General features: G+C 60.5%; 106 protein-coding genes and 1 riboswitch (1 of these 107 running past the window's edge). Of the genes, 72 read left to right on the forward strand and 34 right to left on the reverse strand.

Annotation, left to right across the window (positions count from 1 at the left end):
* Nucleotides 1-398: 398 nt before the first annotated feature.
* Entirely contained in the window at nt 399-2,345 is a 1,947-nt protein-coding gene (locus QTL94_RS00160) for an acyltransferase family protein (protein WP_289800190.1), read from the reverse strand.
* Between the two features lie 448 nt (nt 2,346-2,793).
* On the opposite strand from QTL94_RS00160, the gene QTL94_RS00165 reads away from it, so the two are divergent.
* Nucleotides 2,794-3,618, forward strand: a complete 825-nt coding sequence (locus tag QTL94_RS00165; protein WP_289800191.1) for a glycosyltransferase — start codon at nt 2,794-2,796, stop codon at nt 3,616-3,618.
* A gap of 778 nt (nt 3,619-4,396) precedes the next feature.
* Here the strand turns inward: QTL94_RS00165 and QTL94_RS00170 are convergent.
* Nucleotides 4,397-5,101, reverse strand: coding sequence for a glycosyl transferase (locus QTL94_RS00170; RefSeq protein WP_289800192.1), 705 nt, complete (start codon nt 5,099-5,101; stop codon nt 4,397-4,399).
* A gap of 604 nt (nt 5,102-5,705) precedes the next feature.
* Nucleotides 5,706-6,041 (reverse strand): hypothetical protein, encoded by a 336-nt coding sequence (locus QTL94_RS00175; protein ID WP_289800193.1) that lies wholly within the window; start codon nt 6,039-6,041, stop codon nt 5,706-5,708.
* Between the two features lie 368 nt (nt 6,042-6,409).
* Between QTL94_RS00175 and QTL94_RS00180 the strand changes: the two genes are divergently transcribed.
* The gene (locus tag QTL94_RS00180) at nt 6,410-6,694 is read left to right on the forward strand and encodes a hypothetical protein (protein WP_502944087.1); all 285 of its coding nucleotides are present in this window, start codon (nt 6,410-6,412) and stop codon (nt 6,692-6,694) included.
* A gap of 36 nt (nt 6,695-6,730) precedes the next feature.
* On the opposite strand, the gene QTL94_RS00185 is transcribed toward QTL94_RS00180, so the two are convergent.
* Together QTL94_RS00185 and QTL94_RS00190 are read right to left on the reverse strand one after the other, a co-directional pair.
* Nucleotides 6,731-7,906, reverse strand: a complete 1,176-nt coding sequence (locus tag QTL94_RS00185) for a GAF domain-containing sensor histidine kinase (RefSeq protein WP_289800194.1) — start codon at nt 7,904-7,906, stop codon at nt 6,731-6,733.
* A 138-nt stretch (nt 7,907-8,044) separates the two neighbouring features.
* Nucleotides 8,045-9,256, reverse strand: coding sequence for an MFS transporter (locus QTL94_RS00190; protein WP_113522992.1), 1,212 nt, complete (start codon nt 9,254-9,256; stop codon nt 8,045-8,047).
* A gap of 112 nt (nt 9,257-9,368) precedes the next feature.
* Here QTL94_RS00190 and QTL94_RS00195 point away from each other — a divergent pair, with 112 nt between their 5' ends.
* The 9 genes from QTL94_RS00195 (at nt 9,369) to glpK (ending at nt 19,567) form a co-directional block, all read left to right on the forward strand.
* Complete coding sequence (locus QTL94_RS00195; protein WP_289800195.1) at nt 9,369-10,184, forward strand: AraC family transcriptional regulator; 816 nt, start codon at nt 9,369-9,371, stop codon at nt 10,182-10,184.
* A 188-nt stretch (nt 10,185-10,372) separates the two neighbouring features.
* A complete protein-coding gene (gene glpD, locus QTL94_RS00200; protein ID WP_289800196.1) occupies nt 10,373-11,890 on the forward strand; it encodes a glycerol-3-phosphate dehydrogenase in 1,518 nt (505 codons plus the stop codon).
* Nucleotides 11,891-11,934: 44 nt separating this feature from the next.
* The gene (locus tag QTL94_RS00205; RefSeq protein ID WP_289800197.1) at nt 11,935-13,011 is read left to right on the forward strand and encodes an ABC transporter ATP-binding protein; all 1,077 of its coding nucleotides are present in this window, start codon (nt 11,935-11,937) and stop codon (nt 13,009-13,011) included.
* Between the two features lie 12 nt (nt 13,012-13,023).
* A complete protein-coding gene (locus tag QTL94_RS00210; protein ID WP_289800198.1) occupies nt 13,024-14,094 on the forward strand; it encodes an ABC transporter ATP-binding protein in 1,071 nt (356 codons plus the stop codon).
* A gap of 3 nt (nt 14,095-14,097) precedes the next feature.
* Complete coding sequence (locus QTL94_RS00215; protein ID WP_065694061.1) at nt 14,098-14,964, forward strand: carbohydrate ABC transporter permease; 867 nt, start codon at nt 14,098-14,100, stop codon at nt 14,962-14,964.
* A 26-nt stretch (nt 14,965-14,990) separates the two neighbouring features.
* Nucleotides 14,991-15,818, forward strand: a complete 828-nt coding sequence (locus QTL94_RS00220; protein ID WP_289800296.1) for a carbohydrate ABC transporter permease — start codon at nt 14,991-14,993, stop codon at nt 15,816-15,818.
* A 14-nt stretch (nt 15,819-15,832) separates the two neighbouring features.
* Nucleotides 15,833-16,114: a DUF2160 domain-containing protein gene (locus tag QTL94_RS00225; protein WP_065694060.1), complete on the forward strand. Its 282-nt coding sequence runs from the start codon at nt 15,833-15,835 to the stop codon at nt 16,112-16,114.
* Between the two features lie 76 nt (nt 16,115-16,190).
* Nucleotides 16,191-17,915, forward strand: a complete 1,725-nt coding sequence (locus tag QTL94_RS00230) for an ABC transporter substrate-binding protein (RefSeq protein ID WP_289800199.1) — start codon at nt 16,191-16,193, stop codon at nt 17,913-17,915.
* Between the two features lie 146 nt (nt 17,916-18,061).
* Nucleotides 18,062-19,567, forward strand: coding sequence for a glycerol kinase GlpK (gene glpK / locus QTL94_RS00235; RefSeq protein ID WP_289800200.1), 1,506 nt, complete (start codon nt 18,062-18,064; stop codon nt 19,565-19,567).
* Nucleotides 19,568-19,603: 36 nt separating this feature from the next.
* Here the strand turns inward: glpK and QTL94_RS00240 are convergent, their stop codons facing one another.
* Complete coding sequence (locus QTL94_RS00240) at nt 19,604-20,389, reverse strand: IclR family transcriptional regulator (protein WP_065694057.1); 786 nt, start codon at nt 20,387-20,389, stop codon at nt 19,604-19,606.
* A 213-nt stretch (nt 20,390-20,602) separates the two neighbouring features.
* On the opposite strand from QTL94_RS00240, the gene QTL94_RS00245 reads away from it, so the two are divergent.
* The 8 genes from QTL94_RS00245 to QTL94_RS00280 all read left to right on the forward strand — a co-directional run bounded on the left by QTL94_RS00245 (nt 20,603) and on the right by QTL94_RS00280 (nt 32,184).
* On the forward strand, nt 20,603-21,880 hold the full coding sequence (locus QTL94_RS00245; RefSeq protein ID WP_289800201.1) for an L-fuconate dehydratase: 1,278 nt from the start codon (nt 20,603-20,605) through the stop codon (nt 21,878-21,880).
* Nucleotides 21,881-21,943: 63 nt separating this feature from the next.
* On the forward strand, nt 21,944-23,098 hold the full coding sequence (locus QTL94_RS00250) for an amidohydrolase (protein WP_065694055.1): 1,155 nt from the start codon (nt 21,944-21,946) through the stop codon (nt 23,096-23,098).
* Nucleotides 23,099-23,226: 128 nt separating this feature from the next.
* A complete protein-coding gene (locus QTL94_RS00255; protein ID WP_289800202.1) occupies nt 23,227-24,282 on the forward strand; it encodes a hypothetical protein in 1,056 nt (351 codons plus the stop codon).
* Between the two features lie 227 nt (nt 24,283-24,509).
* Nucleotides 24,510-25,151 carry a CBS domain-containing protein gene (locus tag QTL94_RS00260; protein ID WP_244499567.1) on the forward strand — a complete coding sequence of 214 codons (642 nt, stop codon included), beginning with the start codon at nt 24,510-24,512 and terminating at the stop codon, nt 25,149-25,151.
* Nucleotides 25,152-25,371: 220 nt separating this feature from the next.
* Nucleotides 25,372-26,811: an MFS transporter gene (locus tag QTL94_RS00265; RefSeq protein WP_289800203.1), complete on the forward strand. Its 1,440-nt coding sequence runs from the start codon at nt 25,372-25,374 to the stop codon at nt 26,809-26,811.
* Between the two features lie 149 nt (nt 26,812-26,960).
* The gene (locus QTL94_RS00270; RefSeq protein ID WP_289800204.1) at nt 26,961-29,495 is read left to right on the forward strand and encodes a mechanosensitive ion channel family protein; all 2,535 of its coding nucleotides are present in this window, start codon (nt 26,961-26,963) and stop codon (nt 29,493-29,495) included.
* A 286-nt stretch (nt 29,496-29,781) separates the two neighbouring features.
* Nucleotides 29,782-30,612, forward strand: coding sequence for a response regulator (locus QTL94_RS00275; protein ID WP_065694107.1), 831 nt, complete (start codon nt 29,782-29,784; stop codon nt 30,610-30,612).
* Nucleotides 30,613-30,852: 240 nt separating this feature from the next.
* Entirely contained in the window at nt 30,853-32,184 is a 1,332-nt protein-coding gene (locus tag QTL94_RS00280) for a diguanylate cyclase (protein WP_289800205.1), read from the forward strand.
* A 20-nt stretch (nt 32,185-32,204) separates the two neighbouring features.
* Here QTL94_RS00280 and QTL94_RS00285 read toward each other — a convergent pair whose 3' ends face one another.
* The 4 genes from QTL94_RS00285 to QTL94_RS00300 all read right to left on the reverse strand — a co-directional run bounded on the left by QTL94_RS00285 (nt 32,205) and on the right by QTL94_RS00300 (nt 35,481).
* Complete coding sequence (locus tag QTL94_RS00285; RefSeq protein ID WP_065694049.1) at nt 32,205-33,224, reverse strand: GlxA family transcriptional regulator; 1,020 nt, start codon at nt 33,222-33,224, stop codon at nt 32,205-32,207.
* Between the two features lie 295 nt (nt 33,225-33,519).
* Nucleotides 33,520-33,720, reverse strand: a complete 201-nt coding sequence (locus tag QTL94_RS00290; RefSeq protein WP_065694048.1) for a hypothetical protein — start codon at nt 33,718-33,720, stop codon at nt 33,520-33,522.
* A gap of 225 nt (nt 33,721-33,945) precedes the next feature.
* A complete protein-coding gene (locus tag QTL94_RS00295) occupies nt 33,946-34,572 on the reverse strand; it encodes a hypothetical protein (protein ID WP_289800206.1) in 627 nt (208 codons plus the stop codon).
* A 762-nt stretch (nt 34,573-35,334) separates the two neighbouring features.
* Nucleotides 35,335-35,481, reverse strand: coding sequence for a hypothetical protein (locus tag QTL94_RS00300; RefSeq protein ID WP_289800207.1), 147 nt, complete (start codon nt 35,479-35,481; stop codon nt 35,335-35,337).
* Nucleotides 35,482-35,576: 95 nt separating this feature from the next.
* On the opposite strand from QTL94_RS00300, the gene QTL94_RS00305 reads away from it, so the two are divergent.
* Both QTL94_RS00305 and QTL94_RS00310 read left to right on the forward strand, forming a co-directional pair.
* Nucleotides 35,577-36,248 (forward strand): DUF938 domain-containing protein, encoded by a 672-nt coding sequence (locus QTL94_RS00305; RefSeq protein ID WP_289800208.1) that lies wholly within the window; start codon nt 35,577-35,579, stop codon nt 36,246-36,248.
* 105 nt (nt 36,249-36,353) lie between these two features.
* Complete coding sequence (locus QTL94_RS00310) at nt 36,354-37,463, forward strand: sulfite oxidase (RefSeq protein WP_289800209.1); 1,110 nt, start codon at nt 36,354-36,356, stop codon at nt 37,461-37,463.
* A 245-nt stretch (nt 37,464-37,708) separates the two neighbouring features.
* Here QTL94_RS00310 and QTL94_RS00315 read toward each other — a convergent pair whose 3' ends face one another.
* Entirely contained in the window at nt 37,709-37,879 is a 171-nt protein-coding gene (locus QTL94_RS00315) for a hypothetical protein (RefSeq protein ID WP_289800210.1), read from the reverse strand.
* A gap of 68 nt (nt 37,880-37,947) precedes the next feature.
* Between QTL94_RS00315 and QTL94_RS00320 the strand changes: the two genes are divergently transcribed.
* Both QTL94_RS00320 and QTL94_RS00325 read left to right on the forward strand, forming a co-directional pair.
* Entirely contained in the window at nt 37,948-38,889 is a 942-nt protein-coding gene (locus tag QTL94_RS00320) for a LysR family transcriptional regulator (protein ID WP_289800211.1), read from the forward strand.
* Between the two features lie 99 nt (nt 38,890-38,988).
* Nucleotides 38,989-39,144 carry an entericidin domain-containing protein gene (locus QTL94_RS00325; RefSeq protein WP_065694042.1) on the forward strand — a complete coding sequence of 52 codons (156 nt, stop codon included), beginning with the start codon at nt 38,989-38,991 and terminating at the stop codon, nt 39,142-39,144.
* Nucleotides 39,145-39,148: 4 nt separating this feature from the next.
* On the opposite strand, the gene QTL94_RS00330 is transcribed toward QTL94_RS00325, so the two are convergent.
* Nucleotides 39,149-39,496, reverse strand: a complete 348-nt coding sequence (locus QTL94_RS00330) for a hypothetical protein (protein WP_289800212.1) — start codon at nt 39,494-39,496, stop codon at nt 39,149-39,151.
* A 143-nt stretch (nt 39,497-39,639) separates the two neighbouring features.
* Entirely contained in the window at nt 39,640-40,638 is a 999-nt protein-coding gene (locus QTL94_RS00335; RefSeq protein ID WP_289800213.1) for a glycine betaine ABC transporter substrate-binding protein, read from the reverse strand.
* Nucleotides 40,639-41,185: 547 nt separating this feature from the next.
* Between QTL94_RS00335 and QTL94_RS00340 the strand changes: the two genes are divergently transcribed.
* Entirely contained in the window at nt 41,186-42,640 is a 1,455-nt protein-coding gene (locus QTL94_RS00340) for a cobyric acid synthase (RefSeq protein ID WP_289800214.1), read from the forward strand.
* Here the strand turns inward: QTL94_RS00340 and QTL94_RS00345 are convergent.
* Nucleotides 42,637-44,427, reverse strand: coding sequence for a chloride channel protein (locus QTL94_RS00345; RefSeq protein ID WP_289800215.1), 1,791 nt, complete (start codon nt 44,425-44,427; stop codon nt 42,637-42,639). The genes QTL94_RS00340 and QTL94_RS00345 overlap by 4 nt on opposite strands.
* Before the next feature lie 247 nt (nt 44,428-44,674).
* A riboswitch (cobalamin riboswitch) is annotated at nt 44,675-45,067 on the forward strand.
* Nucleotides 45,068-45,113: 46 nt separating this feature from the next.
* Here QTL94_RS00345 and QTL94_RS00350 point away from each other — a divergent pair.
* From QTL94_RS00350 to QTL94_RS00375, 6 genes are all read left to right on the forward strand, one after another.
* A complete protein-coding gene (locus tag QTL94_RS00350) occupies nt 45,114-45,458 on the forward strand; it encodes a hypothetical protein (protein ID WP_289800216.1) in 345 nt (114 codons plus the stop codon).
* Complete coding sequence (gene cobU, locus QTL94_RS00355; protein WP_289800217.1) at nt 45,455-45,973, forward strand: bifunctional adenosylcobinamide kinase/adenosylcobinamide-phosphate guanylyltransferase; 519 nt, start codon at nt 45,455-45,457, stop codon at nt 45,971-45,973. The genes QTL94_RS00350 and cobU overlap by 4 nt, the downstream gene beginning before the upstream one ends.
* 4 nt (nt 45,974-45,977) lie before the next feature.
* Nucleotides 45,978-47,027, forward strand: coding sequence for a cobalamin biosynthesis protein CobW (gene cobW / locus QTL94_RS00360; RefSeq protein WP_289800218.1), 1,050 nt, complete (start codon nt 45,978-45,980; stop codon nt 47,025-47,027).
* A 337-nt stretch (nt 47,028-47,364) separates the two neighbouring features.
* Nucleotides 47,365-51,612 carry a cobaltochelatase subunit CobN gene (gene cobN / locus QTL94_RS00365; RefSeq protein WP_289800219.1) on the forward strand — a complete coding sequence of 1,416 codons (4,248 nt, stop codon included), beginning with the start codon at nt 47,365-47,367 and terminating at the stop codon, nt 51,610-51,612.
* A gap of 1 nt (nt 51,613) precedes the next feature.
* Nucleotides 51,614-52,258, forward strand: a complete 645-nt coding sequence (gene cobO, locus QTL94_RS00370; RefSeq protein WP_037178722.1) for a cob(I)yrinic acid a,c-diamide adenosyltransferase — start codon at nt 51,614-51,616, stop codon at nt 52,256-52,258.
* The gene (locus QTL94_RS00375; protein ID WP_037178721.1) at nt 52,258-52,683 is read left to right on the forward strand and encodes an EamA family transporter; all 426 of its coding nucleotides are present in this window, start codon (nt 52,258-52,260) and stop codon (nt 52,681-52,683) included. The genes cobO and QTL94_RS00375 overlap by 1 nt, the downstream gene beginning before the upstream one ends.
* Nucleotides 52,684-52,686: 3 nt before the next feature.
* Here the strand turns inward: QTL94_RS00375 and QTL94_RS00380 are convergent, their stop codons facing one another.
* Complete coding sequence (locus tag QTL94_RS00380) at nt 52,687-53,472, reverse strand: TSUP family transporter (protein ID WP_065694031.1); 786 nt, start codon at nt 53,470-53,472, stop codon at nt 52,687-52,689.
* Nucleotides 53,473-53,570: 98 nt separating this feature from the next.
* Here QTL94_RS00380 and QTL94_RS00385 point away from each other — a divergent pair, with 98 nt between their 5' ends.
* The 13 genes from QTL94_RS00385 to QTL94_RS00445 all read left to right on the forward strand — a co-directional run bounded on the left by QTL94_RS00385 (nt 53,571) and on the right by QTL94_RS00445 (nt 65,886).
* The gene (locus QTL94_RS00385) at nt 53,571-53,990 is read left to right on the forward strand and encodes a cobalamin biosynthesis protein (RefSeq protein WP_289800220.1); all 420 of its coding nucleotides are present in this window, start codon (nt 53,571-53,573) and stop codon (nt 53,988-53,990) included.
* A 68-nt stretch (nt 53,991-54,058) separates the two neighbouring features.
* Nucleotides 54,059-55,009: a nucleoside hydrolase gene (locus tag QTL94_RS00390; protein WP_289800221.1), complete on the forward strand. Its 951-nt coding sequence runs from the start codon at nt 54,059-54,061 to the stop codon at nt 55,007-55,009.
* 179 nt (nt 55,010-55,188) lie between these two features.
* Entirely contained in the window at nt 55,189-56,031 is an 843-nt protein-coding gene (cobA, locus tag QTL94_RS00395; RefSeq protein ID WP_289800222.1) for a uroporphyrinogen-III C-methyltransferase, read from the forward strand.
* On the forward strand, nt 56,028-57,335 hold the full coding sequence (locus QTL94_RS00400) for a cobyrinic acid a,c-diamide synthase CobB (protein ID WP_289800223.1): 1,308 nt from the start codon (nt 56,028-56,030) through the stop codon (nt 57,333-57,335). Before cobA ends, QTL94_RS00400 begins: the two co-directional genes overlap by 4 nt.
* A complete protein-coding gene (gene cobD, locus QTL94_RS00405; protein ID WP_289800224.1) occupies nt 57,332-58,333 on the forward strand; it encodes a threonine-phosphate decarboxylase CobD in 1,002 nt (333 codons plus the stop codon). Before QTL94_RS00400 ends, cobD begins: the two co-directional genes overlap by 4 nt.
* On the forward strand, nt 58,330-59,310 hold the full coding sequence (gene cbiB / locus QTL94_RS00410; RefSeq protein WP_289800225.1) for an adenosylcobinamide-phosphate synthase CbiB: 981 nt from the start codon (nt 58,330-58,332) through the stop codon (nt 59,308-59,310). The genes cobD and cbiB overlap by 4 nt, the downstream gene beginning before the upstream one ends.
* Nucleotides 59,311-59,525: 215 nt before the next feature.
* Entirely contained in the window at nt 59,526-59,804 is a 279-nt protein-coding gene (locus QTL94_RS00415; RefSeq protein WP_037061102.1) for an acyl carrier protein, read from the forward strand.
* A 114-nt stretch (nt 59,805-59,918) separates the two neighbouring features.
* Nucleotides 59,919-60,401, forward strand: coding sequence for a 3-hydroxyacyl-ACP dehydratase FabZ family protein (locus tag QTL94_RS00420; RefSeq protein WP_113521175.1), 483 nt, complete (start codon nt 59,919-59,921; stop codon nt 60,399-60,401).
* A complete protein-coding gene (locus tag QTL94_RS00425; protein WP_065694023.1) occupies nt 60,398-61,594 on the forward strand; it encodes a beta-ketoacyl-ACP synthase in 1,197 nt (398 codons plus the stop codon). Before QTL94_RS00420 ends, QTL94_RS00425 begins: the two co-directional genes overlap by 4 nt.
* Before the next feature lie 11 nt (nt 61,595-61,605).
* Nucleotides 61,606-62,892, forward strand: coding sequence for a beta-ketoacyl-ACP synthase (locus QTL94_RS00430; protein ID WP_065694022.1), 1,287 nt, complete (start codon nt 61,606-61,608; stop codon nt 62,890-62,892).
* 131 nt (nt 62,893-63,023) lie between these two features.
* On the forward strand, nt 63,024-64,052 hold the full coding sequence (locus tag QTL94_RS00435; protein ID WP_113521174.1) for a zinc-binding dehydrogenase: 1,029 nt from the start codon (nt 63,024-63,026) through the stop codon (nt 64,050-64,052).
* A gap of 4 nt (nt 64,053-64,056) precedes the next feature.
* Nucleotides 64,057-64,992: a lipid A biosynthesis lauroyl acyltransferase gene (locus QTL94_RS00440; protein ID WP_289800226.1), complete on the forward strand. Its 936-nt coding sequence runs from the start codon at nt 64,057-64,059 to the stop codon at nt 64,990-64,992.
* A gap of 174 nt (nt 64,993-65,166) precedes the next feature.
* On the forward strand, nt 65,167-65,886 hold the full coding sequence (locus tag QTL94_RS00445; protein WP_113521233.1) for a PAS domain-containing protein: 720 nt from the start codon (nt 65,167-65,169) through the stop codon (nt 65,884-65,886).
* Here QTL94_RS00445 and QTL94_RS00450 read toward each other — a convergent pair whose 3' ends face one another.
* Nucleotides 65,887-66,240 (reverse strand): VOC family protein, encoded by a 354-nt coding sequence (locus tag QTL94_RS00450; RefSeq protein ID WP_289800227.1) that lies wholly within the window; start codon nt 66,238-66,240, stop codon nt 65,887-65,889.
* Between the two features lie 3 nt (nt 66,241-66,243).
* Nucleotides 66,244-66,642 (reverse strand): SRPBCC family protein, encoded by a 399-nt coding sequence (locus QTL94_RS00455; protein WP_065694018.1) that lies wholly within the window; start codon nt 66,640-66,642, stop codon nt 66,244-66,246.
* A 207-nt stretch (nt 66,643-66,849) separates the two neighbouring features.
* On the opposite strand from QTL94_RS00455, the gene gnd reads away from it, so the two are divergent.
* Nucleotides 66,850-68,301, forward strand: coding sequence for an NADP-dependent phosphogluconate dehydrogenase (gnd, locus tag QTL94_RS00460; protein WP_289800228.1), 1,452 nt, complete (start codon nt 66,850-66,852; stop codon nt 68,299-68,301).
* Between the two features lie 79 nt (nt 68,302-68,380).
* Here gnd and QTL94_RS00465 read toward each other — a convergent pair whose 3' ends face one another.
* On the reverse strand, nt 68,381-68,938 hold the full coding sequence (locus QTL94_RS00465) for a cysteine hydrolase family protein (RefSeq protein ID WP_289800229.1): 558 nt from the start codon (nt 68,936-68,938) through the stop codon (nt 68,381-68,383).
* A gap of 58 nt (nt 68,939-68,996) precedes the next feature.
* Entirely contained in the window at nt 68,997-70,037 is a 1,041-nt protein-coding gene (locus QTL94_RS00470) for a LacI family transcriptional regulator (RefSeq protein WP_065694015.1), read from the reverse strand.
* Between the two features lie 453 nt (nt 70,038-70,490).
* Here QTL94_RS00470 and QTL94_RS00475 point away from each other — a divergent pair, with 453 nt between their 5' ends.
* The 10 genes from QTL94_RS00475 to QTL94_RS00520 all read left to right on the forward strand — a co-directional run bounded on the left by QTL94_RS00475 (nt 70,491) and on the right by QTL94_RS00520 (nt 82,686).
* Entirely contained in the window at nt 70,491-71,726 is a 1,236-nt protein-coding gene (locus QTL94_RS00475; protein ID WP_113365203.1) for an ABC transporter substrate-binding protein, read from the forward strand.
* A 210-nt stretch (nt 71,727-71,936) separates the two neighbouring features.
* The gene (locus tag QTL94_RS00480; protein WP_065694012.1) at nt 71,937-72,842 is read left to right on the forward strand and encodes a carbohydrate ABC transporter permease; all 906 of its coding nucleotides are present in this window, start codon (nt 71,937-71,939) and stop codon (nt 72,840-72,842) included.
* 4 nt (nt 72,843-72,846) lie between these two features.
* Nucleotides 72,847-73,773: a carbohydrate ABC transporter permease gene (locus QTL94_RS00485; protein WP_246737880.1), complete on the forward strand. Its 927-nt coding sequence runs from the start codon at nt 72,847-72,849 to the stop codon at nt 73,771-73,773.
* A 3-nt stretch (nt 73,774-73,776) separates the two neighbouring features.
* A complete protein-coding gene (locus tag QTL94_RS00490) occupies nt 73,777-74,862 on the forward strand; it encodes an ABC transporter ATP-binding protein (protein WP_289800230.1) in 1,086 nt (361 codons plus the stop codon).
* Between the two features lie 124 nt (nt 74,863-74,986).
* Nucleotides 74,987-77,452, forward strand: a complete 2,466-nt coding sequence (locus tag QTL94_RS00495) for a beta-mannosidase (protein WP_289800231.1) — start codon at nt 74,987-74,989, stop codon at nt 77,450-77,452.
* A gap of 42 nt (nt 77,453-77,494) precedes the next feature.
* Nucleotides 77,495-78,256, forward strand: coding sequence for a sugar phosphate isomerase/epimerase family protein (locus QTL94_RS00500; RefSeq protein ID WP_183862810.1), 762 nt, complete (start codon nt 77,495-77,497; stop codon nt 78,254-78,256).
* Nucleotides 78,257-78,264: 8 nt separating this feature from the next.
* Complete coding sequence (locus tag QTL94_RS00505) at nt 78,265-79,398, forward strand: Gfo/Idh/MocA family protein (RefSeq protein ID WP_289800232.1); 1,134 nt, start codon at nt 78,265-78,267, stop codon at nt 79,396-79,398.
* Nucleotides 79,399-79,466: 68 nt separating this feature from the next.
* Complete coding sequence (gene mgrA, locus QTL94_RS00510) at nt 79,467-80,498, forward strand: L-glyceraldehyde 3-phosphate reductase (RefSeq protein ID WP_289800233.1); 1,032 nt, start codon at nt 79,467-79,469, stop codon at nt 80,496-80,498.
* A gap of 97 nt (nt 80,499-80,595) precedes the next feature.
* Nucleotides 80,596-82,209, forward strand: coding sequence for a glycoside hydrolase family 43 protein (locus tag QTL94_RS00515; protein ID WP_289800234.1), 1,614 nt, complete (start codon nt 80,596-80,598; stop codon nt 82,207-82,209).
* A 162-nt stretch (nt 82,210-82,371) separates the two neighbouring features.
* Complete coding sequence (locus tag QTL94_RS00520) at nt 82,372-82,686, forward strand: RcnB family protein (RefSeq protein WP_065694005.1); 315 nt, start codon at nt 82,372-82,374, stop codon at nt 82,684-82,686.
* 45 nt (nt 82,687-82,731) lie between these two features.
* On the opposite strand, the gene QTL94_RS00525 is transcribed toward QTL94_RS00520, so the two are convergent.
* From QTL94_RS00525 to znuA, 3 genes are all read right to left on the reverse strand, one after another.
* Nucleotides 82,732-82,902, reverse strand: coding sequence for a hypothetical protein (locus QTL94_RS00525; protein ID WP_289800235.1), 171 nt, complete (start codon nt 82,900-82,902; stop codon nt 82,732-82,734).
* Nucleotides 82,899-84,104, reverse strand: a complete 1,206-nt coding sequence (locus QTL94_RS00530; protein WP_289800236.1) for a GTP-binding protein — start codon at nt 84,102-84,104, stop codon at nt 82,899-82,901. The genes QTL94_RS00525 and QTL94_RS00530 overlap by 4 nt, the downstream gene beginning before the upstream one ends.
* 93 nt (nt 84,105-84,197) lie before the next feature.
* On the reverse strand, nt 84,198-85,256 hold the full coding sequence (znuA, locus tag QTL94_RS00535) for a zinc ABC transporter substrate-binding protein ZnuA (RefSeq protein ID WP_289800237.1): 1,059 nt from the start codon (nt 85,254-85,256) through the stop codon (nt 84,198-84,200).
* Between the two features lie 101 nt (nt 85,257-85,357).
* Here znuA and QTL94_RS00540 point away from each other — a divergent pair, with 101 nt between their 5' ends.
* From QTL94_RS00540 to QTL94_RS00560, 5 genes are all read left to right on the forward strand, one after another.
* Nucleotides 85,358-86,314 carry an ATP-binding cassette domain-containing protein gene (locus QTL94_RS00540; RefSeq protein WP_289800238.1) on the forward strand — a complete coding sequence of 319 codons (957 nt, stop codon included), beginning with the start codon at nt 85,358-85,360 and terminating at the stop codon, nt 86,312-86,314.
* On the forward strand, nt 86,307-87,125 hold the full coding sequence (locus QTL94_RS00545) for an iron chelate uptake ABC transporter family permease subunit (protein ID WP_018900624.1): 819 nt from the start codon (nt 86,307-86,309) through the stop codon (nt 87,123-87,125). The genes QTL94_RS00540 and QTL94_RS00545 overlap by 8 nt, the downstream gene beginning before the upstream one ends.
* The gene (locus tag QTL94_RS00550) at nt 87,122-87,520 is read left to right on the forward strand and encodes a Fur family transcriptional regulator (protein ID WP_047512361.1); all 399 of its coding nucleotides are present in this window, start codon (nt 87,122-87,124) and stop codon (nt 87,518-87,520) included. Before QTL94_RS00545 ends, QTL94_RS00550 begins: the two co-directional genes overlap by 4 nt.
* 122 nt (nt 87,521-87,642) lie before the next feature.
* Complete coding sequence (locus tag QTL94_RS00555; protein WP_289800239.1) at nt 87,643-88,086, forward strand: hypothetical protein; 444 nt, start codon at nt 87,643-87,645, stop codon at nt 88,084-88,086.
* A gap of 10 nt (nt 88,087-88,096) precedes the next feature.
* On the forward strand, nt 88,097-88,450 hold the full coding sequence (locus QTL94_RS00560) for a hypothetical protein (RefSeq protein ID WP_065693999.1): 354 nt from the start codon (nt 88,097-88,099) through the stop codon (nt 88,448-88,450).
* Nucleotides 88,451-88,457: 7 nt separating this feature from the next.
* Here QTL94_RS00560 and QTL94_RS00565 read toward each other — a convergent pair whose 3' ends face one another.
* The 3 genes from QTL94_RS00565 to QTL94_RS00575 all read right to left on the reverse strand — a co-directional run bounded on the left by QTL94_RS00565 (nt 88,458) and on the right by QTL94_RS00575 (nt 90,437).
* On the reverse strand, nt 88,458-88,985 hold the full coding sequence (locus QTL94_RS00565; protein WP_289800240.1) for a gamma carbonic anhydrase family protein: 528 nt from the start codon (nt 88,983-88,985) through the stop codon (nt 88,458-88,460).
* Nucleotides 88,986-88,998: 13 nt separating this feature from the next.
* Entirely contained in the window at nt 88,999-89,694 is a 696-nt protein-coding gene (locus QTL94_RS00570) for a fumarylacetoacetate hydrolase family protein (RefSeq protein ID WP_289800241.1), read from the reverse strand.
* Nucleotides 89,695-89,819: 125 nt separating this feature from the next.
* Nucleotides 89,820-90,437 carry an O-methyltransferase gene (locus QTL94_RS00575; RefSeq protein WP_289800242.1) on the reverse strand — a complete coding sequence of 206 codons (618 nt, stop codon included), beginning with the start codon at nt 90,435-90,437 and terminating at the stop codon, nt 89,820-89,822.
* Between the two features lie 187 nt (nt 90,438-90,624).
* On the opposite strand from QTL94_RS00575, the gene dusA reads away from it, so the two are divergent.
* Entirely contained in the window at nt 90,625-91,623 is a 999-nt protein-coding gene (gene dusA / locus QTL94_RS00580) for a tRNA dihydrouridine(20/20a) synthase DusA (protein ID WP_289800297.1), read from the forward strand.
* A gap of 286 nt (nt 91,624-91,909) precedes the next feature.
* On the opposite strand, the gene QTL94_RS00585 is transcribed toward dusA, so the two are convergent.
* From QTL94_RS00585 to QTL94_RS00595, 3 genes are all read right to left on the reverse strand, one after another.
* Nucleotides 91,910-92,122 (reverse strand): cold-shock protein, encoded by a 213-nt coding sequence (locus QTL94_RS00585; RefSeq protein WP_018900054.1) that lies wholly within the window; start codon nt 92,120-92,122, stop codon nt 91,910-91,912.
* A 429-nt stretch (nt 92,123-92,551) separates the two neighbouring features.
* Entirely contained in the window at nt 92,552-92,755 is a 204-nt protein-coding gene (locus QTL94_RS00590) for a hypothetical protein (RefSeq protein WP_289800243.1), read from the reverse strand.
* Between the two features lie 101 nt (nt 92,756-92,856).
* On the reverse strand, nt 92,857-93,324 hold the full coding sequence (locus QTL94_RS00595) for a hypothetical protein (protein WP_289800244.1): 468 nt from the start codon (nt 93,322-93,324) through the stop codon (nt 92,857-92,859).
* Nucleotides 93,325-93,897: 573 nt separating this feature from the next.
* Between QTL94_RS00595 and QTL94_RS00600 the strand changes: the two genes are divergently transcribed.
* Complete coding sequence (locus QTL94_RS00600; RefSeq protein WP_289800245.1) at nt 93,898-95,367, forward strand: ATP-binding protein; 1,470 nt, start codon at nt 93,898-93,900, stop codon at nt 95,365-95,367.
* A gap of 126 nt (nt 95,368-95,493) precedes the next feature.
* Here QTL94_RS00600 and QTL94_RS00605 read toward each other — a convergent pair whose 3' ends face one another.
* The 3 genes from QTL94_RS00605 to uvrB all read right to left on the reverse strand — a co-directional run bounded on the left by QTL94_RS00605 (nt 95,494) and on the right by uvrB (nt 99,246).
* Nucleotides 95,494-95,814 carry a type II toxin-antitoxin system RelE/ParE family toxin gene (locus QTL94_RS00605; protein ID WP_289800246.1) on the reverse strand — a complete coding sequence of 107 codons (321 nt, stop codon included), beginning with the start codon at nt 95,812-95,814 and terminating at the stop codon, nt 95,494-95,496.
* Nucleotides 95,772-96,059, reverse strand: a complete 288-nt coding sequence (locus tag QTL94_RS00610; protein WP_289800247.1) for a CopG family ribbon-helix-helix protein — start codon at nt 96,057-96,059, stop codon at nt 95,772-95,774. The genes QTL94_RS00605 and QTL94_RS00610 overlap by 43 nt, the downstream gene beginning before the upstream one ends.
* 253 nt (nt 96,060-96,312) lie before the next feature.
* Nucleotides 96,313-99,246, reverse strand: a complete 2,934-nt coding sequence (gene uvrB, locus QTL94_RS00615) for an excinuclease ABC subunit UvrB (protein WP_289800248.1) — start codon at nt 99,244-99,246, stop codon at nt 96,313-96,315.
* A gap of 248 nt (nt 99,247-99,494) precedes the next feature.
* Between uvrB and QTL94_RS00620 the strand changes: the two genes are divergently transcribed.
* Both QTL94_RS00620 and QTL94_RS00625 read left to right on the forward strand, forming a co-directional pair.
* Nucleotides 99,495-100,745, forward strand: coding sequence for an MFS transporter (locus tag QTL94_RS00620; RefSeq protein WP_289800298.1), 1,251 nt, complete (start codon nt 99,495-99,497; stop codon nt 100,743-100,745).
* Nucleotides 100,746-100,878: 133 nt separating this feature from the next.
* Entirely contained in the window at nt 100,879-102,654 is a 1,776-nt protein-coding gene (locus QTL94_RS00625; RefSeq protein WP_289800249.1) for a diguanylate cyclase, read from the forward strand.
* 17 nt (nt 102,655-102,671) lie between these two features.
* Here QTL94_RS00625 and QTL94_RS00630 read toward each other — a convergent pair whose 3' ends face one another.
* Nucleotides 102,672-103,910 carry a CHAP domain-containing protein gene (locus tag QTL94_RS00630; protein ID WP_289800250.1) on the reverse strand — a complete coding sequence of 413 codons (1,239 nt, stop codon included), beginning with the start codon at nt 103,908-103,910 and terminating at the stop codon, nt 102,672-102,674.
* 338 nt (nt 103,911-104,248) lie between these two features.
* On the opposite strand from QTL94_RS00630, the gene QTL94_RS00635 reads away from it, so the two are divergent.
* The 3 genes from QTL94_RS00635 (at nt 104,249) to QTL94_RS00645 (ending at nt 107,345) form a co-directional block, all read left to right on the forward strand.
* A complete protein-coding gene (locus QTL94_RS00635) occupies nt 104,249-105,712 on the forward strand; it encodes a DUF1800 domain-containing protein (protein ID WP_289800251.1) in 1,464 nt (487 codons plus the stop codon).
* 10 nt (nt 105,713-105,722) lie between these two features.
* Nucleotides 105,723-106,895 carry a DUF1501 domain-containing protein gene (locus QTL94_RS00640; protein ID WP_289800252.1) on the forward strand — a complete coding sequence of 391 codons (1,173 nt, stop codon included), beginning with the start codon at nt 105,723-105,725 and terminating at the stop codon, nt 106,893-106,895.
* A 96-nt stretch (nt 106,896-106,991) separates the two neighbouring features.
* Nucleotides 106,992-107,345: a DMT family protein gene (locus QTL94_RS00645; RefSeq protein WP_065693988.1), complete on the forward strand. Its 354-nt coding sequence runs from the start codon at nt 106,992-106,994 to the stop codon at nt 107,343-107,345.
* Nucleotides 107,346-107,371: 26 nt separating this feature from the next.
* Here the strand turns inward: QTL94_RS00645 and QTL94_RS00650 are convergent, their stop codons facing one another.
* Entirely contained in the window at nt 107,372-107,959 is a 588-nt protein-coding gene (locus QTL94_RS00650) for a hypothetical protein (protein WP_065693987.1), read from the reverse strand.
* Between the two features lie 3 nt (nt 107,960-107,962).
* The gene (locus QTL94_RS00655) at nt 107,963-108,349 is read right to left on the reverse strand and encodes an acyl-CoA thioesterase (protein ID WP_065693986.1); all 387 of its coding nucleotides are present in this window, start codon (nt 108,347-108,349) and stop codon (nt 107,963-107,965) included.
* Between the two features lie 278 nt (nt 108,350-108,627).
* Between QTL94_RS00655 and QTL94_RS00660 the strand changes: the two genes are divergently transcribed.
* From QTL94_RS00660 to QTL94_RS00685, 6 genes are all read left to right on the forward strand, one after another.
* A complete protein-coding gene (locus tag QTL94_RS00660) occupies nt 108,628-110,442 on the forward strand; it encodes a methyl-accepting chemotaxis protein (RefSeq protein ID WP_289800253.1) in 1,815 nt (604 codons plus the stop codon).
* Nucleotides 110,443-110,577: 135 nt separating this feature from the next.
* Nucleotides 110,578-111,387 carry a hypothetical protein gene (locus QTL94_RS00665; RefSeq protein ID WP_502944088.1) on the forward strand — a complete coding sequence of 270 codons (810 nt, stop codon included), beginning with the start codon at nt 110,578-110,580 and terminating at the stop codon, nt 111,385-111,387.
* Nucleotides 111,388-111,474: 87 nt separating this feature from the next.
* The gene (locus QTL94_RS00670) at nt 111,475-112,494 is read left to right on the forward strand and encodes a linear amide C-N hydrolase (protein WP_289800299.1); all 1,020 of its coding nucleotides are present in this window, start codon (nt 111,475-111,477) and stop codon (nt 112,492-112,494) included.
* 71 nt (nt 112,495-112,565) lie between these two features.
* On the forward strand, nt 112,566-114,227 hold the full coding sequence (locus QTL94_RS00675) for an alpha/beta hydrolase (RefSeq protein WP_289800255.1): 1,662 nt from the start codon (nt 112,566-112,568) through the stop codon (nt 114,225-114,227).
* A gap of 438 nt (nt 114,228-114,665) precedes the next feature.
* Nucleotides 114,666-114,902 carry a hypothetical protein gene (locus QTL94_RS00680; RefSeq protein ID WP_065693981.1) on the forward strand — a complete coding sequence of 79 codons (237 nt, stop codon included), beginning with the start codon at nt 114,666-114,668 and terminating at the stop codon, nt 114,900-114,902.
* 187 nt (nt 114,903-115,089) lie between these two features.
* A protein-coding gene (locus QTL94_RS00685; RefSeq protein ID WP_289800256.1) for a pyridoxal phosphate-dependent decarboxylase family protein crosses the window boundary here: on the forward strand, nt 115,090-115,343 show its 5' portion. It continues 1,153 nt past the right edge of the window; the window shows 254 of its 1,407 coding nt (coding positions 1-254); its start codon is at nt 115,090-115,092; its stop codon lies off the right edge, out of view.

Below are 115,343 nucleotides of genomic sequence, written 5' to 3' on the forward strand. Positions count from 1 at the left end.
GCCGGAATGGCTCCGCACCACAACCCGCCGCTACCGCCCCAAATACAGCAACCCAAAACCGCCGGAGCGAACTTAAAACTGGATAAAACTTGGGGGCAAGGTCAGCTTATCTCTCGGATCGATAGATGCTCTCGAATATGCCAGCGTCGGATCACGCTCAGTAATGCCATGTCGATCACTCCAGAGCCCCCGCTGAAAATATGCGAGGGACGGTTGAAACATGGGTCAATTCTCGATGGAAATATCGGGCTGCGCCGGGTCAGCTCTCAGTGGAAATCAACAGGGGGACCAAGCAGAGAACTACTTACGCTATTCTAAACTCGACAACGTAGAAGCGCGCGTGCGCAGCCAGCCCAATTGACGATCTAGATACAATCGTTCGGTTGCTGCGAGCGTTCTCAAAATAGCCTGTTGTAAAGATTGGAACGAACTGCGACTTCGCCCAGTATCCACGAGCCAGACACGCTCAGATGTGTGCTGTTGAAATAGAGCGGCGTGCCCTGTCTATACGGGGAGCATACGCCATTAGGGCAAATCAGAGAATTGAAATCGTAGTACTCAGCGCCTTCCACGTGCGAAACCAGCTCTTTAATTGCCAAGTTTGTAGACGCTATCTCAGCCGAGCGATCTTGTTGCTTGGCTAGACAGTTGATGGGCAGACGGATTGCTTTGGCGGCGCAAAGTCGATCGTAACCGGGAAATGCTACAACCTGACCCAAGACCGTGACGCGTTTGCCTGATTTTCTAAGGGACGAGATTGTGTTTTCGAACTGAGCTAGGAACCCCGGATCACGTGCTAAATAGTTCGAATATGCCGCAGAGATGATGATGTGGTCGTAGTCGAAGAGCAGCGTGGTGGTCACAAGATTTGACGAATAGTCGCAGTCGCGGGCTCGTCCTCCAAACACGAAGTGGCCGGCGTTCTGCAACAGCGGAGGGCAGGCCGAGTGAGCTATATTGCGGAAGGATGTGCCTTTGACTTTTGCAAGTTCTCCAAGGATACCTATGTAGTGCGAGGCATTACTGTCGCCCCAGACCAGCGTCCTTGCGTTGTTTCCGCTTCCAATGAGACACTTTGGGTTTTGCGTTTGCTTTGCTGAGAGACGGCTAGCCTGACAAACATAAGGATAACGTGGCGCTTGCTTCGTCTGCTCTTGGATCAAGGCTAAGTTTTCTCGATAATTGGCCGGTGCCAGAAAAGGAATGACCCCATCAGCCTTGCTAATCGCGATTCCAGCGAGGATGACGGCTACCGCAGGAATCGCGGCCATTTTAATGAAGATGTTCGAGAAAGATTGCCGAGAATGGCGAAATGGCTCCTCGATCAATCGGTATGAGCCAATGGACAAGATAACCGTCGTCAGGAACACAACAATTCCAGACACCAAACTTACGTCAATACCCACGTAACGCATGTACGCCAGAAGCGGCCAGTGCCACAGGTACATTGAGTAAGATATCTTCCCAATCTGGCGTGCGGGCCAGATCGAAAGAGCCGATACAAGGGCTTGGCGCCTGACGCCCGAGACGAGGATCGCGATCGCCCCGGCCGTGAGCGGGACGGCATAAATCCCCGGAAACGGCATCGTCTCATCCAAGAACACTGCGCTCGCAATTACCACTGCCGAACCCATGACTCCGCCCAGAAGGAGGGTTTTGGGGGATGCATTCTGCGCTGCGGTTGACTGTGCAAGGAAGAAAGCTAGCCCGCCGCTGCAGAGCTGGAAGGCTCTAGACGGCAGCATGTAGTAAGCGGAGGTGAGGTTGTTAGTTCGCAGCCAATATTCCCCGCACGCAATACTGAGTACTATGATTGTCAGGGAAGTGGGGATAGCCCACCGCCGATACCTCAGCAGCACAAATAGTAGAAACGGCCAGATAAGATAGAATTGTTCCTCAACGCCGAGGGACCACATGTGCAGGAGCGGTACTGTCCGGCTATCCGCGGCAAAGTAACCGGTATCCAGAAACAAAGAAAAATAGATGTTGGCAGCCGAAAATGCTGTAGCGATCGCCGAATTGACGAGCTGAACCAGGTCGTCCGGCAAGAGTATGAACGCTCCGCCAGCTATCGTGGTGCCCGTTACGAAGAACATCGCGGGGGCGATACGACGAAGGCGACGTCTATAGAATTCTAGGAAATCTCCGGGTGTCGATAGATTATCGGCACATATCCGCTGGGTGATGACGTAACCCGATATGACAAAAAACAGGTCAACCCCAATAAATCCCCCAGGAATGAGTGAAGCGTTGATGTGAAATACGACGACGAGCAATACTGCTATTGCTCGCAACCCCTCAATGTCCGGCCGAAAATTAGCGGTATGATTTTGTACAGTCTGCAATTGTAGGCACGCCCCGTTTCTGATCGCACTTTGATGTACGCCGCGTGTCAGTCAATGAGCTGTACCCTGTATAATTAGGGATTGCCGATGCTCGAAATGACTGTGTTGCTGCATTGCTACAGAAATGAAACGACGCCGGATTCCGGCCAACCAACAACTGGACCTGTAGTTCCTGATCGTACGGGCTAGTATCCTGCTGCAGGTTTTGACAGCCTGCTGATCTCGTCGGCCAAGATCATGAGTAACGAGCCTTCGAGAAATTCTTGCGATTCTTCGCTCTGTAGTTGACGTCGTCGCCACCCGGTGAGATTAGCTCCCCGTTGGTTTTGCAATGTGCACGGGTTGTGGGGGCTGATGAAACAAGTGCTGCGAGAGATCAAAAATGTTCTGACAACCAGCCTCGACGGCCGTGTTGGCCTTCGAAAAGATAGTGATAGCGGACCTGCAGATGAATGAAATCACTTTTGTAGGCTCCACGCGCTTCTCAGTAATCAATTTTCAATCGCACAATTTTTTCGCATTTCGGGGTCAGGGGGCCTCGATCGATGATGTGCGAAGGTTCATATTTGCCGACGATCGGCTTGATGAACGATTTCGAATCTTTGAGGCGCTGGTTTTGCCGTGTCTCGCGGTCCTGGCGAGCCGGACATCCAAGTTCCATCATCTGCTCTTGATCTCGTCGGATATGCCGGCGAAGTGGCAGAGTCGCTTGCATGAAATTTGCCGGGGTCACGAGTGGCTTCACATACATCATGTCCCCTTCGACCTATCGATTTCCAAGGCGACTAAAGAATTCCTGAAACGATTTCAGAACGGCCGAATTTTCAATTTCAGGCTCGATGATGATGATGCACTGGCGAGTGGCTTCTGCGACGCCGTAGAGGCGGCTGCCGAAACGCTTGATGACGGTTCTGTGCTCGTGTTTGAGAGGGGGTTTCGTTTAAGGCCTCTTGAAACTGGCCGCTTCATGCTGTCCTCTAAGCGAAGGGCGAGCCCGTCCGCCGGACTAGGGGTTTTAAGCTCTGCGAACCGCCTTATCGAAGTCTATAGTCTTGGGAATCACAACAAAGTAGCTGCTGTTCCAATTGCCAGAAATCATCCTATGTGGATCAGGCTGATGCACTCGTCTAATGATTCCGGTGATGGGGTTGGCCACTGGTGGTCATGGCGACATTCGATCAGATCAGCTGCAAAGGCAATGCAGCCGTGGTTCGTGGGATTAGATCTCGAAAGAGCGCTTTCGAGCATTGCCATTGAACCCTTACCCAGCTGACACCGATCTCGTAGATAGCTGCGATCACTGCTTGCGGCCAATACCGATTAAACATCGAGGCTCCCTCGCATTCCATTGTGGCGCATCAAGCGATGATAATACTCCTCGGCCTTGCGCATGGCTTCGCGGCCTTCGGGTTCATAGCCTTGATGGGGTAGCACTCTTTCCCGCGTTCGAGGGCCATGGCCCGACCACATCCACTGGTCTTTCATCGGGCCGTGCGGCTGCTTCTGGATGCGGCCGATCGATACTTCCCCATCATAGCCTGACCAGTCCGTATCTGTCGGCGCGTCGTGTGCGTCGAGCTTTGTTCGACGCCATGGATAGAGGGGTTGATAGGGCCGTTCGGTCATGGGGCAAATATGGAGTTAAAGGTGAGGGGTGGATGATAAAATTCGCGAACAAAATCAATTGCACCTAATTTCCCCTCACAAAGCGCAAATTTGATTGTTTTTGCTCACTAATTTACGACAAATGACATTCCTGCAGGGGTCGCCAAATTTTTCAATAACTTAGCTGTGCCCCAAACTGCCAGTACTCCCTCGGGGTAACGGCTGGGGTAATAGCGGCGTAGAACCTGCCTACAGTCAAGGAGGCGGGCGACCTGCGAGCGAGGTTCGCCGGTTCCAACTGGCCGCGAGTTATTGAAGAGGGCGCGCTAAGCATTATTCCTGCGGGTCGTATGTCCTGAACCTCTTCAGATAGCGCGCGCGGATCCGGTTCTGCAGGTCACCAAGCCTCTGGAGCAGGCGAACAAACGAACCTGCCGAATTGCCCTCTATTGCAGGGCGTCGCGCGTATCGTAAGTCGGATCGTAGGGATAACCGACCTTCAAAAGCGATGACACTGAGGAACAGCATGAGAGCTCAATCCCTTGCTCATCAGCGTACCGCTTAATCGCTACAAATGCCCGGAGAATTCGTATTTCTGCCCGCGCGATACCGCTGAACGAACGACTGGCTTGCTCGTAGAATCGAGGCTGATCCGAGTTGTTCACATCGATGCCGAAGAAGAGAATATGTTTCGGACGGGCCGCAAGGGCGAACTGCGTAACGGTTGTCGCTACCGAGCCCGCGGGAATAGTGCCGCGGTCGGGATCAAGGGAGATGGCTCCTTCTCCTGCTTCAAACACCGGACACTCCTGTGCAAAGTCGCGCAAGCTTCGGCGTTTGTGCTGGTAAGGGGCGAGTCCGTTCCGGATCAGAACGATTCTTCTCTCGGAGAGCCAACTCTTGTCGAGCGCACAAATGGCTCGAATGGCCGCAAGCGATAACAAACAGGTGGTTTCTCGGCTGACATGGTCCTTGAGGAAGTCGAAATGGCGCCAGATAAAACGCTCGTCTTCGACCGCAATGGCGAGCGGGTCCGGGATCTCTGTTTCCATAAGTTTGATGGCGCCGTTCAGCAGAACGGCCTGGCGCGGCGCAATACGGCGGATCAGCGAGTGACTGATCGACGGACCACTCCCGACGATGGCGATCATATCTGGCCATTGTAGGGTGGCAAAATTCAGGGCGGTTCCGACCACCTTGCCCTTATAGACTATGCTTGTGGCATTGCTGTCCGTGGCAGGTGTGATTTTTAATCCCGGAAGCCAGTCCTGAAAGTGACTTCTGCAGCGCCCAAGAAGAACTCTGGTACCGATCTTTACAAGCGATCTGCGAAAGGGGCGTGCGCTTTTTGTAGCTCGCATGGTCAACTCGATATTCGGGCCTTCAGCGTGAGGTACCTACAGCGTCATAAAAAGGGATCCTGTCAACAGATATCGCCTATCTCATTGAAAACGCAAGTTACAATTCAGAAATGCAACGGTCTATAAGCTAGTCTGGGCTCTCCTCGGCGCAAGCGGCAGAGTGGCTGATGGGTTCCCGCCATAGCGGAGACATGGCGTGGAAAGTGAGGGGGCAGCTATAAAATCATCAAGCAAAATCAATTGCATTCAAATCAGCGGCGAAATTGACGGCGATTGCTCGGGCAGGACTGCTCACCCGAGCGGAAGGCAGATCGCGGGTTCCCTGCGCGTCACCTTCACCGGTCGGCGCGTTTCCGTGATCCACAAGATGGTTGTGAAGTGAGGGTGGAAGGACTTACCACCGTCGGCTGGTGCGTCGCATGTCGACGATGCGGCCATCGCTTTGACGGATTGCGACTTCGAAGCGCTGTCCGTTGCGCGAGGCGCGATAGTTGAAGAACCTGCCGCGGCAGTTTTCCCGATTGATATCGCGAAAGCCGCGACCGCGAAGCAGCCGTTCACCCTGAGGGCAGCTTATCGGTCGCCCGCGGTTCAGGCTGCTTCCAACACCGATGTTGATACCGATCTGAGCGCTCGCCTCCCGGGGAACCGAGAGCGGCGAGGCCAATATTGCCAGCGAAAGCATAAATGGGACGAGCGACGATCGAAACATTTTCTGGCTGAAATTCATCATTATCTCCAAGGCTAAACCAGTGCCACTCTTGAAATGGGCGGAATAGGACGGCCGTCAATCCCATTCACAAAACAAGCGCCTGCGGGCAAAGCGTTTTTGCCTTGGCGGCGCCAATATGGCAGCCCGGCGAACCTTGTCATGATGAGCCACATTCGCCGCTTGGGATCGTCGATGTTGTTTTTATTGTAGGTCGTGGACGTCTGTCGGGCTGGTCATTTTCTGGGCTACAATCAGCGCCTGGGCAAGCGATCTCAAAAAAGAGCGTTGGCGCCAGCGGATGCGGCAGCACTTTTCTCCAGCTTGCGGCTCATGCGAAAGTGCTGCTTAACTCCAAGTTCAACTAGGAGGCTCCATTGAGACATGTGATTATAGCTGCTGCGGTTTTGCTGTCTTCGGCCTCCATTGCGGCAGCGGCCGCGGAGATCAATGCCCGCGATCACACCTGCAGCGAGGTTGCGCAGTTCATCCGGCAGAACAAATCGGTTTTTGTTCGTGTTGGTATCGGAGGTCGTACGTTCCGCTATCCGCCGGCGAAATGTAAGCTGGGTGACAAGCGCGACAGGACGAACTTTCGCGATTCAGCTGGAAAGCAATGCGTTCTTGACTACGCGTGCGTCTACGATCCGCAGTCGTTCTATAATTTCCGATAGAGCGTAGCTTCGGGATTGCAGGCGTTTCCGTTGAGATCAGGCCGCCGGCATCGTGAAGGTGAAGGTCGTTTCGGTTTCGTTGGAGGCGGCTTCCAATTTTCCGCCGTGGGCCTGTGCGATCTGCGAGGCGATATAGAGTCCCAGTCCCAGTCCACGCATGCCCGAGCCGGGTTCGGCTCGGCTGAAGGGCTGGAAGAGCTGCGCCAGGGCGCTCTCTGAAATGGGTGTCCCGGCGTTGGTTACGGACAGAACCAGCTGGCCCTCGCTCATATGTGCCCGAACGCGGACAGGCTCATCGGGGGAGCCGTGCGTAACGGCATTTTCGACCAGATTCGACAGCATCTGCGCCAGGCGCCCGTGGTCGACATCGGGGCTGGCTGCGAGATCGATCGCCAGCTCGATCTGCCGGTCCGGATGGCCGGCGCTGATCTCGGCGACCACCTGCTCAAGTGTGGGGGCCAGGGGGCGCCCACTTTCCTTTTGCAGCGCCAGTCCGCCGCTCAGCCGTCCGCGCGCAAAATCAAGCACATTGTCGATGAGCCCCGACATGCGCAGGACGCTGCCGCGCATCAGGCGGATGATTTTCTGAGCCTTCTCGGTCTGTGGCTCGCGCAGCAGCAGGTTTGTTCCGCCGTTGATCGACGCCAGGGGATTGCGGAGGTCGTGTCCAAGCACAGCGATGAACTGCTCGCGCAGTTCGGATGAGGTCTGTGCGCTCAGCAGGCTCTCCTGCGCATCGCTCAGCTTGGTGTCCGCGTCCAGATGGTATGCGATGAGCTCGGCAAACAGCTTGAACGTGCCCAGGGTCTGCGGATTGTTGAGCGTGGCCGGCTTCGGGTCAATTGCGCACAGCGTGCCGAAAAAGCGTCCGTCCGGCAGAACGATCGGCATCGAGATATAGCTCTGGAAGTCATGCAATTCAGGGGTGCGGTGGTCGCAATAGATGGGATCCTTGGAGACATCGTCGATCACTATGGCATGGCGATGCCCGCGCACTTCGTGGCAGAGCGTCGTTTCCGCGTTCAGTTCGCCGCCAGCGGGTAGGCCGAAGGCTATGTGGTCGAGAACCTGACAGGCAATCCAGCGATCTTCCGTGACCCTTGCGACTGCCGCAAAGCCCATCCCGGTCGATCGGCAGACAACATCGAGAATGGTCGGAACTGCTGCGATTTTCTGGACTGCATCGATGTCCTGCTGGAAGTCATGTGCCATTTTGCTTGGGTAAACTTCGCTTTCTCTGCGCCAACGTGAAGGGATCGTACCGGCTGGTAGCGGCATGCGCAATTGTGAACGACAAAAGGCCGAGGCGGGGGGCCTCGGCCTTTCCTGGGGCTTTCAGTTCGGGGATGCCTAGCTGGCGGCTTTGGTCGCGTGACGCCGGCCCTTGCCGATATCCGGCAGGAAGATAGTCAGCAGGCCAAGCAGCGGCAGGTAGGAGCAGACATGGTAGACGAACTCGATGCCCATGTGGTCCGCAACCATGCCGAGGCCTGCGGCACCGATGCCGCCGATGCCGAAGGCGAAGCCGAAGAACAGCCCCGCAATCATTCCCACGCGTCCCGGTACCAGTTCTTGCGCGAAGACCACGATCGCCGAGAAGGCGGACGCCAGAATGACGCCGATCAGGAACGTCAGGATGACCGTCCAGGTGTAATCGGCATAGGGCAGGGCCAGCGTGAAGGGCAGCGCGCCGAGGATCGAGAACCAGATGACGAACTTCGTGCCGAACCAGTCCACGATGGGACCACCTGCAACCGTGCCGATGGCAACCGCGCCGAGGAAGACGAACAGCAGGATCTGCGCTTCCTGTACCGATACGCCGAAACGCTCGATCATGTAGAAGGTGTAGTAGCTCGAGAGGCTGGTCATGTAGACGTATTTCGAAAAGACCAGCAGCGCGAGGACCGCGATTGCGGCGATCACCTTCTTGCGCGGGAGGACAACAGCATGCGCGGCACTCTTCCGTCCGGCGCTGGTCCGACGATGGTTGGCATACCAGGAGCCGACCCGCCACAGGATGATCATCCCGGTCAATGCGGCGAGCGAGAACCATGCGACGCTCTGCTGACCGCGCGGCAGGACGATGAAGGCTGCGAGCAGCGGGCCGATCGCGGAACCGAAGTTTCCGCCGACCTGGAACAGCGACTGAGCGAGGCCGTGCCGTCCGCCCGAGGCAAGACGGGCAACGCGCGAGGATTCGGGATGGAACACCGCCGAGCCGAGACCAACGACGCCGGCTCCGACCAGCAGCACCCAATAGGCATGCGCATAGGCGAGCAGGACCAGGCCAATCAGCGTGAAGCCCATGCCGATGGACAGCGAGTAAGGCAGCGGACGCTTGTCGGTATAAATACCGATCAACGGCTGTAGAAGCGACGCAGTGACCTGGAACACGAGACCAAGGAAGCCGATCTGCGTGAAGTCGAGGCTGTAGCTGTCCTTGATCATCGGATAAAGGGCGGGGATCAGCGACTGCATGGTGTCGTTGAGAAGGTGGCAGAAGCTCACCGCCATGATGATGCTGAACACGGTCTGTTCCGCAGAGTGTCTCTCTGCTGTCATTGCGCTATTTGTCACGATTCTACTCCGTCGTTTGACGGCTCTGGGATAGACGACTTGTTCGCGTCCCGCTTTCGTGTTTTGGTCTTATTGTTTCGCAAGTGGGCCAAAACAGATGAAGAACGGATCAAAGCCGACAGCAGGCGAGTTGGCAGGGCTTCACCTTGAGCGTCTTGCTGCGATCGAAGCGGCGTCGGAACCGGTCTACGCCATCCCGTCTGACTATCCCTCCGGCTATCACGTCAAGCCCCACAGCCACAGCCGCGCGCAGTTCGTGTATGCGCGCACCGGCGTGGTGATGGTCTCATCCCGGCAGGGGCGCTGGATGGTGCCGCCGGAGCATGCCTTGTGGATTCCGGCGGGCCTCGAACACACGGTCGATATGCTGGGCGACGTGACGATGCTGTCGGCCTACGTCGCGTCCAGCGCTTTGACCGAGCGTCCGACGGCCATTCGCGTCGTGGCGCTCACCGACCTTGCCCGGGCACTGATCGTGGAAGCGGTCGTGCCGCCGGAAGAGGTGTGTAATCCGGTGCGGCATGGCCTGATCATGGCGCTGCTGCTGGAAGAGGTTCTGCGGCTTCCGGACCGGCCGCTCGGTCTGCCGTTTCCCGCCGACCAGCGTTTGGCTGCGCTCTGTCGCGGCTTTATCGAAAATCCGAGCGCGCATCTGGTGATCGAGGACTGGGCCGAACGGATGGCGATGAGCCGGCGTGCATTTACCCGTGCTTTTAGAAGAGAGACTGGAGTCAGCCTGTCGACGTGGCGGCAGCAGGCGGCCGTCTTTACCGCTTTGCCGCGCCTGGCTTCCGGCGAATCGGTCACTGCTGTTGCTCTCGATCTCGGTTACGAAAGCGCTGCGGCGTTCACGACGATGTTTCGGCGAATGCTGGGCGCGGCCCCACGCGCCTATTTCCGATCGCCGGACTAGAACTAAGCTCCGCACCTCATTCTAAGTCTCGCCGCCCGCGATTCTGGGTGGCAGGATTCTAATTCTGTGCCTTTTCGAAATTCGATACGCATTCGTTTGACATTCGAATTATTTTCGCTTTTAGTATCGCTACTTTCGCAATTGCGGTGTCTTGTTGCGTTGCGGCATTCTAGGGGGCATGGGGAAACGTGAGCGGTCAGATTCACGATCTTTTCGTTATCGGCGGCGGCATCAACGGATGCGGAATTGCGCGCGATGCTGTCGGTCGCGGTTATTCCGTCGCCCTTGCCGAGATGAACGATTTCGCTTCGGGCACCTCGTCCGGCGCGACCAAGCTCATTCACGGCGGTCTGCGCTATCTCGAGCATTACGAGTTTCGGCTCGTGCGCGAATCGCTGATGGAGCGCGAGATCCTCTGGGCGATGGCGCCGCACATCATCTGGCCGATGCGCTTCGTGTTGCCTTATCACAAGGGCGGGATCCGGCCGGCTTGGCTGATCCGCCTTGGGCTGTTCCTCTACGACCATCTGGGCGGCCGCAAGCTGTTGCCGGCGACCAAGGTGCTCGACATGCGCCGCGATCCGGCCGGCAAGCCGTTGAAGTCGCTGTTCACCAAGGCATTCGAATATTCCGATGGCTGGGTCGATGATGCGCGGATGGTGGTGCTGAATGTCCGCGATGCGGCCGACAAGGGCGCGCTGATCATGCCGCGCACCAAGGTCGTCTCGGCGCGACGCGAGAATGGCTTATGGGCGATCGAGACCGTCGACACGGTGACCGGGCAAACCGGGCGGTTCCAGGCGCGCATGCTGGTGAACGCTGCTGGCCCGTGGGTCGATCACGTCATTCGCGCCGCCTTCGGACAGAATGAGGCGCGGCACGTGCGACTGGTCCAGGGCAGCCATATCGTTGTGAAGAAGAAGTTCAGCGACCCCAGGGCCTATTTCTTCCAGAACCCCGACAACCGCATCATCTTCGCGATTCCCTACGAACAGGATTTCACACTGATCGGAACTACCGATCGCGACTACACGGCCGATCCGAAGGATGTGAAGATTTCCGACGAGGAAACGACCTATCTATGCAAGGCGGCGAGCGAATATTTCAACGAGCCGGTGCGGCCAGAGGATATCGTCTGGACCTACTCGGCGGTTCGTCCGCTGTTCGACGATGGCGCGTCGAAGGCGCAGGAAGCGACCCGCGACTATGTGCTGAAGATGGAAGGCGATGGCGGTCAGGCGCCGCTTCTCAACGTTTTCGGCGGCAAGCTGACCACCTATCGCCGGCTTTCAGAGCATGCGTTGGAGAAGATCGCCGTAGCGATCGGCAGTAAAGGCGCGCCGTGGACGGCAAAGAGCCATCTGCCGGGCGGGGATTTTCCGGCAACCGCATACGAGGACGAGGTCCGCAAGCTGAAGGGCAATTATGCCTTCCTCGCGGACGGGCACGCCCGGCGCCTTGTCCGGCGCTACGGGACGAAAGCCGCAATCTTATTGGGTCAGGCGCAGAGGATCGAGGATCTCGGACGCTGTTTCGGGAGCGACCTCTATGAGGCGGAAGTCCGCTACCTGATCGACCATGAATGGGCCAGGCACGCCGATGACGTGCTCTGGAGGAGAACGAAGGAAGGCCTGCGCCTGACCAAGGAGCAGGCTGGGTTACTGGAGGAGTACATCGCCGCGCTACCGGCTCAGATGGCCGGATAAGAAGCGGCATGTGGTCCCCGCTGTGAGGAGGCACGGGAACCGGAATGCTAGAATTGCGGAACGCCGCAAAGATGGTGGGCGCGGATTATCATATCCACGCAACCAGTCTTGCGTTTGAACGAGGCACGCTGAATGTGCTGCTGGGGCCGACGCTCTCCGGCAAGACGTCGTTGATGCGACTGATGGCCGGGCTCGATCGTCCGACCAGCGGTTCCATTCATTTCGACGGCGTCGACGTCACCGGCATGCCGGTGCAGAAGCGCAACGTTGCGATGGTGTACCAGCAGTTCATCAACTATCCGGCCTTTACCGTCTATGAGAATATTGCCTCGCCGATGCGCATCGCAGGCAAGGATGCCGCGACCATCGACCGCGAGGTGCGCAAGGCTGCCGACCTCATGCGGCTGACGCCCTATCTCGACCGCACGCCGCTCAACCTCTCCGGCGGGCAGCAACAGCGCACGGCGCTTGCCCGCGCCCTGGTCAAGAACGCCAGCCTCGTGCTGATGGATGAGCCGCTTGCCAACCTCGACTACAAGCTTCGCGAGGAACTGCGCGCGGAATTGCCGAAGATCTTCGCGCAATCGGGTGCCATCTTCGTCTATGCCACGACCGAGCCTTCGGAAGCGCTGCTCCTCGGCGGCAATACCGCGACGCTATCGGAAGGGCGCGTCACGCAGTTCGGCCCAACCATCAGCGTCTACCGCAAGCCGCTGGACCTGATAACGGCCAAGACCTTTGCCGATCCGCCGCTCAACTTCATTGACGTGGTAAAAGCTGGCGGCGTTTTCCAACGCCAGAACGCCGAGATTTTTGCCGTTCCAGGCCACCTTGCGGGCATGGCGGATGGGCCGGTGACGGTTGCATTTCATCCGCATCACCTCGGTCTTTCCGAGCAGACCCCGGGGGCGGTGCGCCTCAAGGCGCGCACGCAGCTTTCCGAAATCACCGGCTCCGAGAGCTTCGTCTATCTCGACTATGATGGCGTGCGCTGGGTGATGCTGGCGCATGGCATTCACGACATCGACCCGGATACGGACATCGATGTGTTTCTCGACGTGCGTCACCTGATGGCGTTCGACACTGACGGGCGCGCGATTGCGTCCGGCGTAACGGCTTGAGGAGGCAGGGACATGGCACGCATCACGCTCGACCACATCCGCCACGCCTACGGGCCGAACCCGACATCGGACAAGGACTACGCGCTGCGCGAAGTCGACCACGAGTGGAACGACGGCGGCGCCTATGCGCTGCTTGGGCCCTCCGGTTGCGGGAAGACGACGCTGCTCAACATCATCTCCGGCCTGCTGCAACCATCGCATGGCCGCATCTTGTTCGACGGCAAGGACGTCACCAACCTAGCGACACAGGCGCGTAACATCGCGCAGGTGTTCCAGTTCCCTGTCATCTACGACACGATGACCGTCTACGACAATCTGGCCTTCCCGCTGCGCAACCGCGGCGTATCCGAGCCCGAGGTGGATCGTCGCGTTCGCGAAATTCTCGAGATGATCGATCTGTCGCCGATGGCGCGGCGAAAGGCGCAGGGGCTCACCGCCGACCAGAAGCAGAAGATCTCGCTCGGCCGGGGGCTGGTGCGCAGCGACGTTAACGCCATCCTGTTCGACGAGCCGCTGACGGTCATCGATCCGCATATGAAATGGGTGCTGCGCTCGCAGTTGAAGCGGCTGCACAAGCAGTTTGGTTTCACCATGGTTTATGTCACGCACGACCAGACGGAAGCGCTGACCTTCGCCGACAAGGTGGTGGTGATGTACGAGGGTGAGATCGTGCAGATTGGCACGCCATCCGAACTTTTCGAGCGGCCGAGCCATACGTTTGTCGGCTATTTCATCGGCTCGCCTGGCATGAACGTTCTGCCTGCGCAGATCGATGGCAATCGCGCGACCGTCGGCGGCGAGACCTTGTCGCTCGACTATGCGCCGAAGACCGCGGCGGGCGCCAAGACTGAGCTCGGTATACGGCCGGAGTTCATCCGCCTCGGGCGCGAGGGCATGCCCGTCACCATCAACCGGGTCGAGGATATCGGCCGGCAGAAGATCGTGCGGGCAGATTTCGCGGGCCAGCCGATCGCCATCGTGTTGACCGAGGATGCCGAGATCCCCGCGGAGGCGCGGGTCACTTTCGATCCCAAGGCCATCAACATCTACGCCGATTCCTGGCGCGTCGGCAGGGAGGGCTGAGCCATGAACAAGACCTGGAACAACAAGGCCTGGTTTCTGGTGCTGCCGGTGCTGGTGCTCGTCGCCTTCTCGGCGGTGATCCCGCTGATGACCGTCGTCAATTACTCGGTGCAGGACACGTTCGGGAACAACGAGTTCTTCTGGGCGGGCACGGACTGGTTCGTGCAGACGCTGCATTCCGACCGCTTCTGGGCGGCACTGCAACGCAACCTTGCCTTCTCGCTGATCATCCTGGCGCTGGAAATCCCGCTTGGCATCTTCATCGCGCTCAACATGCCGAAGAAAGGGCTGGGCGTGCCTGTCTGCCTCGTCCTGATGGCGCTGCCGCTGCTCATTCCGTGGAACGTTGTTGGCACGATCTGGCAGGTGTTTGGTCGCGTTGACATCGGTTTGCTCGGCCATACGCTGGAGGCAATCGGGCTCGACTACAACTATGTCCGCGATCCGCTCGATGCCTGGATCACCGTCATCGTCATGGACGTCTGGCACTGGACGAGCCTTGTGGTGCTGTTGTGCTACGCCGGCCTCGTATCGATCCCTGACGCCTATTATCAGGCGGCGAAGATCGACGGGGCGTCGCGCTGGTCGGTGTTCCGCTACATCCAGCTGCCGAAGATGAAGCGCGTGCTTCTGATCGCCGTGCTGCTGCGCTTCATGGACAGCTTCATGATCTACACCGAACCCTTCGTCGTTACCGGCGGCGGCCCCGGCAATTCTACGACCTTCCTGTCGATCGATCTGGTGAAAATGGCCGTCGGCCAGTTCGACCTCGGTCCGGCGGCTGCGATGTCGATCATCTACTTCCTGATCATCCTGCTGCTGTCATGGATCTTCTACACCGTGATGACCATCGGCGACGAGAACGCGTGAGAAAGGAGAGGACAATGGCTCAATCCATGACACAGACAATGAAATACAAGCCTGCGGGTAACTTCTCCTGGGTCGTTTCGACTGTTTACATCATCTTCCTGCTGCTGCCGATCTACTGGCTGGTGAACATGAGCTTCAAGGAGAATGCCGAGATTACCGGCACCTTCTCGCTCTGGCCTCAGAACCCGACGCTCAGGAACTACACGATCATCTTCACCGATCCGTCGTGGTACAACGGCTACATCAACTCGATCACCTATGTGGTCATGAACACGGTGATCTCGGTGCTGGCAGCGCTGCCTGCGGCTTACGCCTTCTCGCGCTACCGGTTCCTCGGCGACAAGCATCTGTTCTTCTGGCTCTTGACCAACCGCATGGCGCCGCCGGCCGTCTTTGCGCTGCCGTTCTTCCAGCTCTACTCGGCCTTCGGCCTGATCGACACCCATATCGCGGTCGCGCTGGCGCACTGCCTGTTCAACGTGCCCCTGGCGGTCTGGATCCTCGAAGGCTTCATGTCCGGCGTGCCGAAGGAGATCGACGAGACGGCCTATATCGACGGCTACTCTTTCCCGCGTTTCTTCGTCCGCATCTTCATGCCGCTTGTGGCATCGGGGATCGGGGTGGCGGCCTTCTTCTGCTTCATGTTCTCGTGGGTGGAGCTGCTGCTTGCCCGCACGCTGACGACCACCGCGGCCAAGCCGATCTCGGCGATCATGACGCGCACGGTTTCGGCCTCGGGGATGGACTGGGGCGTGCTGGCGGCTGCCGGCGTGCTTACCATCATTCCCGGCGCGCTCGTCATCTATTTCGTCCGCAACTATATCGCCAAGGGCTTCGCGCTCGGCCGCGTCTAAAGGGGAGACCAGACATGAACTTTTCCTGGATGGCGTGGACGCTGCCGACCGCATTGTTTTTCCTGACGATTCTCCTGCTCCTGATCGGCATGAGCATCTGGGAATATCTGGCGCCGGGCGGCTCCCCGCGTGTGGGGGTCTTGAGGTTCGAGACCACGCGGGGAGATCGGCTCTTCATATCGCTGCTGGGGGCAGCGTTCATTCATCTCGCATGGTTGGGCCTTGTTGGTCCCAACCTGTGGTGGGCTCTTGGCCTTGCCGTAGTCTACGCCATCGGCGTGTTCCGCTACGTCTAGGACAGGAAAATACAGATGGCCGGGGGTACTGGCCGCCTGACGTGAAAACTGCAATCGCAAACCCTGGGAGGATATTATGCGACGGCATCTACTAGCGACGACAGCAGGCATCCTGCTGGCCATGGCGGGTTCCGCCTATGCCGGCATGGACGAGGCAAAAACATTTCTGGACAAGGAAGTCGGCGATCTCTCGACGCTTTCCCGTGGGGACCAGGAAAAGGAAATGCAGTGGTTCATCGATGCGGCGAAGCCTTTCGCCGGCATGGATATCAAGGTCGTTTCCGAGACGCTGACGACTCACGAATATGAATCGAAGGTGCTGGCGCCGGCGTTCACGGCAATCACCGGCATCAAGATCACGCACGACCTGATCGGCGAAGGTGACGTCGTCGAAAAACTGCAAACACAGATGCAGTCGGGCGAGAACATCTATGACGCCTATGTCAACGACTCGGACCTGATCGGCACCCATTGGCGCTACCAGCAGGCCCGCTCGCTGACCGACTGGATGGCGAACGAAGGCAAGGATGTCACCAACCCGGGACTCGACATCAACGACTTCATCGGCACCAAGTTCACGACCGCGCCGGACAAGAAGCTGTACCAGCTTCCCGACCAGCAGTTCGCGAACCTCTACTGGTTCCGGTACGACTGGTTCAACGACGAGAAGAACAAGGCGGACTTCAAGGCGAAGTACGGCTACGATCTCGGCGTTCCGGTCAACTGGTCTGCCTATGAGGACATCGCCGAGTTCTTCACCGGCCGTGAAGTCAACGGCAAGAAGGTCTTCGGCCATATGGACTACGGCAAGAAGGACCCTTCGCTCGGATGGCGCTTCACCGATGCCTGGCTGTCGATGGCCGGCAACGGCGACAAGGGCCTTCCGAACGGTCTGCCTGTCGACGAATGGGGTATCAAGGTCGACGAGAACTCGCGCCCCGTCGGTTCGTGCGTTGCCCGTGGCGGCGATACCAACGGTCCGGCTTCCGTCTACTCGATCCAGAAGTATCTGGATTGGTTGAAGGCCTATGCACCGCCGGCAGCGCAGGGCATGAACTTCTCCGAATCCGGCCCAGTGCCGGCGCAGGGCGAAGTGGCTCAGCAGATCTTCTGGTACACCGCCTTTACGGCTGATGCCGTCAAGCCGGGCCTGCCAGTGGTCAACGAGGACGGCACGCCGAAGTGGCGCATGGCGCCCAGCCCGCATGGTGTCTACTGGAAGGACGGCATGAAGCTCGGCTATCAGGACGTCGGTTCCTGGACGCTGATGAAGTCGACGCCTGACGATCGCGCCAAGGCCGCATGGCTCTATGCGCAGTTCGTGACCTCGAAGACGGTCGACGTGAAGAAGAGCCATGTCGGTCTCACCTTCATCCGCGAATCCACCATTCGCGACAAGAGCTTCACGGAGCGCGCTCCGAAGCTCGGCGGTCTGATCGAGTTCTATCGCTCGCCGGCTCGCGTGCAGTGGTCGCCGACCGGCACCAACGTTCCTGACTATCCGAAGCTGGCACAGCTTTGGTGGCAGGCCGTAGGTGATGCGTCCTCCGGCGCCAAGACCGCCCAGGAAGCCATGGATTCGCTTTGCGCCGAGCAGGAAAAAGTCCTGCAGCGCCTGGAGCGCGCCAAGGTTCAGGGCGATATTGGTCCGAAGCTCGCCGAAGAGCATGATCTTGAATACTGGAACAAGGACGCGGTCGCCAAGGGCAACCTCGCTCCCCAGCTGAAGATCGAGAACGAGAAGGAAAAGCCGATCACCGTCAACTACGACGAACTGGTCAAGAGCTGGCAGTCCAACTAACGGGCTGCCTTGGCCGGGGCACTAACCCCGGCCAATCCGCTGTTACGGGTTCATCTCCCGCTTTCGGCACCAAATTTCCGAAAATACATCGCATGGCCCGGCGCGAGAGCGGCGGGCACGGCATACCTTTGCACTCGAGGACGGCAATGAGCGGCTATATTCTCGCGATCGATCAAGGCACGACATCATCGCGCGCGATCATTTTCGACGCCAACATGCGCCTGGTCGCGTCGGCTCAGGAGGAGATCGGGCAGCATTATCCGCAGCCCGGCTGGGTCGAGCATGATCCGCTTGAGATATGGGAGACGGTCGTCAGCACCGCGCGGCAGGCGATTGCGAACTCCGGCATTGCGGCAGGCGACATCGCTGCGATCGGCATTACGAACCAGCGCGAGACAACGGTTGTCTGGGATCGCAAGACGGGCAAGCCGCTCCACAACGCGATCGTATGGCAGGACAGGCGGACTGCTGAAATCTGCGACAGCCTGAAGGTCGACGGCTATGAAAAGCTGTTTGGGGCGAAGACCGGGCTGCTGCTGGACCCCTATTTCTCGGGAACTAAACTGCGCTGGCTTCTCGACAACGTGCAAGGCCTGCGCGAACGCGCGGAGGCAGGCCAGGTGTGTTTCGGCACCATCGACAGCTGGTTGATCTTCAACCTTACAGGCGGTCGAGCGCATGTGACCGATGCGACCAATGCATCGAGGACCTTACTCTACAACATAAGCAAAGGGCGCTGGGACGAAGAGCTTCTCGGCGTCTTGCGTATTCCCGTGGGGGTGCTGCCTGAGGTCAAGGATTGTGCCGATGTGTTCGGTGTAACCGATGCGGCGCTGTTCGGCGCCTCCATTTCAATTCTCGGGGTGGCCGGCGACCAGCAGGCGGCAACGATCGGCAACGCTTGCTTCGATCGCGGCATGATGAAATCCACCTATGGCACCGGTTGCTTTGCGCTGCTGAACACGGGTCAGGATCGCGTCACCTCGTCCAACCGGATGCTGACCACGATTGCCTATCGTCTGAAGGGGCAGATCACCTACGCGTTGGAAGGGTCGATCTTCATTGCCGGCGCTGCCGTGCAGTGGCTCAGAGATGGCCTCGGTATCATTTCCGATGCCTCGCAGAGCGGCACTCTGGCGCTTCAGGCCGATCCCACCCAGCAGGTCTACGTCGTGCCCGCCTTTACCGGTCTGGGTGCTCCCTACTGGGATCCGGAGGCCAGAGGTGCCATCTTCGGCCTCACCCGCAATAGTGGCCCGTCCGAGCTCGCTCATGCCGTGCTGGAATCCGTCGCTTATCAGACATTCGATCTGTTGGTCGCGATGCGCAGGGACTGGGGCGACCACCATATCGAAACGGTGCTGCGGGTGGACGGCGGCATGGCGCGGTCGGATTGGACCATGCAGCGCCTTGCCGACATCGTGGCCAATCCCGTCGACCGCTCCGCCGAACTGGAGACGACCGCGTTGGGTGCGGCTTGGCTTGCCGGGTCGCAGGCCGGCGTCTGGCCCGATCAGGAGCAGTTTTCGAAAGCCTGGGCTTCCAGCGCGCGGTTTCGACCGACGATGGAGGAGGGCGAGCGGCAGAGAAAGATCGCCGGCTGGCGCGATGCGATCTCGCGCACGCTCTCAGGGCCTCAACATCGGGGCTGACGCCTCCGACGCGGTTGGCTACCCATTCTGAGCCGTTCAGGCCGGCGTTCTTACATCGGATCCGGCCAGCAGCGACAGCTGGCTCGCCGTCTTCTGCAGCATGATGATGGTCTGGCTGATGTCGGGGGCGGACGGGGCGTTGACGAGCGCGATATAGGGACAGGTGAGGGCGGCTATGCCCCGCCCGTCCGGCCCGAGGATCGGCGCCGACAGGTTATAGACACCGGCCGTCTGGGCGCTTGCCATCATTTCGTAGCCGCGCTCGCGAATCTGGTCGAGCCGTTCTGAGAAGTCCGCACCGAGATCAACGTCCTTGCGATTGCGGGCGTGCTCGGCAATCATCATCTCGCGCTCTTCTTCGCTTCGAAATGCCAGCAGGACGTGGCCCGATCCCGTATCGAGCAGGCTGATATGCGAGCCGACGCGGATCGATATTCCCCAGTAGTCCGGCGCCTCGTGCTGTGCGATGACGACAACCGATCCTCTGTCGAAAACGGCGAGGTGGTTTGCCTGCTTGGTGTTTTGCGCCAGTTCGCGCATGAGGGGTGTCGCAAACGAAGCGAGTCGCCTGGTCGGTGCATGCAACTGGGAGAGTCCGAAGAGCTTGAGCGTGAGCGTGAAGCGATCACCTTCCAGCTTGGTGACGTAGCCACGGCGCACGAGGCGATCGAGCATGCGATAGAACTCGTTGGGGCTGCGATCGAGGCGCTTGGCGATGTCTGCCTGGGTCAGACCTTCCTCGACGCTCGCCAGGAGCTCCAGAATATCGAGTCCCTTATCAAGCGCGGGAGCGCGGTAGCGATCGGTGTCGTCGGCTTCCATCAAGCTCTCCTGTAAATATCTCCTTACATATACGAATGATGGCGCGGCGAAAGAAGAAACTTCCGCTTGACCGTTTACCTCAAGTGGCGCCTGTATATAAAAAGATAAATCACTGGTGAGTGGCTTCCGCTCGACCTTGAGCGCTGAAGGTGCAATCGGCCTTCGCCGCGTGCCTTTTGCCGGGAGACCGGCGCAACCTTTATCGAGAGTGTCATGACCCGCATCACCGATCTTCGCGTCTTCGATCTTCGCTTTCCGACGTCGCAGAGCCTTGATGGCTCCGATGCGATGAATCCGGATCCCGATTACTCGGCTGCCTATGTCATTCTGGACACGGATCAGCCGGGCCTTGAAGGGCATGGGCTGACCTTCACGATCGGTCGCGGCAATGACATCTGCTGCATGGCGATCGAAGCGATGCGCCATTTGATCGTCGGCGCCGATCTCTCGGATATCCTCGCGCATCCCGGCAAGTTCTGGCGGCACCTTACCAGTGACAGCCAGCTTCGGTGGATCGGTCCGGAGAAAGGCGCAATGCATCTGGCGACCGGCGCCGTCGTCAACGCGACCTGGGATCTGCTCGCCAAGCAGGCCGGAAAGCCGGTCTGGCGGCTGGTTGCGGAAATGACGCCGGAAGAGATCGCCGACATCGTCGACTACCGGTATCTGACGGACGTGTTGAACCGCGACGAGGCCGTGGAAATCCTGGGCCGGGCGGAGCCCGGCAAGGCGGCGCGCATCGCGACGCTCGAGCGGGAAGGCTACGCCTGCTACACGACATCCGCCGGTTGGCTGGGCTACGATGATGAAAAGCTCACACGGCTATGCCGGGAAGCGATCGATGCAGGGTTCAACCACATCAAGATGAAGGTCGGTCGCGATCTCGACGACGATATCCGCCGGCTCAGGATTGCCCGCGATGTGATCGGACCGGACCGTTATCTGATGATTGATGCCAACCAGGTTTGGGAGGTGGGGCAGGCGATCGAGTGGGTTCGCCAGCTCGCCTTCGCCAAGCCTTTCTTCATCGAAGAGCCCACAAGCCCGGACGATGTGGCCGGGCATCGCAAGATTCGGCAGTCGATCGGGCCTGTGAAGGTTGCCACCGGCGAGATGTGCCAGAACCGCATCATGTTCAAGCAGTTCATCGCGGAAGGCGCGATCGATATCGTCCAGATCGATTCCTGCCGAATGGGCGGGTTGAACGAGGTGCTGGCTGTCCTGCTGATTGCCGCGAAGTTCGATTTGCCGGTGTGGCCGCATGCCGGAGGCGTCGGGCTCTGCGAATACGTCCAGCATCTGTCGATGATCGACTACGTGGCCGTATCCGGTACCAAGGATGGCCGTGTGATCGAATATGTCGATCATCTGCATGAGCACTTCCTCGATCCCTGCGTCATCAAGAATGCCGCCTATATGCCGCCTCAGCGTCCGGGCTTTTCCATCGAGATGAAGCCGGCATCGATCGCGCAGTACACTTTCCAGAAATAGTGATGGTCGACGGCGATTTTCTTGCGCGCTATGCTCCCCGGTATTGCGAATGGGAGGTCATTCATGTTTTTAAGCGACGACAAGATTAGCGAAATCAAATATTTTCGGCATAATCTTCACAAATCGCCTGAAATCTCGGGAGAGGAGGCGGAAACCGCCCGGAAGGTTGAGGCGGCGCTTGCTGCGACGCATCCGGACCGCATCGTCTCGGGGCTTGGTGGCCATGGTCTGGCGGCGGTGTTCGCCGGTGCCGCCGACGGGCCGACTGTTCTGATCCGTGCCGAACTCGACGGGCTTCCCATCGAGGAAATTTCCGATCTGCCTTATCGTTCGTCTGTTTCTGGGAAGGGGCATCTCTGCGGACATGATGGCCACATGGCTATCCTCCTGGCTGTCGCCACCGGGCTCGGCGCGCAGCGTCCGGCGAAGGGGCGGGTCGTGCTGTTGTTCCAGCCGGCCGAGGAAAACGGCGCGGGTGCAGCCGCGGTTCTTGCCGATCCGAAATTCGCCGAGGTGAAGCCGGATCTATCCGTATCGCTTCACAACTTCCCGGGCGCGCGACGCGGACATGTGCTGCTGAGGGAAGGGCCGGTCAATTGCGCTTCGCGCGGCATGAAGATCGTGCTGGACGGCAAGACGTCCCACGCCTCCTATCCCGAAGATGGCATCGCGCCGACGTTTGCCATGGCCCGGCTGGTCGCCAGCCTGACGGCCCTTGCGAGCAACGGCGGGCTCGACGCCGACTATGCGCTCGTTACGGTAACGCACGCCCGGCTTGGGGAGCCTGCGTTCGGCATCAGCCCCGGCAGAGCGGAAATCTGGGCGACGTTACGCACCTTGACCGACGAAAAGATGGAGGAGCTGGCCAGGCGCGCGGAAGAATTGGTGCGGGCAGAAGCGCAAGCCGAACGTCTGCAAGTATCGATCAGCTACGAGGATGTTTTCAGGCAGTGCCACAATTCGCCCGAAGCCGTCGCGGAGCTGCGACGCGCTCTGGATGACGAGGGGGTAAGCCACGACAGTGCCGCCGGCATATTGCCGATGAAGGCGTCGGAGGATTTCGGGCTGTTTCGGACGGTTGCGCCTTCAGCGATGTTTTTTCTCGGCGCAGGCGAGCGTCATCCGCAATTGCATAATCCGGACTATGATTTTCCCGATGAACTGATCGAGGTTGGGGGCCGCATCTTCATGCGCGTTGTCAGGAATATTCTGGGTTGATCGCGTTTGTCGGCCGCGTCGCGGCCGCAATACGCCTAAAGAATCGGTTGTGTATTTGATGTCAGGTAGGAAACTGATGCGGACTTGGGTAGCCTGGAACGGCTTCCGCCTATCAGAAGGCGAGACCGATGGCAGTACCGTCGCAATCTGATCTTTTATCATTCTTGCACCGCTTCCACGGTCGTCGCTGGATGAAGGGCTCGTTGTTGGTGATTCTCGGCCTCATCGTGGCCGGCTCCAGCAGCACGACACCGCCGATGATGAGCGTCGAGGAATTCGACGCGCTCTATGCCGATCCCTTGCCCAATCCTGTGAGGCCGATGCATGTGTTTCATCTGGGACATAGCCTCGTTGGCCGGGACATGCCGGCCATGCTCGCGCAGCTGGCGCCCAAGGGGCACCGCTATGAAAGCCAGCTCGGCTGGGGCACGACCCTTCAGGCGCAATGGGGGCCAAAGGAGGGTATCAACGGCTTCGATACGGAGAACCGACATCCGCGCTACCGCGATGTTCGCGAAGCGCTGAAGAGCGGCGAGTACGATGCTTTCGTCATGACCGAAATGGCCGGTATCGAAGCCTCGATCCGCTATTACGAGAGCCGCGACTATGTCGAGCGCTGGGCCGCCGTCGCGAGGCAGGGAAGAAGCGACATTCGCGTCTACCTCTATGAAACCTGGCGTTCGCTTGACGACCCGGAGGGGTGGCTGGAGCGCCTCGACCTCGATCCCGGCCAATATTGGGAGGGAGAAATCCTTCGTAGGGCGCTGTGGCCGGCAGGGCAAAAGCCTCCGATCTACGTGATACCGGCCGGCCGTGTCATGGCGAAGGTCGTGCGCGAGATCGAAGCGGGCAAGGTCCCCGGTCTTGCAAGGCGGGAAGACCTCTTCGCGGTCGATCGGCTGGGCAAGCAGGACATGATCCACCTCAATGATGTCGGCACCTATCTGGTTGCCCTGACGCATTATGCGGTGCTCTATGAATGCAGCCCCGAGGGGCTTCCCTATCAGCTTCGGCGCGGCGATGGCACACCTGCCGCCGCGCCAAATGCGGAGGCGGCCCGCCTCTTTCAGGAAACCGTCTGGGATGTCGTGACCAAGATACCGCAGACCGGCGTTCCCCAGGCAGGTGCCCACCCATCGGAAGATCCGGCGACCTGCAGGGCGAAGCTCACGGCATTGCAATAGCCGATCGGGTCTCTGGACAGCCGATCTGGCGTGCAACAACGCTGCGCGCCTTTCCTTGCGGGCAATCCCGGAGGCCGGATTTAAAGGGCGAGTTTTATCGACACCCGGCGGAAATTGGACGATACTCATGGCAGCGGACCGGCTGGCTGGACCGCTATCGCCTACATGCCCGCATCATACGCTCTTTATCAAAATGCGATGGGATTATCATGTTTGCTCAAGACATTATGAATACGAACGTTACCACGATCAGCTCTGACAGCAGCGTGCATCAGGCGATCGACCTGATGGTTGCAAAGGATATCAGCGGTCTTCCGGTCGTTGATAACGACGGCATTCTCTGCGGCGTCCTGACCGAAGGCGATCTGCTGCGCCGCATCGAGCTTGGAAGCGGCAGAGCCAACGGCAAGTCCGAAGAAAAGTCGCTTGTGGACTTCGACGAGTACATTCGAAGCCACAGCTGGCGCGTGTCCGACCTGATGTCGGCAAATGTGGTGAGCGTAGCGCCGGACGCACCCGCCGCCGCCGTTGCCGAACTCATGTTCGAGCACAAGATCAAGCGCGTTCCCGTCGTCTCCGGCAAACGTCTGGTGGGGGTCGTCAGCCGGGTTGATCTGCTGAAGGGCATCGTCGGAGCGCCGACCAGCAGCGTCGCCAAAGGGGACGAGGCGCTTGCCCGTGCAATTCGGGCGCGATTGCACTCTGATCTTGGCCTTGATGTCAGCGAGATCACGGTTTCCGTTCAGGATTCCCGAGTTGCCGTGGAAGGAAAGGTGGCGAGCGAGCTCGAACGCCGTGCCATCCGGGTTCTCGTTGAAAATGTGCGGGGCGTCAGTGGCTTCATCGACAAGCTGAATGTCGCCGCTTAACTTTCGTCAGGTTTATCTTTGGGCGTCCGTGGTTTGACCATGGGCGCCTTTTGCTCGGAACAATCCATGCTTGCGCTCAAAAATTCGCGAGCGGGATGCATTTCTGCTTTCCGGTGAGGGCAGGTAGTTCTATTTAGAAGCGGCGCTATTCGGGCGCGATCGGGCGCGACCTTTCCTGTCTACGTCGCTCGAATGCTTTGCATTTCACACTGGCAATTTGATGACGACAGCAGAGACGAGCGAGACGATTGACGATGCGCAAAGCGCTCGTCGGGCGAAGATTGTGGCACTGGTCGTTGCCGTATCCTTCTTCATGCAGATCCTCGACGGAACGATCGTCACGACATCGCTGCCGCAGATGGCAGCCAGCTTCGGTGTGCTGCCGGTATCCATGAGCATCGGCATTACCGTCTACATGCTGACGATGGCGGCGTTCATTCCGCTGGCCGGCTGGCTGGGTGACCGTTACGGCGCAAGACGCGTTTTCATGGCATCCATCGCCGTCTTCACGATCGCCTCGCTTTTCTGCGGTCTTTCGGAAAATCTGACACAATTTATCGTCGCCCGTGCCATCCAGGGCGCTGGTAGCGCGCTGATGACGCCTGTCGGCCGTATCATCGTCTTGAAGAATGCCCGCAAATCGGAGTTGGTGCAGGCGATCGCGCTGATCACCTGGCCGGCACTGACGGCGCCGGTGATCGGACCTCTGGTCGGCAGTTTCATCACGACCTATGCAAGTTGGCACTGGAATTTCCTGATCAACCTTCCGATCGGCGCATTTGGGATGGCGCTCGTCTGGCGCTTCGTGCCGAAGGGGCGCGAGGAAGAGGTTGGCAGGCTCGATCTGCCGGGGTTCTTCCTGAGTGCGCTGGGGCTGACGCTGCTGCTGGCCGCCCTGGAACTCTCCGTGAAGTGGCATGGCGGATTGCTGCCGGTGCTGACAATGCTGGCGATGGGCGCGGTGCTCTCGTTCATGGCGACGCGCCACTTTTTGACGGTCCCCAACCCGCTGCTCGATCTCTCTGCCTTCAAGATCCAGACATATGCCATCGCGACGCTTTCTGCGGGAACGGCGAGCCGGGTGGCAATCAATGCCACGCCGTTTCTGCTGCCGCTGCTGTTTCAGCTCGGCTTCGGTCTGAGCTCCATTGAAGCCGGCGCCTATCTGCTGGTCTATTTTCTCGGCAATCTCGGCATGAAGGCGGTGACCACGCCGCTCCTGGCGAGGTTGGGTTTCAGAACCGTGCTCTGCTTCAACGGCCTGATCGCAGCTTTGTCCATTGCCGCCTGTGGTTTCGTCGCGCCGGATACGCCGCGCGCCATCATTTACGTCTTGCTGTTCGTGGCAGGTCTGTCGCGCTCGATGGAGTTCACGGCGCTCAACACGCTGGCGTTTGCCGACATCAACCCGGCACAACGGAGCTCGGCCTCGACGCTATCGAGCATGCTGCAGCAGGTGTCCATGCTGCTCGGCGTTGCGATCGCCGCAGCCGTGCTGAACGTTTCTGTCGCGCTGCGGGGACATGAAAATCCTGATCTTCTCGATTTTCGTTGGGCGTTCCTGGTGATCGGCGCGATCGGCGTGGTGTCATCGATGCGGTTCCTGCGACTGCCACCGGAGGCGGGGGCCGAGGTATCAGGACATCGGATCGCCAAGTAGAGCCGCTCTATTTGCGGCTTGCAACGCCTTGTCGGGACTGAATAATGACCGGGCGCGAGCCAGCTTCTCGTCTTTCGCCTTCCTGTCGCCTTTCTTTCCGATAAAAAGCTGGAGTTTGATTTAAACTCGACAACCCAAGCGGGGATGCTTTGCGGCTCACACTTGTTCTTCTTCGGACGGTTCTCTTTCTGGCGCTGACATCGGTGGGCGCTGCTGTCGTGCATGCGCAGACGGCACCGGTGGTTCAGCAGCAGACCGAGGCACCGGCGCCGCTGGCGAACACGGCGATCGAGGATGCTGCCAAAGCCATAGACAAGGCGAAGAACGAGCTCGCCTCACTTCAGAACGGGGTGAAGGAAAACGGCAGCGACGACGATGCGCTCGTCGCACTCGCTGGCAAGGCCGATCAGCTTGGTCGTTCGGTTGCCGGCGTATCGGCTGCGGTCAAGCCTCGGCTCGATCAGATAAAGGCTCGTCTCACCGAGCTTGGCGAACCGCCCAAGGAAGGGCAGCCGCCCGAAGCCGATATCGTCACCAACGAGCGCAACGCGCTGAGCGCGGAGCGTGCGCAGATCAACGCGGTGACAGGCGATGCGGAGAACCTTTCGGCCGCAATCAGCAAGCTTGGCAACGAGATCGCGGAGATCCGCCGCGAGCTTTTCGCGGCAACGCTTCTGCGCCGAACCGACGTTTCCGTCTCGGTTCTTCAGGATGCGGCGAGCGCGTTTGTCGAGGAGGTGACGGAGTTCAGCCAGGCACTGACCAGCTGGCTGACCTTTGTGTTGAAGTTCAAGGCGCTGGCGTTCTTCGCGGCAATCTTCATGTCGCTGGCGACCGCGCTCATCCTGCTTTCAGGCGCCTATCGTCTTTTTGGCAATTACCTTCAGCGTAAGGAAAGCGGAACGCCGCCGTCCTATATCAGCCGGCTGTCGATCGCGTTCTGGTCGACGCTGATCCGCACGCTGTCGCTGGCAGCGTTGTTGGTTACGTCCTACTTCTTCCTCGATAGTTTCAATGTTCTCAGACCCGATATAGCGCCGGTCGTCGGAGCGCTGTTCGGTTCGATCGGGCTGGTCTATTTCGTCAGGCGTTTCTCGAATGCGGTGTTTGCACCTGGCGAGCCGCACTGGCGCCTAGTGAAGCTGTCCAACCGCGGCGCGACGTCGATCGGCGCCTGCCTGCTTGCGATGGCCGTGGTTCATGCCGCCGACTACTTCCTCGGAAGCATCAGCGAGGCGATGGGCTCGCCGCTGGTGCTGACGGTCGTCAGGAGCCTGATCGCTGCCCTGATCATCGGGTTGATCATGATCGCGGCGTCTTTCGGCAGGCCCATGCTTGCGCGCAACGGTGACCCGGATGCGCCTGGCCGTCATTGGCCGCGGGGTATGGCCATCATTCTGCGAGTTCTGGGTGCCGCGCTGATCGTGGCGGCACTGACCGGCTACGTCGGTCTGGCGCGATTTGTCGCCTCGCAGCTCATCATTACCGGTGCCATTGTCGTCACGACCTATATCGGGCTGCTGTCCGGGCGGGCGATCTCGCGCACCGAAACCTTCGGTGAAACCGGCTTTGGGCGTTTTCTGGCGAAAAAGTTCAAGCTCGGACCCGTCGCGATCGATCAGGTGGCGTTGCTTGTCGGCTTCTGCATTTACGGCGTTGCGCTGATGGTCGGCATTCCGCTGATCCTGCTTTTGTGGGGCTTCCACGTGCAGGATCTGCAGCTCATCGCCTACCGGCTGTTCACAGAGGTCAGGCTCGGCGGCATCAGCATTTCGCTGGTCGGCATCTTTACGGGGATCCTGCTTTTCGCCGGCGGCTATCTCTTTACCCGCTGGATCCAGCGTTGGCTCGACAGCAATGTCATGGCGCGCAGCCATGTCGATCTCGGGGTGCGCAATTCCGTCAAGACGGGCATCGGCTATCTCGGTGTCGGCGTGGCGGCGCTGATTGGCGTTTCCGCAGCCGGCATCGATCTGTCGAGCTTCGCGCTCGTGGCTTCCGCGCTCTCGGTCGGTATCGGTTTCGGCCTGCAGAACATCGTGTCGAACTTCGTTTCGGGCTTGATCCTGCTCGTCGAACGTCCCTTCAAGGTCGGCGACCACGTTGTGTCAGGGACGGCCGAAGGGATCGTGAAGCGCATCTCCGTTCGCGCCACCGAAATCGAGACCTTCCGCAAGCAGTCGATCATCGTGCCGAACTCGGAGCTGATCAACGCCTCGGTCGGCAACTGGACCCATCGCAACCGGATGGCTCGTTCCGAGATTCCTGTGTCCGTCAGCTACCATGCGGACCCTCAGAAGGTGATGGATATTCTGCTGGAGCTGGTCAATGCAGTGCCGTTGGTGCTGCGCAACCCGGAGCCGCATGTGGAGTTCCTGCGGTTCGGCACCTATTCGCTCGACTTCGAATTGCGCTTCATGCTCGCGGACATGGGCGACGGAATGAAGATCCGCAACGATCTGCGCATCGCCATTCTGAAGCGCTTCAGGGAAGAGGGGATCGACATCCCGCTTCCGCAAAGCGACATCGTCTTTCATCGCCCCCAGGATACCTTGAAGGCAGAACCTCTGCCTCCGGAACCGGAAGCAAAGCCGGAGGAAACCTCCAGCGACGACGGTGTCGAGGAGGACGGCAGGGTGCGCCGCCTGCGCGGCAAGTCGGCAGATGGTGCTCTCAAGGGGTAACCGCTCCAGCTGCTTCACCATGCACGCTGCTGTGCGAAGGAAGGCACCAAGCTTAAGATCAAGATCCTCGGCACGACCTACAATGCCACGGTCGTTGGCGAGAGCTCTTCGATCCCGACAATGCGGCCTTGCGCGCATAGTCTTTTAAGTATGTTTGCAGGAAAGTCAGGGCGGTCCGCGTGGTCGCCCTTTTGTTCATCTGTGAGGAGCTGCCGATTAATACTTATTCAAACTGCTTGAGATACCGATTCCGATAACAGCTCATGTTTCATGCAAAGGTTTTGAAATGGCTTTTTTGGGTATTTCGGGGATGCAGTATTCCGGGGGCATGTTTGCTGACGCACGCATCATTCTCGCTGAAGATTCAAACGTCTTCACGTCGATGATCGGAATAAGGCTCAAGGAACTCTTCGGCATCGATGTGGAGATTTGCCGCAACTTCGAAGAGCTTCAGCTTTCCTACGACAAGTCGACGGATCCGATCACGCTCGCCGTTTCGAACATCAACCTGCCCGGCGCCGAAAATGGCGAGGCGCTCGAATATCTGATCGATCTCAGCATTCCGACGATCGTCTTTACCGGCACGTTCCAGGAGGGAATGCGCGACAAGTTGATGGCGAAGGACATCGTCGACTACATCCTCAAGGATAACGTCTTCGCGGTCGATCTGCTGGCGGAATCGATCTGCCGCTTCCTCACCAATCATCGCCACCATGTGCTCATCGTTGACGATAGCGCTACCGCTCGCGCGCTCCTGTCGAGCCGCCTGAAGCGCTACAATTTCCGGGTCAGTACGGCCGAGAGCGGCGCCAAGGCGCTCGAAATCCTCAAGGCCAATCGCGATATCGGCCTGATGGTCACGGACTACAACATGCCCGATATCGACGGCTTCGAGCTGACGCGACGTATTCGCGCCAATATCGGTTCGCACGAGTTGCGGATCATCGGCGTATCCTCCTCTTCGAACCGGCTGCTGTCGGCACGCTTCCTCAAGGCCGGCGGCAACGACTTCATGCTGCGGCCCTTCATCGACGAGGAATTCTACTGCCGCGTGAACCAGAACCTCGACACGCTGTTGCAGATCCAGACCATGCGCAAGGAACGCGCCGTCGCCTGATCCGGCTCGCGCCGCACTAGAGATACGGCAAGCGACTCGGATAATCTTGTCGCTTGCCGCCAGTTGCTTTCGCTCGGTGTGATCATCGCGCGAGATTCTGCCCATCGAAGCTCTCTTTTTACAATTTACAGTGTTGATATTGCGCTGTGACTTCCCGACGGGGAATCTGTCGGTTATCCTTTTGGGAAACCGGCGAGATGCCCCGATTCGGGTGCCTGACTCGCGAGAGGGCGGGGCCGGATGGCTTTTCAGATGGAGATCAACCGAGGAGGGGCGGGGCCGCGCTTTGGCAGCCAGACGATACTCCTGGTTGAAGATTCCCGCATGTTTTCCATTGCGCTCTCCCATCGGTTTCACGTCGAGCTTGGGCTTAACGTCAAGGTGTGCGCGTCATTGAACGCGCTGAGCGAAGCGCTCTCACAGCAGGATGGTCGCTATACGATGGCGGTCGTCGATCTCAACCTTCCGGACTCACCCTATGGCGAGGTTCTGGATTGCGTCATCGCGCACGGCATTCCAACGATTGTCTTCACTGCAACGTTCGACCTTGCAACGCGCAGCCGGATCATGGAGCGCAACGTCATCGACTATGTCCTCAAGGACAGCGAGTTTGCGCTCGACAACCTCGTGGGGACTGTCCGCCGTACAATGACCAACCGCAAGACCCGGGTGCTGGTCGTGGACGACGTCAGGTCCGCACGACAGATCCTTGTGGGCTTGCTGCAGGCGCAGCAGTATCTGGTGGTCGAGGCCTCCAGCGGCGAGGAGGCGCTGGCCGCGATGCAGACCTACGACGACATAGAGGTAGTCATTACCGATCATCACATGCCGGATATGAGCGGCTACGACCTGACGCGGCGGCTGCGCCGGCGATATGGCTCCGACCGCTTGCGGATCATTGGCGTTTCGTCGTCGAACGACCGGATGCTTTCGGCGACTTTCCTGAAGGCGGGGGCGTCGGATTTCCTGTATCGGCCGTTCGTTCCCGAGGAGCTGCAGTGCCGTGTCGCCAACAATGTCGACACGCTGGTGCAGTTGAAGCAACTCAGGGCGGCGGCGGCCTGCGACTACCTCACGGGCCTCTATAACAGGCGGTATTTCTACGATCAGGGGCCGAGGCTCGTCTCCGACTGTCTACGGCAGAAAGCTGCGAGCTCGGTTGCGATACTCGATATCGACCATTTCAAGCGGCTCAACGACACCTACGGCCACGAGATCGGCGATCAGGTCTTGAAGGAAGTGGCGGAGCGGTTGGCCGCGATTTTCGAGGGCAGCGACAATCTGCTCTCGCGGCTCGGCGGCGAGGAGTTTGCAATCCTCTTCCCGATGATGGATTCGATCGCGGCGACGAAGCTATGCGACGAAATACGCTCGGATATTTCCCGGCTGAAGGTGAAGGCCGATGACGAGGAGTTGTGCGTAACGGTGTCGATCGGCGTTGCGGAGATTTCCGACTACGAGACCTTCGACAACTATCTGAACGCGGCCGACCAGTTTCTCTACATGGCCAAGCACAAGGGTCGCAATCTCGTCTATTCCGATGCCAAGCTGACCGGAGAGGCGGCGCAATAGGCGCCGCCGTCTTTTCGAGATCAGGCGGCGATTGCCTGCCGCGCCGTTGCCATCGTCATCTTGCGCTCGGCGCGCTCCTGCTGCGGTGAGCGATGATAGAGCTCGCGATAACACTTGGAGAAATGCGACGCCGACACGAAGCCGCAGGCAACCGCGACCTCGACGACCGGCATGGACGATTGCACGAGCAGGTGGCGAGCGCGGTCCAGGCGAATCTCGAGATAGTAGCGAGCGGGGGAGCGGCCCATTTCCTGGCGGAAGAGACGTTCGATCTGGCGGCGCGACAGGTCGGCGCCGTCGGCAATTTCCAGCAAGGACAGCGGCTCGGCGAGATTGCCTTCCATCAATTCGATGATCGAGAGCACCTTGCTGTTCTGAACGCCGAGGCGGGCGCGCAGCGGCAGGCGCTGACGATCGTGCGGACTGCGCACCCGATCCGTCAGATGTTGCTCGCAGACGCGGTTGACGAGGGTTTCGCCGAAATCCTGGCCGATCAGATTGAGCATCATGTCGAGCGAGGCGGTGCCGCCGGCGCAGGTATAGAGGTTGCTGTCGACCTCGTAGAGATCGGCATAGACCTCGGCCTGCGGGAAAGCTTCGGAAAAGCCGGGCAGATTTTCCCAGTGGATGGCACAGCGCTTGCCGTTGAGCAGCCCTGCCTGCGCAAGCACATGCGCGCCCGTACAGAGGCTGCCGACCGCCACGCCGCGATTATAGGATTCGCGCAGCCAGGCATTCACGGACTTGTTGTTGAATTCTTCGACGTCGATGCCCGAACAGACCAGAACCATGCTCGGGCGGCTCTCTCCGCCGAGGTTGCGGCGCTCGTCTGCCAGCGACGTGTTGGCTTCGACGCCGATGCCGCAGGAAGAATAGACCTTCTCGCCATCAACGGAGGTCAGGCGCCAGCTGTAGGCAGCGTAGCCGAGCATCCGATTGGCAATACGCAAGGTATCGATCGCTGCCGAAAACGGCAGCATCGTAAACTGCGGAACCATGAAAAAGACGATAGACCGTTTCTTATGCGACATCTTATTCATGAGACAATCCCGTGCTGGAGGCCGAAGTGTCTATTCGTTGCTTGGAATACATGGTTTAGATATCCCAAAAGCGACATTCTCATGGAAAAATGCGGCTAGCTAGAGCAAATTTGCGACATTCGCTGATTTGACGTCCGTCAATTCATTGCCGGCGGCTGCAAATGGCCGGTGACGGGGCTGTCTGGAAATACATGTATCTGAAATTCAAGATTAAATTTCGATCCTCCGAAAACGAAGAAGGCGGTGCTGCAAGGAAGCAGGCACCGCCTTCATGCGGGGAGGTATGTCGCATCCATTACATCGCCTTGCGTTCATCCGCGCTGTCGGCCGACGGCCAGCCGATGTCCTTGCGGATGTCGAACGGCATGGATTCAATTTCGCGGGCGGCCTGCCACTGATGCCATGCATGGACAAGCTTGCGGGCGTAGCCAGCCAGATGCTGATAGGTGTGGCTGGAGGACACAGTCCCGGTGTCCCTGTAGGTGATCGTGGTCATTTCCTTTTCCTCTTCCTCGATGCCTGGGAGGCTCAATTCACGATACGAATATGAGCTTCGTCCGCCCATCAATCAAACGAATAGAGTTTATGGCTATCATCAATGATATTGAATGATGCTGCGTGCCTTGGGCGGGGTTTCGTTCTTGAGGGCTATCAGGGGATGATGGCGAGAATCCTCCACCAAGTGCAATTGGCCGACTGCCGGTCCGGCCGCTAAGGCGTTTCAGCGTAGAAGGCCGTCTCTTCCGAAGTCGTCCCATCCGCTCAACGCGGTCATAGGTTCGTCAGGGTCCTGTTCCGTTCTTTTGGTTTTCTCTTTCTTCTTCAGTGAGCGCGTCAGCTTTGCCTGGTACGCAGCGCGCCTCCGGTTTTCTGCTTTCGCGGCGGCGTCATGCTCCCGCCACTCATCGACTGCGCCGCGGTCGAGCAGCTCCTCGACAACGCGCGGGTCGAATACATGGAACGTGATCTTCCTCGCTCGTCCCTGCAATCTGACTGTTCGTATTCCAGCGCTTGGCAGGCGACCGTCCTCCAGCCAACGCTTCCTCTCTGAAGCGGTAATCGTGAGGATGTCTTCGATCTCGCGAGGGATGACGGGAAGGTCCGCGATGTCCTCCAGCGCTTTCGAGACGGCGGAGGAGGTCGCGCGGAACGCCGTCTTGGCATTCTCCGGCATGATGAGGATGAGTGCGCCCGACTGCATGTCCAAGGACTTTTTGACAATGGGCGGCAGCCGGGAACGGACTTCTTGTAAAATTCCTTTGACCCGAACAGCGGATCCCAGCGTCGCCTCCACCGGAAGCGGCCACTCCTTGATTAGCTCGGGATCGTCGCTGTCTTTCGTTTTCATCTTCGTTTTGGGCATACTCGGTCAGATGGGATCGAAACGGTCGCGCTTCAACGGGCTACGACCAGATGCGTCGGGGCGATGGGTTTCCATTGTGGCAGGATCTCCCATCCCGTGGGTTCGGTTTCTCTACGCAATGCTGCAGTGTGCACATTTCCTTACAAACCGCCGTTTTCCGGCCTTGAAGCCGCGAAAATTGCGCCACGATCTGGCGTTCTTCTTCGCATAGTTTTTGTGACAGAAGGATGAGATCGAAATGACTTCAGGAATTTCGAACTTCGTGCAGGGCAAGGCCATGTATGCAATCGTCGCTGCGGGCGGACTGCTGGTTAGCTGGCTCGCAGGAAGTCAACCGATTCAGTCCCATCGCCTCATCCCTGGTCAGGAGCTTGTCAGCAGCGCGAGTGGCGCCGACTCCAGGCCGCAAAAGGACGATATCATCAACCAATTGCCATTCACTCCAGTGGTCCAGGCGTCAGATATCGCAGTGAATGCCATCACGTTGCCGGTTCCAGCGGCCCTGAAGATCGCCGCGGCTCACCCGGAGAAACTGCGAGATAGAATTCCAACGCCAATGAATCGGCCGAAACCGCCGACAGGCTTCGAGTCGTGCCTTCCCGGCTGCGAAACCCGTGACAGGCTGGTTACGGCGGCAAGCAGGGACATCGTTCCGCCACCGCCATTGGATTTGACGCCCGTTGACGCCGCCCCCGTACCCCCAGAGAGTAAAATGGAGCTGGTCGTAGACGATGGGCGAACCGTTTTTCATGGTGCGATCCACGCTACGTTGGCCGCCTTTTCGGTTGGGAAGACGACGGCCATGCGGATCGTCGGCGCCAGAGAGTAGGTGAGGATTTCGGTGTGGCAAGGCACCCGGAGAATGTGCGCGATCGCGCCTCGCGCCGAATGCACGCGCCGACGCCCTTCGAAAGTCCGAAATCCGTGCTATCGGTCCCATCATTTCGGCTATAAAGTGGAAGACATCGCCCAACGGGGATCCAAGGCCAATGCTCCCAGAGAAGGAGGACCGTTTGCCTGTTGCGCTGGAACAGCGCGACGTAAGCGTCGACCAACGCATGTTCTCGCCTTCCGTTTCCCGAAATTCAGCGCCGATTCTGGCGGCGCTAAAACGTGTCCTTCCAACACATGGCGCCGTGCTGGAGATTGCTTCGGGGACTGGCGAGCACGCCGTGTGTTTTGCAGGAGCAATGCCCAACCTCACATGGCAGCCGAGCGATCCGGATACCGACGCTCGCACCAGCACGTCCAGCTGGATCAAATTTGCAGGGCTGAAGAATGTGCTGGCACCGCAGAATATTGATGTGTGCTCAGGGCAATGGGGCGTCGAACAAACGGGGCGTTTTGACGCTATCGTGTCGATCAATATGATCCATATAGCGCCTTGGGAGGCAAGCCTGGGATTGTTCGCAGGAGCTGGCCGTTTGCTGCGCGCCGGCGGGCTTCTTGTGCTCTACGGCCCATTCATGCGCGACGGCACACACAACGCCCCATCGAACGCCGCATTCGACGCGGCTCTAAAGGAGCGCAACGCATCCTGGGGTGTGCGTGATATCGCTGACCTTGAACAAGTGGGTGCGGCCGCTGGGCTCAATCTCCGCGAGACAATCGAGATGCCTGCCAACAATATGTTGCTGGTCTTCTCTAGAGGTAGTGCCTGAAGGACAACGTCCCAGAGACCTGAAGACATTCGAGGGGCGGTGCGATCGAACCGGAATTCGCGCGACCGAGTGCCAACGTGGTGCTCTCGGAATGGAGACGAGTTGATGCCGACACCAGAGCAACCCAGTCTGATAGTCCGACAGAAATCGCCACCGAACATCGAGTTTCCGTTTGCGTCGCTCTCCGACTGGCTGATCCCATCCGATCTGTTCTTCGTACGAAACCATTTCCCGTCGCCGGACCTTGATGCGCGAGACTGGAGATTGCGCGTTGACGGGGCGGTCGAGCGGCCGATCGAACTTAACCTCGACAGCATCAGGGCAATGGCAAGCACGACTCTCACCGCGGTGGTCGAGTGCGCAGGCAACGGGCGCGTCAACTACGTGCCGCCGAAGGAAGGCTTGCAGTGGCAGAACGGAGCTGTCGGCAATGCCCGGTGGACAGGTGTTCTTCTGCGCGAAATCTTGGAAATGGCCGGCGTTAAGCCAACCGCACGTGAGGTCCTGCTCGTAGGCGCCGACAGCGGCGTCGTAGACACAAGCAAGAAAACGGCCTCTCCCGGTCCCATCGCTTTTGCGCGCAGTTTGCCACTTGAGAAGGCCATCGCTGACAGCACCATCCTTGCCTACTCGATGAACGAGGAGCCGCTGGCGCGCGATCACGGTTACCCGCTCCGCGCGGTCGTGGGTGGCTGGTTCGGCATGGCTTGGGTCAAGTGGATCACGCATATCACGGTCGTGGAACGACCGTTCCTTGGCTACTGGCAGGCGCGCGATTATTTCCGTTGGGAGCGCAGCCTTGGGGAGCCCACGCTCGTCCCACTTACGGAGATGGAGGTCAAAGCGCAGATCGCGCGTCCCGTGCAGGGGGCGCGTCTCATCGTGGGTCAACCGTATCGGATTTTCGGAGCCGCCTGGAGCGGAGAGGCTGCCATCCGGCAGGTGCAGGTCTGCACCGGAGACGGCAGAGGCTGGCGCGAGGGACGGCTCCTCGAAACAGAGCGTCCTTTTGCATGGCGCTTCTGGGAGTATATCTGGACCCCTGAAGAAGTGGGGCGATATGCACTGCGATGTCGCGCGAGCGATGGGGCGGGGCGCGTGCAGCCCGACCTCCCGCGGTCCGACAGCGAGAGTTACGCGGCCAATTGGATCGTTCCGGTGGAGGTTACCGTCGTTTCCGAGCCACAGACCTACGAGGAGGAATTCGTAATCTAATCACCCGCATGGGCGGGACGGCGGCTTGGTACAACTGCGTCCGGTGATGTCACTGCGCCATGACGCCTCGGACCGATAGCGGTCATCCGCGCCTGGGGCCTAAGGCCAATGTTGTTTCGCCGGATCGCGGATAGGCGCGACACCCGCTATTTCTAGGTCGCCTCAGCGACGGTGACGACGAGGCTCGGTGTTTCCTGCCCCCCGGTCGGCGGAACCGAGCTATCCGCCGACGCGTCGCAAAGTTCCTAGCGGAATGCCGAGCGCGGACCGATCAGCGATCGCAGATCTAGGTCATCGATCAGGTGTGAGGGCAGGCGCGCCAATTGGCGTCTGGTGCTCCGCGCAGCCATGTTTCTCATCTGCTGAGACTTGAACCGGTTCAGCGTCGCAAAGAACGAGCGAAGAGTGCTGCTCATCGCCATCTCCCTTCATCGTTGTTGATTTCCTTGTAATTTAGCCAGCGGTTGACTTTCAAACAAACAAAATGATATGGTGTTATCATTCAGAAAAATTGAAAGATGAGACGATGACCATTCCTCTTCGCCGTCCCATTCCCTTGCTGGACAACGACGTGTTGCGCACGTTCGTTGCCATCGCCGAGACTGGCAATTTTTCCACGGCAGCAGAGGCTGTCTTTCGCACGCCGTCAGCGGTTTCCATGCAGATCAAGAAGCTCGAAGAGCAGCTGGGTGCGACGCTTTTCCTGCGCGATGCACGGTCGGTCTCGCTGACCCAGCACGGCGAACTCCTGTTATCCTACGCGCGCAATATTCTCGCACTCTCGAACGAAGCGGTGTCGCGGTTCATCATGCCGGAGCTGAGCGGCGTGGTTCGGCTTGGTGCCCCCGAAGACATCGGTGAGCGGCTTCTGCCGAGCATTCTGAAGAGTTTTGCCGAGACCTTTCCCGGCATCATGGTCGACGTGACCATCGACATGAGCATCGGGCTCAGAAAGCGCATGGACGAGCAGCGGCTTGATATCGCGCTCATCAACTGCGCGACACGACCGTTGCCTGTCACCGGTGAAGTCGTCTTTCGCGAAAGGCTCGTTTGGGTCGGCGCGAAGTGTGGCACTGCCCATCGGCGCGATCCGCTGCCCATCTCGATATGGGAGGACGGCTGCATCTGGCGCTCTGAAGCGCTATCGCAGCTTGAGCGCTTGAAACGCGACTATCGTGTTGCGTTCCTCAGCGGCCATACGATGGCACAGCGCGCGGCGGTGCTCTCCGATCTGGCGATTGCGCCGCTGCCGCGGTCCTACGTCGGCGAGGGCATGGTGATACTTGGTGCGCAGGAGGGGCTTCCCGAACTAGCCTCTTTCGATATCCGTATGCTCACCGTGTCGCAGATGACGACGCCGATGCAGGCGGTCGCCGACAGCATCCGCTTTGCCTTCGCGGAAAAGGCAAAGGCGATCGCCGCCTGATAAATCACTGATCGCTGAAACCTTTTGCTTGCGCGCGCGTTTATTGCGCGCAGCATATGCTGCGAGTTATCGACGCCATTTCAGAAAAGGATTTCCGCAATGACCACCACCGTTAGAATTGGTGCTGCCATCATGCTTCTTCTGGCGCTCACATCCTGTGCCAACACCATTCGCGGCGTTGGACGTGATACGGCGAACGCCGTGAACGCGACACAGGACGCCGGTCGCTCGGTCAATCACGCCGCCAAAAGGTAAGGCGTCAGATCTGTGCCGGCGGATAGGCCCGTTCCAGTCCGCCGGACCGAGTCAAACCTGTGCGAAATGCGCCATAGGCCGGATGCTGACTTGATTTGGCAGCCTCCATCAGGCGGATCTGGAGACGGGCCGGCGCTATATCGCCGATCCACTTTCCGAGGTTTTCCAGCTTCAGCGAGTTCAGGAACGAAGCCCCGGCAGCGTTGTCCAGATAGCGGTGCAAGCCATCGATGAGATTGTCGTCCTGGGCCACGTTCTCGAGCAGCAGGGTGATGTAGGCTTTGTCCTGCTCGCCAAATGCGGTGAACTTTGCTGCGATCGTCTCACGATCGGGGAACGGGGCGGAAGTCATCGTAATCTCCATGTCGTCGGGCGAGCCTCGGGTGCGAGTCATCTCGCGTTGCGCGCTTATAGGCGATGCGACGGATTGAGAAAACCATATGTGTCCGCGTCGTCGTCTGCCTCCACGACTGAATGGCAACTTGCCGACAGGAGCTAGAGCGTTGCCTTGACCTTCGCCGCGACGTCCGCGGGCACCCATTGGGTCCACAGATCGGCATAGTTGCGCAGGAAGTAGAGCGCCGCCTCCCTCGTGCTTTCATGGTGTTCGTCCTGCCAGGCCAACACATCGTTGATGGTGCTGTTGTCCCATGCGCGCTTCTTCAGATAATCGGCTGCCGGTCCGGCCCTGTCGGCAAACGCCTTGGTCGTGATGGTGAAGGCGCGCGATAGCGGGTAGGAGTTGACTTGTGGGCGGGCGCAGCCGGGAACGGCGGTGCAGCTGTCCCATTCGGCCTTGTCGTGGCTGACGCCGAAGCTCAGCCGTGTCATGTCGTATTTCCCGAGGATGGCCGTCGGCGCCCAGTAGTAGCCGAGCCAGCCAACCTTTTTCTGGAACGCGGCCGCTATGGAATCATCAAGACCCTGCGGGCTGCCGGTGTCGATCAGCGTGAAGCCATCCTTGTCGGCCGCGAGCGCGCGAAACAGATTGGATGTCGATATCTGGCAGTTCCAGCCCGTCGGGCAATTGTAGATGCCGCCTTGCTGCGGGTTGTCGGGCGCCGGAAACAAGTCGGGACGCTTGAGGGCATCCTGGACACTGCGGATGTCGGGGTTGGCATCGGCGATGAATTTCGGGATCCACCAACCCTCGACCGCGCCTTCCGACAGAATCTCCGCCGCCTGGACGAGCCGATTCGCCTTGATGGCGTTGTCGAGTTCGGTTCGAACCGCATTCACCCAGAATTCCGAGGCAATGTCCGGCGTACCCTGTTGATCCATCGAAACGAAGGTCGGCATCGTGTCGCCGGGAACGATCGTCACCGTGCAGCCGTAGCCTGCCTCAAGAATGATCTTGTCGAAATTGGCTGCGATGCCGGCCGACGCCCACTTCATCTCGGCGATCGAGACATTGCCGCATCCTTCGGCGGCGGCCGTCCCGGCTGTCGCAAACAGTCCTGCAGCAAGCACGATCGACGTGCACAGAAATCTCATCTTACGTTCCCATTTTGGCGTTGCCATCGACCCGGGCCGCATCTGCAGATAGCAGACGCACCGCGTTCGTTCATGGCTTTCCCCTGGCGCCGATCCTGACACCTTGAAATGAAGCCTACGCGTTCGGCCCGGGAAATCAACGGTCTTATCGTGGGCGGACGTCGAATCTAAGCGGCTGATTTAAAATAGTTAATGACCGCGCGCCCGGCAGCCTGCCACAGCTCCCGCGGGTCTCCTGGGCCTTGCAAGGAGACAAAAAACCAAAAAAGTGCCGAAATTCATCTTTGCTTAATGGCTCACTAACTCTCCGGTAAGAATGTGGCGCTATCAATCGTTGCGTGGCGGGGGACAACCGCTGCTTCTCCGGATCAGGTAATGCGTCCCGGAGAACGTGAGCTTCGTCGTGTATGGACGCAAGCGCCAGCGTATTTCGGCAAGCCGCGCGGCCATAGATGGCCAGCGCGGCTTTCGCATTTTGGGCGGCCGTGATTGACCTTGGCGAACGCCGCTTGTAGGCCGTAGCGACGGGTGCCGGAGCTTCACGACAATGACCAAAGCCATCATGCTGCAAGGAACCGGCTCCGATGTCGGAAAGACGGTGCTGGTGGCGGGACTTTGCCGGCTGGCGGCCAATCGCGGCCTTTCTGTGCGGCCCTTCAAGCCGCAGAACATGTCGAACAATGCCGCCGTTGCCGACGATGGCGGCGAGATCGGCCGGGCGCAGTGGCTGCAATCGATGGCGGCGCGCGTCCGTTCCTCCGTGCACATGAACCCCATTCTGCTGAAGCCGCAATCGGAGAACGGCAGTCAGATCATCGTCCAGGGGAAGGTATGGGGGCAGGCGAAGGCGCGCGATTATCAAAGGCTGAAGCCACAGCTGCTGGACTACGTGCTGGAGAGCTTTTCGCAGGTTTCGACAGGGGCTGACCTGGTTGTCGTCGAAGGGGCGGGGTCGCCGGCCGAAATCAATCTGCGTGCCGGAGATATCGCCAACATGGGCTTTGCGACGCGCGCCGGAGTTCCGGTCGTTCTCGTCGGCGATATCGACCGCGGTGGCGTGATTGCATCGCTGGTCGGAACGCACGCCATCCTCGGTGAGGATGATCGCGGCGCGATCTCGGGATATATCATCAACAAGTTCCGGGGGGACGTCTCGCTTTTCGACGACGGGATCGCGGCGGTCGATCGCTTCACCGCCTGGCCGTGCTTCGGCGTGGTGCCGTGGCTCAAGGCGGCGTCACGATTGCCGGCAGAAGATTCGGTTGCGCTGGAGCGTCTCGCTCGGGGCGAGGCGGGGGCGCTCAGGATTACAGTGCCCGTTCTCTCGAGGATTGCTAATTTCGATGATCTTGATCCCCTCAAGGCGGAGCCTGACGTCGAGCTGGTCTTCGTGCGGCAAGGCGAGCGGATGCCAGTCGATGCCCAGCTGATCATTCTGCCGGGGTCCAAGTCGACGGTGGCTGATCTCGCTGACCTGAGGTCGGCCGGGTGGGATGCCGATCTGGCAGCTCATGTCAGGCGCGGCGGTCGCGTCATCGGTATTTGCGGCGGCTACCAGATGCTTGGCCGGAAGGTCCATGACCCAGAGGGCATCGAGGGCAGCGCCGTGGAGACCGATGGCCTTGCATTGCTCGACATCGAAACGGTGATGGCGTCCGAGAAGACGGTTCGCAACAGCGTGGCTTTTTCCGTCGAACATGGGGATCCGCTCTCAGGCTATCAGATTCATCTCGGCGTCACCCGAGGCGCAGACTGCAACCGGCCCTTTGCGATCGTTGACGGGATGCCTGATGGCGCGAGGTCGGGAGACGGGCGGATCATGGGGACCTATCTGCACGGGCTATTCGCGAGCGACGCCTATCGCTCCCGGCTGTTGCAGAGCTTCGGTCTCAAGGGCGAGATGCGCAATTACCGCGCCGGTGTCGAGCTTGCGCTGGACGAGATTGCCGCTGAGCTCGAAACCCATCTCGATGCCCGCTGGCTCGGCGAATTGCTCGGCTAGATCTCGCCCGAGATCTCCCGGCGGCGGCGATCGAGTTCTTCACTGTAGCGACGCAGCGTGTGTGCTTCGCTGAGCTGCCCCACCACTTTTCGCTCGACCAGATTGTTGACGACAGCAAGCGCTTCGCTTTCCGTCTTGTCGAAAATGGCGGCTGCCTGCTTGGCGTTCATTTGCGGCTGCAGGAAGTCGTTCTTGTATCGAATGAACTCGTCCAGACCCTTGCTCTCGTCATCCGTGTCTGTGAGGTTGGCGTAGATCTCCGGCACCAGAACAAGACCGGCGTATTTTCCATTGTCATCGACAAGAACCACGCGCTGCGCGGAGCCGATGGGGAAGAGGCTGCGGAACTCTTCGACCGAGATGCCGGGCTTCGCGGTCTTGACGTCGGCACGCATGAGCCTGTCGACCGTAAGATTGCGGATCCAGCCGACGTCATGCGCACTGCGGATGCTTTCGCCGCGAAGATGGAAGCGCCACGTGGCAAACGAGTAGCCGAAGGTGCTGCGCACGACGAGCGAAGACGTAATGACTGCGGCGAGGACCAGAACAGTGATCGGAAAGTCGCCGGTTATTTCCAGTGCGAGAAACGTCATGGTCAGCGGGCCGCCGATGACCGCGACGGCAAGCGAGCTCATGCCGACGACCGCGTAGATCACCGGCGTGAGTGTCGCATGGGCGAAGTAGGGAGCGGAGTAGGCAAACAACTTTCCGAGCAGCGCTCCCATGAAGAGCGACGCGAAGAACAGGCCACCTCTGAAGCCCGAGCCGATCGAAATGGCTGATGCAAAGGATTTCAGCAGAAACAGGCCGATCAGCACCGGAATGGCGACGTCTCTGCCGAGGTTGAGATGCAATGCCCCGTGGCCGGCCGAGAGAACCTGCGGCGTGACCAGCGCGAGAAGGCCGACGACAATGCCGCCGAGCGCCGGCCGCAAAGGAGGAGCTATGGAGCTCCTGCGCGCCGTCTCCTCGATGAAGGCGACGCCCTGCATGATCAGGATGCCGACGCCGGCGCAGAAGGCGCCGAGCAGCACCGCGGGAACATAATCGGCCGGCATGACCGTGCCGAACTGGCCGACGTCAATGAGGAAATCACTGCCGGCGAGAAACCGAGCCAGCGTGGTGGAGACAATCGCGGACACGACCACAGGCGTTAGCGAGACGATGGTGTAGGTGCCGATGATGAGCTCGAACGCGTAGAACGCGCCGGTCAGCGGTGCATTGAAGGCAGCGGCGATGGCGCCGGCGGCGCCGCAGCCGACGAGCACTCGCAAATCGGACCGACGCAGCTGCAGCTTCAGCCCGAGCTTCGACGCGATACCGGATGCCAGCTGGGTATAGCCGGCCTCCAGTCCCACGGAGGCTCCAAAGCCGTTCGAGATCAGGTTCTGCACGGCAACCAGGATACTATCGGTCAGCGACAGGCGTCCGCCATGCAAGGCATTTGCCTCGATCGGGTCGACCATCGGCTTCTTGCGCGTCTTCGCCAGAATGAACATCAACAGGCCAAGCAGAATGCCGCCGCCGACGGGGGCAGCCAGCAGCAGAAACTTGTTCTCGATCTGCGACGAACTCAGCCGCTCGACCTCGCTGATACCGAAAATCAGGCTGTGCATCTCCTTGGAAATCAGGCTCATCGCCGTGACCGCAAGGCCCGACGTGACGCCGACAATCGCGCCCGCGAGCACCATGCCCATTTCGCTGCGTCTGAGGAGGGCACGCATGCGTCCCACATCCAACAGGGTGTGAAGTGGGCCGAGCCGGCGGGTATCTATTTTCAGAAGCATGACAAGGAAACTAGGCGGGTAAAGGTCCGGTCAAGGGCCGTGAAGGGTGCCGACGTGGCTTGGGGATGCGCTTGCGATGCAAATGCGGCAAAAGGCCGGCGGATACAACAATTATTTATGACGTAAGTAACTGATAAAAGACGATAAATATGGTAGGGTATGTCGTCTATGAGGTGTTTTGAACTCAGTAGCGTTCTGCCATGGCCGCGCCCAAGTCGATTGACTTCATACCCGGCCTTGCCTAACCATGAACTCGATAGCGAATGGTTCCGGATCGCCAAAAGCGGTGCGGATGAAAAGGGAATGTGACGGGGTGGACCCAATCCGGGCGCCTTCATCACAGCCGACCCCGCGACTGTAGAGCGGTCAGGGTCTTCCGTCCGGCGTCGGATGCTCTCAAGCTGGCCGCCTGCGTGGTGTAGGCGGGCGAGGGGCTGAAGACGGCGGAAAAGCCACTGGCAATGCAAGCCATGATCAACCGGGGTTGGACGCCTCTAAATCTACGAATCGTCCGCCTTTTCATGATTGCAGCCGGGAAGGCGAGGAAGGACCGATGGCACGATCGGGATGGCCAATTGAGCCGTCCCGATCGTCGCCTGGACCCGCGAGCCAGGAGACCTGCCAATCGTGCCGGGCGCAAAGCCCAACCCTGGGCAAGTGTGCCCAATGCCAGCACGGAGGTTGTCATGGCAGACAATGAGATTTTGGCGTCGGCGTCATGCCGGACGCTTGCGACGTTCGCTACACGCTTCCTTATCGCTGTGGAGGCAGGTTCCCTCATTCTTGCGGCAAAGCTTCGCTCGGATGATGTCAAAGGCAACCTGCCATCGCGCGTCCGCGCGTCGGATGACTCCTATCGGCCCGGACGATGGTCTCTCGCATCCGAGGACTTGGGCGCACAGAATTCCTATAACGTCGCCCAAGTGACGCTTGGCCACAAGAACGCGGCCCTGCGTGCGGGCAAAGTCCTTCATGAGGGCGTGCGCGTCAGGCCCCGAGCCCAATCATCGGCGAAAGCCGTCCTCGCATGACGACCGCATCCTCCACCCTCGTTCTCGGCGGCGCCCGCTCCGGCAAGTCGCGCTTTGCCGAGCAGCTCGTCATCGACAGCGGCCTCGAGCGCCACTACATCGCCACCGGCCGCGCCTGGGACGAGGAAATGCGCGCGCGGATCGACCAGCACAAGGCGGACCGCGGCGATCTCTGGACGACGCACGAGGAGCCGCTCGATCTCGCAGGCCGGCTTGCCGCGATCGACGGCGAGGGGCGGGCGTTGCTTGTCGATTGCCTGACGCTGTGGGTCACCAATCTGATGATGGATGAGCGCGACGTGGCGGCGGAATTCGCGGCACTGGCCGCCTATCTGCCGAAGGTCAAGGCACGTCTCGTCATCGTTTCCAATGAAGTCGGCCTCGGCATCGTGCCAGAGAACCGCATGGCGCGCGAGTTTCGCGACCATGCCGGACGACTGCACCAGATGATCGCGGCGATCGCCGCGGATGTATATTTTATCGCGGCGGGACTGCCGCTGAAAATGAAGGGTTGAATTGATGAACCAGCAGAAAATCCCCGCCACCGTCATCACCGGCTTCCTCGGCGCCGGTAAGACGACGATGATCCGCAACCTGTTGACCAATGCGGGCGGCAAGAAGATCGCGCTCATCATCAACGAGTTCGGCGATCTCGGCGTCGACGGCGAGGTGCTGAAGGGCTGCGGGGCGGAAAACTGCACCGAGGACGATATCATCGAGCTCACCAATGGCTGCATCTGCTGCACGGTGGCCGACGACTTCATCCCGACCATGAGCAAGCTTCTGGAGCGCGAGAACCGGCCTGACCATATCGTCATCGAAACCTCGGGCCTTGCCCTGCCGCAGCCGCTTGTCGCCGCTTTCAACTGGCCTGACATCCGCACGCAGGTGACCGTCGATGGCGTGATCACCGTGGTCGACAGCGCCGCCGTCGCCGCCGGCCGCTTCGCCGACGATCACGATGCCGTGGAAGCCCGGCGCGTCGAGGATGAGACGCTCGATCACGAAAGCCCGATCGAGGAGCTCTTCGAGGACCAGCTCACCTGCGCCGACCTGATCGTGCTCAACAAGACCGACCTCATCGACGGCGCCGGCCTTGCCCGTGTTCGCGACGAGGTCGCCTCACGCACGGCGCGCAAGCCGGCGATGATCGAGGCGAAGAATGGCGAGGTGCCGGCATCAGTGCTGCTCGGCCTCGGCATCGGCACCGAAGAGGATATCGGCAACCGCAAGTCCCATCACGAACTGGAGCATGAGGACGGCACGCCGCATGATCACGATGAGTTCGACAGCTTTGTCGTGGAGCTCGGCCCGATCGCCGATCCCTCGGCCTTTGTCGAGAGCCTGAAGGGCATCATCGCCGAGCACGACGTTCTGCGTCTCAAGGGCTTCGTCGACGTCCCCGGCAAGCCGATGCGCCTGCAGCTGCAGGCGGTCGGTAGCCGTATCGACCACTATTTCGATCGCGCCTGGGCTGCCGGCGAGACGCGCGTCACGCGGCTGGTGGTGATCGGGCTGCACGAGATGGATGAGGGCGCGGTACGCGAGGCTATCGAGGGTCTGGTTTAAGGTTTATGGTTGAGATGCGCGGTCACGTTTTTGGTTTGAGAGAAGCTGCTGGAGGCCCTTCTGGTGACGAAGGGCTGAGAGGTGAGCGGATCGCGCATTTTGAAAATCGCTCGAGTGGTGCCCAGCGGCCCCCTCATCCGCCAGCCGGCACTGACCGGGGTCGAGCCGTCGGTCTCGACCCGTCCTTCGGCCCCCCGTTGGGGAGAGGATTTTTTTTGCGGGCCGCTCGCTCCAATCTTCCCTTCTCCCCGACGGGGAGAAGGTGGCCCGAAGGGTCGGATGAGGAGGCAGCGCACGCTGCGCCTGCGACTAACATTTCCCGCAAAGACACACTGCCATGCACCTCCTACTAGCCCAGCAGGGAACGATCAGCGACGGCGAGGAGGCGATCGATCTTGGCCAGTCTCCCGGCGACATCCTGTTCCTCTCCGCCGCCGACACCGAGCTTGCGGCAGTCGCCGCCGGGCATCGCCAGCGCGGCGAGGCACGGTCGCTGCGTATCGCGAGCCTGATGAGCCTCAAGCATCCGATGTCCGTCGATGCCTATATCGAGCGTACGGCGCGGCATGCGAAACTGATCATCGTCAGGGCGCTGGGCGGCGCCAGCTACTTCCATTACGCGCTGGAGGCGCTGCATGCGGCTGCGGCGCGGCATGGGGCGCTGATCGCGGTGCTGCCGGGCGATTCGAAGCCGGACGCGGGGTTGACGCCGTTTTCGAACGTGCCGCTTGAGGATCTGAATGCGCTCTGGGCCTATCTGATCGAGGGGGGCGATGCGAATACGCATGCGTTTCTCGATTATGCCGAGGCGATGTTGTCGGGTGGTGAGAAGCCGGAGGCGGCGGCGCCGTTGATGAAGGCCGGGATCTGGTGGCCGGGGCGGGGTGTTGTTGGGGTTGAGGAGTGGCGGTTGTTGTCGGCGGGCGGGGTACCCCCCTCTGTCCTGCCGGACGGTAGGGGCGAGCCAACGGTCTCGCCCCGTCCTTCGGACCCCGCCACAAGGGGGGAGATCGACTCGTTGCGGCGGCATCGGCAAACAACAGAGATTGGAGCGAGCGGGCAAGCCCAGCCAATCTCCCCACCTGCGGGGGAGATGCCCGGCAGGGCAGAGGGGGGTATCGCGGGCGAGACGCCAGCGGCTACATCCGCCCCCATCATCGCCATCTCCTTCTACCGTGCCCTCGTACAAAGCGGCGAAACCCGACCCGTCGAAGCGCTGATCGAGGCGTTGATCGCCGAAGGCATCCGGCCGCTGCCGATCTTCGCCTACAGCCTCAAGGATCCCGTCTCCAAGGGCATCCTCGAAAGTGTCTTCGCGGCCACTAGGCCCGATGTCGTCATCAACACGACAGGCTTTGCCGTCTCGGCGCCCGGTGCGGAGCGGCAGCCGACGGTGCTGGAAGCCAGCAACGCCGTCGTGCTGCAGGCGATCTTTTCTGCTTCCTCGAAGGACGCTTGGGAAAGCTCCTCGCAAGGCCTGTCGGCGCGCGATCTCGGCATGAACGTGGCATTGCCCGAGGTCGACGGCCGAGTTCTTTCTCGCGCCGTCTCGTTCAAGTCGGCGGCACGCTATGATGCGCTGGTCGAGGCCAATATCGTTGCCAGCGAGCCGGATGCGGGGCGCATGGCTTACACGGCGCGGCTCGCCGCCAACTGGGCGCGGTTGCGGCATGCGAAGCCGGCTGAGCGGCGCGTGGCGCTTGTGATGGCGAACTATCCGAACCGCGACGGCAGGCTCGGAAACGGTGTCGGGCTGGACACGCCTGCGGGTACGATCGAAGTGCTTCAGGCGATGCGCAAGGCTGGTTATCCTGTCTGTGACATCCCTCCCGATGGCGACGCGCTGATGCGTCATATCATGGATGGGCCGACCAATTCAGGGCGGGACGGGAAGGTCATCCGCGAGGCGCTTTCCGTGAGTCGTTACAAGGATTTCCTCTCGACTCTTCCTAAAAAGATTCAGGACGAGATCGGTACCCGCTGGGGCGAGCCGGAGACCGATCCCTATGTCGTGGGCGGCGCGTTCGCGCTGCCGTTCACGCGTTTCGGCGAGGTCCTTGTCGGCATCCAGCCGGCGCGCGGCTACAATATCGATCCGAAGGAAAGTTATCATTCGCTTGATCTCGTGCCGCCGCACGGCTATCTCGCCTTCTACGCCTTCCTGCGCCATCAGTTCGATGCGCATGCGGTGATCCACATGGGCAAGCACGGCAATCTCGAATGGCTGCCGGGCAAGGCGCTGGCGCTGTCTGAGAGTTGCTACCCGGAAGCGATCCTCGGGCCGCTGCCGCATCTCTATCCCTTCATCGTCAACGATCCCGGCGAGGGAACGCAGGCCAAGCGCCGCGCCGCCGCCGTGATCATCGACCACCTGACGCCGCCTTTGACGCGGGCCGAGAGCTACGGGCCGCTGAAGGATCTCGAGGCGCTGGTCGACGAATATTACGAGGCGTCGGGCGGCGATCCTCGGCGTATCCGGCTGCTTGGAAAGCAGATCCTTGAACTGGTTGCCGATATCGGGCTCGATCAAGACGCGGGGATTGCGAAGGGGGAAAGCGAAAGCGAGGCGCTGAAGAAGCTCGACGCCTATCTGTGCGATCTCAAGGAAATGCAGATCCGGGATGGGCTGCATGTGTTTGGGGTGTCGCCTGAGGGGCGGTTGCTGACGGATCTGACGGTGGCGCTGGCGCGGGTGCCGCGTGGGCTGGGTGATGGTGGTGATCGGAGCCTGCAGCGGGCAATTGCGGGGGACGTTTTCCGGAGTGTTGGCGATGTGGTGGGGAGCTTGGCGGATGAGGTGCCCCCCTCTGTCCTGCCGCACCGTAGGGGCGAGCCGACGGTCTCGCCCCGTCCTTCGGACTCCGCCACAAGGGGGGAGATCGACACGTGGCCTGCCCCCCAACCAAACGGTGAGGAGGGAGCGAGCGGTTGTGCCCAGCCAATCTCCCCACCTGTGGGGGAGATGCCCGGCAGGGCAGAAGGGGCCGCCCCCCCCACCAACGCAGCCTTCGACCCTCTCGATTGCGATATGTCCGCCGCATGGTTCGGACCACGCCCCGACATCCTCGCGGACGTCTCGTCCGACCCGTGGCGCACCCAGGGCGACACCGTCGAGCGTATCGAGCTGCTGGCCGCCAAATTCGTGTCCGGCGAGCTCGCATGCCCTGGCGATTGGCTCGCCACCCACGCCGTCCTCCACGAGATCGAAACCCGCCTGAAGCCCGCCATTCTCGCCTGCGGCGACGCCGAGATCGAAGGCTTGCTGCGTGGCCTCGATGGCCGCTTCGTGCCTCCGGGTCCCTCCGGCGCGCCGACGCGCGGGCGGCCGGATGTGTTGCCGACGGGGCGGAATTTCTACTCCGTGGATAGCCGTGCGGTGCCGACGCCGGCGGCTTATGAGTTGGGCAAGAAATCGGCGGAGCTTCTGGTTCGCCGCTATGTGCAGGATCATGGCGAATGGCCGGTGTCCTTCGGGCTGACGGCCTGGGGTACGTCGAACATGCGCACTGGTGGCGACGATATCGCCCAGGCGCTGGCGCTGATCGGCGTCAAGCCGGTCTGGGACATGACCTCGCGGCGGGTGGCCGGCTACGAGATCATTCCGCAGGCGATGCTGAGGCGGCCGCGTGTGGATGTGACGTTGCGCATCTCGGGCTTCTTCCGCGATGCCTTTCCGGAGCAGATCGCGCTGTTCGACAAGGCGATCCGGGCCGTCGGGGCGCTGGATGAGGATGCGGAGGACAATCCGATCGCGGTACGTATGCGGGGAGAGGCGGCGCGGCTTGAGGAGGCCGGGCTCGACCTGGCGCAGGCGAAGAGGCGCGCGGGGTACCGGATTTTCGGGTCGAAACCGGGTGCTTACGGCGCCGGGCTGCAGGCGCTGATCGACGAGAAGGGCTGGGAGCGGCGCGCCGATCTGGCAGAGGCTTATCTCGTCTGGGGCAGCTATGCCTATGGCGCCGGCGAAGAGGGCCGGGCTGAACGCGGCGTGTTCGAGGAGCGGCTGCGTTCCATCCAGGCTGTCGTGCAGAACCAGGACAATCGCGAGCACGACCTGCTCGACAGCGACGACTACTACCAGTTCGAAGGCGGTATGGCGGCGGCGGCGGAGACGCTTGGCGGCAGCAGGCCGTCGATCTATCACAATGATCACTCCATGCCGGGGAAGCCTGTCATCCGCTCGCTCGAAGAGGAGATCGCCCGCGTGGTGCGCGGCCGTGTCGTCAATCCGAAGTGGATCGATGGCGTGATGCGCCATGGCTACAAGGGAGCGTTCGAGATCGCCGCCACGGTCGATTATCTCTTCGCCTTCGCGGCGACGACAGGTGCTGTCGGCAACCATCATTTCGAGGCGGTCTACCACGCCTTCGTCGTTGATCAGCGCGTGCGCGATTTCATGATTGAGAAGAACCCGCACGCTTACGACGAGATGAGAGAGAGGCTGCTGGAGGCGATCGAGCGGCGGCTATGGACGCCGCGCAGCAATTCGGCGCGGTTCGATCTCGCTGCCACAGACAACACACGCGACAGATCAGGCGGTGCCGACACCGCCGACCGATTGAAGATTGCATCCGGGGAATACTGACATGACTGAGGAAACCACCGAGACCACGACGGAGGCCACTGGCCACGACGACGCCCGCCACAGCGAGAAGATGGCCAAGAAGAAGGCTGCGCGCGACAAGATCATGGCGACGAAGACGGGCGAGAAGGGCCTGATCATCGTCCATACCGGCAAGGGCAAGGGCAAGTCGTCCTCGGCATTCGGGATGATCTTCCGCCATATCGCGCATGGCAAGCCATCCGCCGTGGTGCAGTTCATCAAGGGCGCGATGTGGACGGGCGAGCGTGACCTGATCGAGAAGCATTTTTCCGATGTCTGCCAGTTCCACACGATGGGCGAGGGTTTTACCTGGGAAACGCAGGACCGCGCGCGTGACGTCGCTGCCGCCGGTGCTGCCTGGGAGAAGGCAAAGGAGCTGATCCGCGACGAGCGAAACTCGATGGTGCTGCTCGATGAAATCAACATCGCGCTGCGCTACGATTACATCGATATCAACGAGGTCGTTGAGTTCCTGAAGACGGAAAAGCCCTATATGACTCACGTCGTTCTCACCGGGCGCAATGCCAAGGATGAGCTGATCGAGATTGCCGACCTGGTGACGGAGATGGAGCTGATCAAGCATCCGTTCCGCTCGGGCATCAAAGGGCAGGCTGGCGTGGAGTTCTGATGACGCAAAGCTGGGTTTTCTGGGCCGTTCTGTCGGCAGCGTTTGCGGCGCTGACTGCGATCTTCGCGAAGATCGGCGTGGCCGGCGTCAATTCCGATTTCGCCACGCTCATCCGCACCGTCGTCATTCTTGTCATCATCAGCGCCATCGTACTGGCGAGCGGGCAGTGGCAGCCCTTCTCCAGCATCTCGTCGAAGACCTGGCTTTTTCTCTGCCTATCAGGGGCTGCGACGGGCGCGTCGTGGCTCGCCTATTTCCGCGCCTTGAAGATCGGCGATGCCGCGCGCGTTGCCCCGATCGACAAGCTGTCGATCGTCCTCGTCGCCATCTTCGGCGTCGTCTTCCTCGGCGAAAAGCTCAACATGATGAACTGGCTCGGTGTCAGCCTGATTGCCGGAGGAGCGCTGCTTCTCGCGTTGTTCTGAGGCTCAGACGCCCAGCCAGACGCGCAGCGGGTTCAGCGGATCGGCCATCAGCTTGATCGCGAAAGCCACGCAAACAATCACAAGGAGCGGCTTGATCAGGCGGGCGCCGGTTCGCATGGCCAGCCGCGAGCCAAGCTGTGCGCCAAGAAACTGGCACACGCCCATGATGAGTCCGATCTTCCAAAGCGTTGCGCCGAACGATACGAAGACGACAAGCGCGCCGATGTTGGAGCCAAAGTTCAGCATCTTCGTATGCGCCGTCGCCTTCAGCATGCCGAAGCCGGCTAGCGACACGAAGGAGAGCATGAAGAACGAGCCGGTGCCGGGGCCGAATACGCCGTCGTAGAAGCCAATCGCGGGAACGAGCGTGGCGCCGAAGACGAACGGGCTCATGCGGCGGTGCTTGTCAACGTCATTGAGGTTCGGCTTGAGGGCGAAGTAGAGCGCAATCGCGACCAGCAGCACCGGCATGATCGCGCGCAGAACATCTCCAGGAACGATCGTTGCTAGCGCAGCGCCAAGAGCTCCACCGGCTACGGCCATTAGGGCCATCGGCAGCTGCTCGCGCAATTTGACGTGGCCCTTGCGAGCATAGGCGACCGTGGCCGATGCCGAGCCGAATACGGCTTGTACCTTGTTGGTGCCGAGCGTTTGCAGCGGCGGGATGCCGGCAATAAGCATGGCCGGAACGGTGATCAGGCCGCCGCCGCCGGCGATGGAATCGACAAAACCGGCGAGGAATCCGGCTGCGGCGAGGAGGAAAAGCAGATGGGGGGCAAGGTCTGACAAGGCGGGTACTCTGGGATGCGTGTTTGCGGCGCATGTTGCATTTCCCTTTCGGGGCTGCAATGGCTTGTGCGACACAGGAGCCGGCAATCGCATCGCTTATGAGTAAGATTGAATTCGACAACAGTCGCAGATACGCGGTCGGGATCGGTTGCGAACGGGCGGCATCGGTGGACGAGGTTCATGAGCTTGTCGCGGCCGCGTTGGCAGAGGCCGGCGTTGCCGCCGAGGAACTGGCTGTGGTCGCTTCGATCGATATGCGCGCCGAGGAGCCTGCGATCCTGACTGTGGCGGAACGCTTTTCGGTGCCGGTGCTGTTTTTCCCGGCGGAGGCGCTCGAAGCTGAGACGCCACGGATCAAGAATCCCTCCGATATCGTCTTTGCCCGCGTCGGCTGCCATGGCGTCGCCGAATCGGCAGCACTTGCGGCGATTGGCCCGCTTGGCGAACTGCTGCTTCCGAAGACAAAATCCCGCCGAGCCACCGTCGCGATCGCGCAGATGCCGTTGCAGAAACAATAGCGGACGCTATGGTGGCGCCTTTCGCGGCGCCGTCCGGCTGCCTGCGGCAATAACGAAAAGGAACATTCATGCACAAGGTCATTTATGACACGGATCCGGGCGTCGACGATGCAATGGCACTTCTCTTCCTGCACCGGCACCCAGAGATCGATCTGATCGGCATAACGACCGTCTTCGGCAATGCCTCGATCGAGACGACCACGCGCAATGCGCTGTTCCTGAAGCGTGAATGGAATATTTCGGCACCTGTTTCCAAGGGTGCTAGCGTCACCATCAACCCGTCGCGCAAGGAAGGCGCCTGGCCAACCTTCGTGCATGGCGACGATGGTCTCGGCAATATCGACGTACCGGAAACGGTCGATGTGCCGCTCGATCCGCGCCCGGCCTACAAGTTCATCATCGAGACGGTTCGTGCGAACCCGGGTGAGGTAACGCTGGTCGCGGTCGGTCGCATGACCAATCTTGCCCTGGCTTTGAAGGAAGACCCCGAGATTGCCGGGCTCGTGAAGAGCGTCGTCATCATGGGCGGCAACTTCTATGTCCCTGGCAACGTCACACCGGTGGCTGAAGCCAATATTCACGGCGATCCCGAAGCCGCCGATATCGTCATGACGGCGCCATGGAAAGTCGTCGTCATCGGTCTCGACGTGACCTCGATCACGACGATGAGCCGCGGATATCTTGGCGACATAGCAGCTAGGGGCGACAAGGCGGTGAAGCTGCTGAACGACCTGTCACAGTTCTATATCGATTTCTACAAGCATGCCGTTGACGATGGTATGATGGTTCATGACAGCTGCGCCTGCGTTTATGTCGTTGCCCCGGAACTGTTTACCTCGATCAGCGGCGCGGTTCGCGTGGTGTGCGGAGGCATTGCCGACGGCCAGACGATCGTAAAGCCGGACGGTCGTCACTTCCCGCCAGGCGATTGGGACGGCTTGCCGAGCCAGATCGTCTGCACGGGTATCAGCTCGCAACAGGTCATCGATCTCATCGGTGACACGCTGCTCAGGGCCTGATCGGCGCGACCACGGAAGGTAGGCGCAAACGTATTGGCGAGTCTGTTCAGTCGTTTGCGCCAAGATCTTCATGTCTTGAATCCGGTTGTTTCGATGTCGATTCGATGCGGCAGCGACAGATCGGATTCATCGCGTCTCGCAGCGTTGACCTAGCCACCCTCCGGGCATAGATCATCTCCATGATTGAAGCTGTGTTTTCCCATCTTCCGGCGCTTGAGCCGGGCAGTGTCTGGCTTGTCGGCGCTGGCCCGGGCGAGGCCGGCTTGCTGACGCTTCTCGCCGTTCGAGGGCTGATGGAAGCAGATGTCGTCGTTCACGACGCATTGGTGGATGCGGACTGTCTCAAGCTGGCGCGGGAAGGGGCCACGCTGGAATATGCCGGCAAGCGCGGGGGAAAGCCCTCCGCCAAGCAGCGCGATATTTCGCTCCGTCTTGTCGAACTCGCGCAGTCGGGAAAGCGTGTGCTGCGCCTCAAGGGGGGCGATCCCTTCGTGTTCGGCCGCGGCGGTGAAGAGGCGTTGACGCTTGTCGAACACAATATCCCGTTTCGCATTGTTCCCGGGGTCAGCGCAGGGATTGGTGGGCTGGCCTATGCCGGCATCCCCGTGACCCATCGCGACCTCAATCATGCCGTGACATTTCTGACTGGCCATAGCTCTTCCGGTCTGGTTCCCGATGCCATAAACTGGGACGCGATCGCCAAAGGGTCGCCCGTGATTGTCATGTATATGGCGATGAAGCATATCAGGGAGATCAGCGCGAAGCTGATTGCCGGTGGTCGGTCACCGTCCGAGCCGGTCGCCTTCGTCTGCAACGCGACGACGCGCGGTCAGAAGGTTCTGGAGACCACGCTCGGCGAGGCGCCGGTGGCGGCACTCGAGTCGGGCCTCGAACCTCCGGCGATCGTGGTCGTCGGCGAGGTGGTTCGGCTGAGGGAGTCTCTTGATTGGTTGGGTGCGCTCGCAGGGCGTCGCCTGCGTCCCGATCCATTTCGGCATTCGAGCAGCAAGGAGACAGCATGAGTGGTCTGTTGATTGCGGCCCCGTCCTCCGGATCAGGCAAGACGACGGTTACCCTTGGGCTTCTCCGGGCGTTGCGACGGCGGGACGTGGAGATCGCGCCGGGCAAAGCGGGGCCGGACTATATCGACCCTGCCTTTCATGCGGCGGCGAGCGGCGTCGCGTGCCTCAACTTCGATCCCTGGGCGATGCGTCCCGAATTGATCGCGGCGAATGCGACGCTGCATCGCTCCGGCGACCGGTTGCTGGTGATCGAGGCCATGATGGGCCTTTTCGACGGCGCCGCCGATGGAAAGGGGACCGCCGCCGATCTTGCGGCGATGCTGGGCCTTTCGGTCATCCTCGTCGTCGATGCCTCGCATATGTCGCAATCTGTTGCGGCGCTGGTGGCGGGATTTGCTGGCTTTCGCGCCGATGTGCGGATCGCCGGCGTCATTCTCAACAAGGTTGGCGGCGAACGTCATGAAATGATGCTTCGCCAGGCGCTGGATGCCATCCGGATGCCGATCATCGCGGTTGTCCGACGCGACAACGAGATCGCTTTGCCGGAACGTCATCTCGGCCTCGTGCAGGCCGGCGAGCATCAGACGCTGGAAAACTTCATCGAGCACGCGGCTGACGCGGTCTCGGAAGAGTGCAATTTCGAATTCCTGCTCCGCGTCGCGCGGCAGGGTCTCAACAGGCCATCGACAGCAAATATCGCCCGGTTGCCGCCGCTCGGCAGCCGGATCGCCGTTGCCCGCGACATCGCCTTTGCCTTTTCCTACGAGCATATGCTTCTCGGCTGGCGCCGTCGCGGCGCCGATATCGTGTTCTTTTCGCCGCTGGCGGACGAGGCGCCCGACAGGACTGCGGATGCCATCTATCTTCCCGGTGGATATCCAGAGCTGCATGCCGGCAAGATTGCCGCGGCTCAGACGTTTCGTGCGGCGATGCGCCAGGCCGCGGAGAGCGGCGTGCGCATCTATGGCGAATGCGGTGGCTATATGGTTCTGGGTGATGGTCTGATCGACGGCGTCGGGGAAAGACACCCAATGCTTGGACTGCTGCCGCTGGTCACGAGCTATGAAGATCGCAAGCGTCATCTTGGTTATCGCCGCGTGTCGCCGCTGGACGGCTCTTTCTTCGAGAGGCCAATGACCGCGCATGAATTTCACTATTCGACCGTCGTTTCCGAAGGCGATGCCGATCGGCTGTTTCAGGTGACGGATGCGCTGAATAACGATCTCGGTGCTGCCGGGATGCAGCGTGCCCAGGTGGCGGGATCCTACATGCATCTGATTGACCTCGCGGGGGACGTTGCGTGAATGCGCCGATAGTTCACGGCGGCGGCATCACCGCCGCAGCGGCGCTCTACGGCGGCCGCCCGCAGGATTGGCTGGACCTATCGACCGGCATAAGCCCTCATCCGGCCGCGTTGCCGGACATTCCGCCGCGCGCATGGCATCGGCTCCCGGATGCGCATCTGGTCGATGAAGCCCGCGAGGCCGCGCGAGATTATTATCGCAGTGGCGATATCCAGCCGCTTCCCGTTCCCGGCACGCAGTCGGCGATCCAGCTGTTGCCGCGATTGCTGATGGGCCAAGTGCGCATTGCGATCCTTGGGCCGACCTATGGAGAGTACGAGCGCGCTTTCAGGTCGGGTGGGTATGATGTCGATATCCTCGATGACATCGGCAGCATTGACGACCGTCATGCCCTCGTGGTCGTCGTCAATCCCAATAATCCGGATGGCCGGATCGTTCCTGCCGAAGCCCTGGTTGCGCTCAGCGAGCGCATGGCGGCGAGGGGCGGGATCCTCGTCGTCGATGAAGCCTTCGGCGACACGGTGCCTGACACTAGCATCGTACCGCAGGTATCGCGGTTGCCGAACGTGATCGTCTTCCGCTCCTTCGGAAAGTTCTTCGGCCTTGCCGGGCTGCGCTTGGGCTTTGTGGTGGCATCGCGCCGGATCCTCGATCAGTTCGAGAATTGGCTGGGGCCGTGGGCCGTCTCTGGCCCGGCGCTTACGATTGCGACATCGCTGCTGCGCGCGGACACCGCGCCGATCCGCCGTGCCATAGAGGAGAGGGGTGCGGCGCTCCGCGCTGTCCTCGAAGCAAGCGATCTTCGTATCTGCGGCGGAACTGCCTTGTTTTCGCTGGTGGATCATGCCGAGGCCGATGCGCTGCATGCGCATCTGTGCCGACATCGAATTCTGGTCCGCAAGTTCGACTATGCGCCCCGGTGGCTGCGGTTCGGGGTTGCCCCCGATGTTGCGAGCGACGGTCGGCTTGGCGAGGCCCTTCAGAGTTTCAACGGATGACGATCGAACTGAACTTTCTCGTGCTGGTGCTTGCCCTTCTGCTCGATCGGATCGTCGGGGATCCGCAGCTTCTATGGGCCCGCCTGCCGCATCCTGTCGTGCTTTTCGGTCGAGCGATCTCCGCCTTGGATGCGCTGTTCAACCGCCCCGATCTGATGAAGCACAAGCGCCGCAGAAACGGTGCGTGGGCGATCGCCGCTCTCCTTGCCCTCAGCGTGGTCGCCGGCTTGATACTACACTGGTTCTTTGCCCTCTTCGGTCTTGCCGGTATTCTCCTCGAAGTCGTCTGCGTGACGATTTTCCTGGCGCAGAAGAGCTTGGCGGATCATGTGGAAGCGGTCGCCGGCGGACTGAAGACCGGCGGTATCCGGGGTGGCCGGGCCGCGGTCTCCATGATCGTCGGGCGTGACCCCGAAACGCTGGACGAACCGGCCGTCTGCCGTGCTGCGATCGAAAGTCTTGCGGAGAACTTCTCGGATGGCGTCGTGGCGCCGGCACTATGGTATGCCATCTTCGGACTGCCGGGGCTGCTGGCCTACAAGATGCTGAACACGGCCGACTCGATGATCGGTCATAAGTCCGAGAAATATGTCGACTTCGGATGGGCTTCGGCCCGCCTCGATGACCTGGCAAACTGGCCGGCCGCACGATTGTCGATTGCGCTGATTGCAGCCGGTGCCTGGTTGCGACGTGGGAGCGCTGCCTGCCGCGAAGCGTTTCGCATAGCCATTCGCGATGGGGGGCTGCATCGCTCGCCCAATTCAGGGCGGCCGGAGGCGGCGATGGCAGGCGCGCTGAATGTGCAATTGGCCGGCCCACGCGTCTATGCCGGCGTTGTCGTCATGGAGCCGATGATCAATGGTTCCGGACGCGAGACGGCGACGGCGGAAGATATAGAAGACGCGGTGGCTGTCTTCTATGCGAGTTGCTCTGTCCTGACGGGCTTGGTGCTCGCTCTCTTCGTTTTTCTGCTTTAGGCGCTTTCACGAGGACTTCGCGAATAATCGAAACCTCCTCACGAATTGGCTCCACGGCAATCCGGCTAAGTGGATCGTCCTCTGCAACGCTTGGTGTCCATGCTGTTTCAGCAACACTGATGTGGCAAATTATGCCTCCAAAGAGACGAAGGCATTGGCTTTTGAAATGGATTTGCCTATGAGGGGGATCAAATATCATCTCAAGAGGTACAGGCGTGACCGCTACATTCGATAAAGTTGCCGACATCATTGCAGAGACGAGCGAGATTGATCGCGACACAATCACGCCGGAAAGCCATACGATCGACGACCTCGGTATCGACAGCCTCGACTTCCTCGATATCGTCTTCGCGATCGATAAGGAATTCGGCATCAAGATCCCGCTCGAAAAGTGGACGCAGGAAGTCAATGAAGGCAAGGTTTCCACGGAAGAATATTTCGTGCTGAAGAACCTCTGTGCCAAGATTGACGAGCTGCGCGCCGCCAAGGCCTGATCGGTATAGCCATCTTTTTCTCCGCCCTGCTGCCATTACCCATGGCGGCCGGGCGGTTTTGTTCCTAAGTAGGCCTAGCCGACTGGCATTCTGCCTATCCGGCCGGAGGATCCGATGCTCCTGGAATACTTCCAGATGATTGACCGCATCGAGGCGGTCGACCTTCAGAAAGGAACGCTCAAGGCGCGTTCCGTCGTGCCGGCGAAGAGCCCGGTATTTGAAGGTCACTTTCCCGGTATGCCGCTGGTTCCCGGCGTGCTCCTGATCGAAACCATGGCCCAGGCATCAGGCATGCTGGTGCTCGCGGCAACGAATTTCGCCGCGATGCCGTTCCTGATGTCGGTCGATGGCGCCAAGATGCGCACGTTTGTCGAACCCGAGGCGGTTCTCGATATCGAGGCGTTTTTGGAGCACGACGGCTCGGGATTTGCCGTTACCAAGGCCAAGATCACCAGCGATGGCAAGAAGGTCTGCGATGCGCAATTGAAACTGCGCACCATGCCGTTCAGCGAAGTGCCGCTGGGAGATATCGTGAAGAAGCGCGCCGGTGAGGTAGGGCTGATGGATGCGATCGCTGCGCAAGGAGTGAATGGATGAGCAAGGCTCAGAATGATGTCGTGATCACCGGCATCGGCATCGTAACGTGCCAGGGCGTCGGCAAGGAGCCGCATATTGCGCTGCTCAACGCTGCCGAGGCGCCTGCGCCAATCGTCGAAACAGAGAAATTCAAGCCGTATCCGGTACATCCGCTGCCGGAGGTCGACTGGTCGCTGCAGATCGCCAAGCGCGGTGACCAGCGTCAGATGGAAAACTGGCAGCGCATCGGTGTCTTTGCGGCCGGTCTGGCGCTTGATGACGCGGGTCTCAAGGACGACGCGGACGCTTGCGGGACGATGGACATGATCGTGGCCGCCGGCGGTGGCGAGCGGGATATCAACGTTGATACCCTGATCGTCGACGAGGGTTTGAAGCGCAACGATCGTGAGGTCCTGCTCAACGAAAAGCTGACGACCGAACTGCGCCCGACCCTGTTCCTGGCGCAGCTTTCGAACCTGCTTGCTGGCAACATTTCCATTGTCCACAAGGTGACCGGTTCTTCCCGCACTTTCATGGGCGAAGAGGCGGCCGGCATTTCCGCCGTCGAGACTGCTTTCTACCGTATCAAGTCCGGCGAATCTTCGCATGCGCTGGTCGGTGGCGCCTTTTCGGCCGAGCGGCTCGACATGGTGCTGCTGTTCGAGGCTATCAATGCGCATTCGCGTGGCGAATGGCAGCCGCTCTGGTCGCGTGACGAGGGTGGTATCGTTTCCGGTTCGCTGGGCGCTTTCCTCGTACTGGAATCGCGCGCGCATGCCGAGGCGCGGGGCGCGCACGTTTATGCAACGGTCTCCTCGATCGAGGGCGATCGCGGCAACCGCAATGCCGGCAACTTTGAAAAGCGCCTGGAGCGCCTTCTTCAGCCGGCCGACGGACTGGCGCCTGCGAGCATGGCGATCTTCTCCGGCTCGACCGGCATGCCGGATCTGGCGCAACGCGAGAAAGCCGTGCTGGAACGTCAGTTTCCCGGCGCTGCCGTTCGCGGCTTCGGCGGCGTAACAGGCCACGGGCTCGAAGCGCATTTCACGCTCGGCCTGGCGCTGGCGGCTCTTGCCGTCGATAGCAAGGCCAAGGTTCCGCCTTTCGATGCGGCTCATGAAAAGGCTATGACATCAGGTACAACGGCGGCGATCGTGACCACGGTCGGCCACCAGCGCGGCGAGGGCGTCGCGGTTCTGTCCGCGGAAGCGTGAGGATTAGGCAAATGACGGATTCGGCTTACAAGGATCATCTCGGCCGCCCCATCGTCGCAGTGACGGGTGTCGGCATCATCACCTCGCTCGGCCAGGGGCTGAAGGACAACTGGGCGGCGCTGACGTCAGGCAAGTCGGGGATCCACGAGATCAACCGTTTTCCGACGGACGGTCTGTCGACGCGGATCGCCGGCACGGTCGATTTCATCGATATTCCAACGCCCAACGCCGTCGAACGGTCCTATGCGTTTGCGCGCGAAACCACGATCGAAGCGCTTGCTGACGCCGATATTTCCGGCGATTTCAACGGCCCGCTGTTCCTGGCGGCCCCGCCGATCGAGCCGGAATGGAGCGCACGCTTCGAACTCGCGGATCGTTCGCCGCCGGCTGACCATCCCGGCGACGCCTATGAGCGTTTCCTTGCCGCCATGCGCCAGCGTCCGGACGCGGTGTTCCACGAAGCGGCTCTGTTCGGTGCGATTTCCGAGCGCCTTGCGGATCGTTTCGGAACGCGTGGTTTGCCGGTGACGCTGTCGACGGCCTGTGCGTCGGGTGCAACGGCGATCCAGCTCGGTATCGAGGCTATTCGCCAGGGGCGCGCCAACCGCGCGCTGGCAGTTGCCACGGATGGATCGGTTGGCGCCGAAGCGCTGATCCGCTTCTCCCTGCTTTCCGCACTGTCGACGCAGAACGATCCGCCGACCAAGGCATCGAAGCCTTTCAGCAAGGATCGCGACGGCTTCGTCATCGCCGAAGGTGCTGCAACCCTCGTGCTGGAATCTCTGGAATCCGCGATCGCTCGTGGCGCCAAGGTGCTCGGTATCATGAAGGGTGCCGGCGAAAAGGCCGACTCCTTCCACCGCACGCGTTCGTCGCCGGATGGTGGTCCTGCGATCGCAACGATCCGCGCGGCTCTGGCGGATGCCGGCATGGATGAGAGCGGTATCGGCTACATCAATGCCCACGGCACCTCGACGCCTGAAAACGACAAGATGGAATATAGCTCCATGCTGTCGGTATTCGGTGACCGGCTGGCCTCCATCCCGTTGTCGTCGAACAAGTCGATGATCGGCCACACCTTGACGGCAGCCGGTGCGGTCGAGGCGGTGTTCTCGCTGCAGACGATGCTGACCGGCACGCTGCCGCCGACGATCAACTACAACAACCCGGACCCGACAATCGTTCTTGATGTCGTGCCGAACAAGAAGCGCGATGGACGGGTTGATGCCGTTCTTTCGAACTCCTTTGGCTTCGGCGGCCAGAACGCCAGTCTTGTCATGGCGGTGGAACCGGCTTAATCGGTTCCGACAAATATTCGAGACGATAACCCGATTGCTGCGTCCGCACCCCGACAGGGTGTGCAGGACGCGGTGACATTCATAAACTGCGCATAGGCCATGACGCCGGTGCGCCCGCGAAGGATTTTGCCATGCGCGCTTTGCAACTGATTGATGATCGCAAGCTGGAAATCACCGATCTGCCGGAACCGGAAGCACCGGGCGCCGGCGAGGTGACGTTGCGGGTCAAGGCGGTCGCGCTGAACCACATCGACGTTTGGGGCTGGCGCGGCATGGCCTTTGCCAAGCGCAAGATGCCTTTGGTGATCGGCGCTGAAGCATCGGGCGTGGTCGAGTCCATCGGACCGGGCGTTGCCAATGTGCTGCCGGGCCAGCTCGTTTCGATCTACGGCGCACGCACCTGCGGTCTCTGCCGCCCCTGCCGCGAAGGTCGCGATAATCTTTGCGAACATGTTGGCGGTGTTCATGGCTTCCATCTGGATGGCTTTGCGCAGGAGAAGGTCAATCTGCCGGCCCGCCTGCTGGTACCGGCGCCTCCCGGTGTCGATGCGGTTGCCGCGGCCGTGGCGCCCGTGACCTTCGGCACGGTCGAGCACATGTTGTTCGACAACGCCAAGCTCGAGCCGGGCGAGACCATTCTCATTCATGCCGGCGGCTCCGGCATCGGTTCGGCGGCAATCCAGCTTGCCAAGAAGATCGGCTGCACCGTCATCACGACGGTCGGTTCCGACGACAAGATCGAGAAAGCCAAGGCACTTGGCGCCGATCACGTCATCAACTACCGCACCGACCGCTTCGAAGGCGTCGTGCGCAAGCTGACCAAGAAGAAGGGCGTCGACGTGGTTTTCGAGCATGTCGGCAAGGATACCTGGGCGGCATCGATGTTCTGCCTTAAGCGTGGCGGCCGGCTTGTGACCTGTGGTTCAACGTCCGGCGTGTCGACCGAAATGAACCTGATGATGCTGTTCCAGCAGCAGCTGAAGCTGCTTGGCTCGTTCGGCTGCCGCATGGAGAACATGGCGGATGCCATGCAGAAGATGGCGCGTGGTCTTGTCCATCCGGTAATCGACACGGAAGTCGGCTTCAACGAGATTGACAAGGCTCTGGAGCGGATGGAATCGCGCCAGATCTTCGGCAAGATCATCCTGAAGATGGATTGAGCCGTTGAAGCTCTTCATCACCCGGATCGTCCTCAACCTTGAGCATTTCCGCCAGTGGCTGATTGCACAGGGGATGTTCGGCTTTCTGAGTTTCCTCAAGCTCTTTCCCGCCGATGGCTCGATCCGTTTCATCGATTGGCTGATGCGCAAGATCGGTCCGCGGTTTGCGCGTCACAAGCTGATGCTTGTGAACCTTCGAAACGCTTTCCCGGAGAAGACCGACAAGGAAATCGAGGACATCGCCGTAGCGAGCTGGGGCCATATGGGCCGGCTTGCAGCGGAGTATGTTTTCCTCGACCGTTTGTTCGACTTCGATCCCGCGCGGACAGAGCCGGGCCGGGTGGAAGTATCGGGCATCCCGATCTTCATGGACCTACTCGAAAATCGGCGCCCCTTTATCGTTTTTACCGGCCATACCGGCAACTTCGAGCTTCTGCCGGTGGCTGGCGCTGCCTTTGGCCTGTTTGTGACGGTGCTCTTTCGCCCGCCGAACAATCCTTACGTAGCGAAGAAAGTCTTCGATTTCCGTAGCGCGCGGATGGGCAAGCTGGTGCCGTCGCATGCCGGCTCCTCCTTCGCGCTGGCCCGCCAGCTAGAAGCCGGGCAGGGCGTCGGCGTGCTGGTCGACCAGAAGTTCGGCAAAGGATTGAGAACGAAGTTCTTCGGCAGGCCGGTCAAAACCAATCCGCTTCTTGGCAAGCTGGTGCGCCAGTTCAATTGCGACGTCTATCCGGCCCGCTGCATTCGTTTGCCTGGAAACCGCTATCGTCTCGAGATCGAGCCAAAGCTCGAAATGCCACGCCTCGAAAACGGCAACCTGGATCTGACAGCAACCGCCCAGCTATTGAACGACAAGGTTGAGAGTTGGGTGCGAGAGTATCCAGAACAATGGCTCTGGTATCATGACCGCTGGAAGATCAAGAAGCAGGTCTTGAAGTAAGTCTGACGCTTACATCTTGTCATTGAAAAATTCCGGTGCGTTCTTCATTGAATATGAAGGTGCATCATGTTAGCCCTTTCCATCAAGGCGAGTGCACGCGGTTTCGCTTTGCGTTTTGCGCGGCCTCGGCTGAACTCGAAAGCATTTCCTGTCGGAAGTGGCATTGGGGGCATTTTGCTGGGGCTTTTTCAGGCGTTTTCGCTACGATGCGCACAGATCGATGAAGCAATCAGACGCGGCGACGACGCCCGCGTCAATCGCCTCGATTATTCCATTGTCATGCTTATCGATGCCATCGTCGCCTACAAGGCAAACGATCCGCTTGAAGTTCACATGCAGCTACAATTTGTAAGCTGCCTTATCGATCAGTATGCCGACGATAGCGACACGGTTCGTGAATACGTCACGCTGCTCTCGAATTTGATGGAGCAGTATTTCGCAAGCCCTGTGCCGCGCTGGCAGATGCCTGCGCGCGATGGGCAGCCGGCGGCGCAACCTGATGGCTACGTGCCGAATACGGACAACGGCAATTTTCTCAACGCGGCGATCCTTGAGGGACTGCCGGATCGCGTGGCGGTGCTGACGAAGGACTATCGCTACCTCTATTCGAACACGGCGAATTCGGCATATCTCGGCAAGAAGCCGATCGAGATGATCGGTCGTCACATTATCGAATTTATCGGGGAAGCGCGCTTTACCGACGGTGCGAAGGCCCGGTTGGACGATTGCTTTGCAGGTCAGTCGGTCGCCTATTCCTACGATCGCAACGACGGCGCAACCGTCCGCCAGGTCCGCTGCCGGATGTCGCCATTGCGCGACGCCTCCGGAAGCGTTTTCGGTGCCCTGATCATGCTGGAAGATATCGGGACACGCCAGGCGACGCTCGCGGCCTGATCAGGCCTTCGTCCAGACAGCCAGTTCATAGCCGTCGGGGTCGCTGAAGTGGAAGCGACGCCCGCCTGGGAAAGCCGTAATCGGCCGGACAATCCTGCCGCCGGCCTTTTCGACGCCCTGCTGCGCGGCCTCCAGATCATCCGCGTAGAGAATCACCAGCGGTCCACCCGGACGGGGAACCGCGAGGTTGGTAAAGCCGCCCTTCAGCCGCCCATCATCGAACTCGCAGTAATTGGGGCCGTAATCGGTGAAGCTCCAGCCGAACGCGCTGCCGTAGAAAGCCTTGGCGGTCTCGATGCTGCTGACATTGAACTCGACATAGTCGATCCTGAGATCGTTGTTGGATGTCGCCATTACCTATTGCTCCATCAGTATTTTCAGCGTTTCCAGATCGCGCGCCACATGAGCACCATCGGCCTCGAATTGTTCATCGGTCATGCCCGGCAAGCGCAGCAACGTGAATATGATCTCGCATCCGGTATCGTTGGGCACGATCCGCAACGCATTATAGACCCGCAATCCGCTCTCGATCGTCACCGTGTGATCGATGACACCGAATTCGTTGTGGGGCACGAAGCTCACCTTCACGGTGCCGAGCACACCGTGCGCGAGCCAATCGTCTCCATCACGCTCTAGGCCGGATGCGAGGCCGGATGCCCAGAGCGGCATGTTTTCGGGTGCCGCGGCAAAAGCATAGACGTCACGCCACGGCCGATCGATGGAGCGGTGGACGATTCTTGCGGGCATTGTGGCCATGGCGGTCCTCGTTTGATCTGGCGATGTCGGAAGGAAATGCTGCCGGCCCTCACTGGCGTCCCACGCGTTTCGCAGCAATTTGCGGATCTCCTCCCGATCCGGTTGTGAACAATACAGCGCAATTCGAATTGGGCGCAATGCGCAGCCAATTCGAAGGCGAATCGAACTTGCCGTTTTGGCGAGACAGTGCCACAACACCGGTCCAAAATGACTCATCGGAGGTTTATCGTGGAAAAGGCAGAAATCGGGCTGATCGGCCTTGCGGTCATGGGTTCCAACCTGGCGCTCAACATCGCGGAAAAAGGGAACAAGATCGCGGTATTCAACCGTACTCCTGAGAAAACGGATGAGTTCTACGAAAGTGCGGGCGATCTGAAGAAGCAGATCATTCCCTGCAAGACGATCGAGGAGTTCGTCGAGGCGATCCGTCCGCCGCGCCCGATCATCATCATGATCAAGGCCGGTGAAGCCGTCGATCAGCAGATGGAGCTTCTGCGTCCTTACCTGTCCAAGGGCGACATCATGATCGATGCCGGCAACGCCAACTTCCGCGACACGATCGCCCGCTTCGACCGGCTGAAGAACACCGAACTCACCTTCATCGGCATGGGCGTGTCCGGCGGCGAGGAAGGGGCTCGTCACGGCCCGTCGATCATGGTCGGTGGCACCGAAGATAGCTGGAAGCGCGTCGAGCCGGTGCTGACCTCGATCGCCGCCAAGTACAAGGGTGACCCTTGTGTTGCCTGGCTCGGTAATGACGGCGCCGGTCACTTCGTCAAGACGATCCACAACGGCATCGAATATGCCGACATGCAGATGATCGCCGAAATCTATGGCATCCTGCGTGATGGTCTCGGCAAGACCGCCAAGGAGATCTCGGGAATCTTCGGCGACTGGAACAAGGGTCGCCTGAACTCCTACCTGATCGAAATCTCCGAGAAGGTGCTGGCCGCGACCGATCCGATCTCCGGCGGTGCGATGGTCGACATGATCCTTGACAAGGCCGGCCAGAAGGGCACCGGCAAGTGGTCGGCGATCGAAGCGCAGAACATGGGCATCCCGGCAACGGCAATCGAAGCGGCGGTTGCCGCCCGCAGCCTGTCGTCGATGAAGACCGAGCGCGAAGCCGCCGAAAAGATCTTCGGCAAGCCCGAATACAAGTTCCCGATCGCCTACGGTCCCGAGCTCGTCAAGGATCTGGAACTGGCGCTGTTCGCCGCCAAGATTGGCGCATATGCACAGGGCTTCGCGGTGATGGCGGAAGCCTCGCGCGAGTTCAACTGGTCGCTGCCGATGCCGACGATCGCCAAGATCTGGCGCGATGGCTGCATCATCCGTTCGCAGTTCCTCGACGAGATCACCTCGGCCTTCACCAAGGCGCCTGACGTTGCGAACCTGATCGTCACGCCTGCCTTCTCCGAGATGGTCAAGGAATCGCTGCCGGCGCTTCGCCGCGTCGTTGGTGCTGCTCTTCAGGCTGGTCTTCCGGTTCCAGCGCTGACGTCAGCGCTGACCTACTTCGACGCTTACCGCCAGGGCCGCGGCACTGCCAACCTGATCCAGGCGCAGCGCGACTTCTTCGGCGCGCACGGCTTCGACCGCCTCGACGGCAAGGACTTCCACCACGGCCCATGGGGCAGCGGTGCGGCCACGTTCTAAGGTCGGGGCTTTGAATGAATTAGGTAAGCCGGGCCCTTGGGTCCGGCTTATCTGATTGTGGTGTCGTGCTCGCTGGCGTTCAGAACTGAATATCGGCTGCGGGACGGACGAGGGTCCTGGCGTTGCCAGCGTCGAAATCGTCGAGCGTTTCATTGTGGTGTGCGACGATGTCCGCGAAATCAAGCGTGCCGGAATCAGCCGTGGTATGGCCATCGGCAACCAACGTGACATCATATCCGAGTGAGACGGCACGTCTGACCGTCGTGTCGACGCAGAATTGCGTCATGCAGCCGCCGACGACCAGATGCGTCACGCCTTTCGCCGCAAGCCTGTCCGCAAGGTCGGTCTCGAAGAACGAATCCGAGCTCTTCTTGTGAACGACAATGTCGCCATCGGTAGGGCAGAGTTCCGGCCGGATCGCCCAACCCTCCGTGCCAACCGCCAGCCGATGATCGGCAGCGCCATCGTGCTGAACGAGCAGTACCGGTGCTCTGCAGCGTTGGGCGTCAGCGCGAAGGGACTGCAATCGGGAAACCGTTTCATCAAGTGCTGCATCGATGATGGGCTGGCGCTCAGGCGAGCCCTTTCCCGACAGAATGGCATTCTGTACGTCGATGATCAGCAACGCCTTTGTCATAATCCTGCAGTTCCACTTTGGTCGCTAAAGTCACTGCGCGGTGAACTGAGCGCTGGTTTCACTGGCCTTTCCGCGACCAGACGGGCTGGCTGATGCTCTGCAGCAGTTCCGGTTCGATGCCGTCGATGCGGGCGATAACGGCCTTCGCCATTTCGCGGCCGGCGTGCCGGACGTCTTCGTAGGCCGTTATGATCTCGGGACGGATCCAGTTGAGGATCGGCGCTGACTCCTTGGAGACCATGTCGACATCGCGCCCCAGATGTTTTCCGGCGGCCTCGATGCCGGCATTGACGGCGATGGCCGCGCTACCGGCGGAGCAGACGATACCGTCAGGCGCATTTGGGGCGCGCATCATTACTTCGACGGCGTTGCGGATTTCTTCGAGCGTATTGTCGATCGTGACGCGCAGCGGCACTTCTTCGGCGCCGTAGTCATGCAGTCCTGTCTGAAAGCCGATGCGCATATGCGTGTAATAGGTCAGCTTGCTTGGCGGCTGGAGAAGGGCGATGCGCTTGCGTCCGCGCCCGACCAGCTTCTCGACGGCCTGATGGGCGAAAGCCTCGTTGTCGAAATCGTGGAAGGGGTGGGTGAGGCCGGCATCGGTGCGCCCGTGCGTGGCAAAGGGCATGTTGTGTTCGGCCAGCAGGCGGACGCGCGGGTCGTCCGGCTCTATGCGTGAGATGATGACGCCGTCAGCCGATCCCGTTTCCAGGATGTATCGCACCGGCAGCATCGGATCCTTGCTGTGGGAATGCGGCGTCACGACGATGTGGTAAGGCGTGCCGGTCAGCACTTCCGAGATGCCGAACACCATTTGGCTGCTGAAGCCCATGATCTCTTCGTCGATGCTGAGGACGAGGGCGATGACATTCGTCTTGCCGGTGCGAAGGCGCACGCCGGCGCGGTTCGGCTGGTAGCCAAGCTGGCGGGCGACCATACGCACGCGTTCCTTGGTTTCGGCGCCGATATCGGGTGCATCCTTCAAGGCGCGGGAGACCGTCGTCACGCCGAGCCCGGTCATGAAGGCAATCGTTTTCAGTGTCGGCCGTTCCCGAGTGACTTCGGAGGTCGTTCCTCCAAAATTTGCTTTGTTTTCCATGCCTCTAGGCCGTCCTGCGCGATTTGGTCCCGCTTATAGTGTCTTTTGGAAGCGCTGTAAGCCCAAAGAACGCAAAAGCGGCTCCTCCCTCAAGACGCAAAATCTGTAACGATACAGTAGAAATGTCGAGCGGTTTTTTCTCGTTGATGAAATGACTGCTCTCAATGGTTGAAATCGTCGTTTTTGCTCGGATTTTTTGCGCTTGCGAACGGGAATTTGCAGGATATCTCGATGTTTCGTGAAAAATACCATTTGAAATCAGCGTTCTATATTGCTTGTGCGTTTGCTCAGTCGACTGTTTACACCTGAGGCGACCTGTTCAAAATGAGTGCTTTTCGACAGGCATTGGTAGCAAAGCACAGTCATTGAGAAAATTTTCGAGGCTGGCTGTTGCGCCCATATATCGATTGAACTAAGTTTTTCCGGCAACGTTTCAGTGAGGGAGGAGAACTCATGAATTTTCGTTTGATGGCGGCTGCGCTCGCCGCTTCCGTCGTGCTGCCGCTCGGTGCGGCGAACGCGACCGATCTTGAAGTCACGCATTGGTGGACGTCCGGCGGCGAAGCTGCTGCCGTGGCTGAGCTCGCCAAGGCATTCGATGCGACCGGCAACAAGTGGGTCGACGGCGCGATCGCCGGCTCCGGCGGTACCGCACGTCCGATCATGGTCAGCCGCATCACCGGCGGCGACCCGATGGGCGCCACCCAGTTCAACCATGGCCGCCAGGCGGAAGAGCTTGTTCAGGCCGGCCTGATGCGCGATCTGACCGATGTCGCTACCGCAGAACACTGGAAGGACATCATTCGTCCGTCGAGCCTGCTCGACAGCTGCACGATCGACGGCAAGATCTATTGCGCCCCCGTCAACATCCACTCCTGGCAGTGGTTGTGGCTCTCGAACGCTGCCTTCAAGAAGGCTGGCGTCGAAGTGCCGAAGAACTGGGATGAATTCGTCGCTGCCGCACCGGCGCTCGAAAAGGCCGGTATCGTGCCGCTCGCCGTCGGTGGTCAGCCATGGCAGGCGACAGGCGCGTTCGACGTGCTGCTGGTCGCAATCGCCGGCAAGGACACCTTCTACAAGGTGTTCAAGGACAAGGATGCCGACGTAGCTGCTGGTCCTGAGATCGCCAAGGTCTTCAAGGCTGCGGACGACGCCCGCAAGATGTCGAAGGGCAGCAATGTCCAGGATTGGAACCAGGCAACCAATCTGGTCATCACCGGCAAGGCCGGCGGCCAGATCATGGGTGACTGGGCACAGGGCGAATTCGCGCTGGCCGGCCAGAAGGCTGGTACCGACTACACCTGCCTTCCGGGCCTTGGCGTGAACGAGATCATCTCCACCGGTGGTGACGCGTTCTACTTCCCGAAGCTGAAGGATGAAGCGAAGTCGAAGGCTCAGGACGTTCTTGCCAAGACGCTGCTCGACCCCAAGACCCAGGTTGCCTTCAACCTGAAGAAGGGTTCGCTGCCGGTTCGCGGCGACGTTGACCTCGCAGCCGCCAACGACTGCATGAAGAAGGGTCTCGAGATCCTGAAGAAGGGCAACGTGATCGAAGGCACCGACCAGTTGCTTTCGGCCGACAGCCAGAAGCAGAAGGAAGACCTCTTCTCGGAGTTCTTCGCCAATCCGTCGATGACGCCTGAAGCCGCCCAGAAGCGCTTCGCTGAAATCATCGGCTCTGCCGACTGATCGTCGCATTCCGATACTGTTGCGGTCCGGCTCCGTTTCGACGGAGCCGGATTTGCCCGGAACTCTCCGAGTGACCCGGCTGCGGCAGTGATCGAGACTGAAATGAGCCGATGAGGGCATTCAGTCTCCAGACGGGAGTGAAAAGAGGAGCTGACCGGAGACGGTCCGCGCTCTGGATCACCTAGGACTTGCGATTCAGGAGGAGTTACAATGACGGGTCAAGCGAAAGCAGGCCGGCCAAACCAGTTACTGCGCAATCTGAACTCGAAGATTGCGTCGATCCCCATGATCCTGACCGCCGTGGTCATCTTTCTCGGCGGCACGGTGTGGACGGTGTTCTACTCATTCACCAACTCGAAGCTCCTTCCACGGTTGAGCTTCGTCGGTTTCGACCAGTACAAGCGCCTCTGGGCTGCACCGCGCTGGATCGTCTCCATCGAGAATCTTGCCGTCTACGGCGTTCTCTCGCTCATCTTCAGCCTCGTCATCGGCTTCACGCTGGCGGCCCTGATGGATCAGAAGATCCGGTTCGAGAACGCGTTCCGGACGATCTTCCTCTATCCCTTCGCGCTGTCCTTCATCGTCACCGGCCTTGTCTGGCAGTGGGTGCTCAATCCCGAGTTCGGCGTGCAGTCGGTGGTGCGTTCGCTCGGCTGGACGAGCTTTACCTTCGACCCGCTCTATACGCCGAGCATTGTCATCTACGGCGTGTTGATCGCAGCACTCTGGCAGGGAACAGGCCTCGTTATGTGCCTGATGCTCGCCGGCCTGCGCGGGATCGACGAAGACATCTGGAAGGCCTCGCGCGTCGACGGCATTCCGATGTGGAAGACCTATCTCTTCATTGTCATCCCCATGATGCGTCCCGTCTTCATCACCACGCTCGTCATCATCGCGTCCGGTATCGTCAAGGTCTACGACCTCGTGGTGGCGCAGACGTCGGGTGGACCGGGCATCTCGTCGGAAGTGCCGGCCAAGTATGTCTACGACTACATGTTCCAGGCGCAGAACCTGGGGCAGGGCTTCGCCGCCTCGACCATGATGCTAATCACGGTCGCGATCATCATCATTCCATGGGCTTATCTGGAATTCGGGGGAGGGCGTAAACGTGCCTGATACCATCGCTCTCAAGACCGCCGAGGTCGCACTGGCACCGGTCAAGTCCTTCGACGGACCGAACGGCAAGAAGCCGAAGCGGGTGCTCTCGCCGCGCAACATCATGCTCTACGGCACGCTGTTCGTCGCCGCCGCCTACTACCTGCTGCCGCTCTACGTGATGATCGTCACGTCGCTGAAGGGGATGCCCGAGATTCGTATGGGCAACATCTTCTCGCCGCCGATGGAGATCACTTTCGAACCGTGGGTGAAGGCCTGGGCGACGGCCTGCACCGGCTTGAACTGCGACGGTCTTTCGCGCGGTTTCTGGAATTCGGTGCGCATCACCGTACCATCCGTCATCGCGTCGATCGCCATTGCCTCCGTCAACGGCTATGCGCTGGCCAACTGGCGCTTCAAGGGCTCGGAACTGTTCTTCTCGATCCTCGTGATAGGGGCGTTCATTCCCTACCAGGTGATGATCTATCCGATCGTCATCGTGCTGCGCGAACTCGGTATCTACGGAACGCTGACCGGGCTGATCATCGTGCACTCGATCTTCGGCATGCCGATCCTGACGCTGCTCTTCCGCAACTACTTCGCGTCGCTGCCGCAGGAGCTGTTCAAGGCCGCGCGTATCGACGGGGCAGGGTTCTGGCAGATCTTCCTCAAGATCATGGTGCCGATGTCGCTGCCGATCTTCGTCGTCGCCATGATCCTGCAGGTCACCGGCATCTGGAACGACTTCCTGTTCGGCGTCGTCTTCACTCGGCCGGAGTACTATCCGATGACCGTGCAGCTCAACAACATCGTCAATTCCGTCCAGGGCGTGAAGGAATACAACGTCAACATGGCCGCAACGATCCTGACGGGTCTGGTGCCGCTCGTTGTCTACTTCGTGTCGGGGCGTCTGTTCGTCCGTGGCATCGCCGCCGGCGCAGTGAAAGGCTGATCCATGAATTCGAGCGTATCCATCAAAGACCTTTCGCTGAATTTCGGTTCTGTCAGCGTCCTCAAGGATCTCAATCTCGAGATCAATGACGGCGAGTTCCTGGTGCTGCTCGGCTCGTCCGGTTGCGGCAAGTCGACCCTGCTCAACTGCATCGCCGGCCTGCTTGACATCAGCGAAGGTCAGATTCACATCAAGGGCAAGAACGTCACCTGGGAAGAGCCCAAGGACCGCGGCATCGGCATGGTGTTCCAGTCCTACGCGCTCTATCCGCAGATGACGGTCGAGAAGAACCTGTCCTTCGGCCTGCAGGTCGCCAAGATCCCGCAGCAGGAGATCGACAAGCGCGTGGCCCGCGCCTCGGAGATCCTGCAGATCCAGCCGCTCCTGAAGCGCAAGCCGGCCGAGCTTTCCGGCGGTCAGCGGCAGCGCGTGGCGATCGGCCGTGCGCTGGTGCGCGATGTCGACGTGTTCCTGTTCGACGAGCCGCTGTCGAACCTTGACGCGAAGCTGCGCTCGGAGCTGCGCGTCGAGATCAAGCGCCTGCACCAGTCGCTGAAGAACACCATGATCTACGTCACGCACGACCAGATCGAGGCGCTGACGCTCGCCGACCGCATCGCGATCATGAAGAACGGCATCATCCAGCAGCTCGCCGATCCGACGACGATCTACAACAAGCCGCGCAATCTCTTCGTCGCCGGCTTCATCGGCTCGCCGTCGATGAACTTCCTGCGCGGCGAGATCGCCAAGCGGGGCGATGCCACCGTATTCACCGCCAACGGCGTCGATTTCAACGTCGATGCATATGAGGCGAACGGGCCATTGCAGGCGGGCCGGAAGGTGACGCTCGGCGTGCGGCCGGAGCATATCAAGGTCAACGAGAACCTCGGCGCCGAGGTCCACGATGCCACCGTCGATATCGAGGAGCCGATGGGCGCCGACAACCTGCTCTGGCTGAAGCATGCCGGGCACACGATGTCGGTGCGCATCAACGGTGCCCGCCGCTTCAGCCCGGGCTCACAGGTCAAGCTCGGCTTCGACATGTCGCTGGCGTCGATCTTCGATGCCGAGACGGAACTGCGCCTCTAGACACTACGCTGCGGGCGGCGCCGCAAAAGCTCCGCCCGTTCTTCCAATCGGCCTTTTCGGCTAACCACATTCGGTCGCAGCCCGGTGACGGGTTCTCCCAAGAGCGGCCTGATCGGACAGTGCTATGACATCCTTGCCCACCAACGGGTTCAACCTCGACCTCTCAGGCTCGTGGAAGCTCACCTCCACGGATGGTGAAATCACCGCGCCGATCACGCTTCCTGGCGACGTGCATTCGGCCCTTCATGCCGCCAAGCTCATTCCCGACCCCTATTTCGGCCGCAACGAGGAGGTCGTGCAGTGGGTGGCGCATCGCGACTGGTCGATCGAGCGCAGCTTCACGGTATCGGAGCCTGAGGGCGACTGGTATCTCGATATCGATTATCTCGACACGGTGGCTGCCGTCTTCATCAATGGCTCGCCGGCGCTGGTCGCCGACAACAGCTTCCGCCGCTATCGGCCCGATGTCAGCAGCCATCTGAAATCCGGCGAGAACGTCATCCGCATCGTACTGCATTCCAGCATTGCGGCGGGTGCGGATCGCCAGGGCAAGCAGCCCTTCTACATTCCCTATTCGACCGGTAACTCGCCGATCCCCAACGGCAACATGCTGCGCAAGCCGCAGTGCCATTTCGGCTGGGATTGGAACATCGCGATCGCGCCACTCGGGCTTTACGGCACGATCGCGCTGCGCCGCCTCGACACCGCTCGCATCGAGCATGTGACGACACGTCAGGTGCACAATCTCGACGGTTCCGTCGATCTCAAGGTCACCGCGACGCTGTTCTCGAAGAACCCCGGTATCGTTCCCGTCCATTTCTCGCTCGACGGCGAGCGGGTGCGCCTCGATGTCGGCGTCAGCGCCGGCGAGACTGTCGTCAATCATGTGTTCGAGATCGCCAAGCCGCGCCTTTGGTGGCCTGCGGGAAGTGGCGAGCAGGCGCTTTATGCGCTGACCGTCGACCTGCCTTCCGATGCCGTCACCAAGCAGATCGGTCTGCGCACCGTCGAGCTGATCACCACGCCGGACGCTGCCGGCGCCCGTTTCGCGTTGAAGGTCAACGGTCGTGAGATCTTCTGCCGCGGCGCCAACTGGATTCCCGCCGACGCGCTGTTTTCGCTGTCGTCGCCTGACAAGACCGAGGACCTGCTGCAATCGGCCAAGTCCGCCAACATGAACATGATCCGCGTATGGGGCGGCGGCTTCTATGAGCATGATCATTTCTACGATCTTTGCGACCGGCTCGGCCTTATGGTCTGGCAGGACTTCATGTTCGCCTGCAACCTCTACCCCTCGACTGAGGACTTCCTCGACAACGTCGCGCTCGAGGTCGACTATCAGGTTCGCCGCCTGAACTCGCATCCGTCGATCGCGCTCTGGTGCGGCGACAACGAGCTGGTGGGCGCGCTCACCTGGTTCGAGGAGTCCCGCAAGGACCGCGACCGCTATCTCGTCTCCTACGACCGCCTCAACCGGGTGATCGAACAGGCGATGAAGAAGGCGGCACCCGATGCGATCTGGTGGCCGTCAAGCCCGGCATCCGGCTATCTCGATTTCGGCGATGCCTGGCATGCCGACGGCTCCGGTGACATGCACTACTGGTCGGTCTGGCACGAGAACAAGTCGTTCGACAATTACCGCTCGGTGCGTCCGCGCTTCTGCTCGGAATTCGGCTTCCAGTCCTATACCTCGCTGCCCGTCATCAAGACCTATGCCGACGCCAAGGACATGAACGTCGCGTCGCCGGTCATGGAGTTGCACCAGAAGAATGCCGGCGGCAACGAGCGTATTGCCGGCACAATGTTCCGCTACTTCCGCTTCCCGAAGGATTTCCCGAACTTCGTTTATCTCAGCCAGATCCAGCAGGGTCTCGCGATCAAGACGGCGGTGGAATACTGGCGGTCGCTGAAGCCGCATTGCATGGGCACGATCTACTGGCAGCTCAACGACACATGGCCTGTGGCTTCGTGGTCGAGTCTTGACTACGGCGGCCGCTGGAAGGCGATGCACTATCTCGTCAAGCGCTTCTTCCAGCCGGTGGCGGTCGCCGCGATCCCATCCGAAGATGGCAAGCAGATCCGTTTCTCGCTGGTCAACGACACGCTTGCGGAAGTCAGCGTCGACCTGTCGATCTCGGTTCTCGACATGAAGGGTGCGCGTAAGCATCTCAAGGATGTGCAGGCCGTGTGCACGCCGGATGCCGCCGTGACGGCTGCCAGCATCGACGTTTCCGACATTCCTGCAGGCACGCTGCTTGCCTGGCGTTTCACGGCATCGAACGGTATGGGCGGCGAGGGGCACTATGTGCACGGCACCTACAAGGCGCTGGAACTCGAGCCTGCGGGCCTGATGGTCACCCACGAATATGTAGAGGAAGACGGCTCCGTCTGCCTCAATGTCACCGCCAAGGGACTTGCGCTCTTCGTGATGATCGAGACCGACACCGACGGCAAGTATTCCGACAATGCCTTCGATCTGGCGGCGGGCGAGACGCGCCGCATCACCTTCACCCCGGCAAAGCCGCTCGAGGGCGGCGCACTACCGGATTTCCGTTTCTACGACCTGCAATCCTGTCAGTCCGTGGATTGATCCTGATTGAAATGAATGGGTACGAGGCCCGAGGAGGATAGTATGACGAAACTGAGTTTCCAGCTTTACAGCGCCCGCAACTTCCAGCCTTATTCGGCGATCTTCGAAAAGCTCGGCAAGGCCGGCTATCAGGAAGTCGAAGGTTTCGGCGGCATCTACGCCGATCTCGACGATGCCGGCCTGAACAGCCTGCGCGCAGAACTCGACAAGAACGGCTTGACGATGGCAAGCGGCCATTTCAGCCCCGATTTCCTCGACGGTGAAGTCAAGAAGTCACTGAACATCGCCAAGATCCTCGGCATGGACTCTATCTATGCGCCGCATCTGGCAGCCGAACAGCGCCCGACCGATGGTGCCGGCTGGCTGGCATTCGGCAAGCGCCTGCAGGAAATGAGCAAGCCCTACAAGGATGCGGGCTACGAGTTCGGCTGGCACAATCACGACTTCGAATTCGTGAAGCTCGCCGACGGTTCGCTGCCGATCGAGCGTATCTTCGAAGGCGCGCCTGACATTTCCTGGGAAGCGGACATCGCCTGGGTCGTTCGCGGCGGCGCGGATCCGTTTGCATGGATCGAAAAGCTCGGCTCGCGCATCACCTCTGCTCACGTCAAGGACATCGCACCCGCAGGCGAGAACAAGAACGAGGATGGCTGGGCAGACGTCGGCCACGGCACGCTGCCTTGGGCAAAGCTCATCGCTGCTCTCAAGGGTACCAAGACCAAGCACTACGTCGTCGAGCATGACAATCCGGCCGATGTCGATCGCCTGATCACCCGCTCGATCGCATCCTTCAAGACCTACTGAGGCACATCATGACCAAGGAACTTGGCGTCGGCATCATCGGATGCGGCAACATCTCCACCACCTACTTCTCGCTGGCCCCGCTCTTCAAGGGCCTCAAGATCGTCGCCTGCGCCGACCTCAATATGCAGGCGGCCGAGGCCCGCGCCGAGGAATACGGCGTCAAGGCGCAGACGATCGACGAGCTTCTCGCCAATGACGAGGTCGACGTCGTCGTCAACCTGACCATCCCGGATGCGCATTTCCCGGTTTCGAAGTCGATCCTTGAAGCCGGCAAGCACGTCTATTCGGAAAAGCCACTGGTTCTCACCCTCGAGCAGGGTGAGGAACTGCGCCGTATCGCCAAGGAGAAGAACCTCTCCGTCGGTTGCGCGCCAGATACCTTCCTCGGTGGCGCACATCAGCTTGCCCGCAAGTTCATCGACGACGGCGGCATCGGCCGCGTTACCTCGGGTGCATGCTATGTCATGAGCCCAGGCATGGAGATGTGGCATCCGAACCCGGACTTCTTCTTCCTGCCCGGCGGGGGCCCGATCCTCGACCTCGGCCCGTACTACATCGCCAACCTGATCAACCTGATCGGACCGGTGAAGCGCGTCGGCGCCATGACCTCCATGGCTTCTCCGACCCGTACGATCACCAGCGAGCCGCGCAACGGCGAGGTGATCCCGGTGAAGACGCCGACGACGATCCAGGCGATCCTGGAATTCGTCAGCGGTGCGACCGTCACGCTGACGGCAAGCTGGGATGTCTGGTCTCACCGCCATGCCAACATGGAACTCTACGGCACCGAGGGCTCGATCTACGTGCCGGATCCGAACTTCTTCGGCGGCGTCGTAGAGGCCAGCGGCAAGGATAAGGACATCAAGCCGCTCGACGGTTGGGAGCACCCCTTCGGCATCAACAACCAGGAGAGCCAGCAGGGACCGCGCGCCAACTACCGCACCGCCGGTCTCGCCGACATGGCGATGGCGATCATCGAGGGCCGCGATGCGCGTTGCTCGCTCGATCGCACGCTGCACGGCGTTGACGTCATGACCTCGATCCTGAAATCGGGCGAAGAGGGCCGGTTCATCGAGCTGACGACGACCTGCACGCAGCCGGCCGCACTTGGCATCGAAGAGGCGCAGGCGCTCTTGAAGTAAGTGCCTAAAGGTCTATGGTCCGGCGCGGGCGACGAGCCCGCGCCGTTTCTATACGAGGGATGAATACTATGAGCTGGCAACCGGCTTCCGACCGCTATTCAAAGATGAAGTACAATCGCACGGGCCGTTCCGGCCTGAGGCTGCCGGCCGTTTCGCTCGGCCTCTGGCATAATTTCGGCGGCGACACGCCACATGACCGCAAGATCGACATGTGCCGCACGGCCTTCGATCTCGGCATCACCCATTTCGACCTCGCCAACAACTATGGTCCGCCTCCCGGCAGCGCCGAAACCGCCTTCGGCGAGATCCTGCGCACGGAATTTGCCGGCCTGCGCGACGAACTGATCATCTCGTCCAAGGCTGGCTACGACATGTGGCCGGGCCCTTATGGCGAGTGGGGCAGCCGCAAGTACCTGATCGCTTCGTGCGATCAGAGCCTGAAGCGTATGGGTCTCGACTATGTCGACATCTTCTATTCGCATCGCTTCGATCCGGATACGCCGCTCGAGGAAACCTGCGGTGCGCTCGATCATATCGTTCGCTCCGGCCGTGCGCTCTATGTCGGCATTTCGTCCTACAATTCGCAGCGCACCCGCGAAGCCGCTGCGATCCTGAAGGACCTCGGCACGCCCTGCCTGATCCACCAGCCGAGCTATTCCATGCTCAACCGCTGGGTCGAGGACGACAAGCTGCTCGATGCGCTCGACGACGTCGGCATGGGTTCGATCGTGTTCTCGCCGCTGGCGCAGGGCATGCTGACCACGAAGTATCTCGGCGGCATTCCTGGCGACAGCCGCGCGGCCCAGAACCACTTCCTGAAGAAGGACTTCATCCGTCCTCAGATCATCGACAACATCCGCAAGCTGAATGAGATCGCGGAACGCCGCGGCCAGACGCTGGCGCAGATGGCAATTGCCTGGGTGCTGCGCGGCGACCGCGTGACCTCGGCGCTGATCGGCGCCAGCCGCTCGTCGCAGATCGTCGATTGCGTCAAGGCGCTCGACAATCTCGACTTCACGGCAGAAGAACTCAAGGAAATCGATGTCTACGCCCGTGAGGCTGACATCAATCTGTGGGCCAAGTCTGCAGAACGCGAATAAACCGAAGCGCCCGGAATGACCTTCCGGGCGTTTTTTTGATTGAGTCTGATGTACGTGCGGCAAGCTGCCTGCTTATTTCAGGGAGGAGATTTCACCCATGATCCGTAACCCGATTCTGCCGGGCTTCAACCCGGATCCATCCATCTGCCGCGTTGGGGACGACTACTATATCGCCACGTCGACCTTCGAATGGTATCCCGGTGTCCAGATCCATCACTCACGCGATCTCGTGAACTGGACGATGGTGCGACGACCGCTGGAGCGCCAGTCGCAGCTCGACATGCGCGGCAATCCCGATAGCTGTGGCGTCTGGGCGCCCTGTCTTTCCTATGCCGACGGGCTGTTCTGGCTGGTTTATACCGACGTCAAGCGCTTCGACGGCAACTTCAAGGACGCGCACAACTACATCGTGACCTCGCCAACCATCGAAGGCGAATGGTCTGAGCCCGTTTATGTGAATTCCTCCGGCTTCGACCCGTCGCTGTTCCATGACGATGACGGTCGCAAGTGGTTCATGAACATGCAGTGGAACCACCAGACCGAGAGCTTCGGCGGCGCGCCGAAATCGCCCGCCTTCGACGGCATCCTCATGCAGGAGTGGGACGCATCCACGAAATCGTCGAAGGGGCCGATCAAGAACATCTTCGCCGGCAGCCCGCTCGGCCTTGTCGAAGGGCCGCATCTCTTCAAGCGCAACGGCTATTACTACCTGACGACCGCAGAGGGCGGCACCGGCTACGATCATGCGGTGACGATGGCGCGGTCGCGTGACATCGACGGTCCCTACGAGATGCACCCGAAGATGCACCTCATCACCTCCAAGGACAATCCGGAAGCGATCCTGCAGCGGGCAGGACATGGGCAGTATGTGGAGACCACGGATGGTCAGGTCTACCACACGCATCTTTGTGGTCGCCCGATGCCGCCGAAGCGCCGTTGTACGCTCGGCCGTGAAACCAGCCTGCAGAAATGCGTCTGGAAGGACGACGGCTGGCTCTATCTGGAAAACGGCACCACCGTTCCCGATGTCACCGTTGCGGGACTGAACGACGCGGTTCCGGTCGAGAAGCCTGTCAGGACCGAATACAGCTTCGATGGCGGCAAGCTGCCGTCTGACTTCCAGTGGCTGCGTACGCCGAAGCCGGAGCGCATCTTCAACCTGATCGATCGTCCCGGTCATCTCCGGCTCATTGCCCGCGAAAGCGTTGGCTCGTGGTTCGAGCAGTCGCTGGTCGCCCGGCGCCAGGAGCATCACAGTTTCCGGGCCGAAACGGTAGTGGAGTTCGATCCCGATACCTATCAGCAGGTCGCCGGCCTGACCCACTACTATAACCGGCACAAGTTCCACGCGGTTGCCGTCACCCTGCATGAGAAGCTGGGCCGCTGCGTCACGATCCTTTCCTGCAATGGCGATTATCCGCACGGCCGCCTCGACTTCCCGGCTGGCAGTGGCGTTGCACTTCCTGCTGAGGGGCGCGTTCAGCTGTCCATGGAAATCCGTGACAATGATCTGCAGTTCTTCTGGCAGACGGAAGGCAAGGGCGCCTGGCAACCGATCGGGCCGGTGCTGGATGCCGGTGTTGTCTCTGACGAGGGCGGACGCGGCGAGCATGGATCGTTTACCGGTGCATTTACCGGCGTCTTTGCCTTCGATACCTCAGGTCGCGCAAAGACGGCTGATTTCGACTGGTTCAATTACGAGGAACTGTGACTGACCGGCGACATCGCCTGGAATTGCAGGCGATGTCGCATCTTCTAATTTAATATTGTCTTTTAAGCATGTGTTTTCATTACGGAAGTTTAATCAAACTTTCAGTTTCGGTTCATCATTTCGGGGCTAGTTTCCGGACGTGTTCAACACGAGGAAACCCCAATGAAAAAGATCTTCGCCGTTCTCCTGTCCGCTTCGTTCCTGGCTGCACCGCTGGTCGCGGCGACTGAAGCCAGTGCCCAGGATCACCGGCGCCCTGTCGTCGTTGAGCGGGACGTCCACGTCACGAAGTACAAGTGGTCCCGCGGCCACCGCATGACGCCGGCAGAGCGGCGCCATGTGCAGGATGTTCGCGACTACCGCCGTTATCGGCTGTCGCCTCCGCCACATGGCTACCGCTGGGTGCGTGCCGATAACGACTATCTGCTGATCGGGATCAACAACGGTGTAATCTCCAACATCATCATCGGCCGCTGATCGGCGATCCGATATTGACGAGAAGGGCGGCTCCGCCGCCCTTTTTCATGTCTGGCGCTCCGCCGTGTTGTGCGCCAGCCGCGCTACCAGCTTGCTAAGCACCCCGGCGGGTGGCTTACGCTCCTCTCCGACCGGTGCCGCCAGCCCTTCGATCGGTGGCAGCGGGTCGCATTCCTCGCAGACGCATTGATATCTCCTGATCGCTTGCGCTTTCATGCGGCCTGATCTCCCCAGCGGGCGAAGGGATCGGGCATGTCGCGCCATTTGTCCGGCGTGAAGTCCTCGGTGCTGACAAGACATGCGTCGAGACGCTCGCGGATCCAGGCTTCGTCCATCGGGTCGGCGCCGATGAAGACGATCTCCTGGCGGCGGTCGCCCCAGACGGGGTGCAGATAGGGTCCGATCGCGGTCATGAAGCGCGGATCGTCCGGCCAGCGCTCCCTCGGCACCGCCGACCACCATGTGCCCATGCGGCTGGTGCGCAGGATGGCGCCGGCCTGGCTGACCTCGCCGACATGATGTGGCCGGGTGGCGAGCCAGAAGAAGCCCTTGGCGCGGACCACACCCGGCCAGGCCGTGTCGAAGAAGCGCTGCAGTTTCGCCGGATCGAAGGGGCGCTTCTCGCGATAGACGAAGGAGCGGATGCCGTATTCCTCGGTTTCCGGCACATGATCGTTGAAGCCGTGCATCTCCTTGTACCAGAGCGGATGGGTCTCGGCCTTGTCGATGTCGAACAGGCCGGTGCCGAGTACCTCCTGCGGACGGACCTTGCCGAAATCGGCCTCGATCAGCCGGGCATCCGGGTTCAGGCCGACGACGATCTGGCGGGCGGCCTGGAGCTGTTCGGCTGTGGCGGTGCCAACCTTGTTGAGGATGACGACGTCGGCGAACTCGATCTGCTCGACCAAGAGGTCGATCACCGTTCTGACATCGCCATCGCCGGCCGTCTCTCCGCGGTCGCCGAGGAAATCGCTCGAGGCATAGTCCGCCAGCAGGCCGGCGGCATCGACAACGGTGACCATGGTATCGAGCTCGGCGACATCGGACAGGCTCATGCCGTCCTCATCGCGGAACTCGAAGGTGGTGGCGACGGGGAGCGGCTCGGCGATCCCCGTGGATTCGATCAGCAGGTAGTCGAAACGGTCCTGCTCGGCGAGCTGGCGGACTTCCTTCAACAGGTCGTCGCGCAGCGTGCAGCAGATGCAGCCATTGGTCATCTCGACCAGTTCCTCATCCGTGCGCGACAGGTTGGCGCCACCATCGCGCACCAGCGCCGCATCGATGTTGACCTCGCTCATGTCGTTGACGATCACGGCGACGCGCAGGCCATCGCGGTTGGCCAGTATGTGGTTCAGCAGCGTCGTCTTGCCGGCGCCGAGGAAGCCGGAGAGGACGGTGACCGGCAGTTTCTTGTTCATTGCGATCTCTAGTTAATGTTATAATATCACATTGATGGATCTGAAAAAGGCGGACTGTGTGCCCGCCTTTTTCGATATGCGGTGGGGCTGGTATCAGCTTTCGCGTGAGAGGCAGTCCTTCAGATTGTTGGCGATCCCGCGCATCAGCTTGAAATAGAGATCCGGGCCGGCGTCGAGTGTGGCGGCTTCCGGATCGAGCACGCCGGCCTTGGCCTTGGTGCCCTCGAGCACGACATCGACGAGGCGCGGCTGGAACTGCGGCTCGGCGAAGACGCAGGTCGCACCGAGGTCGGCGACCTTCTTGTGGATCTCGGCGATCCGCTCGGCGCCGGGGATGGTTTCCGGGCTGACGGTGATCGAGCCGGCGACGCGCACCTTGTATCGGTTTTCGAAATACTGGTAGGCGTCGTGGAAGACGATGAAGGGCTTGTCCTTGACCGGTGATACGATGCCTGAGATTTCCTTGTCGAGCGCGTCGAGCTTGGCGTTCAGCGCCTCGGCATTGGCTTGGTAGGCAAGGGCGTTGGCAGGGTCGGCTGCCACCAGCGTGGTGGTGATCTCGGCGGCCATGGCCTTGGCGTTTTCGGGGTCGAGCCAGAGGTGGGTGTCGAAGGCGCCGTGGCCGTGGTCGTGATCGTCATGTGCCTCGGCGGCGTGATCGTGATCATGACCGGCCGCTTCCTTGGCGTGATCGTGGCCACCGGCCTCTTCGGCATGGTCGTGGCCAGCTTCATGCGCATCGCCATCATGGTCGCCATCATCATGGGCTTCGAAGGCGCCGCCCTCGCGAAACTTCAGCTTGGTCAGGCCGGGCGCCTTGTCGAGTTCGGCGACGCTGGCATCCTCTCCTAGCGCTTCCAGCGGCTTTTCCAGGAAGGCTTCCATGCCGGGGCCGACCCAGAAGACGACCTTGGCATCCTGCAGCGCCTTGGCGTTGGAGGGCTTCATCGAATAGGTGTGCGGGGAAGCGGCACCATCGACGATCAGCTCTGGCGTGCCGACGCCCTGCATGATGGCGGAGACCAGCGAGTGCACCGGCTTGATCGAGGTGACGACGACGGGGGCATCCGCGCCGCGGGCCGTGCCGGCAAGGAGGAGGGCCGGGAGTGCGAGGCCTTGTAGCGCCAGGGAAAGGCCGGTCGCGAGTTTCATGTGCATGCTCCGCTTGAATTGCATAGGTAATGTTATTACATCAATTGCGTTATGCTATAACGTGTGCGATAGCAGGGCGCAACAGCACTTTCGGAAAAATGATGCCATTACCCGCAAATTCCGAGGCGAGACCGGTCGTCTCGCTTTCCAATGTCGGTGTCCGCAGAAACGGCCGCTGGCTGGTTCGCGGCGTCGATTTTTCCGTCTCGCGCGGCGAGATCGTGACGCTGATCGGCCCCAACGGTTCCGGCAAATCGACGACGGTGAAGACGGCGATCGGGGTGATAAAGGCCGACGAGGGCAAAGTGACGCGCGCGTCCGGGCTGAAGGTCGGCTATGTCCCGCAGAAGCTCGCCATCGACTGGACGCTGCCGCTGACGGTGCGCCGGCTGATGACGTTGACGGGGCCGCTTTCGGCAAGTGACATGAACGAGGCGCTCGATGCCGTCGGGCTTTCCCACATGCGCGATGCCGAGGTTCAGCATCTCTCCGGCGGTGAGTTTCAGCGGGCGCTGATGGCGCGCGCCATTGCCCGCAAGCCTGATCTGCTTGTGCTCGACGAGCCGGTGCAGGGCGTCGATTTCTCCGGCGAGATCGCGATCTACGAGCTGATCAAGACGATCCGCAACACGACGGGATGCGGCATCCTGCTGATTTCGCACGACCTGCATGTGGTGATGGCGGCGACCGATACCGTGATCTGCCTCAACGGCCATGTCTGCTGCCGGGGCACGCCGCAGGCGGTGACGCAGAGTGCCGAATATGTGCGGCTGTTCGGCAGCCGCGCGGCGCAGTCGCTTGCCGTCTATAGTCACGATCACGATCATACGCATCTCCCCGATGGCCGCGTTCTGCATGCGGATGGCTCGGTGACGGATCATTGCCATCCTGAGGACGGCCACCACCACGGCCATGATCACGCTGGTCATGACCATGCGGGCCACGGTCATTCCGCGCACTCTCATGACCACGGACACGCGCATCATGACCACGCCCACCATCATACGGCCGATGACGGGCACGGGCACAAGCATCCGGCGGGAGAGCGCCATGTTTGACGATTTCTTCGTCCGCGCCATCATCGCCGGCGTCGGACTGGCGCTGACCACGGGGCCGCTCGGCTGCTTCATCATCTGGCGGCGCATGGCCTATTTCGGCGATACGATTTCGCATTCGGCGCTGCTCGGCGTGGCACTGTCGCTGCTCATGCAGTTCAACCTGACGCTCTCGGTCTTCGTGGTGGCGGCCGCCGTCTCGATCCTGCTGCTCTTGCTGCAGAAGCGGCAGGCGCTGTCTGCCGATGCGCTGCTTGGCATTCTCTCGCATGCGACGCTGGCGATCGGGCTGGTCATGGTCGCCTTCATGACGTGGGTGCGTATCGACCTCATCGCCTTTCTGTTCGGCGATATCCTCGCCGTCTCCAAGGCCGATATCGCCTTCATCTGGGGCGGCGGCATTCTGGTGCTTGGTGCGATTGCCTGGCTGTGGCGGCCGCTGCTTGCCTCGACCGTCAATCCCGAACTGGCCGAGGCCGAGGGGCTGAAGCCGGAGCGGGCGCGGCTGTTCTTCATGCTTCTCATGGCCGTCGTCATCGCCATTGCCATGAAGATCGTAGGCATCATGCTGATCACGTCGCTGCTGATCATCCCGGCCGCCGCTGCACGTCGTTTCTCGTCGACGCCTGAGATCATGGCGGTGCTCGCCTCGCTGATCGGTGCGGTTGCCGTGGTCGGCGGGCTGTTCGGCTCGCTCACCTACGACACGCCGTCGGGCCCGTCGATCGTGGTCGCGGCCCTCATTCTCTTCATTCTCAGCCTGCTGCCCAAATTCGGGCGAGGCCAGGCCGCCACGGAAGGACAAGGCTCATGAGCGCACCCGCACTGACCAAGAACCAGGCGCTTGTCTTCGACGTTCTGGAAAAGGCCGACGGCCCGCTCAGCGCCTACACCATTCTCGACAAGCTGCGCGACCACGGTTTTCGCGCCCCGCTGCAGGTCTACCGGGCACTTGAGAAGCTGCTCGAATATGGCGTCGTGCACCGGCTGGAGAGCATCAACTCCTTCGTCGCCTGCGCGCATCCCGGCGAGAACTGCCACAGCCACGGCATCGTCGCCTTCGCCATTTGCGAGAGCTGCGGCCAGGTGATGGAATTCCACGACCACGAGGTTGACCACCGCCTGACGGACTGGACCAAGTCCAAGAAGTTCAAGGCCGAGAAGACGACGATCGAGATCCGCGGGCTTTGCGAGGCTTGTGCGGCATAGCCGCTGTCGCAGGATCACCTGCAACCGTATGCATCTAATTGGTGTATTGTTGTTAGTTGAAATTATAGATTGCATTTCAGGTTGTGCAATCTATAGTGTCCCTGCGTTCAGGGGACATCGCTATGAATTTCTCACACAGATTTGCACTGCTATTGCTGCCGTCCTTGCTGGGTGGGTGCGCAGCGTTTGCACCTTCCTACAACGAGGCGATCTACACAAAGCTCGATGGCGCGCATTCCAGCCTCACCAAGATCGAGACGACCATGGAGACCAAGGCTCCGAGCCGCACACCTTACCGCGCCGTGGAGCCTTACTATATCGATGCACTGGCACAGGTGAAGGAAGCGGGCGAAATCGCCGAGAAGCGACCGGCCTACCTGCACGGTCGCCCTGCAGCCGCTGCCGCGCAACTGGTTGCCGACAATATCGACCGCTGCCATAAGGCGATCGAGCTCTCCCGGGCGGCCTATGATACGGGAGGCCAGGCGCCGAACGAAGCCGACAATATCGCCATCGTCCGCAACATATGCGCCATCGCCAAGACGATGGAAGGCTCGCTGAAGTAGGGGTTCTATCATGGTCGATCTCGCAACATTCGCACCGAAATCCGCCCAAGAGTTGGGTGAGGGGCTGCTGACTGTCGCCGCCGCCAAGGCGAAAGAGCAGTGGGACAAGATCAGACAGGAAATGACTGCGCAGCTCAGCTTCATCGCGCAGATGACGACCAAGGTGATCGCACAACTCGCCGCCAAGGAAATCACGGCGCAGCGGGCCGATGTGACACTGCATCTCCTCGAATACAATCTGAACAGCGCGCTCGCGGAGTTCAAATTCCTTGTCTACAACGCGGCCCAGAAAATTCTGTCCGCGGTGTTTGATCTCATCAAGGCTGCGGTCAAGAACCTGACGGGCATCAGCCTGCTGTTCTGATGCTCGTTCAGAGCTGTTTCAGATCACGGGCGAAGCGCTGCCAGTTGGCGACGTAGTTCTCCGCGGAGCGCTTCAGCCCTTCAATCGCCTCCTCATCGAGGGTGCGGATGACGCGGGCGGGGGATCCGACGATCAGCGAATTGTCGGGATATTCCTTGCCCTCGGTGATCAAGGCGTTGGCGCCGACGAGGCAATTGTTTCCGATCCGGGCGCCGTTCAGCACCGTTGCTCCCATGCCGATCAGCGAGTTGTCGCCGATCCTGCAACCGTGAACGATGGCGTGATGGCCGATGGTGCAGCCTTCGCCGATCGTCAGCGGCGCACCGGGGTCGGTGTGCAGCATGGCGCCCTCCTGGATATTGGTCGCTTTGCCGATGGTGATCGGCTCGTTGTCGCCGCGCAGCACCGCGCCGAACCAGATGCCGACATCCGCGCCCAGGATCACCTTGCCGATCACATGCGCGTCAGGCGCGATCCAGTAGGTCCCGGGTGGCGGCAGATCGGGCTGGTGGCCGGAAAGCGCATAGATCGGCATCGGCTCTTCTCCTTCAGGCAACGGTGACTGACAGCGTCGCGATGCCGTCGACACCGCAGTCGATGCGATCGCCGCGCTTGACGGCGCCGACGCCCGCCGGCGTTCCGGTCATGATTACGTCGCCGGGCGCAAGCACGAACAGCTTTGACAGTTCGGCGATGATCTCAGGGACCTTCCAGATCATCTGGTTGAGATCACCATCCTGTGCGCGCTTGCCATTGAGGTCGAGCCAGATGCGGCCGGCGGTCGGATGCCCAACGCGGGCCGCCGGGATGATCGCCGACACGGGGGCCGAATGTTCAAACGCCTTGGCGATCTCCCATGGACGCCCCAGCTTCTTTGCTTCGGCCTGCAGGTCGCGGCGCGTGAAATCGATGCCGACGGCATAGCCGTAGACGCAATCGAGTGCTGCTTCCGTGGCGATGTTCTGCCCACCCGATTTCAGGGCGAGCACGCACTCCACCTCGAAATGAACATCGCTGGACAGCGGCGGGTAGGGGAACTGCTTGCCGGCGGCCAGCAGGTTATCGGCGTTCTTCTGGAAGAAGAAGGGCGGCTCGCGACTCGGGTCATGCCCCATCTCGATCGCGTGGTCGGCATAGTTGCGCCCGACGCAGTAGACGCGGCGGACGGGGAACAATCCGGCCTCGCCCTCGACGGGCAACAGGACAGGCTGGGGAAGGGGGATGACCGTAGCGGAATTGGACATGCTGTGCTCTTGCTGCTGTGTGTGTCGGGCCATCTTAGACGCAAACGATCGAGCGGGGAAAGGATGGTTCGTGTCCCCGCGCGCCAATTTGATCGCCAGTCATTTCAACCTGTTGACCGGGGACCTCAGCCGGGCTCGTATCTGCTGATCTCCAGACCGGCGCCGACGGGGATCTCGACGCTGGTGATGCCGGGCTTGGAGCGGATGGCGCGTGCATAGTTGCGGACGTCTTCGTTGCCGGGGCGCGTCATGTTGTCGGCTATGATGATTGCGCCGGGATTGAGCTTGGGATAGAAAGCCTCGAGGCAGGGAACGTACAAATCCTTCCACAGGTCGACCAAGACGAGATCGATGCCGATCTGCAGATCACCGATCATCGCCACGGCATCGCCGACCCTGAAATCGATGTGATCCGCAAGGCCGGCCTTGATCGCCATGTCGCGCGCATAGGCGGACTTGTATTCGTGCAGTTCAATGGTGATAAGCCTGCCACCCGTCTGCCGGGCAGCCTCCGCCAACCAGATTCCCGAGTAGCCGAACGAGGTGCCAAGTTCCAGTATGGTCGGGGCAGCGAGGCTCTTTGCGATGATGTTGAGCAGCTGACCGGTCTGCGGTCCGACGGCCCGCAGCCGCCGATCCTGTCCGCCGTCGCGCCCGCCGGGTGCTTCCTCGCGCGGGCTGTTCTTCTCCTTGTCGATCAGCTCGTGATAGGCATCGAGCACGGCCAGGATCTTCGCGTCCATGATATCTCCCTTCGGCAGTCGGCGACCACGTAAACGTGCAAGCGGCGGTCGGGCCAATTAATTCGATGTAATGATTGGTCGGTGTTTGCGTTCCCGTATTGCAGCCCTGCGTGGGAGAAACTGGTGTTTCGCCGGTCTTTGCGGTATGAGCGCGGGCATGACCACATCTCATTTCTACGCCGAGGCCTTGAAAACCGGACGGCCGATCTTCGCTGTTGCACCGATGATCGACTGGACCGATCGTCATTGCCGGTATTTTCACCGACAGATCAGTCGCAATGCGCTGCTCTATACCGAAATGGTGGTGGCGGACGCGATCATACATGGGCCGCGCGAGCGGTTGCTGTCGTTCGATGCGGCGGAGCACCCTGTCGCGTTGCAGCTTGGGGGATCGGATCCTGACAAGCTGGTGAAGGCGGTGGAGATTGCGGCGCCCTATGGCTACGACGAGATCAACCTGAATGTCGGCTGCCCCTCGGATCGGGTGCAATCGGGAACATTCGGAGCATGCCTGATGCTGACGCCGGAGACGGTCGCTGCGTGCATCAAGGCGATGAAGGCGGTCTCGGCTGTGCCGGTGACGGTCAAATGCCGGATCGGCGTGGACGAGCAGGACCCGGAAGTGGCCTTGCCCGAGCTGCTGGACCGAGTGCTCGATGCCGGGGCGGATGCCGTATGGATCCATGCCCGCAAGGCCTGGCTGAAGGGACTGTCGCCGAAGGAGAACCGCGAGATCCCGCCGCTCGACTACGACATTGTCTATCGCATGAAGCAGGCTCGGCCGGACGTTTTCGTCGGCATCAACGGCGGTATCCAGACGCTCGACGCGGCCGCGGAACACCTCCGGCATGTCGATGGCGTCATGCTCGGGCGCGCGGCCTACCAGAACGCGGCGGTGCTCGCCGATGTCGACCAGCGATTCTTCGGCGCGCCGGAGGCCGAGATCGACTGGAATGCCCTGCGCGACCGGATGATGGCCTATGCCGACCGCCACATCGCCGGCGGCGGACGGTTGCAGCAGGTGGCCCGACACATGGTCGGCCTGTTTACCGGTCTTCCCGGCGCGCGGCGCTACCGGCAGATCCTGTCGACCGATGCGGTGAAGACAGGGGCGGGGCCCGAGGTGATCGCCGCCGCCTTCGCGGCGGTGGATTTCTCCGGCGCGAAAGAGGCGGTCAGCGCCTAGAGCGGGCCTGCCGCCGGTTATTTGCTGGCGCCGTCCTTACCAACGTCGTCGTCCGGCTTCTGGGGCAGCGGGTCCGATCCTGCAAAAACAGAAAACCCGGCATTTCGCCCGCATATGTTCAGCTATCATTGCATGCCCGGAAGGCGCGGGGACATTGCTGCGCCAAAAATTTCATGGCCGAGGCCGCCCGCCGCCCGGGCTCACCCTCGCCGAACAACCATTGCACCAACGAAAAACGGCGCCCCTTGCGGAGCGCCGTCTCATCCCTGCCGAGGCAGGAATTGAATTAGTTAGCCGAGATGTTGACGGCCTTCGGGCCCTTGCCCATGCGATCCGGCTCGGTGTCGAAGGTTACCTGCTGGCCTTCGCGGAGCGACTGGATGCCGGAAGCCTGAAGAGCGGAGATGTGAACGAAAACGTCCTTCGCACCGCCGTCCGGAGTGATGAAACCAAAACCCTTGTCCTGGTTGAAGAATTTTACGACGCCTTTGGTGGCCATTGGGATAGGTCCTTTTCCCTGTAGTCTGTTTGGTATCCACCCCCTCGAAAGGAAATGGACGGCTTTAGCTTTCGCGCCCCCTCATCTGGATTCAGCGCGCGAAGGGTCAGTCGAGTAGTTCACGAACGGGGAAAGAACGTCTACGCACGTGAGGTCCCCCCACGCCACCTTCCCGCAAGAAGGCTCAGCCACATCAGTCCAGTCACCGGCATGCAAATGCCCGAGTACCGAATTGGTGCCAGTATTCGAAGCAAAATGCAAGCGAGAATATTGTGGCACCAGACGGGACAACCCGGGAATAGCCAAAGATTCAAACACTTGACGAATAGTAAGCGCGCCCGGTTACTGCTGTTTCCTTTTGGGAATGCGTGCCGCAACGGTACGGTTCGCGCCGCCTGTCGCCGATGCCGTGGCGCCGGATATAGCCGACTAGCGAGCGCCGCCCCCGGCTAGCTTGTGCTGCACCAGCTCGGCGCTGCCGCGGACGTGAGAAACGATTGGCTTGCCCGATGCATCGGTGATCGCATAGGCGATGACGGTCACCTCTTCCTCGAAGGTCGAGACATAGAGAACCTGCGCCGGATTGACATAGATCATCTGATTGTGGGTGTTCCTGAAGCCTACCATTGCCATGCCTGTCTCCTTCCGTGCAGCGGGCGGCACCTATGCCACGCAGGGGTTGATGCAAGTTTAACGGGCCGCCCCGGAAAATGCATGGCGCGCGGGCCGGGCGCTCAGGCACCGGTCCGCCCCGCAGGGCGCTTCAGCGCGGCTGCGGCATCGATCCTCGCCCTGGCCCGGAGGGCGGCATCGAGATGGGCATGGCCGTTATCGCCGGGCGGCAGGGCATTGCGGACGATATCGGTAACCGCCCTGAAATCGTCCTTCAGCCTGTCGATCACCAGCCGGTAGAGAATGCCGTATTCGCCCCGATGCGCCGCCTCGTAGACCTGTGCCGCGGCAACCAGGAATGTGTCGTAGGCCTGCTGTTGCTCGTCCGTGAGCATGCCGCAGCAGACCGGCATCTGGTCGTCCACGAAGACCCGCTGGCACCAACGCGCCCGGCGACAGGCGCGCAGGCCGCAGACCATTGCGGGGAAGGCGAGCATTTCGGCCGTGCGCAGGCGCAGCATGATCATGCCGTATTGGCCGATGCGCTCTTCCCATTCCTGTCCGGGCCGTTTGCGTGCGATGCCTGCCATCTGATTTCTCCCGTTCTCACGGGACACCTGTCAGCGGGCGCGGTTGCGCCCTCACGCGGCTGGTCTCACCCGTGGCTTGATCCTGCTGTCGGTTGCGGCCCATCAAGGGCGGCAGGTTCGGACGGGGCGCTCGAAAGAGCCTCATCTGAAAAGTGTAAAATGGCGCTGTCGAGCGCCCCGTTCGGCGGTTTGTGCCCGCAACTCCGGTCCCTCTGCAGCCTTGCCCGAGGAAGCGGCGATTCCCAAGAAGGCCATGTGTGCCACACAGGCACGTCCGGAGCGAAACTCGACACCGCATTCGCGCGGACGCCGCCGTCACCGGAGGGAGACCATTTTCTGCGGACCCCGGATGAGAGAGCTTGCGTCCTCCTCCAACACCCGGCGCCGACCCCATCTCGCCGGCACGCCTGCCGGTGTATCCGTGGTGGGATGAGGGGATGATGGCATGGGTGGGGAGGGTGGGGGAAATTTTAGGGCGTGAATTTTCGCGATTGTCGCTTAAGTTGCGGTGGTGAGTGCTGCAAGAATCATATTACGCTATCGCATCTAAGTCATTGGAGTTGCGCAATGAGAATGTCCAAGTTTAATTTTGGAGAGTACGACGGCCGGCAAGAATATCTCCGGGGGGAGGATTATTTTCTTAACTCATTCATGCTTCCTCCAAACTTCAATACATCAAATATAAGCAACAATAAGAAATTTATTATCGTCGGTCACAAGGGTGTTGGAAAGTCTTCCGTTCAACTTTATATGGAAAGGTTGAGGCGAGAAGAGGGGTACCTTACGGACTTTCTGAGCTTTTATGATGATCTTTCGCCGAATGACTATTTGGAATTTTCAAAAACGCAGAGAATTAGTTTTGTGGAAGTGGCTAATGCTGCTGATGCGACGGCTCTATACGACTTCAGAGAGGTTTGGGTTCGAATAATACTTAAAAAGATTGCGGAGCTTCTTGATCGTGATTTCCCATCAAGCTTCACCAGATTGATGAATCGCTCCCACTCCGGCTCAAAGTCCTTGGTTGACGGCATTGCCGCAGGCCTAAGGATAAAAGGGGACTTTAAGCTCATTTTTGGTGACATTGGCATCGATTATGATTTTTCAAAACTCAGCGACGCTGGTGTGATGCCGCTTTCCGATTTTAATGAACTGGCATTAAAACTGTTGTTGGAGAGCCACGCTGGTGCGATGATATTTTACTCAATCGACGAGCTTGTTGTTAGCAACTTTGAGACTAAAAGCGATGAGTTCAAGGTTAGGATGGCAATAATAAGAGATGTCATCAAGAGCTCGAATAAATTGAACAATTTTTTTGTCAAGAATGGGATGGATATAAACGTAGTATGCTCTCTACGACCTGAGGTCCGAGATATTCTTTACAACCTTGATAGCGACATAAGTAAATTTCTCGACAGCTGCTATACTAGCGTCGACTGGAACGCGGTCGAGGATATGCACCACCCCCTCGTTGAGGTTTTATTCAGAAAAGTGCAGTTCGGATCACCAACGGAGATGTCGCGAGAACATGTGGAGGCAATGTTTGTTGGGAGTATGGACTTTACAAAGGAGCGGGTGCCTATTCCATTGTTCCTGCTTCGGCAAAGTTGGCATAGACCGCGTGACGTTGTCCGTTTTCTAAAATGCTATGCTGAAAAAAATGGGGGAGATGAAAGCTTTAACGAGGACGGCGTTAAGAAAATGCTGGATGATTACTCGCGGATTTCAGCTCGCGAATGCTTTGATGAGATTTCAGTGAAGTATTCGCAGGAAACAACGATGAAGATAAGGAATTTAATCCGTAAGAATTACTTTTCTACATACGATGAGTTTATTTCCGCATTCTCTGTTTTGGAAAACAAGATCGACCTTGAAGAGCTGGCTAACGACTTGTTTAATGCCGGCGTTATATACAACGTCGATAGAGTTGATAATAAAAATAGGTATTTTGCTGCACATCGCGGAGTGGATAGGCTGTTTAAAGACATGGGGATATTTGTACACCAAGGGCTTTGGCACTATTTCGCTATCCGTCACCGTTCGTAACGACTAGGGAGGTGCAGCGCTATGCTGCGCCCACCCACGCTACGCTTTGCCGCCCACATCACCCGCACCTCAAGGCTGCCGACGCCTGTTTTCGTCCCCGACTTAGACGCGCTTTTTCGCATTTGGCTACGGCTTTGACCGAAGGCGAGCGCTTACTGTTGCTCGGTGGCCCGGCCACCGCTGCGCTGCATGGAAAACCGCAATGATCTCGACGTGCCCTGCGTTCAGCCGATAGGCGACGATGTAGGGAATATCCTCCAGAGCCAGTTCCCTCGTGCCGGCTATGCGGCCGGGGCGCCCCAGGTCAGGCTGATCACGGAGGAGATCGATGGCGGCGGCAAGTCGGGCGATGACGCGTTGAGCGGCAGTAGGGTTATCCTGCCCGATCCATTCACCGATGTGCCTTAGATTGCCGAGCGCGTGCCTCGTGCAACGGATTGGCGGCATCGGGCGCCGCGCGTTTTTATCCCATACTTGGCGAAAACCGCGCTCACCTCATCTTCGCTCGCAAATTCTCCCCGGTCGGCTTCCGCGAGACCGGCCTCGATTTCGGCCAACTGCCATTCCTCGCGGGCCAGAAAATCCTCGATTGCATCGGCGGCGACACTGTCGGCCGGTTTCGACAGCCTGTCGGCCAGGCGGTCGAGGCGGGCGGCGGTTTCTTCGGGAAGATGGACGGTAATCGCGTTCATGGAGAACCTGCGGTTCAGGCGATTATGAAAGTTTGGTGGATCGCGTCAAGCGGACGCGCCTACGGTTCCTGCGCGGGGGCTTCCCCGAATGCCCTCATCCCTGTGCCCAGACTTCGTCCGGGCGATGTCACAGGGATCCAGCGCGATCAAGTCCTTGATCGCAGTAGACTCTCTTCGCCGCGCCGACGCGCGGCGACTGGATTCCTGTGACGAGCACAGGAATGAGGGAGGTGGAGGGCTGCGGCTCGTTCGCCTACCGCCCCGGCCGCCCCGTCTTGCCCTTCGTCCGCTTCTGCCGCTTCACATCGCCCGCATCCTCATAGCTGCCGACGCCCGCTTTGCCGCGCACCAGCGGGCGCGGGTCGTCGCGGTCGGGTTGGCCTTCGAGGAGGGGGGAGAAGCGCTTGGTGCTCTTGGCGGCGTCGGGCTTGTCCGGGAGCTTGCCTGATACGGGCTTTTCAGTGCGGCCGACGGTCATTTCGTCAAGGTCGTTGCGGCGGAATGTGCGTGAGGGGATGGCGGTGTCGGTGCCTGGGCCCATGTCGTCGAGGGTGGGTTTCTGGAAGAGGGAGGTGGCCTCTGCGTCCGCGGCCTTCCCCTCCCCAACCCTCCCCACAGGGGGGAGGGAGTTCGTTGAGGTTGCCGATGGGTTGAGGGACTCTTTGGTCGCCTTGGCGTTCCGCTTGATGCCTTCCATGGCCTTGGACTCTTCGCGCGCCATCGGGTCGTCCATGACGGCGAGTTCGGCGGCCTTGAGGCGTTTGATCTCGTCGCGCAGGCGGGCGGCTTTTTCGAAGTCGAGGTCGGCGGCGGCGTCGCGCATCTGTTTTTCCAGCGCGTTGAGATGGGTCTGCAGATTGCCGCCGACGAGATTGCCGCCATCGGCAAAGCCCTTGCCCGAAACGCCCGAAATGTCGGCGCGGACGTGGTCGCGTTCGTAGACGCTGTCGAGGATGTCGGAGATCTTCGCCTTCACCGATTCCGGGGTGATGCCGTGTTCGGTGTTATAGGCCACCTGCTTCTCGCGGCGGCGGGCGGTCTCGTCCATGGCGCGCTGCATCGAGCCGGTGATCTGGTCGGCATAGAGGATGACCTTGCCGTCGACGTTACGCGCCGCGCGGCCGATCGTCTGGACCAGCGAGGTCTCGGAGCGCAAAAAGCCTTCCTTGTCGGCGTCGAGGATGGCGACGAAGCCGCATTCGGGAATGTCGAGGCCTTCGCGCAGAAGGTTGATGCCGACGAGAACGTCGAAGGCGCCGAGGCGCAAGTCGCGGATGATCTCGATACGCTCCAGCGTGTCGATGTCGGAATGCATGTAGCGGACGCGCACGCCCTGTTCATGCAGATATTCGGTGAGGTCCTCGGCCATGCGCTTGGTGAGCACGGTGCAGAGCGTGCGGTAACCCTTGGCAGCGGTTTCGCGGATCTCGCCGAGCACGTCGTCGACCTGGCTGCGGGCGGAGCGGACTTCGACCGGCGGGTCGATCAGGCCGGTCGGGCGGATCACCTGCTCGGCGAAGACGCCGCCGGACTGGTCGAGTTCCCAGCCGCCGGGGGTGGCGGAGACGGCGACGGTGTCGGGGCGCATCGCGTCCCATTCCTCGAAGCGCAGCGGCCGGTTGTCCATGCACGACGGCAGGCGGAAGCCGTATTCGGCAAGCGTCGCCTTACGGCGGAAGTCGCCCCGGTACATGCCGCCGATCTGCGGAATGGTGACGTGGCTTTCGTCGATGAAGAGCAGGGCGTTGTCGGGGATATATTCGAACAGGGTCGGCGGCGGCTCGCCGGGGCTGCGGCCGGTGAGATAGCGCGAATAGTTCTCGATGCCGGCGCAGGAGCCGGTGGCCTCAAGCATCTCGACATCGTAGCGGGTGCGCTGTTCCAGGCGCTGGGCTTCCAGCAGGCGGCCGGCCTTTTCGAGCTCGGCGAGGCGCAGGCGCAGCTCTTCCTTGATCGCCTTGATGGCGCCGTTCAGCGTCGGGCGCGGAGTGACATAGTGGCTGTTGGCGTAGATCTTCACGCTCTTCAGGTCGCCGGTCTTCTGGCCGGTGAGCGGGTCGAACTCGGTGATGGCGTCGATCTCGTCGCCGAACATGGAGATCCGCCAGGCCGCGTCTTCCAAGTGGGCCGGGAAGATTTCGATCGTGTCGCCACGAACACGGAAGGAGCCGCGGACGAAGTTGATGTCCTGGCGCTTGTATTGCTGCGCCACGAGGTCGGCCAATAATTGACGTTGGTCGAGGCGGTCGCCGACTTCCATCTGGAAGGTCATGGCGGTGTAGGTCTCGACCGAGCCGATACCGTAGATGCAGGAGACGGAGGCGACGATGATGCAATCGTCGCGCTCGAGCAGTGAGCGGGTGGCCGAGTGGCGCATGCGGTCGATCTGTTCGTTGATCGAACTTTCCTTCTCGATGAAGGTATCCGAGCGCGGCACATAGGCTTCCGGCTGGTAGTAGTCGTAGTAGGAGACGAAATATTCCACCGCGTTGTCGGGGAAGAAGTTCTTGAATTCGCTGTAGAGCTGGGCCGCCAGCGTCTTGTTCGGCGCCAGGATGACGGCGGGGCGCTGGGTGGCCTCGATCACCTTGGCCATGGTGAAGGTCTTGCCGGAGCCGGTAACGCCGAGCAGCACCTGGCTGCGGTCGCCATTCTCCAGGCCCTCGACGAGGTCCTTGATGGCGGTCGGCTGGTCGCCGGCCGGCTGGTATTCGGAGGCCATGCGGATCTCGATGCCGCCTTCGGATTTCGGCGGCCGGGCCGGGCGATGCGGCGTCCACATCTTGCCGTCCTTGAACAGCGGATTGCCGCTCTCGATCAGCGCCGAAAGGGCTTCCACCGTGGCGGTCACGGCGGTGCCGGCCTTCAGCGCGGCCGCGTCTTCCAAGGAGACGTCGAGACCGGAGACCGGGTTGAGGCCTGCGGCCGCGCGCGTCTTCGGGTCGGTCGAGCCGCCCATGGATGTGCCGCGCGCGGATTTGGAGGCGGCGATCTCCACCTTCTTGCGGTGCTTGCCCGCCTTCGAGGCGATCTGGCGCTGGGTCTCGACGCCGGAGGCCTCGGCATCGGCCTCCAGCTGCTTCACCCAATCGGCGACGGAACCCTCGAGCGGGGCGCCTTCGAACGCGGATTGGGGAGCTTCCTCGAAACCATCGGGGGCGGGGGAGTTTTTCGGAGATTTGGCCATGGCCGGAATATGGAGAGAGTCAGCGCGAAATGGAAGAGGCAAAGAGTACAAAAGGGAAACGGATTTTTGCAGCCTGAAGGCGCGATATTGTTGCGATCACGCAAAACGTGATGGAACAAGGGCAGCATTGCTGACGTTCCAGAACGCTGCCCGTCACAGCATGACCCGCGCCCGCTCGGGCGATCCCTCTCTTCGACGGCATCCGGACATTGCCCGCCTCGCCGCCGCTTTCGGACGGAGGAACAATGATGTCCGCACTGGAAAGCCTGCGCCGGCTGACGCCGCAGCAGCGCAACACCGTCATCGCCAGCTATCTTGGCTGGACGCTCGACGCCTTCGACTTCTTCATACTCGTCTTCGTTCTCAAATATATCGCCGAGGAATTCCACACCGACGTTCCCGCCGTCTCGGTGGCGATCCTGCTGACGCTGGCGATGCGGCCGGTCGGGGCGCTGCTCTTCGGGCTGGCGTCGGACAAATACGGGCGGCGGATCACGCTGATGGTTAACGTGCTGCTCTATTCGATCTTCGAATTCCTCACCGGCTTCTCCACCGGGCTTACCATGTTCATCGTGCTGCGCGCGCTCTACGGCATCGCCATGGGCGGCGAGTGGGGTGTCGGCGCGTCGCTGGTCATGGAAACGGTGCCGGAGGAGAGCAGGGGTATCGTCTCCGGCATCCTGCAGGCGGGCTATCCCTCGGGGTACCTGCTGGCCTCTATCGTGTTCTCCCTGCTCTTTCCCATCATCGGCTGGCGTGGCATGTTCTTCGTCGGAGCGGCGCCAGCGTTGCTGGTGCTTTATATCCGCCGCAGCGTCGAGGAGAGCCCGGCCTTCCTGAAGCGGCAGAGCCAGGAGCGGCGGCCGTTCCTGACCGTGCTGCGCGAGAATATCCCGCTGTTTCTCTGGGCGGTTCTGCTGATGACGGCGTTCAACTTCTTCAGCCATGGCACGCAGGATCTCTATCCGACCTTCCTGGAGACGCAGCGCAATTACGACAGTTACACCACCGGCGCCATCGCCATCGTCTACAATATCGGGGCGATCTGCGGCGGGCTATTCTTCGGGGCGCTGTCGCAGCGCATCGGCCGCAAGAAGGCGATCGTGATCGCCGCCCTGATCGCGGTGCCGGTGGCGCCGCTCTGGGTCTATGCGCCCGGTCCGGTGCTGCTCGCTATCGGCGCCTTCCTGATGCAGTTCTTCGTGCAAGGCGCCTGGGGCATCGTGCCGGTGCATCTGAATGAGCTGTCGCCGGACGAGGTGCGCGGCACCTTCCCGGGCTTCGCTTACCAGCTCGGCAACCTGTTGGCCTCCGGAAACGCAACGATCCAGGCGGGTTTGGCGGCGCGTTGGGACGGCGACTACGCCTATGCGCTGTTGATCGTCGCAGCCATTGTCGCCATCGTGGTGGCGGTGCTGGCCGGTCTCGGCTTCGAGAAAAAGGATGTCCGCTTCGGCGGAGAAACGGTCGATGACCACCGCCACGCGATGCGTGTGTGATTGGTAGAGGGCGGTCGTCTGACGACCGCCCGCGGACTTTGTCATCACTGTCACGTTTCCGTAGGATTTTCTTAACTGTCTTTCGCTAGCTTTTCCCTGGGGGGTAGGTATTGCGTCTCTCCACGAGATTTTGATGGATTCACCCGAGAATTTCGCGTTCGCGCTTCCGGTCATGATGTTGACCTTCGGTTGTGTCTTTCTCGCCGTCGGCCGTTTCGGGTCGCGTGAGGCCTACCACTGGGCTGCCGGTTTTCTGTGTGCTGCCGCCGCCTTCTCCGTCCCCATGCTTCTCTACATGGCGCCGCAACCGGTGCAGGCGCTGACGGCGGAAGCGTTCTTTCTTGCCGCGTTTTATTGGTATGGCGGCGCGCTGCTCAAGCGGTTCAACCAACCTTCCCGCTTCTTGCTCCGAACGAGCTTCTGCGTGCTCGTCTACGCCGTGCTGGCCTATACGGTGCTGGTGCTCGAGAGCCTGCCGGTCGAGCTCGTCGTCAGCGATGCGGCCTGTGTCATCCTGTTGGCGTTTGCCATTGTCGCGTCCTTTCGCCATGCCCGCGAACCGATCGATCGAATCCTGCTCGGCGTCGCTTCTTTGATTGTCCTCGAGACGATCGTTCGCGACGTTGCGCTGCTTGGCTTTCTATCATCGGCTCCAAGCCCTGATGAATTCGAGAGCTCCGTCTATGCCTTTGTCATGCAGGCGGGCGCGTCTGTCATTGCTCTGCTCTTTGCGCTTTCGGCGCTTGCTGCCACCACGCTCGACACGATTGCACAATACCGTCACGCCGCGGAGCGGGACTCGTTGAGCGGCCTTCTCAACCGGCGCGGTTTCGAGGAGGCGGCCAGGAAGCTGCAGGCGCGGGGAGAACTTAGCGGTGTCGTGATCATCTGCGACATCGATCATTTCAAGCGCATCAACGACACGTTCGGCCATGCCGCGGGGGATACCGTTATTGCCTGGTTGGCAGATCTGTTGCGGGCGCGGCTTCCCAAGGGCGCCTTTGCGGCGCGATTTGGCGGAGAGGAGTTCGTCGCATTCCTTCCGGGAGTTAGCCTTGCCGAGGGCGGAAAGTTTGCCAATATCGTTCGTCAAGCCTTCGCCGGTGCCGATCTCAAGGAAATCGGTGACACCGGGAAGATAACGGCGAGCTTTGGCGTTGCGATCGTCAACGCCAGCGAGGCGCCGATGATCGATCATATCGGTCGTGCGGACGCGGCCCTTTACGCCGCGAAGAAGGCCGGGCGCAACCGCGTCATGCTCGAAGGTACGCCCGCAAGGGAAGCGCCCGAACACTGGCCCGGCGACCTCACCGAGCAACTGACGGAGATCTATGAGGGGATCCACGAAGCACTTGGGGGCGACGCATGGTGTGTCGGCCGCGTGACGATGGCGGACTTTGCGGAAGGTGAGCCCATTGCGGCGACTGCGATGCAGGCTTATGCGCGTACCACGTGGAAGGCACCCGCCGCCAATGCAGGACCCTATGCCGTTGCCGTCGACCGATATGCGAAGCTGCATATGAACATCGACAACATCAACGGCGATCCGATCGTCATGATTCTCTCGGAGGATGTTTCCGACGACCACCTCGCCGAACTGCAGCGGGACGGCATCTCCTATATCTTCGCGGGCGCGTCCGAGATCGATCTTTCGCTGGCGCTTCATGTGCTCGGACGGGACTTCGGGATCCGGACGCTGCTGCTTGAGGGTGGTGGAGGCATCAACGGCAGCTTCCTGGCATCGGGCCTCATCGACGAAATCAGCCTGTTGATCCTGCCGATTGCCGATGGGAGCGCGGGCATGCCGACGACATTCGACCGGCCGGCAGGAGATGCAACGCGCCTAGCGCTGAAGGGCGTCGACAGGTTGCCCCACGACGTGCTGCATCTGCGTTACGACGTCCTGTAGCGACCGCCGCCAATCCCTCAGACGATCACCGGCATCAGGAAGGCGACGAACTCCGACTGCTTTGCGCCGGAACTGTTCTTTTCCAGCAGTGGAAAGGTCTTTTCGCAGACGGTGTTGCTCTGGTTGCCGCCAAGCAGGGTGACCGTCGTGCTGGTCCAGGAGATCACGAAGCCGACATGGCCGTTGCCGGTTGTCCACTTCGGGTCGGTGAACGGCGCATAGCGGCGTACCGCGATGGCGCCGGGCTGTGGTCCCGACAGCACGTGGAACTGGTTCTTCTTGTTCCAGAAAAAGGACCGCGCGCCGGGGTGGTCGGTTCCCATGTGACCGCTGGTGACCAGGCAGTAGTTGACGAATGCCGCGCACCAGTCGACTTCGTCGCCGTCCGCGACTTCGAACCAGGGCGCACAGACCTTGAAATAGTTCAGGATGCGCGGGTTCTCGCCGGGGTCGGGCCATTGGCTGCGCTCGCGTAGCGGAAGGGCGGCTTCTCGCCGGGCAATTGCCATCCAGTCCTGCGTGGCGGATGCGGCGGATGAGGCGACCCCGATCTTCGCGTTCATCAGCGGCGCGGGTGGCGCATTGGCGCGGATGATGCCGGGCTTCCATCCCTCGATGATCTGGATCGTGTTGGCGATGCGACGGAAGTCGTCTGCCTTGAGATCAGAAAGGACGGCGTCGAGCGCTATGCCCGTCTTGTCGTGAATGAACCTGGCGTAAGCCTCGGAGTTGTTTTCACTCGGCGGCGCGTAGCGGAAGATCGCGTTCTTCAAGGTCAACCTGATGTAGGCTGCCGTCTTCATAAGGGCGATGATCGCGGCCTTGCCGACCGTTTCGTCCGGAAAGATCGCGAAGCTGCCGTCGTCGCCAATGGCGCCGCAGTTGCGCGAGAAATCGCCCTTGCGGATATTGCCGGGATTGCAGTTGCGCCACGAGCGGGACCCGCCTTCACGGATTTGGTCGCGTCCGTCGGCATCGGTGTAGAGGATTGTTTTCGGCGCGATGGACCGCGCGTGGACAAACTCGCCGGGCGCGCCGGCAGGCGGAGGGCTCGGATCGTCCATGTTGGCGACCGGCGGGCTGCTCGGCAGCGCCTGATCCAGCCGCTCCGTGTCCATCGAGGGGCTCGACGGGGTATAGACAACCGTGTAGGCGCCGTCGCTCTTGGTCAGCGACAGCACGATCATTTTCGTCTGTACGAGATCGGCAAGTGTATCTGCCAATCCTGCTTCGGGAATGCCTCTCAGGGTTTCCATGGCAAGGCTCCGCCTTCGGATGCCGCTTTGCGGCACCGCGATGTTTTTCGGTTGGAATTCGGTATCGATAGAGCGGCGTCGAGACATGCAACGGCCGCATTCTCCCAGGCGGATCTATCAAATGCATATATCCGTGGTGATTGATACAAATCGCACGCAATCACAAATTGTGCATTGTTTTCTCGACCGCGCAAACCGGCGACAGGGTCTCTTTCGTGGGCCGTTAACGGTATGAAATCGCGGAAGAATTACAAATTGTCCATGTTCCGAAATTGCCGCAATTTTCGACAGGTTTGCTGAGAGCTTGTTGCCATCCAAGGATATGGAGGTGACAACCGATGAGCCTTTCCGTTCCCACCATGGCGGCCATCCGCTTCGGTTATGGCCTGCGGCCCGGCGAGGCGCCGGTTCAGGGCAATAACGACTTGCTCGGTCAGTTGAAGGCCGTTGGGCAATCACCGCCCAGATTCCCGGTCGGCGGGATCGAGGCGCGGCGCAAGCAAATCGCCGATCTCCAGCAAGGGCTGCACGATCTGCGTCGCGTTGCGGACGGCCCAACGCGGCGGCAGCGCCGCGATGTTCTACAGAAGAGCGTTGAGCACAGTTTCAAACAGGACTTGAATGCGCGGCTTCTGCAGGCCGTGCTGTCTCCAAACGGTTTTCACGAGCGTCTTGCGACCTTCTGGACCAATCACTTCGCGACGAGCGCCAGCAAGAGCCTACAGATGCGGCTGGTCGTCCCGCTCTATGAGGCAGAAGCCATTCGTCCGCACATCAATGGGCGTTTTGCGGATCTGTTGAGAAGTGCCACGGAACATCCGGCCATGCTGATCTACCTCGATCAGGTCTTGTCGCTCGGTCCGGATTCCGCCGGCGGGCTCAGCAAGAAGAAGGGCTTGAACGAAAACCTCGGACGCGAGCTACTGGAGCTGCATACGCTTGGCGCCGGCAGTGGATATACGCAGGCCGATGTTAGGGCGGCGGCAATGGTGCTGACCGGACTGACGACGGATCGGCTGGACGTCGACATGGTGTTCCAGCCGAGCATATCAGAGCCAGGCTCACAAAAGGTTCTGGGCGTGAATTACGGCAGCGTGCGCAGGTCGCCGCGGGATTTTCTCTCCTTGCTCGATGACCTCGCCGCGAACCCGAAAACGGCACAGCACATCTGCCGCAAGCTCGTTGTCCATTTCATCTCAGACCAACCGCCCGATGACATCATCGCGGCCATGACGGCGGCGTGGAAGCGGACCGATGGCGACCTGACCTCGATCTATGCAGCGATGCTCGATCATCCCGCCGCCTGGGCAAATCCCGGCTCGAAGGCGCGGCAGCCTTTCGATTTCGTGGTCGCGGGCCTACGGGCGCTGAACGACGAGGGCGGCGATGGTGATGTCGGCAGCTTCTTTCAGGCCTACGGCAACGACGACGCAACCGACACTCAGGCGATGACGGACGACGCTCCGGCGGCGGCGAAGACACGCAAGGCGACGCAAACCATGATGGCGATCGGGCAGGGCGCATTGCGTCGCATGGGCCAGCCGATGTGGGAGCCCCCGAGCCCGGCCGGGTTCGAGGAGTCCTTCTCGGTCTGGATCACCGCGAGCCAGCTGGCAGAGCGGCTTCGCTGGGCGCGCCGGGCCTCGGCTCAATTCGGGCAGGGGTTGGATCCACGGGAGTTTCTGAAGGCAACGCTTGCGGATGCCGCGCGCGACGACACCATCCGCGTGGTCAGCCAGGCGCCCAGCAAGATCAGCGGTTTGATGCTCGCGTTGGCGTCGCCGGAATTCAATCGTCGATAGGAGCCTGGCCATGACAAATCTCGTGCTTTCCCGCCGCAGCTTTCTCGCCTCGGCCTGCTGCGTGGCGGCCGCGCCGATCTTCACGCCGGTCACCTTCGCGGCCATGCCCGGCGACAATCGCTTCGTGACGATCGTGCTGCGCGGCGCCATGGACGGGCTGGACCTCGTGCAGCCCTATGGCGAGACCGGCTTTGCGGCGCTTCGCCCGACGCTCGCTCTCACGCCCGATGCCGGCCTGTTCGATCTCGATGGGCATTTCGGGTTGCATCCGGAAGCGGCCGATCTTCTGCCTCTCTGGAAGAACAAGGAACTGGCTTTCGTTCATGCCGTGTCGACGCCTTACCGCGACCAGCGCAGCCATTTCGACGGGCAGGACATGCTGGAGTCAGGCGGCGAGCACGTCTCGGAGGAAAAGACCGGTTGGCTCAACCGCGCGCTCGCGGTGATCCCGCGCTCCGATGCGCGCCGGGCGATCGATATCAACACGACGACGGAACTCATCCTGTCGGGGCCGAACAATGTCGATGTCTGGGCGTCCGATTCCGGTCTTGATCCGGCGAAGGACGAGATGCAGTTCCTGAAGCGCCTCTATGCCGGGGATCCCGCCTTTGCGAGCGCAATGGCGGAAGCCACGCGCGCCAACGCCGCCTCGATGAGCGCGGAGCCGGATGGGATGCGCGGCAAAGGCGTTGTGGAGGTTGCGACCTTTGCCGGCGGCATGTTGAAGGGCGACTACCGGATCGCAAGTTTTTCCATTAGCGGCTGGGACACCCATGCCGGACAGATCGAGCAGTTCAAGCGGCCGGTCCAGGAGCTCGCGCAGGCGATCAATACGTTGAAGGCAACGCTGGGCGCCGACATCTGGTCTAAGACGGTGGTGCTGGCAATGACCGAGTTCGGCCGGACCGTGCGCGAGAACGGCTCCGGTGGCACTGATCATGGCACCGGAGGCTGTGCCGTGCTCGCTGGCGGCGGCATCAACGGCGGTCGTATCCTGGGCCGATGGCCGGGGCTCAATGACCAGCAGTTGCTCGATGCACGCGACCTGGCGCCGACCGCAGATATCAGGGAACTTGCGGCCGCTGCCCTCTACCGGCAGTTCGATGTGACGGCCGGCGATCTCACCAGCAAGATCTTTCCAGGCGTCAGCTTCGACAAGGGATCGCAGTTCCTCAGGATCTAAGGGTTGCTTCCGCGCCGAGCGGAAGCAACCAACGACTTGAAGCCTTTGGATTTGGCGTTACATGGTGGCGCCAGCTCCAACTCTCGGGAATCATCCATGCCATTTGCCCTCAATCCTGCCGCCATCTGGCCGGTTGTCATGCTCCTTGCCTCCAACGTCTTCATGACCTTTGCCTGGTACGGCCACCTGAAGCACAAGAGTTCGGCGATCTTCATCGCCATCGTCGTCAGTTGGGCGATCGCATTCTTCGAATATTGCCTGGCGGTGCCGGCAAATCGTATCGGCTCCGAGGTCTATTCGACCGCGCAGCTGAAGACGATGCAGGAAGTGATCACACTGATCGTCTTCTCCGGGTTCTCCGTCTTCTGGCTCGGTGAAAGCCTGACCTGGAACCATGCGATCGGCTTTGCCCTGATCGCCGTGGGCGCGTCCTTCATCTTCCGCGGCTGAGGCTTTCGTCGCCTCGCCGCCGGTTGTCAGCCCAGCACGTCGTAGAGCCGGAAGATGAAGCTGATCTGGTAGATCAGGTTCAGCGTCACGAAGATCGCGTGGAACCGCCGGTTGGCGGTCCAGGCAGCGATGACGCAAAGCAGAATGTAGACGATGTTGCGGGCTGGAAACTCCCAGCCTAGCGACTGAATATGATCCTGGTCCTTGATGGCCGTGTCGATGATGTCGACCGCGTAGGTGAGCGCGAGCAGGCCAAAGAACCAGCGGCGGCGCGAGATGAAATATTCCTCGTAGCCGCCGTAGTCGTCGAGGGACGCCGGAAAGAGCAGGCTGCAAAGCAGGAAGAACAGGCTGCAGAAGCAGACCAGGAACAGGTAGATTCCGAAATGCAGGACGGGGACGGCCTGCAGGCGATATTCCCACCACCAGATATGGATGATGAACAGGAACAGAGACAGCGCCCACCCCAGGTGGACGGGGTAGACCTTGTTCTTCCCGGGATGCTGGACGATACCGGCGAGCCCGGTGAGAAGGCGAGCAAGGCTCAACGAAAGCACCATCCCCATAACGACCTTGATATGGAGAAAGACTTCGGGTGACGCGACTTGCTCCATCCGTTACTCAGCCGGTACGGGCGTCGGCTGCCCTTTTTCGTCGAGTGCGACCATGATGAAGGTTCCGGCAGTTACGCGCAGCATGTCGTTGTAGCGCGCCCGCGTCGCCCATGCTTCGACCGAAAGCGTGATCGAGGTCCGCCCGACGCGTTCGATCTGGGTGTAGACCGATAGCGTATCACCGATCTTCACGGGCAGGGCGAAGGCCATTTCCTTGACGGCAGCGGTCACCACGCGAGCCTTGGCCCGCTCGGAGGCACAGATGCCGGACGCAAGGTCCATCTGCGCCATGACCCAGCCGCCGAAGATGTCGCCAGCCGGATTGGCATCGGCGGGCATTGCGACGGTGCGCAGGGTCAAGGTGCCGGTCGGTTTGGTGGGTTCAGCCATGGGACTTCCTGTGTGTTGCATTGCCATTGTCGATTCACGGCAAGCCTAAACCAAAGACCCTGTTCCTAAAAGCGCCGGAAAAGGCGCACCGGAGGCCGCGCCGAAATTATATTCTTCCGCCGAAAATTCTTTCCATTCAATTTCTTAGTCGTCCGCCACCTCTCTTGAAGGTGCAATTGACGTAGCGTTATGTAAGTTTCTCCTAATCGATATTCACCGTCCGGTAAGTCGCCGAAGCAATACTTGATGATTATCAAAACAGCATCCGACGGATACTCATGCGCAACGTCAAGATTTCCACACGCCTTTACACGCTCGTTAGTCTGGCTCTTGTCATTCTGGTTCTGACGATTGGTTTCTTCCTCAACTACTCTCATGCCAAGCTCGAGGACGAACGGCGCCACGGCCTTGCGCAGATGGATGCGACGGCGATCGGCATCTTCCAGAAATACTACAAGCTGGAGCAGTCGGGCGCGATGACACGCGAGCAGGCGCAAACGGCTGCAAAGGAAGTCGTTTCCGCCATGCGCTACGGCGGCAGTGGCTATCTCTGGATCAACGACATGCATCCGACGATGATCATGCATCCGATCAAGCCGGAGCTGAACGGCACGGATCTCTCGCAGAACAAGGATCCGAACGGAAAGTTCATCTTCGTCGAGTTCGTCAATACCGTGAAGAAGAGCGGCGAGGGCTTTGTCGACTATTACTGGCCGAAGCCTGGTGCTGCCGAGCCTGTGCTGAAGTATTCCCACGTCGTCGGCTTCGAGCCGTGGGGCTGGGTGGTTGGCACTGGCGTTTATGCTGATGACTTGGCCGCGCTCTACCGCCAGAACGCGTTGTGGGCCGCGATCGTCTGCGTTGTCGGCGCCATCGTCATCCTGTCCGTGGCGTTTGCGATCGTGCGTAGCGTGACCTTGCCGATCGCACGGTTGAAGGCTGCCATGAACGCGATCGCCGATGAACGGGACGCCGAGATCGTCGATCACGATCGCCGCGACGAGGTCGGCGCGATGGCGAAATCACTTCTGGTGCTGCGTGATTCCGTTCATGAGCGCTCTGCCATGCGCGACCGCGAAAGCCAGCAGCAAAAGCAGATCGAGGACGAACGCCGCGGCAATGAGGCGAGCTGGCGTACAGCCGCCGACCGGCAGACCTTCGCCATTCAGGCGCTGGGCGCTGGACTTGAGCGGCTTGCTGCCGGCGACCTGACGGTTTCAATCGACGACATTGGCGCGGACTACGGCAAGCTCCGGTCCGACTTTAACTCGGCGGTAGAGGCCCTCAACGGCGTTATCCAGGCGATCGCGGAATCGACCCGGATCGTCAACGACAGCGCCGGCAATATCAGCGAGGCGACCAACAACCTGTCGAAGCGCACCGAGCAGCAGGCTGCGGCGCTCGAGGAAACCGCCGCGGCACTCGACGAGATCACGGCGACAGTGAAGACCGCATCGGAGCGGGCGAGCGAAGCGCGCGAAATGGTGTCCGAAACCAAGGCCAGCACCGGCAAGTCCGGCGAGATCGTCCGCGACGCCGTTGCGGCGATGAACCGGATCGAGGACGCTTCCAACCGGATCGGCCAGATCATCGGCGTCATCGACGAGATCGCTTTCCAGACGAACCTGCTGGCGCTCAACGCCGGCGTCGAGGCTGCGCGCGCCGGTGAAGCGGGACGCGGATTTGCCGTCGTCGCGCAGGAAGTTCGCGAGCTTGCACAACGCTCCGCCAATGCCGCCAAGGAGATCAAGAGCCTGATTGGCAATTCGGCACGCGAGGTCGAAGGCGGGGTGACGCTCGTTCGCTCGACCGGGGAGGCGCTGGTTGAGATCGAGGAACTGGTCAATCGCGTCAACAACCACGTCAGCTCGATCGCAACGGCTGCCCGCGAGCAGGCGACCGGCCTCAACGAGATCAACACCTCCGTCAATCACATGGACCAGATGACGCAGCAGAACGCGGCCATGGTCGAGGAAACGACCGCGGCAAGCCAGACGCTGGCGCAGGAAAGCGATCAGCTGCGCGGGCTGCTGTCGAATTTCAGGCTGAAGGACGCCCGGGTGGCCCGCCAGCATCTGACGCGCGCGGCGTAGGGCGAATTGTCCCCGTGGGGCGGCTTTGCAACCGTCCCACGGATTTTACCAGTACTGCTTGAATTTCAATCTTCGCATAGTAAGCTCCACCCCTGTCATTCGATGAGGGTATGGATGTCGGTTTCGAGACGCGGCTTGCACGACATCGTGCTTCTCCTGTTCGCCTTTGCTTCCATTCTATTCACAACATGCACCGTTGATGCTGCTGACTTCGATCAGGAGCGAATCGCGCCGGAGCGCGAATGGGCCGTCATCGTCAGCCCCTATGTCTGGGCGGCATCGCTCAAGGGTAAAGCGTCTCTTGCGGGCTTCGACACGAATGTCGACGTGCCATTCTCGGAGATATTCGATCATCTCGATTTCGTTGCCATGGGCAACGTCGAGATCACGAACGGCCAGTGGGGCGTCTACTTCGATGGCCAGTACGTGCAGACAAGTCAGGACGAGCAGGTTCTCGCCCATGAGATCGGCCTCGATATCACGACGACAACCTTGTCGGCGGGGGCCTTCTACAAGGCCTATGAATGGCAGCTCGGTGGGAACACCGTTTTCGGAAAGCCACAGACGGTGTCGATCGAGCCGACCATAGGCCTGCGCTGGACGGAGCTGAAGGCCGATGTCGAGGCATTCGGGCTGAAGACGACAAAAAGTGCCGACTGGACAGACCCGTTTGTCGGCCTGAGAGTGAACGCCGACCTGACCGAACGGTGGAACGTGGTCGCTGAAGCTGACGTCGGCGGCTTCGACGTCGGTTCGAAGATCAGCGTCAACGCGCAAGCCTATCTCGGCTATCGGACCATGCTGATGGGGCATCCGACGATCCTCAGGGCAGGGTATCGGCTCTTGTATCAGGATTATGAGAACGACGACTTTACCGGCGCGAACAAGTTTCGCTGGGATGTAAGCCAGCACGGGCCGGTACTTGGACTATCTATGCGGTTCTAGGTCACGACAATCACGACATGGAGATTGGTCATGTTCTTCGTCAGGAAATCCATCACGCGCTCCCTGGTATCGCTCGCGCTGGGCTCCATGCTGGTCTTCGGGCAAACGGCAGCGGAGGCCTGCACGCGGCTCGTCTACCTGGGCCCGAACGACAACGTCATCACGGCACGCTCCATGGATTGGAAGAACGACGTGGCGACCAATCTCTACATTCTGCCGCGCGGTATGGCGCGCAGCGGCGAGGCGGGTCCCAATTCAATCGCCTGGACGGCCAAATATGGGAGCGTCGCGGCGACGGGCTATGATGTTTCCACGACCGATGGCGTCAACGAAGCCGGGTTGAACGTCAACCTGCTCTGGCTGGTCGAATCCGAATATCCGCACTTCGACAAGCAGAGCCGGCCGGGCCTTACGATCGCGGCCTGGGGTCAGTATGTCCTGGACAATTTTGCCACCGTCAAGGAGGCTGTCGATGCGCTCGAGAAAGAGCCATTCACCATCGTCACCGACAATGTACCCGGCGAAAATCGGCTGACGACGCTGCATCTTTCGATGTCGGACGCGAGCGGCGACAGCGCGATCGTCGAATATATCAAGGGCAAGCAGGTCATCCACCATGACCGCAAGTACCAGGTGATGACGAATTCGCCGATCTTCGACGAACAGCTGGCCCTGAACAGCTACTGGAAGCAGATCGGCGGCACGGTAATGCTACCGGGGACGAACAGGGCATCGGACCGCTTTGCCCGCGCGTCGTTCTACGTCAATGCGATTCCGAAGGATGAAGATCCTAACCGGGCGCTGGCGAGCGTCTTCAGCGTGATCCGCAATGCTTCCGTGCCGTACGGCATCACCACGCCGGACCAGCCGAATATTTCCTCGACGAGATGGCGCACGGTCTTCGATCACAAGCGCAAGCTCTACTTCTTCGAGTCGGCGCTGACGCCAAACACCTTTTGGGTCGATCTGAAGAGCATCGACTTTTCCAAGGAGACCGGGACAGTAAAGCGCCTGGATCTCGGAGAAAACCAGGACCACACCTATTCCGGTGACGCGACCAAGGACTTCAAGGACGCCAAACCGTTCGTTTTCCTCGGCCTGCACTAGCCGGACGCGGGAATGGCAACGGAATTGTTGCCGGGAATTGACTGAGTTCGATATGTTGAGGGGAGAATGGCATGCGGCGCCTGCTTTCGAATCTGATTGCCTCCCTATCGGTGGTCGGTCTGGTGTTGGGGTTTGCATTTTTTGCGGCCTCGCTGACGCCCAGCCTGATGCCACGGTCGTTTCTCGTGCAGGGGGCGTTGTCGGGGCTTGCTGGTGCTGTCGGCTATATGTTCGGCGTCGCGCTCGTGTGGTTGTGGGGCTATCTGGAGCTTCCGGCAGCGCGCACGGTACCGGTGGCGCTAAGGGCCGCTGTCTATGTCTGCGGCGTGATCGTGTCGGTGATCTTCCTCTGGCAGGCGGCTGGCTGGCAGAACTCGATCCGTGATCTCTGGCATATGGAACGCGTGGACAGCGCCGATCCCTTCAAGCTCGTGGCGGTCGCGGCTCTGGTGTTTCTCGCGGCCGTGTTTCTCGGGCGGCTCTTCCGGTACACGGTGCTGCGGATCTCCGGCTGGTTGGCGCGCTTCATTCCCCGGCGGGTGTCCAATGTCATCGGGGCAGCGATTGCGATCTTCCTCTTCTGGTCGATCGTCGAAGGCGTTTTGCTTCGCACGGCGCTGCACCTGGCGGATTCTTCCTTTCAGAAGATCGATGCGATGCTGGAAGACGACGTTCCTGCGCCGGCCGATCCCGGCAAGACCGGCAGTACGGCATCGCCGATTAGCTGGACCGGGCTCGGACGGCAGGGCCGTCATTTCATTGCCTCGGGTCCGACCGCAGCGACGATCGGTTCCTTCTGGAAGGAACAGGCGCGCGACCCGATCCGCGTCTATGTGGGCCTGAACAATGCCGATACCATTGAGGCGCGGGCAAAGCTCGCGCTGCAGGAACTGAAGCGGCAGGGCGCCTTCGACCGGTCGCTACTGGTCATTATCGTGCCCACCGGTACGGGATGGGTCGACCCGGCCGCGATGGATACGGTCGAATATCTGCATCACGGCGATATCGCGAGCGTGGCCATGCAGTATTCCTATCTGACGAGCTGGCTGTCGCTGCTCGTCGAGCCGGAGTACGGGGCTGAATCGGCCAAGGCGCTCTTTCGCGAAGTCTACGGCTACTGGACCACACTGCCTCGCGACAAGCGCCCGAAACTCTACCTGCACGGGCTGAGCCTGGGAGCGCTGAACTCGCAGATCTCGGCTGACATATTCGATATCGTCGCCGATCCCTTCCAGGGCGCGCTCTGGAGCGGCCCTCCCTTCGAGAGCGTGACATGGCAGGCGGTGACGGCGGCGCGCGACCCGCAGTCGCCGGCATGGCTGCCGAAGTTTAGGGACAGTTCGATCATTCGCTTCACCAACCAGAACAACGCGCTCGACATTCCCGGTGCGACGTGGGGACCGATCCGTATCGTTTACCTGCAATATGCGAGCGATGCGGTGACCTTTTTCGACGAGAAGGCATTCTATCGCGAGCCGGAGTGGATGCGGCGGCCGCGCGGCCCCGATGTGACGCCGAGCCTCAGATGGTTCCCGGCGCTGACCATGCTGCAGCTGCTGTTCGACATGGCGATCGCCACGACATCACCGATGGGGTACGGCCATGTCTACGCGCCACAGCACTATATCGACGGCTGGGTTGCCGTTACGGCCCCCCAGGTCGAGCCCGCCCGGATCGATGATCTGAAGCGATATTTCGAGGCGCAATCCGCCTCGATCGAGGGGCATGACTGATTTTGGCCCGGATATTGCGTCCGTAAATGGGAATATGCTGTGGGTTAACCATATTCCTTATGTTTTCGTTTAGGGTCCCGTTGCAGTTTGCGCATCAGTGGCTGGGAAACCACATCTTTGAGGCTCGAACAATGACCTATAGCGGCTTGCTTCTTTCTGCCATCGTGGCCGGCCTGATCACAATTCTTGCGATCGGCAGTCGTCCTGCGACCGAGGCGGCATCCAACTGGCCACAGATGGAACTTAATAAAACCGACCGGATCATGACGGGTAGCCTTCCGCCTCGATAAGGGCTCGTCGGCCGCGTGAGTGCGCCGCGCAGCGATCACTGCGCGTCGAAATACAAGAAATGGCCTGCATGAACTGAGATGGCGGCGCAAGGCCGCGTTAAGAGTGCACCACGTATGCGAGTGAGATAGTCAAGGCAGTAGTATCATCATGAATAGCTTGAATCCTCGTTACGACGTCATTTGCGATCCACTCGATACCTGGACGGTCTGGGACAATCACACCGAAGAACCGGCGACCTTTGGCGGTCAGGTGCTCTTCGGCTTGACCGAGGGCTATGCCGTCGAAGTGGCAAAGATCATGAACGAGCTCTATGGCAAGGCCGACCGGAGCGTGATCGCCAAGGGTGCTACGCCCGCGGTTTCCGGCTTGCGCCACGTCAGCTGACGCCGCCGGCCAGTTCTTCGCAGCAGCTCGCCTGAGGCTTCCTTCCGCCCCTGTGGCTTCCTACACTTATTGTCCAGCTGGCGCTGAATCGCTGTTGCGGCTATCCTTCAGTTCTTCAAGCATTCGCAGTCCGACATCAGGTGCGCGAGGCGTCGGTTAGCCCGGCTTCGCCGGGGAGGCAGATGCCGTGGGTACGAAGGATCTTTTTTCGCGAGCCGCCGATCACGCTGCCCGGTTTCGGGAGCCGATCGGCAATCTGCCGCACAGGCCGACGCTGGACTATTCCGCCGCGGTCGCGGCCTTCAGTGAAGATGTTCCTCCAGCACCAACGGCGATGGTCGAGGTCCTGGACGATCTTGTCGCCAGGGCCGAGCCCGGCCTTCATCGGATGACGGGGCCGCGCTTCTTCGGCTGGGTGATCGGGGGCTCCCATCCCATGGG

The sequence above is a fragment of the Rhizobium sp. S96 genome (assembly GCF_030382195.1).
Lineage (GTDB): Bacteria > Pseudomonadota > Alphaproteobacteria > Rhizobiales > Rhizobiaceae > Rhizobium.

Bases quoted from the DNA above. Each gene is read 5' to 3' on its own strand.
- QTL94_RS00495 (WP_289800231.1), top strand. From the start codon at position 74,987: ATGACATCCTTGCCCACCAACGGGTTCAACCTCGACCTCTCAGGCTCG.
- znuA (WP_289800237.1), bottom strand. From the start codon at position 85,256: ATGAAACTCGCGACCGGCCTTTCCCTGGCGCTACAAGGCCTCGCACTC.
- QTL94_RS00215 (WP_065694061.1), top strand. From the start codon at position 14,098: ATGAACAAGACCTGGAACAACAAGGCCTGGTTTCTGGTGCTGCCGGTG.
- cobA (WP_289800222.1), top strand. From the start codon at position 55,189: ATGATTGAAGCTGTGTTTTCCCATCTTCCGGCGCTTGAGCCGGGCAGT.
- QTL94_RS00570 (WP_289800241.1), bottom strand. From the start codon at position 89,694: ATGTCCAATTCCGCTACGGTCATCCCCCTTCCCCAGCCTGTCCTGTTG.
- QTL94_RS00555 (WP_289800239.1), top strand. From the start codon at position 87,643: ATGAATTTCTCACACAGATTTGCACTGCTATTGCTGCCGTCCTTGCTG.
- QTL94_RS00190 (WP_113522992.1), bottom strand. From the start codon at position 9,256: ATGACAGCAGAGAGACACTCTGCGGAACAGACCGTGTTCAGCATCATC.
- QTL94_RS00185 (WP_289800194.1), bottom strand. From the start codon at position 7,906: ATGGCACATGACTTCCAGCAGGACATCGATGCAGTCCAGAAAATCGCA.
- QTL94_RS00500 (WP_183862810.1), top strand. From the start codon at position 77,495: ATGACGAAACTGAGTTTCCAGCTTTACAGCGCCCGCAACTTCCAGCCT.
- QTL94_RS00520 (WP_065694005.1), top strand. From the start codon at position 82,372: ATGAAAAAGATCTTCGCCGTTCTCCTGTCCGCTTCGTTCCTGGCTGCA.
- cobU (WP_289800217.1), top strand. From the start codon at position 45,455: ATGACGACCGCATCCTCCACCCTCGTTCTCGGCGGCGCCCGCTCCGGC.
- QTL94_RS00265 (WP_289800203.1), top strand. From the start codon at position 25,372: ATGACGACAGCAGAGACGAGCGAGACGATTGACGATGCGCAAAGCGCT.
- QTL94_RS00655 (WP_065693986.1), bottom strand. From the start codon at position 108,349: ATGGCTGAACCCACCAAACCGACCGGCACCTTGACCCTGCGCACCGTC.
- QTL94_RS00245 (WP_289800201.1), top strand. From the start codon at position 20,603: ATGACCCGCATCACCGATCTTCGCGTCTTCGATCTTCGCTTTCCGACG.
- QTL94_RS00600 (WP_289800245.1), top strand. From the start codon at position 93,898: ATGTCCAAGTTTAATTTTGGAGAGTACGACGGCCGGCAAGAATATCTC.
- QTL94_RS00475 (WP_113365203.1), top strand. From the start codon at position 70,491: ATGAATTTTCGTTTGATGGCGGCTGCGCTCGCCGCTTCCGTCGTGCTG.
- QTL94_RS00675 (WP_289800255.1), top strand. From the start codon at position 112,566: ATGCGGCGCCTGCTTTCGAATCTGATTGCCTCCCTATCGGTGGTCGGT.
- QTL94_RS00325 (WP_065694042.1), top strand. From the start codon at position 38,989: ATGACCACCACCGTTAGAATTGGTGCTGCCATCATGCTTCTTCTGGCG.
- QTL94_RS00425 (WP_065694023.1), top strand. From the start codon at position 60,398: ATGAGCAAGGCTCAGAATGATGTCGTGATCACCGGCATCGGCATCGTA.
- QTL94_RS00435 (WP_113521174.1), top strand. From the start codon at position 63,024: ATGCGCGCTTTGCAACTGATTGATGATCGCAAGCTGGAAATCACCGAT.
- QTL94_RS00315 (WP_289800210.1), bottom strand. From the start codon at position 37,879: ATGAGCAGCACTCTTCGCTCGTTCTTTGCGACGCTGAACCGGTTCAAG.
- QTL94_RS00430 (WP_065694022.1), top strand. From the start codon at position 61,606: ATGACGGATTCGGCTTACAAGGATCATCTCGGCCGCCCCATCGTCGCA.
- mgrA (WP_289800233.1), top strand. From the start codon at position 79,467: ATGAGCTGGCAACCGGCTTCCGACCGCTATTCAAAGATGAAGTACAAT.
- QTL94_RS00305 (WP_289800208.1), top strand. From the start codon at position 35,577: ATGCTCCCAGAGAAGGAGGACCGTTTGCCTGTTGCGCTGGAACAGCGC.
- QTL94_RS00630 (WP_289800250.1), bottom strand. From the start codon at position 103,910: ATGGAAACCCTGAGAGGCATTCCCGAAGCAGGATTGGCAGATACACTT.
- QTL94_RS00530 (WP_289800236.1), bottom strand. From the start codon at position 84,104: ATGAACAAGAAACTGCCGGTCACCGTCCTCTCCGGCTTCCTCGGCGCC.
- QTL94_RS00645 (WP_065693988.1), top strand. From the start codon at position 106,992: ATGCCATTTGCCCTCAATCCTGCCGCCATCTGGCCGGTTGTCATGCTC.
- QTL94_RS00455 (WP_065694018.1), bottom strand. From the start codon at position 66,642: ATGGCCACAATGCCCGCAAGAATCGTCCACCGCTCCATCGATCGGCCG.
- QTL94_RS00170 (WP_289800192.1), bottom strand. From the start codon at position 5,101: ATGATCGCCATCGTCGGGAGTGGTCCGTCGATCAGTCACTCGCTGATC.
- glpK (WP_289800200.1), top strand. From the start codon at position 18,062: ATGAGCGGCTATATTCTCGCGATCGATCAAGGCACGACATCATCGCGC.
- QTL94_RS00250 (WP_065694055.1), top strand. From the start codon at position 21,944: ATGTTTTTAAGCGACGACAAGATTAGCGAAATCAAATATTTTCGGCAT.
- QTL94_RS00320 (WP_289800211.1), top strand. From the start codon at position 37,948: ATGATATGGTGTTATCATTCAGAAAAATTGAAAGATGAGACGATGACC.
- QTL94_RS00635 (WP_289800251.1), top strand. From the start codon at position 104,249: ATGAGCCTTTCCGTTCCCACCATGGCGGCCATCCGCTTCGGTTATGGC.
- QTL94_RS00525 (WP_289800235.1), bottom strand. From the start codon at position 82,902: ATGAAAGCGCAAGCGATCAGGAGATATCAATGCGTCTGCGAGGAATGC.
- QTL94_RS00205 (WP_289800197.1), top strand. From the start codon at position 11,935: ATGCTAGAATTGCGGAACGCCGCAAAGATGGTGGGCGCGGATTATCAT.
- QTL94_RS00335 (WP_289800213.1), bottom strand. From the start codon at position 40,638: ATGAGATTTCTGTGCACGTCGATCGTGCTTGCTGCAGGACTGTTTGCG.
- QTL94_RS00590 (WP_289800243.1), bottom strand. From the start codon at position 92,755: ATGGCAATGGTAGGCTTCAGGAACACCCACAATCAGATGATCTATGTC.
- QTL94_RS00660 (WP_289800253.1), top strand. From the start codon at position 108,628: ATGCGCAACGTCAAGATTTCCACACGCCTTTACACGCTCGTTAGTCTG.
- QTL94_RS00505 (WP_289800232.1), top strand. From the start codon at position 78,265: ATGACCAAGGAACTTGGCGTCGGCATCATCGGATGCGGCAACATCTCC.
- QTL94_RS00560 (WP_065693999.1), top strand. From the start codon at position 88,097: ATGGTCGATCTCGCAACATTCGCACCGAAATCCGCCCAAGAGTTGGGT.
- gnd (WP_289800228.1), top strand. From the start codon at position 66,850: ATGACTCATCGGAGGTTTATCGTGGAAAAGGCAGAAATCGGGCTGATC.
- QTL94_RS00255 (WP_289800202.1), top strand. From the start codon at position 23,227: ATGGCAGTACCGTCGCAATCTGATCTTTTATCATTCTTGCACCGCTTC.
- QTL94_RS00220 (WP_289800296.1), top strand. From the start codon at position 14,991: ATGACACAGACAATGAAATACAAGCCTGCGGGTAACTTCTCCTGGGTC.
- QTL94_RS00375 (WP_037178721.1), top strand. From the start codon at position 52,258: ATGACGCAAAGCTGGGTTTTCTGGGCCGTTCTGTCGGCAGCGTTTGCG.
- QTL94_RS00385 (WP_289800220.1), top strand. From the start codon at position 53,571: ATGAGTAAGATTGAATTCGACAACAGTCGCAGATACGCGGTCGGGATC.
- cobO (WP_037178722.1), top strand. From the start codon at position 51,614: ATGACTGAGGAAACCACCGAGACCACGACGGAGGCCACTGGCCACGAC.
- uvrB (WP_289800248.1), bottom strand. From the start codon at position 99,246: ATGGCCAAATCTCCGAAAAACTCCCCCGCCCCCGATGGTTTCGAGGAA.
- cbiB (WP_289800225.1), top strand. From the start codon at position 58,330: ATGACGATCGAACTGAACTTTCTCGTGCTGGTGCTTGCCCTTCTGCTC.
- QTL94_RS00565 (WP_289800240.1), bottom strand. From the start codon at position 88,985: ATGCCGATCTATGCGCTTTCCGGCCACCAGCCCGATCTGCCGCCACCC.
- QTL94_RS00260 (WP_244499567.1), top strand. From the start codon at position 24,510: ATGAATACGAACGTTACCACGATCAGCTCTGACAGCAGCGTGCATCAG.
- QTL94_RS00310 (WP_289800209.1), top strand. From the start codon at position 36,354: ATGCCGACACCAGAGCAACCCAGTCTGATAGTCCGACAGAAATCGCCA.
- QTL94_RS00620 (WP_289800298.1), top strand. From the start codon at position 99,495: ATGTCCGCACTGGAAAGCCTGCGCCGGCTGACGCCGCAGCAGCGCAAC.
- QTL94_RS00345 (WP_289800215.1), bottom strand. From the start codon at position 44,427: ATGCTTCTGAAAATAGATACCCGCCGGCTCGGCCCACTTCACACCCTG.
- QTL94_RS00515 (WP_289800234.1), top strand. From the start codon at position 80,596: ATGATCCGTAACCCGATTCTGCCGGGCTTCAACCCGGATCCATCCATC.
- QTL94_RS00490 (WP_289800230.1), top strand. From the start codon at position 73,777: ATGAATTCGAGCGTATCCATCAAAGACCTTTCGCTGAATTTCGGTTCT.
- QTL94_RS00480 (WP_065694012.1), top strand. From the start codon at position 71,937: ATGACGGGTCAAGCGAAAGCAGGCCGGCCAAACCAGTTACTGCGCAAT.
- QTL94_RS00175 (WP_289800193.1), bottom strand. From the start codon at position 6,041: ATGAATTTCAGCCAGAAAATGTTTCGATCGTCGCTCGTCCCATTTATG.
- QTL94_RS00225 (WP_065694060.1), top strand. From the start codon at position 15,833: ATGAACTTTTCCTGGATGGCGTGGACGCTGCCGACCGCATTGTTTTTC.
- QTL94_RS00420 (WP_113521175.1), top strand. From the start codon at position 59,919: ATGCTCCTGGAATACTTCCAGATGATTGACCGCATCGAGGCGGTCGAC.
- QTL94_RS00230 (WP_289800199.1), top strand. From the start codon at position 16,191: ATGCGACGGCATCTACTAGCGACGACAGCAGGCATCCTGCTGGCCATG.
- cobN (WP_289800219.1), top strand. From the start codon at position 47,365: ATGCACCTCCTACTAGCCCAGCAGGGAACGATCAGCGACGGCGAGGAG.
- QTL94_RS00280 (WP_289800205.1), top strand. From the start codon at position 30,853: ATGGCTTTTCAGATGGAGATCAACCGAGGAGGGGCGGGGCCGCGCTTT.
- QTL94_RS00610 (WP_289800247.1), bottom strand. From the start codon at position 96,059: ATGAACGCGATTACCGTCCATCTTCCCGAAGAAACCGCCGCCCGCCTC.
- QTL94_RS00465 (WP_289800229.1), bottom strand. From the start codon at position 68,938: ATGACAAAGGCGTTGCTGATCATCGACGTACAGAATGCCATTCTGTCG.
- QTL94_RS00680 (WP_065693981.1), top strand. From the start codon at position 114,666: ATGAATAGCTTGAATCCTCGTTACGACGTCATTTGCGATCCACTCGAT.
- QTL94_RS00450 (WP_289800227.1), bottom strand. From the start codon at position 66,240: ATGGCGACATCCAACAACGATCTCAGGATCGACTATGTCGAGTTCAAT.
- QTL94_RS00595 (WP_289800244.1), bottom strand. From the start codon at position 93,324: ATGGCAGGCATCGCACGCAAACGGCCCGGACAGGAATGGGAAGAGCGC.
- QTL94_RS00670 (WP_289800299.1), top strand. From the start codon at position 111,475: ATGCTGGTCTTCGGGCAAACGGCAGCGGAGGCCTGCACGCGGCTCGTC.
- QTL94_RS00210 (WP_289800198.1), top strand. From the start codon at position 13,024: ATGGCACGCATCACGCTCGACCACATCCGCCACGCCTACGGGCCGAAC.
- QTL94_RS00340 (WP_289800214.1), top strand. From the start codon at position 41,186: ATGACCAAAGCCATCATGCTGCAAGGAACCGGCTCCGATGTCGGAAAG.
- QTL94_RS00605 (WP_289800246.1), bottom strand. From the start codon at position 95,814: ATGCCGCCAATCCGTTGCACGAGGCACGCGCTCGGCAATCTAAGGCAC.
- QTL94_RS00625 (WP_289800249.1), top strand. From the start codon at position 100,879: ATGGATTCACCCGAGAATTTCGCGTTCGCGCTTCCGGTCATGATGTTG.
- QTL94_RS00330 (WP_289800212.1), bottom strand. From the start codon at position 39,496: ATGACTTCCGCCCCGTTCCCCGATCGTGAGACGATCGCAGCAAAGTTC.
- QTL94_RS00585 (WP_018900054.1), bottom strand. From the start codon at position 92,122: ATGGCCACCAAAGGCGTCGTAAAATTCTTCAACCAGGACAAGGGTTTT.
- QTL94_RS00575 (WP_289800242.1), bottom strand. From the start codon at position 90,437: ATGGACGCGAAGATCCTGGCCGTGCTCGATGCCTATCACGAGCTGATC.
- QTL94_RS00285 (WP_065694049.1), bottom strand. From the start codon at position 33,224: ATGAATAAGATGTCGCATAAGAAACGGTCTATCGTCTTTTTCATGGTT.
- QTL94_RS00640 (WP_289800252.1), top strand. From the start codon at position 105,723: ATGACAAATCTCGTGCTTTCCCGCCGCAGCTTTCTCGCCTCGGCCTGC.
- QTL94_RS00390 (WP_289800221.1), top strand. From the start codon at position 54,059: ATGCACAAGGTCATTTATGACACGGATCCGGGCGTCGACGATGCAATG.
- QTL94_RS00350 (WP_289800216.1), top strand. From the start codon at position 45,114: ATGGCAGACAATGAGATTTTGGCGTCGGCGTCATGCCGGACGCTTGCG.
- QTL94_RS00290 (WP_065694048.1), bottom strand. From the start codon at position 33,720: ATGACCACGATCACCTACAGGGACACCGGGACTGTGTCCTCCAGCCAC.
- QTL94_RS00195 (WP_289800195.1), top strand. From the start codon at position 9,369: ATGAAGAACGGATCAAAGCCGACAGCAGGCGAGTTGGCAGGGCTTCAC.
- QTL94_RS00470 (WP_065694015.1), bottom strand. From the start codon at position 70,037: ATGGAAAACAAAGCAAATTTTGGAGGAACGACCTCCGAAGTCACTCGG.
- QTL94_RS00550 (WP_047512361.1), top strand. From the start codon at position 87,122: ATGAGCGCACCCGCACTGACCAAGAACCAGGCGCTTGTCTTCGACGTT.
- QTL94_RS00650 (WP_065693987.1), bottom strand. From the start codon at position 107,959: ATGGAGCAAGTCGCGTCACCCGAAGTCTTTCTCCATATCAAGGTCGTT.
- QTL94_RS00545 (WP_018900624.1), top strand. From the start codon at position 86,307: ATGTTTGACGATTTCTTCGTCCGCGCCATCATCGCCGGCGTCGGACTG.
- QTL94_RS00275 (WP_065694107.1), top strand. From the start codon at position 29,782: ATGGCTTTTTTGGGTATTTCGGGGATGCAGTATTCCGGGGGCATGTTT.
- QTL94_RS00165 (WP_289800191.1), top strand. From the start codon at position 2,794: ATGAATGAAATCACTTTTGTAGGCTCCACGCGCTTCTCAGTAATCAAT.
- QTL94_RS00240 (WP_065694057.1), bottom strand. From the start codon at position 20,389: ATGGAAGCCGACGACACCGATCGCTACCGCGCTCCCGCGCTTGATAAG.
- QTL94_RS00540 (WP_289800238.1), top strand. From the start codon at position 85,358: ATGCCATTACCCGCAAATTCCGAGGCGAGACCGGTCGTCTCGCTTTCC.
- QTL94_RS00295 (WP_289800206.1), bottom strand. From the start codon at position 34,572: ATGAAAACGAAAGACAGCGACGATCCCGAGCTAATCAAGGAGTGGCCG.
- QTL94_RS00400 (WP_289800223.1), top strand. From the start codon at position 56,028: ATGAGTGGTCTGTTGATTGCGGCCCCGTCCTCCGGATCAGGCAAGACG.
- cobW (WP_289800218.1), top strand. From the start codon at position 45,978: ATGAACCAGCAGAAAATCCCCGCCACCGTCATCACCGGCTTCCTCGGC.